Origin of the sequence: Rhodoligotrophos defluvii (assembly GCF_005281615.1) — a bacterium.
Taxonomy (GTDB): domain Bacteria; phylum Pseudomonadota; class Alphaproteobacteria; order Rhizobiales; family Im1; genus Rhodoligotrophos; species Rhodoligotrophos defluvii.
Window position 1 is genome coordinate 171,131 of the sequence record NZ_SZZM01000006.1, and the last position, 112,605, is coordinate 283,735.

Below are 112,605 nucleotides of genomic sequence, written 5' to 3' on the forward strand. Positions count from 1 at the left end.
CGGACGTGCTCCAGGCGCACGGCTTCTGGCATTGCGGCAGCACGGCAGATCCGGCGCGATATCTCGTCAATCTCGGAATCGATCTCGATGCGCAGCGGGCCAGCTTGCATGGCAAGTGGCGCTACAACCTCAAAAAGGCGCAGAGCAATCGGCTTGACGTAGGGGTCGAGGAAGGCGAGGCCGGACTTAGCGCCTTCATGGCGTTGTATGATGCCATGCTTTCACGCAAGCGGTTCCATGATCGATCCGCAATCGACGCGCTGCCGGCGATGCTGCAAGCGGATGTTCCGTCGCTGCGGCCGGAAATCGTGATCGCACGGCTGGACGGCCGACCGACAGCCGGTGCCGTGATCAGCCGGGCCGGCGATCGCGCCATTTACCTGTTCGGGGCGAGCGATGAGCGCGCCCTTCCGGCAAAGGCCGGCTATGCCTTGCACTGGTGGATCGTCGAGCGCCTGACCGGCAGCGGATGCCTTTGGTATGATCTCGGCGGCGCCGAGGGTGATGCCGGCCTCGCCCAGTTCAAGCGGCAATTCGTCGGCGCACGCGGCGTCATCACCAAGCGGCTCGATGAGTTTGCCTTTGCCGCCGATCCGGCGAGCCGGCTGCTCGCGAAGGCCGCCTTCACGCTGCGTGAAGCCAAACGCCGCTGGCCCGGGCGCGCCGAGGCCACGAGCGGATGAAACAGATCAGCGGTTCGCGCCTGCTCACCTTGTCCGCCACCTTGATCGGGGCGCGCATTGCGGGCGCCGGCCTCACCTTCCTGACCCAGATCCTGATCGCGCGCTGGCTGGGCGCCGATACCCTTGGCCAATACGCGGTCGCCATGTCGCTTGGCGGTGTGCTCGCGATCCTGGCGGCCGGCGGGTATCCCTCCATCGCCCAGCGCTACATCTCCCGTTACCGGGTGGATCAGCGGCCGGACCTCAGCGCCGGCTTCACCAGCTCCGGGCTGCGCAACCTGTTCTTGGGTTCGGCCGGTCTGATCGTCCTTACGTGGGCGGGACTGTGGCTGACGGCCGGCGAGCGCAGCCCCGACTACAGCCTGGCGCTGGCCGTCGGCGCCCTGATCGCGCCGGCCATGGCCATGCTCAATTTCCATGGCGGCGTCTGCAATGCCTTTCGACGGCCGTTTCTCGGCTTTCTCCCGGATACGCTGCTACGTCCGGTGCTGTTCATCGCCGTTGTCGCGGTGGTGAACCTTGCCCTTGCCGCAAGCGCTTCCGCAACCGAGCTGATGGTGATGAATCTCGGGGTCGTGATCGTCGCGGCCATGCTGCAGTGGATCGTGATGCGCCGGGAGGCGCTGCTGCCCCGCCGGAGGGCACGGCGCGCCTACGAGACGGCCCAATGGCGCAAATCCGCCCTTCCACTGGTCCTGGCGGTTTTGTTCACCAACTACTTCATCGAGATCGACATCCTTCTGCTCAGCACACTGATGGCGCCAGAGCAGATCGCGGTGTTCAACATCTGTGTGCGGTTCACCGCCTTCATCGTGTTCGCACTCCAGTCGGTCAATCAGATCGCCCTGCCCGATCTCGCCGATGCGCACGCACGCACCGACGGCGGCGGCGTCATGCAGGCGCTGGCCCGGGCCAATTTTGCGGGTGTGGGGCTTGCGGTGTCGGCGACGATTGGGCTGGTGCTGCTCGGGCAGCCGATCCTGAGCATGATCGGCCCGCAGTTTGCGGGTGGCTACAAGCTGCTGGTCCTGCTCGCCATCGCCCAGGTGGCCCGCGCGAGCCTCGGCTCGGCATCCGTTCAGCTGCTCACGGTCACCGGGCATCAGGTGAAGGTGCTCCCGAGCCTCGGAGTCGGCCTGGCGGTGCTCATCATCCTCAATTTCGTGCTGGTGCCCCGATTCGGCCTGGAAGGCGCCGGCCTTGCCATGCTGGTCTCGATCATCCTGTGGTCGGCCTCGCTCGCCGTGGTGGCGCATCGGGTGACCGGCTATGACGTGACCTTGTGGACGCCGCTGCGGCAGCTGGTTGCCAGGCATTTCGCCAGGACGGCCTGATCCGCGCCCAGCCTCTGTCGTCCGCGTCCGCCGCAAAAGCGCCGCAAGCTTGTCCTGTTAATGTTCACGCGCACTGTATGCGAGCGACTGTCCGTTTCGGTACGGAAATGCTAATCTTGTGGCGCATTGAGTGAGCCGAGGCACGAGTATGACACAGCACGCCACGCCGGCCGTTCTGGATTTGGGAGAACTGGATGGCGTGCTTCTGGCGTTCGGGGGCGTTGACGGCAATCTCGATGCGCTCGAGGCCCTGCTGAAGGTGGCCGCCGAGCAGGGCATTCCCTTTACCCGCCTTGTCCACACGGGCAGCGTGGCCCCGTTTTGCGCCGAACCTGCCGCCTGCGCCACGCGGCTTGCCGAGCTCGGCATCGCCGCCGTGAAAGGCGCTTTCGAGGTGGACGCACCTCAGTTGGTTCGCGGTGATACGGACGGTCTTTCCGATGCGCTTGCGCCCGGTTGGCGGCGCCTCATCGATGACGGCTTGCCGAATGAGGTGGTGCGGTGGATGGAAGCGCTGCCGAGCGAGATCGTCTTCACCTATGGCGGCCACAGCTTCCGCATCGTGCACGGCGGTGTGACCAGCATGGAGAAGCTGCTGTTCTGGTCGTCGCCCGGTCCCGCCTTCGATGCCGAACTGGAGCTCTCCGGCACGGATGTGGTGATCGCCGGCCGCTCCGGCTTTCCGTTCACCCGGTTGTTCCCACGCCCGAGCGGACGAGAGCGTGCCTGGCACAACCCCGGCAGCCTGGGCCTGCCGCCCAATGACGGCACGCCACGGCTGTGGATGTCTCTCATCCGTGCAAGCCGCAGCGGCCTCAGCTTCGAGCACCTGCCATTGGCTTATGACTACCGGAGGGCGGCGTCACGCTTGCGGCGGCTCTGCGGCGACGAGGATTTCGCCCGTAGTCTCGAAACCGGGCTGTGGCCGAGCCTCGAGGAGGTCCCGCAGGGCGAGCGCCGACGCCGCGGCAAGCCTTTCGAGCCGCAGACCATCAGCCTCGGTACGACCGATGACCTGCAGGCGCGAGGCCAGGCCGGCGATGCTCTCATGCGACGTCAATAGGTGTGCAGGAGATCGGCTGCTGGCGCGTGATACGGGTAGGCGTCCGGCGCAACGCCCTGGACAAATCTATGAAGCTCGTCATGCCCGTAAATCTCATGGAGGGCATCGAGAAAACCAAGCTGCTCCTTGAGCTTCAGCTGATCCCAATTGGCCCTCGCCAGCGTCGTCCTTTCCGCCAGATGTTCATCCGCCGGCCGAATGCCTCCCGGAGCTTCCGGCACAGTATCGAGAAAGGAGAAGGCCTGCCGAATTCTGCTGGAATGATCAGGACTGCCCCAGCCCAATTCTTTCAGGTGGGAAACTCGCTGACTCGAGGTGAAATCGTACCAATGGTTTCTCGTATATTCCTCATTGGCCAGTGACGGTCCGTAGAGGCGAGGCGGGCATAACTCGGAGGGAATGACCCGGTCCAAGATGTATGTGTCGAAAAGAACCTTCAGTGCGTGCATATTAAAAGACACATTAAAATCAATTAAGCTCGAAAAGCGAAATCCATCACGTAATAAGCTGTGATCTGGTCGATATTTGGGCGCTAAACACTTATGCCCTGATTTCGAGCCCCAACCCCTCGGCCTGATGCACCAGCCATTCCCAGTGGGACAGGGCGAAGGTGCCGGGGATATGCAGGTCGAAGATGTCGCCGTCGCTGGCGCTGCCGGAGAAGTGCAGGAGCACGCCGACGCCGTGCATGATGGTTTGGGCAATGCTGTCGCGGGGGAATACGGCAGGGTGGAGATCGATGGGCACCACTCTGGCTAGGAGGTCCCGGGCCTTGGGGCCGGTGATGCGCACGATGGTGCGGGCATGGGAAAGGTCGGTGACAACGGCCTCTTCCGCCGAGAAGGCCGCCTCGAGCCGTTGGCGCAGATCGGAGGATGCGGGCACCACGAACCACCAGCGCTCCGGGCCCACCTGCAGCACCGTCGTCTGGCCGCTGATACCGATGCGCATGGACGGCGGCATCGCAGTTTGCGCCACCTGCCCGGCCTTGACCGCAACTGCGCTGGCCGTGTCGGGCCAGGCGGTCAGCTGCACGGTGACGAGCCCTCGGCCTTCCGAGAGCACGACGCCCGGTTCGTCCACATTGGCGCCGTGGCGGCCGGCTTTCACATGGCCATCGAGCGCAGACAGGATCTCAGCCACGGAGACGTTCTCCTTCCGGATCGAAGAAATGGGGTGAGACCACCCGCGCCGGCACGACGTCGCCCTTCAGAGGATAGCAGGCATCGACCATGCGCTCGGGCGCCTGGTCATCGCGCCCTCCCGCCACCAGGCCCAGGGCGATGTAGCGCTTGAGCTGCGGGCTGTAGGTGGTGGAGGTGACCCGGCCGAGGCCGAAGCCCGAATGATCGCCATTGTGCACATGGATGATGCTGCCAGGCCGGATGCGCGCGGCGGGATCGACCGGAAGCAGGCCCACGAAGCGCTGGCGCATGGGATCGAGGTAGGCCTCGCGCCGGGCCAGCAGCTTGCCGATATAGGGCTTGGCCTTGCTGGCCATGGCGCCGAGGCCGAGGTCGTCAAGCGTGGTGCGACCGTCGAGCTCCGGCGCCGAGACATGGCCCTTCTCGATGCGCAAGGTGCCCAGGGCCTCGGAGCCGTAAAGCACCAGCCCATGCTTCTCGCCCTTGGCCAGGATGGCATCCCACACGGCCTCGCCAAAGCCCGCCGGCGTATAGACCTCATAGGCCAGCTCGCCGGAGAAGGACAGCCGATGCACGCGCACCGGGATATCGCCGATGAAGCCTTCGCGCATGCCCATGTGGGGCAGGCCTGCATTGGACATGTCGATTTGGGATACCAGGTCCTGCAGCAGCGACCGGGAATTCGGCCCGGCAATGGCAACGCCGGCCCACTGGTCGGTGACCGAGGTGACCGACACCTTGAGGTTCGGCCAGGCGGTCTGCAGTAGGTTTTCGAGGTGGGCCATCACCTTGGCCGCACCGGCGGTGGTGGTGGTCATGAAGTAGTGGTGCTCGGCGATGCGGGTGGTGGTGCCGTCGTCGAACACCACGCCGTCGTCGCGAAGCATCACGCCGTAGCGGCCCTTGCCGACTTCCAGCTTCGACCAGCCGTTCACATAGACCCGGTTCAGGAACTCCGCCGCGTCCGGCCCCTGCACGTCAATCTTGCCGAGGCTGGAGACGTCCACCATGCCGACGGTCGCCCGGGTCTGCTCCGCTTCGCGCTTATAGGCGGCGTTCACATCCTCGCCGGCCTTGGGATAGTACCAGGGCCGCTTCCACAGGCCCACATCGATGAAGGCGGCGCCGATACGCTCGTTCGCCCGGTGGAACGGGGTGCGGCGCACAGGCTTGAAGTGCAGTTCGGTCTCGGCGCCGGCTACTGCGCCCAGGGATACCGGCGTGTAGGGCGGCCGGAAGGTGGTGGTGCCCACATCGTTTATGGGATCTCCCCTGAGGCCCGCCAGAATCGCCAGCCCCGGCACATTGGCGAGCTTGCCCTGATCGGTGGCCATGCCGAGGGTGGTGTAGCGCTTCATGTGCTCCACCGAGACATAGCCTTCCTGGTGGGCCAGCGCCACGTCGGAGGCGGCTACATCGTGCTGGAAGTCGAGGAAGCGCTTGCGGGCGCGCAAGGGCCGCGGCGGCTTCACGTCCCAGACCGGCACGATCGGCTGCTGGGGGGCATCGGCCGGAAGGTCGCCGCCATCGAGCGCCGTGCCGGCCGTATCCGTGGCGAAGCCCAAGCTGGCGGCCGCCTGCTGACCCTTGGCGAAGCCGTCCAGTGCTGCCGCCCGGGCATCGAACTGGCCGTTGCAAGCGCCGGCAAGCCGCATGCCCGGCGCGGTCGGGTGCTCCGGCGGTATCTCGGCCAGGAAGGCGGCGGCCGTCTCGTCGTAACGCGGGCGGATGCCGCGCTGGCTGGCGAGATGCACGGCCGGGTTCCAGCCGCCGGACATGGCGACCACGTCGCAACGGATCTCCTTCCAGCCGTTGTCCGTCTGGCCCGTCTTGGCATCATAGGGCGCGACAAGGGCCTTGCGCACGCTCTTGCCACCGACCACCTGGACGACCGCGTGAGCACCGAGGATTTCGATGCCGGCCGCGCGCGCCTCGGCGGCCAAAGCCTCCGGAAGTTGGTCACGCGCGTCCGCCAGGGTGACGGCGCCAGCGCGGGCGGCATCTATGGCCGTGCGATAGGCGCTGTCGTTATTGGTGAAGACCAGGATGTTGCGGCCGGGCAGCACGCCGTAGCGGTTGACATAGCTGCGCAAGGCGGATGCGAGCATGACCCCCGGCCGGTCGTTATTGCCGAAGCCGATGGGCCGCTCGATGGCGCCGGCGGCAACGACCGCGGCCCGGGATCGCACCGTGATATAGCGGTGCCGCGGCTCGAAGGGTGCAGGCTCGGCCTTGTGGTCGGCCACCCGCTCGACGAGACCGAACACGCCATGGTCGTAGGCGCCGAACACGGTGGTGCGCGGAAGAATGCGCACATTGTTCAAGCCGGCAAGCTCGGCCAGCGCGCGCTCCCGCCAGCGATCGGCCTCGGAGCCTTCCGGCTCGTCCAGCAGCATGCCGCCGAGCACGGGACCCTCGTCGGCCAGCACCACGCGCGCACCCGTACGGCCGGCCGCCAGGGCGGCCGCAAGGCCAGCCGGCCCGCCACCCACCACCAGAACGTCGCAGAACAGGTTCAGCCGCTCGTAGCGGTCGGGGTCGCGCTCGTCCGCCGCAGCACCAAGGCCTGCGGCGCGGCGGATGAAGGGCTCGAACCACATCCACGCCTTCTCGGTGGGGCCCATGAAGGTCTTGTAGTAAAATCCCGCGGCGAGGAAGGGCTTCACCAAGCCATTGACCGCGCCGACATCGAAATCTAGGGATGGCCAGCGGTTCTGGCTGATGGCGGAAAGCCCGTCATAAAGCTCGGCGACCGTTGCCGGGATATTGGGCTCGCGCCGGCCGCCCGCCCTTAGCGTGACGAGCGCGTTGGGTTCGGCTGAGCCGGCGGCCACTACGCCGCGTGGCCGGTGATATTTGAAGCTGCGGCCCATGAGCGTGACGCCATTGGCAAGGAGGGCCGAGGCCAATGTGTCGCCGGGATGTCCCAGATAGGTGCGGCCGTCGAACGTGAAGCTGACGGTTCTGGAACGGTCGATGCGGCCGCCCGCGGGCAGCCTGCCCGGTGCAACGATGCTCATGGCTTCATCCCCGCGACCCTCTTGGGCCGTGCTTCGGCGGGACTCTGCACCTCGGGCAGATCGGCCGGCTTCACCACATCGCGGGCCGGCACCACGCTCGTAACCTGATGAGTCAGCGTGTCGCGGGTGGCGACCAGCCATTGCCGGCAACCATAGAGATGGTGCCAGAACTCCTTATGAGGACCGCGGGGATTGTCGCGCAGATAGACATAGGTGTACCAGCGCTCCATGTCCTCGTCGGCGAGGTCGGGCCGTTCCAGGCTGGCATCGCCGCCATAGGTGAACTCTTCCAGGCTACGCAGGCCGCAATAGGGACAGTTGATCAGCATGGGACTAATTCCTAATGATGTCCCGGCACGGGGCCGGCGCCCTTCTCGTCTATGGGCCGGCCGGTGCGGAAACGGTCGAGCCGGAACTTGGCGGCAACCGGGTGCGGCTCGTCGCGGGCGATGAGATGGGCAAAGCAGAAGCCCGAGCCCGGCACCGCCTTGAAACCGCCATAGCACCAGCCGGTGTTGAGGTAGAGCCCCGGCATGGGGGTCAAGTCGATGATCGGGCTGCCATCCATGCTCATGTCCATGACGCCGGCCCAATGCCGCAGCATTCTGAGACGAGACAGGCGCGGGATGAGGGCCTTGCCCTCGGTGAGCACGTGCTCGACGATGGGCAGGTTGCCGCGCTGGGCATAGGAATTGTAGCCGTCGAGGTCGCCGCCGAACACAAGCGAGCCCTTGTCCGACTGGCTGATATAGAAGTGGCCGGCGCCGAAGGTGATGACGGTGTCGATCAGCGGCTTGATCGACTCGGTGACGAAAGCCTGCAACAGGTGGCTTTCGATGGGCAGCCGCAAGCCCGCCTTCTCCGCGAGCACGCTGGTATGGCCGGCCACGGCCATGGCCACCTTCTTCGCCCGGATGGCCCCACGCGTGGACTCCACGCCGACGATGCGGTCGCCCTCGCGGATGAAGCCGGTGACCTCGCAGTTCTGGATGATGTCCACGCCACGCATGTCGGCCGCGCGGGCATAGCCCCAGGCGACCGCATCATGGCGCGCGGTGCCGCCGCGCCGCTGCACCAGCGCGCCATACACGGGGAAGCGGGCTTTCTCCGAAAAATCGAGATAGGGGAGTTCCTTGCGCACCTCCTCACGGGTGAGGATCTCGGCGTCGATGCCGTTGGAGCGCATGACATTGCCGCGATAGGCAAAGGCGTCGTACTGTGAAGGGGTGTGCGCCAGGTTGAACACGCCGCGGTGCGAGACCATGGCATTGTAGTTGATGTCGTGCGACAGCCCTTCCCACAGCTTCAGGGACAACTCGTAAAACTGGGTGTTGCCATCCATCATGTAGTTGGAGCGGATGATGGTGGTGTTGCGGCCCACATTGCCGCCGCCCAGCCAACCCTTTTCCAGCACGGCCACCTTGGTGAGCCCATGCTCCTTGGCGAGGTAATAGGCGGTGGAGAGGCCATGGCCGCCGCCGCCCACCACGATCACGTCATAGGCCGGCTTGGGTTCGGGATCGCGCCAGGCGCGGCCCCAGCCCTTGTTGCCGAAGAGGCCCTCGCGGATGACGCTCGCAACTGAATAGCGCATGGCCGTGATGTTCCGTTGTTCGCAGCGCGCCGGAGTGCTCGGCTGAAGCGCTGAACGACTTCTAGCAAATCCGGCACAAATGTTCCATACTCAATTTGGTTCGGATCATTTTGCGTGCAAGGAGCGATCGTTGGAGGCTGTGGACCACAGGGCCATTCTCGGCAGGCTGTCCGGCGCGTTTTCCGAGCTGCCGCCGCAGCTTGCCCAGGCGGCGAAGGCGGTGCTCGATGCGCCGGAAGAGGTGGCCATGCATTCCATGCGCAGGTTTGCCGCGCGATTCGGCATCGCGCCGACCACCATGGTTCGCCTTGCCCGGTTTGCCGGTTTCGACAGCTATGACGACTTTCGCCGGCCGTTCCAGGAAGCACTGCGCGGTGGTGGCGGCTTTGCCGATCGCGCGGAGTGGCTGCAGGGCCTGTCGGCAAGCGGCGATATCGGCGCGGTGATCAGCGGCATGGCCGAAGCGAGCCTCAGCAATGTGGAAACGGCCTTCCGCAACGCGGATGCGGCGGTGGTGGCCAAGGCGGCCGATGCGCTGCTCGGCGCGCGGCGGGTGTATGTGGTCGGCATTGGCGGCCTCCAGGGTCTTGCCGCCTATTTCGCCTACGTCACCCGCATGATGCTGCCGGACGTGCGCCTCGCCTCGCCGGCCATGGCCTCCATGGTGGACGAGCTGGCGGGGATCACCGCGCGGGACGTGCTGGTGATCCTCAGTATCGAGCCCTATGCGCGCGAGACCGTGCGCACGGCCGAGCTCGCGGCCAGCCGGCGCAGCCGGGTGATTGCCGTCACCGACAGCCTCGCGTCGCCGATCGCCAAGCCGGCATCGCATCTCCTCATCGTGCCTGCCGCGAGTCCGCAGTTCTTCCCCTCCCAAACGGCTGTGGTCGCGATGCTGGAGACCCTGGTTGCCGCCGTGGTCTCGCGCGGCGACCGCTCGCTGGTGGCACGGATCGAAGCGGTTGACCGGTTCCGCGAGGAGCAGGGCATCTACTGGCGTTCTAGCCGATCCTAACGCCATCGTGTTTTTCCATAGCCAGTGACGCATAGCACGCTTGCGTGTGCGGCGGTCCACAGACGTGGCCGCGCGTGCTAGCCTCTGCGAGCGTGCAAGGCAAGGGAGGACGGATGGCGAGATTACTGGGCAAGGTAGCCCTGGTGACCGGCGCGGGCTCGATCGGCCCGGGATGGGGCAATGGCAAAGCGATTTCCACACTATTCGCCCGCGAAAGCGCCCAGGTCTTCGCGGTCGACATCAACAAGCAGGCGGCCGACGAGACCCGCTCCATCATCGAAGATGAGTGCGGGGTATGCGCGACCTTCGCGGCCGACGTTTCCAAGGCAGAGGATGTGAAGCGCGCAGTCGATGCCTGCATCGCCGCCTTCGGGCGCATCGACATTCTCGTAAACAATGTGGGTGTGGTCCGGCTCGGCAATGTGGTCGAGCTTTCCGAGGAGGAATGGGACCGCGCCAATGAAATCAACCTCAAGAGCGTGTTCCTCACCTGCAAGCATGTGCTGCCGCACATGGCGCGCCAGGGCGCGGGCGCGATCATCAACATCTCGTCCATCGCGGCAATCCGCTATACAGGCGTGCCTTACGCCAGCTACTACGCGACAAAGGGGGCGCTGCTGTCGCTGACCCGGAGCATCGCGCTCGAGTATGCCGCCAAGGGCATTAGAGCGAATTCCATCCTGCCCGGGCTGATGGACACGCCCTTGGTCTATGCCGACGTGGCCGCGGCTTACGATGCGGAGAAAGACCGCGCAGCAATCAAAGCGAAGCGCGACGCCATGTGCCCCACCGGCCGCATGGGAGACGCGTGGGACGTGGCGTATGCGGCCTTGTATCTTGCCTCGGACGAGGCAAAATATGTCACCGGAACAGAGCTCGTGGTGGACGGCGGCATTACGGCCAAATTCGCCTGAGCGGCGCGCTTCACCACTCAGCATAACCCGCAAAAGGAACAATCAGATGGGCTGTATCGTAGGATGGGCGCATTCCCAGTTCGGCAAGCTCGAGGGGCAGGCGCTGGAAGAGATGATCGCGCGGGTGGCGCATGATGCGGTGAAAGACGCCGGCATCGCGTTTTCCGACATCGACGCGATCTATGTGGGCAATTTCGGCGGGTTCGAAAAGCAGAGCTTCCCGGCGGCCTTTGCGCTGGATGCGGACCCGGCCTTGCGCTTCAAGCCCGCGACGCGGGTTGAGAACGCCTGCGCCACCGGCTCGGCCGCGGTGCAGATGGGCCTGAACGAGATCTATGCGAAGAAGAGCCGGTTCGTGCTGGTGGTGGGCGCGGAGAAGATGACGGTCGCCTCGGGTGCGGATATCGGCGATGCGCTTCTGAACGCCTCCTACCGCAAGACCGAAGCCGATACGCCGGGTGGCTTTGCCGGCGTTTTCGCCCGCATCCAGGACCTCTACCAGCAGCGCTATGGCGACCAGTCGGAGGCCACGGCCCGCATTGCCGCCAAGAACCATAAGAATGGGGTTGAGAATCCTTTCGCGCAGATGCGCAAGGATTTCGGCTTCGAATTCTGCAACACGGTGAGCGACAAGAACCCCATCGTGGTGGGCAATATCCGCCGCACCGACTGCTCGCTGGTGTCGGATGGCGCGGCCGCGATCGTGCTGACCGATGTGGAAACGGCCATGCGCATGGCGAAGGCCGTGCATTTCCGCGGCCTGGCCCATGCCCAGGACTACTTGCCCATGGCCAAGCGCGACATCGTGGCCTTCGAGGGCTGCGAGGCGGCGTGGAAAAAGGCGCATGAGCGGGCCGGCACCACGATTAACGACTTGTCCTTCGTCGAGACCCATGACTGCTTCACCATTGCCGAGCTGATCGAGTACGAGGCGATGGGACTGACGCCGCGCGGCCAGGGCGCCCGCGCCATCAACGAGGGTTGGACCGAGAAGGATGGCAAGCTGCCGGTCAATCCGTCGGGCGGCCTCAAGTCGAAAGGCCACCCGATCGGCGCGACGGGCGTTTCCATGCACATCATGGCTTCGCTGCAGCTGCTGGGCCAGGCGGGCGGCATGCAGGTGAAGGACCCGCAGCTTGCGGGCATCTTCAACATGGGTGGCGCGGCGGTGGCCAATTACGTGTCCATTCTCGAGCGCCTGCGCTGATCGGTTTGCCTAACCCTCCTCACAGATCCAAGAGCTTTGGAGAGGAGTCGGGCTTGTTGCACTCAGGCGGTCCGGACGGAGAGGGCTGCTCGGAAGCGCATCAACTTCTTCTTTAACCCTGGATGGCCCGGTCGAGCCGGGCCACGACGATTTTTAAGTAACTTCAATGGCTTATGTCATTGCCGGGCTTGACCCGGCAATCCAGGAGCCATGACCGAAAGCTACTGCCCTGCTTTGCTATTCTCCCCCGGGAGAGATTGGGCATCCCTCCCCTTTTTCATGCTTGACCGGCGCGCCGTGACGCGCTCTTCATTGCGCCATATTTCCGCCACACATGAGAAACGCACCATGCACCCCAGGATCGCGCTCTTCCTCGCCGTCATGTTTTTGGGGCTGGCGGCCAGCCTGGGTCAGGCCCAGCAGCAAAATTCGGCACCGTCGTATGACGCCGTGCAATCGCAGCTGTTCTTCGGGCTGCGCAGCAAGGACGGCACCGGCGTATCGGAGCAGGCCTGGGCCAAGTTCCTGGCGGAGGTGATCACGCCCCGCTTTCCCGACGGGCTGACGGTGCTGAGCGCCTATGGGCAGGGCCGCGCCGGACCGCCATCGCCGGCGCTGACGTCAGCCGAGACAACCAAGCTGCTGGTAGTCGTTCACCCGGACACGGACGAGGCGCGGCAGAAGCTTCAGGAGATCAGGGCGGAGTATGTCCGGCGCTTCAACCAGGACTCCGTATTTCACGTCGAGGTGCCGGCCCGGATCGTCGAGTGACCCTCGTCGGCTGGCTTGAGGTTCACCACGTCCGTGGTCCCGAAGCTTTTCTCGTAAGCCGCGCGCTGGAGCGAGGCGGCCTTGATGGCATTGCGCATGAGGGTGGCGACGGTGACCGGTCCCACCCCGCCCGGCACCGGCGTGATCCAGCCGGCAACCGTGACACAGCTGTCGAAGTCCGCGTCTCCCACCACCTTTGACGTGCCGTCCGGCAGGGTGACCTGATTGATACCGATGTCGATCAGCGCGGCGCCGGGTTTCAGCATCTCCGCAGTGACCAGGCCGGGCTTGCCGACCGCCACGAAAACCGCATCCGCCTGCCGCGAATGGATGGCGAGATTGCGGGTCATGGCGTGGCAGACGGTGACGGTCGCGCCCTCCCCCATGAGCAGGAAGGCTATGGGCTTGCCGACGATCTCGGAATGGCCGATCACCACCACCTCCAGGCCTTCCAGGCTGAGCGGGGTGGTCTTGAGGATTTCGACGGCCGCCACCGCCGTGCAGGGCCCCATGACCAGGTCGTTATAGACGATGTCGCCGATGGACGAGGGGTGCAGGCCTTCCACATCCTTGAAGGGATGCACGGCGCGCTGCACCGCCCGCACCGGGATGTGCCGGGGCAGTGGCCGCTGGATGATGACGCCGCTCACCCGCGGGTCAACGTTGAGGCCGTGGATGATGCCGAGCAGCTCATCGGCACCCATGCCATCGGGATAGAAACGGCTTTCGAACTGGATGCCGACCTTCTCGGCCACGCGCGCCTGGTTGCGAATATAAAGCTCAGCCGGCTTGCTGTCGCCCACGGCGATCGATACGAGCCTGACCGGCCAGCCGCTCTCCTTCAGCGCTTCCGCATCTTGCCGGATGACCTCGTGCATCCTGGCTGCGATCTTCCGCCCATCGAGCAGCTTGTGGGAATAATCGGTCATTTCGGCTCCTCAATATACGAGGCGGCAAAGCGGGACGCTTGGGCCGGCAGTTCCCGAGCATTGTTCCGGGAATGCAAACAAATCATGACGTCGCGCGAAGCGCGTGGGGTGGGATCTTCCCTCGTCGCCCTGGATCACCGGGTCAAGCCCGGTGATGACGTAAATCGTTGAATTGCCAGCTAAAATGCCATGGCATCCAGAGCCAAGGTCTCCGAGTGTTCGATCAACCTAAACCGCAGTCTCCAGCAAGTACGGCTCGGGCAGGCCATTGGCGCGGCAGGTGGCGGTGAGCGTGTTGGCGAGCAGGCAGGCGATGGTCATGGGGCCGACGCCGCCCGGCACGGGGGTGATGGCGCCGGCAACCGCGGAGGCCGAAGCGAAGTCCACGTCACCCACCAGCTTGTGCTTATCGGGTCCCTTTTCCGGCGCCGGCACCCGGTTGATGCCGACATCGATCACCGTGGCGCCCGGCTTGATCCAGTCGCCCTTGATCATCTCCGGGCGGCCGACCGCGGCCACCAGGATATCGGCGCGGCGGCAGATGCCTGGCAGGTCGCGGCTCTTGGAATGGGCGATAGTGACCGTGCAGCTTTCCCCGAGCAGCAGCTGGGCCATGGGCTTGCCCACGATGTTAGAGCGGCCCACAACCACCGCCTCCGAGCCTGCGAGATCACCGAGCGTGTCCTTGAGCAGCATGAGACAGCCGAGCGGCGTGCACGGCACCATGGCCTTCTGGCCGGTCGCCAAAAGGCCGGCGTTCACCACGTGGAAGCCGTCCACGTCCTTCTCCGGACTGATCGCCGCCAGCACCCGATCGGTGTTGATCTGCTTCGGCAAGGGCAGCTGCACCAGGATGCCATTCACCGTGGGGTCGGCATTGAGCTTGGCGACCAGGGCCAGCAGATCGGCTTCCGAAGTCGCAGCACCGAGCTTGTGCTCAAAGGAGGCCATCCCGACCTCCACGGTCTGCTTGGCCTTGGAGCGCACATAGACGGTACTGGCAGGGTCTTCACCCAGCAGCACGACGGCGAGGCCTGGCGTGATGCCATGCTGTGCCTTCAGGGTTGAGACCTCGTCGGCGATCCGTTCCCGCAATCGCTCGGCGAAGGCCTTGCCGTCGATAATCCTGGCGGTCATTCCGAAACTCCGGTCCGGTGTCGTGTCTAGAACAGGCCAACCACCTCGCCGGCCTCGTTGAGGCCGATGACCTCGGCCGCCGGCTTCTTGGGCAGGCCCGGCATGGTCATGATCTCACCGCACACGGCGACGATGAACTCGGCCCCCGCCGCAAGCCTCACCTCGCGCACCGGGACTACGTGGTGCGAGGGTGCGCCACGCAGGTTCGGGTCAGTGGAGAAAGAGTACTGCGTCTTGGCCATGCAGATGGGGAACCGGCCATAGCCGGCCTTCTCGTAGTCGGCGAACTGCGCCCGCACCGCCTTGTCGGCAATAGCGTCCTCCGCACCGTAGATCTCGCGACAGATGGTGCGCACCTTTTCCCACAGCGGCATATCGTCGGGATAAAGGGTGCGGAATTGGGCGTGCTCGCCCTCGGCCAATTCGGCCACCCTGCGCGCCAGCTCCTCGATGCCGGCCGAGCCCTTGCCCCAATGCTCGCAAAGCACGGCTTCCACGCCGAACTCTTTGCAATATTTCTGGATCGCCTCGATCTCGGCCATGGTATCCGAGCCGAAACGATTGATGCCCACCACGGCCGGCACGCCGAACTTGGCCAGATTGCGCAGGTGGCGGCCGAGATTGGCGGCGCCTTTGATCACCGCCTCGACATTCTCCTTGTTCAGGTCTTCCTTGGCAACGCCGCCATGGTGCTTCAGCGCGCGGACCGTTGCCACCACCACCGCGGCCGAGGGTTTTAGCCCGGCCTTGCGGCACTTGACGTCGAAAAACTTCTCCGCGCCGAGGTCGGCGCCGAAGCCTGCCTCGGTCACCACGAAATCGGCGAGCTTCAGCGCGGTCTTGGTGGCGATCACCGAATTGCAGCCATGGGCGATGTTGGCGAAGGGCCCGCCGTGGATGAGGGCCGGGTTGTTCTCCAGGGTCTGCACCAGGTTGGGCTGCATGGCCTGACGTAGCAGCACGGTCATGGCGCCGGCGGCCTTGATGTCGGCGGCAGTGACGGGGCTCTTGTCGCGCCGGTAGCCGATGACGATGTTGCCGAGCCGCCGTTCGAGATCGGCCAGGTCATCGGCGAGGCACAGGATCGCCATCACCTCCGAGGCCACGGTGATGTCGAAGCCCGCCTCACGCGGATAGCCGTTGGCCACCCCGCCCAGGGACGAGACGATGGAGCGCAGGGCGCGGTCGTTCATGTCGATCACGCGGCGATAGGCGATGCGCCGGATGTCGATGTTCTGCTCGTTCCCCCAGTAGATGTGGTTGTCGATCATCGCCGCCAGCAGGTTGTGGGCGGCGGTGATCGCGTGGAAATCGCCGGTGAAGTGGAGGTTGATGTCCTCCATGGGGATGACCTGGGCATAGCCGCCGCCAGCCGCCCCACCCTTCATGCCGAAGCAGGGGCCGAGCGATGGCTCGCGGATGCAGATAATGGCCTTGCGTCCGATGCGGTTGAGGCCATCGCCCAGGCCCACCGTGGTGGTCGTCTTCCCCTCGCCCGCCGGCGTCGGGCTGATGGCCGTGACCAGAATGAGGTGGCCGTTTGGCCGGTCCTTGAGCGAAGCGATGAATCGCTCGGAAATCTTGGCCTTGTCATGGCCGAAGGGCAGCAGGTCGCCTGGCGGGATGCCGAGCTTCTCGCCGATTTCCACGATCGGCTCGGCCTTGGCTGCTCGGGCAATCTCGATATCGCTTTTGACGTCCCCCATACCCTGCGCTCCTCATTTCTCCGCCGTGGCGGATCAGACCAGTTCCTGCACGAGGTGGAGCAACCGCCCCTATCACAAGGGCAGGTGCCTGGAAACAAGTTTCTTGCTAGAGATTATTTTTTACCCTGATTTAACGCACCAGATCAGCTCACCTCGTCCGAGCACGGCCATGTCGCCGACAAAGCGGCCCCATTGGCGCGCCGCCGGCCACAGGTCGGGCTCGATCCCTTTCTGCGCCAGATCGCGCAGCAGCACCTTCAGGAATACGTCATCCGCCTGTCCGGAACCGACAAAGGATGGACTGAGCTGCTCTGGCGCCTGCCCCAGGATGATGCTGCCGCGGCGCATGAGATAGCCGGGCAACGGACCGGCCTTGCCGCCGACGATGAGCGTTCCGGCAATCATGCGGCTGCCGGCATAAGCCCCCGCATGGTCGCCCACCACGATGACGCCGCGCCGCATCCTGTCGCCCGCCCGCTCGCCGGCATTTCCCGCGATACGGAGCAGGCCGCCGCGCATGCCCGCCATCTCGCCCGGTAAGGGGCCACCGGCAAAGTCGCCGGCATCGCCGTGGATATCGATGCGGCCGCCGCGCATGCCGGAACCGGCGAGGCGCCCGGCATTGCCTTCGATGATCAGGTGACCGCCGGACATGAGACGCCCGGCCTGCTGCCCCACGTCGCCCTCGATTATCAAGCTGCCGCCGGTCATGCCATGGCCTACATGGTCGAAGCGATTGCTGCCGCCCAGGAAGCGGATGACTTGAGCGTCGTCCCCGGTGACCTCGAACAGGTCGCCGACCTTGAGCGGGATCCGTGTCGTGCCGATGACGGTGTGCTCGATCTCACGGACCGTCTTTCCGGCGAGCGCCTCCGGGGTGAGGCCGGACAAGTCCACCCGCTGCTCGGGCGCGGATTTCAGGCGGAAGCTGAGGGTCATACCAGCTCCCGCAGGTGGTAGTGGAACTTGCCGAGCTTACCGCCGTAATTGCCGGCGGTGATGCGCATGGGCCCCTTGTGCGGCCCGAGGGCTGCCGCCGCATGGAGGCCGGCCTTCATGGCCTCGCGAACCGCCTGGTCGCTCAAGCCATCAATGACGATCTCCATCACCGCGCCGACCTCATCATCGAGCGCGCTGTTGGTGACGGCGCGCAAGGTGGGGCAGTAAGCATCATTGGTGGAGGCGACCATGCCCCTGTAGCGCGAGCCGATCTTGGAACCGGAACGAACGATGCCGCCGGGAAAGGGCAGGATCACGTCCGGCAGCTTGGAGATGGCCCGTGCTGCGGCTTCGGCCGCCCTGAGAGCGCGCGCGCGGTCGCGCGCCAGGAACAGCAGATTGCCGCCACCCACCGCCGCCTTGGTGAGACCGGTGGTGGCCTCGCACACGAATTCGCCATCCATGACCGGCACGCGCCAATACCGCCGGCCACCAAGTCGCTTCGCGATCTGGAAACCGTCGCCGAAGAAGCGCAGGTTGGCCCCGAGCTTCAAGTGCTCGGCGCCGTCCAAACCCGCATAACAGGCCGAGCCCGGGCTGGTGAGCACGCATTGGCCGATGCGCGCTTCCAGCTGCTTCTGCAGCGCATCGGTCGAAATGGCGAAGAGCAGCACGCGCACGCCGGGGCGGCCGTCGGGCGTCTCATCCGCGCTGACCGGGCGGTCGATGCCGGCCTCGCAGCCACAGCCGATCACCGAGGTGGCAAAGCCGGTCATGGTCACCGCCGCCTGCCGCGCCCAGCGGAGGCTGTCGGCGGTGATGATCACGGCGGTCGCCCGCATGCCGAAGGCCTCGGCGAAGGTGTCGTCGATGGCGACCCCGTTTGTGGCCATCACGTGCTCAGGCATGGCACGCTCTCGAAGGGCTCAGGTGTGCCGACCGCATGCTCGGGCACGGCGAACAGGCGAGCGGAGAGGCCGAAGGTGTCGTCATAGAAGCGCTCGACGCGCGCCGCAGTCTGTCGCGAGACAGGAGGCTCGACGGTGAGCGCACGCCCCGCGATCTGACTGATGACGTCGCCCCGGCGCACCACCAGCGCGCCGCTCTTGAACACCAGCTCCGCCGCGCGAAACATGGCGGCACGATCGCTTTGCGGCCGATAGACCGCGATATCGGCCAGCGCCCCAGGGCCGAGATGGCCACGGTCGGGAAGGCCGAGCAGCTTGGCAGGCGCCGCGCGGGTCATGACGGCGATCTCGTTCAGCGAATATTCCCGGGTGATCGAGGGCAGCGTCGTGCTGGCCAGCGCTGCCTTGGGCAGCCGCGCCATCCATTCCTCGCGCAAGGTGCGGTCCATGAGCAGCGCGAATATTTCGGGGTAGGCGGTGAAGGGCGCGCCATTGGGATGGTCGGTGGTGAAGAACACCCGCCAAGGGTCGTCGATCAGCAGAAACAGCTCCAGGCCGATCGCCCATTGCAGGGCATTCACGGCGTTGGTCGCCTTATAGGTGTAGGGCACCACGCCGCCGCCATCGCCGATGCCGTCCCACAGGCTCCACTTCCGCGGCCGGGCACTGTTGCGCGAGCCGAATTGCAGGATGGTGTCGCAGGAGACGGTGACGGTCTGGCCGAACATCACCTGGCCGACATCCACGGTGACGTTCTTGCGGACGTTCACCGCTTCCGCAATCTTCGCCGCAGCGGAGGTGAAGCGGCGCTTGCCCTCAGCCCCGTAGCTGTAGAACTGGATATGGGCGAAATGCATGGGCACATCGCCCGCCGCATCCATGGTGGCAATCGCCGTGTCCACGGCACCGGGAAGGCCGAGATTGTTGCAGTGGACATGGAGCGGATGCGGCACGCCGAGCGCGCTCACCGCCTGCTGCAGGGCCAGCACGATCTCACGCGAGGTCAGGCCGTAACCGGGCACTTCGTCGTCAAGCGAGAAGGCGCGGACATTGTTCTTGAAGGCCGCGGCACCCCCGGCATTGATGCATTTGACGCCGAGCGCCTTGGTGGCCTGAAGCATATAGGCGACGTAGTCGGCCACCGCGTTGGGCCCTTGGCCGTCGCGCAGCAGCTGCAGCAGGTAGGCGTCATTGCCGAGCACCGCGAGCCCGGCCTTGTCGACAATGGGGATGTCGGCGAATTCCAGGTGCGCATGCAGGGCATGGCTCGGCACGATGGCCGGCTCGATCACGGTGGTGAAGCCCATCTCGGCATAGCGGCAGCCAGTCTCGACCGTGGACCAGCCGGCTTGGCCCAAGGCAGTCTTCGCCGGCCGGCGCGCATGGGCCTTGTGCTGCTGGGGCAGCATTAGGCGTGCGGTATTCACGTTTCCGCCGGCCACGTGGGTGTGGATATCGATGGCGCCGGCCATCACGATGCAGCCGTCCAAGTCCACCGTTTCAGTGGCGCGGGCATCCGGCGGCGGCGCGATGATGCGGTCGTCGTCGATCCAGAGATCGCCGATCTCGTCGCGGCCATTGGCCGGGTCGATGATGCGGCCGCCCTTGAGCCTGATCATGCGGCTGCCTCGATACGGTTCAGAATTGCCGAGACCACCGCCTCTACAGTGGGCAGGCCCGCGGCGGACGGTGCGGATGCGGAAACAGAGGCAAGAGCGCCCGTCTCATTGGAATAGATCACCGCATCATGGTCGCGCCCGGGGATGGCGACCTCGATCAGCACCTGCGGGGCCCTGCGGAACATCGTGCCGGGAGCGGCCACGGCCACCAGTGGCACCTCTGTGTTCCAAGGCGGGGCCACCGGGCGGAAGGCGGAGATCCACAAGGCCGCGTCGGCCTCGCCGCTGTCTACCATGCGCACGGCGTCATAGGCCCAGGGGTCGTGCACCGGCGCGCCCGTGCCGAAGCCGGTGCACATGGGATAGCCGGTGAGCCAGCCGCAGGCCTGGGCAGCGCCGACGCTGTTGTCCGGCCCGCTCAGGGGCAAGCCGGTAAACCGGGTCGCCACATTGAGATCGCGAATGAGCCCGACCAGCATCTCTATGGCCAATTCGGGCAAGCTTTCCGCTGACCACACCATCACGCCATAGCGGGCATTGCGCAGCCGCACGCTCAGCTGATCGAGCGCGGCGGTCTGTTCCGGCGGTCCGGCCACCTTGCGGCCGGCGAGCCGCGCTCTGAGGCCGGCGAGCATGCCGGGCATATCGTCGGCATCGGCTTGCACCACTGCCCTTCCCTCGCCCGCGCAAGCTCTTGCAACATCGGGTGCACCGAGCGCAACGAGCGTTGCGCGCTGGGCTGCAGGGGCAATGTGCTGCAGCATCCCCGGCCAGGCGGTCAGCGTCCCATCGCCGACGAAACAGATGAGGTCCGCGTGCCGCCGCACCTCGCCCGGCGATACCACCATCAAGCCCGTATCCCGCATGACGGAAAGATTGCGGAGCACGCTATCGGCCGCCATGTGGTCGATCGCGCCGCCTAGCCGCTCAGCAAGGCGGAGGCCGGCGCGAATGCCGGCGATGTCGGCGCCGAGGCCTGCCACCACCGGCTGCCGCGCCCTGGCCAGCAACATGGCCGCCGCCGCAACGGCCGCGTCGATCCTGGCCGGCCGGCCCTCCACAAATGCTTCAGCCATTCGTCTACCGGATTGCGTGATCGGCACCGCACTGCCCGGAACCACGGCGGGCGTCAATCATATTTGATGTAGGCGAAGCGCAGGTCCTTCTGCGGGGTGCCTTCCAGCGGCCCGTCCTCCTCGCCGGGTTGCCACTGAATGACTTCCTCGATCTTCTTGGCCAGCGCGAAGTCCTTGTCGGTGATGCCGTTGGCGGCGTGATTCTTGAGCCGCACCTCGAACCAGCCGTAGGACATGGTGATGTCGGGGTGGTGCCAGGCGGCCTCGGCGAGATGGCCCACGGCGTTCACCGCCATCAGCGTGCCCTTCCAGCTGTTGGTGCGGTATTTGCGGCGTATCCAGCCGTTTTCCAGCCGCCAGTTCGGCAGCTCGGCGGCCAGTCGCCGCTCCACTGTCTCGTCGTCATAGGTGTGATCGCGGACTTTCTCGGTCATGGCACACCATCCCTGTTGTTGCATCCTGTCGCCTGCCCGGATTATTCGGGCAAATGCCGGAGAAGGCCAGGGCGCATTGCAGAACATGTATGACCGCAAGCGGCTTCCGATCTGCGGGCTTGACTTGCTTCCCATTGGCACCTCCACTGGCGCCAAAGAATGGACCAGGAATCGAAGCTTTTGACCATGCCGACCAGCGTAAGCGTCACCGTGCCGGCCCGCCTTCACCTCGGGTTTCTCGACTTGGGCGGCGGCTTGGGTCGGCGGTTCGGCAGCCTGGGGCTCGCCGTCGAGGCCCCGGTGACACGATTGACCATTCGGGCGGGGGCGCAGGCACGGATGAACGGGCCGGACGGTGAGCGCGCCGCGCGCTATCTGTCGGAAATGGAGCGGCACCTGGGCTTGGCCGAGCACTCGCATATGGTCGAGATTCTGGATGCCATCCCGCCCCATGCTGGGCTGGGCTCCGGGACCCAGCTCGCCCTTGCCGTGGCGGCGGGCTTGCGCCGCCTGCACGACCTACCGCTTGATCCGCGGGGCGATGCGGCACGCCTCGGCCGGGGCGCGCGGTCCGGCATAGGCATTGGGCTGTTCGAAAGCGGCGGCTTTGCGGTGGATGGCGGCCGGCATGAGGATGGCGGACCGCCGCCGATCATCGCCCAGCACCGTTTTCCAGACCAGTGGGGCATCATTCTCGTCATGGATGAGCAAGTCGAGGGCGCCCATGGCCCCCGCGAGATCCAGGCGTTCCAAGCCCTGTCCCCGTTCCCGGCAAGCGAGGCCGGGGCAATCTGCCGGCTGGCGCTGATGCAGGTTCTGCCAGCGGTTGTGGAGCGGGATCTCGCCGCCTTCGGCTCGGCCATCAGCGAGATCCAGGCGCGGCTCGGCGACTATTTCGCGCCCGTTCAGGGCGGGCGGTTCACCAGTCCGCGCGTGGCTCAAGCCATGGCACGGCTCGCGGCGGCGGGCGCGACCGGCATCGGCCAAAGCTCGTGGGGGCCGACCGGCTTTGCCTTCGCGCGATCCTATGCCTCCGCCGCCGAGATGGCCGAGGCGCTGCGCCTGCAACCATTTGCCGCCGAGCTCGATATCCGCGTGGTCAAGGCCTCCAACCGCAAGGCCTCGATCATTATGCCGGCGGCATCCCTGACGCACTGACCGGAGGAGCCCTTCCATGAGCGACAAGACCATCCTCCACATGCTGACGCCGCTCAAGCATATGAGCCCGTTCGACGTGAATATGGCGGCGGATGCGGGGTTCGACGTGCTGAGCAGCTATACGAACGTGACGGCGAGCGAGGTGGCGGGATTGGTGCAGGATGCGATCTTCTCCCGCCCGCCCAAGCGCGGGGTGAAGACGGGCCTGTTCATCGGCGGAAAGGACGCGATTGTCGCACTGGACATGCTCAAGGCGGCCAAGAAGGCTTTCGTGCCGCCCTTTGCCATTTCCCTGTTCGCCGACCCCGCCGGCTCGTTCACCACGGCTGCGGCCATGGTTGCCCGGGTCGAGCGGCTGTTGCGGGTCCAGTATGACCGTGGCCTCAAGGGCGCCAAGGTTCTGGTATTTGGCGCAACCGGCGTGGTCGGGTTCTCGTCGGCGGTGATTGCCGCCCTCGAAGGGGCTGACGTCACCCTGGTTGGCTATGACGGCCCGGTGCGGGTCGAGCGGCTATCGGCGGAGATCGAGGCGCGCTTCGACGTCACCACCCGGTTTGCCGATGGGAGCGACGACGAGAAGAAGGAGAAGCTGCTGCTCGGGGCGGAGATCGTCTTGAGCGCCGGCAAGGCAGGCGTGCAGGTCCTGTCCGCCGACCTGGTGCGGAGTGCGGACAGCCTGCTGATCGCGGCCGATGTGAATGCGGTGCCGCCGGCCGGCATCGAAGGGCTGGCGCCCACCGCCAACGGGGAAAAAATCGGCAATAGCAAAGCCCTTGGCTTGGGGGCGCTGACCATCGGCGGGGTCAAGTATCAGACCCAGTCCGGCCTGTTCAAACAAATGCTCAAGGCGGAGAAGCCGGTGGTCTATGACTTCCGCGACGCCTTCGTGCTGGCGCGCACGCTGGTGCAATGACGGCCGATCAGCGACCCGCCGTGCTGATCGCCGCCATTTCCGGCCGGGCGCTGGCGGCCGCGGCGCGGGCGGCAGGCTACAGACCGCTGGTGGCGGACTTGTTCGGCGATCTCGACACGCGGGCGTTGGCAGAGGCCTGGGCCGTGGTGCCGGGCGACCTCGAGCGCGGCTTCGAAGGTGCGGCGCTGATGGAGGCGCTGGACGCGCTCGCGGCAGACTATCGGCCGGTCGGTCTGGTCTATGGCGGCGGCTTCGACGGCCGGTCCGCGCTGCTCGGCGCGCTGGGCAGGCGCTGGCCGCTGCTGGGCAACGGCGCGCGGGTGGTGGCCGCGATCAAGGACCCGTTCCGCTTTGCCGAAGCATGCCGGGCGCTGGGTATTCCCCATCCCGCGGTGGCGCTCGACGGCACGGATGTGTCCGGTCCATGGCTGGTCAAGCGGGCGGGCGGATCGGGTGGGGCCCATGTCGCGCATTACCGCGGCGTCGCCCTCGGTCAGGGCGAATATCTGCAGGCCTTGGTCGGCGAGCGCTCGATCTCTGCGCTGTTCTGCGCAGCACCCGGGCAGTGCGAGACCATCGGTTTCAGCGAGCAGTGGACCGATGCCGGCGCGACGCCCTTCGTCTATGGGGGAGCGGCCCGGCCGGCCGCGCTGGACCAGGATCTCGCCGCCCATATGGCGGCCGCCGTCGAGGGGATCGCCTCGGCTTTCGGCCTTCTCGGCCTCAACAGCGCCGATTTCCGGATCGACCGAAACAGATACTGGCTGGTGGAGGTCAACCCGCGGCCCGGGGCCAGCCTCGATGTGTTCCAGGATCCCGAGGGCCAGGTCTTCACCCGGCATATCGCCGCGTGCCAAGGCCGAGCGATGACCGGCCAGCTGCGGCTGAAGGGCGCGGCAGTCTCGGAAATCCTCTATGCGCGAAAGCGCATCGCACAGGTGCCCGAGATCGATTGGCCCCATTGGACCGCCGACCGGCAGCCGCCCGGCACGGTGGTTGAAGCCGGCGCGCCACTCTGCACGGTCATTGCCCGAGCGGAGAGTACAGACGAGGCACGCGCCCTCGCCCAAAGCCGGAAGGTCGAGATGCAGGCGAAACTGGAAGAGGCAATCCCATGACCCAGCCGAGCGTCAATGCGCATGCCATGCCGCTCGTGGAGGCCATGGTCGCCGATGCGGACGCGCTGCGCATTGACGTCAGCAGGGGCGCGCTCGGGGAGCGGGTCATCGATGCAGGTGCGTCGGTGTTGGGCGGCATCGAGGCGGGCCTGCGGATGGCCCGGATCTGCATGGGCGGGCTCGGCAAGGTGAGCATCTCGCCCGATCGGTGCTTGGAGCGCTGGCCCTGGGGGGTGGTGGTCCGCTCGTCGCAGCCGGTGATCGCCTGTTTAGGCAGCCAGTATGCCGGCTGGAGCCTCTCCCACGGCGAGGGCCAGCACGCGTTCTTCGCGCTCGGCTCCGGGCCGGCCCGGGCGCTGGCGGCGCGTGAGGCCATTTTCGACGAGCTCGGCTATCGCGATCATGCGGAGGGCACGGTCCTGGTGCTGGAGACCGACAGGCCGCCGCCCGCCACCGTGGTGGAGAAGGTGTGCCGGGATTGCGGCGTCGCCCCCGAGCGGCTGACGGTGATCTACGCGCCCACCCGCTCGCTTGCCGGCAGCGTACAGGTGGTGTCGCGGGTGCTCGAGGTGGGGCTGCACAAAGCGCACAGCCTGCATTTTCCGGTTGACCTGATCGTCGACGGCATGGGCACCGCGCCGATCGCTCCGCCGCATCCGGATTTCGTGACCGCGCTGGGCCGCACCAACGACGCCATCATCTATGGCGGGCACGTGCACCTGTTCGTGCGGGGGCCGGCAAGGGCCGCGCACCAGCTGGCGAACCAGCTGCCGAGCAGCACGTCGCGCGACTGTGGCGAGCCTTTCTCCGAGATCTTCAAGCGCTTCAAGGGCGATTTCTACGCGATAGATCCGCTGCTGTTCAGCCCGGCCGTCGCGACCGTAACGGCCATAGAGCATGGGGTGAGCTTCCATGCGGGCGCCATCAGCCCTAAGCTGCTGGATCAGTCCTTCGCCTGAGGGCCGCGTGTTGCCGAATGCCGCATAATTCCCGTTCCCGCTCGCCCCTCGTGGCTCTGTTCGCCGACGGCAAGGACGGTCATGCCACGGCGCTGGAGAAGCGCCTGGAAGCGACAGGCGCCTTGGTTCGCCGGGCAAGTCTCGCCGACTGCGCCTTCGACAGCACCTACCCCGGCGGCATCGCCATTCCCGGCTTCGACGGCCTGCCGGATGCGGCCCTGGTGCGGACTATTCCCGCCGGCAGCTTCGAGGCGGTGACCCGGCGACTCGGGATCTTGCACGGGCTGCGGGAGGCGGGCACCGTGGTGTGGAACGATGCGCGCGCCATCGAGCGCTGCGTGGACAAGTCGACCACCACCTTCCTGCTGGGGCTGGCGGGCCTCGCGGTGCCGCCCACCTGGACGGTCGAGGATCGCGAGGCCGCTACTGCGATCGTGCGCCGGCAAGCACGATCGGTGCCGCTGGTGCTGAAGCCGCTGTTCGGCGCCCAAGGCCGGGGATTGAGGCTGATCCGCGATCCCGACGAGCTGCCCGCGCCGGAAGAGATTGCCGGCGTCTATTATCTCCAGCGGTTCATGGGGGTCGATCGCGGCGGCTATCGCGATTACCGGGTGTTCGTGGTGGCAGGCCGGGCGGTTGCGGCCATGTCGCGCCGGAGCGACAATTGGATCACCAATGTCAAGCAGGGTGGCCAGCCGGAGCCCACGCTGCTGGATGAAGAGCTGAGTCGGGTGGCGGTGCGAGCCGCAGCCGCGGTGGGCGCCGATTTCGCCGGGGTGGACATCCTTCGCCATGCACCCGGAGACGCCCTGGTGCTGGAGGTCAATTCCATGCCGGCCTGGAACGGGCTGCGGCAAGTCTGTGACATCGATATTCCCGGCGCGATCGTGGCCGCGCTGCTGCAGACGCTGGCCGCGCGCACGCCCTGGAGCGCTGTCGGATGAGGCCCACCCCGAGCGCGATCGCCTCCGCCTTCGTCGCCGCCTGCCGGGAGGAGCTCGCGGCGCCGAAGCCTGGCAATGTGCACGTTTTCGCAGCGGGGCACGGCATGACCGTGGACCAGTTCCTCACCAGCGCCGACGCAGCGGCCACCGCGCTGGCCACTTCCGGTGCGAGCGTTGGCGCGCGCATTCTGGACGCGATCTCGGCCACCAAGGTGGCCGTGGGCTGCAATACCAATCTCGGCATCATCCTGCTGTGCGCTCCGCTGGCGGCGGCCGCCGAGCGGGGGGCTGGGCTGCGCAGCGCCCTTGCGGAGGTGCTGGAGGAGCTCACCGTCGAGGACGCCGAGCTCGCCTTCGAGGCGATCGTGTTGGCAGATCCGGCCGGGCTGGGTGAGGCGGACGCGCATGACGTGCGGGCGCCCGCCGACTGCACGCTGCTTGAAGCGATGGCCAGCGCTGCAGCGCGCGACCGGATCGCCCAGGCCTATGCGGACGAATTCGAGGAAGTGTTCGGCCCGGGGCTTGCGACATTGGAGGAGGCCCGCGCTCGCGCTCTTTGCCGGTGGTGGCCGGCAACCGCCGTCTATCTCGCTCATATGGCTGCGGCACCTGATAGCCACATCCTGCGCAAGCATGGGCCGGACGTGGCGGGCCAGGTTCGCAGCCAGGCGCGCGCCGTGCTGAGCGAAATGCTCGACCTCGCCGAGCCCGAAGCCGCTTTGGACCGCCTGCTCGCGCTGGACCGGTCGCTCAAGGACCGCGGCCTCAACCCGGGGACCTGCGCCGATCTCACCGTGGCCACCCTGTTTGCCGACAGGCTCGCAGCCCTCTTGAAGAATGCGCCCGGGAGTGGTTGACTGCGCGGCAAGCGGAGTGAACTCCGCTCTATCCGGCCAACCGGTCCGGCGCCTTGCTGGACGCTGACAACAAGGATAGCTGCTCAGTGAACCCGCGGCTTGGCACAGCCGGTCGCATGCAAGGGAGGGTATTTGGCCAATGGCGAAGATCAACAAGGTGCTGGTCGGCGAGTCTCTCGTCGGTGACGGCAACGAGGTCGCCCATATCGATCTGATCATGGGCCCGCGCGGCAGCGCGGCAGAATCGGCGTTCTGCAATGCGCTGGTCAACAACAAGGACGGCTTCACGAGCCTCTTGGCCGTGATCGCGCCAAACCTGCCCTGCAAGCCGAATACGGTGATGTTCAACAAGGTCACCATCAAGGGCGCGAAGCAGGCGGTGCAGATGTTCGGCCCGGCCCAGCACGGGGTGGCAATGGCCGTGCAGGATTCGGTTGCCGAGGGTGTCATCCCGGCGGATGAAGCGGACGACGTATTCATCTGCGTAGGTGTGTTCATCCACTGGGAAGCCGCGGACGACAAGAAGATCCAGGACTTCAACTATCGCGCCACCAAAGAGGCCATCGCCCGCGCCGTCGCCGGCCAGCCGAGCGCGGCTGAGGTCACCGCGCAGCGCAGCAGCGTGAAACATCCCTTCGCGGCCTGACGCGCCAACGGTATACGCCTGAGCGACGGGAGGCGATTCACCTCCCGTCGTTTTTGCTCAACCTTGTTGCCAGCCGGGGCGAAGGTGGAAGCGGATGTGGATTTCGCGTTCGCCGGTCCCCGTCAGCTTCAGGGCGCGGCTGTCCGCCACGGGCTGAACCCAGGCGAGATCGAGAAAGCGTGCGAGCAGCGCTGCGCCGAGCCGCCCGGCGAGATGAGGGCGGCGCTCGCTCCAATCGAGACAGGCGCGGCAGATCGGCCGCTGGCTCCCGCTTGGGGAGGACAAGTCCAAGCCGAATTCATGGAAGAAATGCCTACCGGCATCGGTGATCATGGCCGCATCGTCGTCCATGACCACATAACTACGGGCCGCGAGCGCATCTGCCAACGCGACGCCCAGCTTGCCCGCCATGTGGTCATAGCAGGTGCGGGCCAGGCGCAAGGCCTGGTCCTTCGGCCCGACCACCCGACGCCCGACCGGCTCGGCTGCGGCGAGGACCGTCAGGGTTTCCAGGAGCTGGGCGACCCCGGCGGAGGCGAGCCGATAATAGCGATGCCGTCCTTGCTTTTCCATGCAGATCAGCTTGGCTGCGAGTAGCTTGCCCAAATGGCCGCTGGCGGTTTGGGCGCTTACACCGGCGTGCCAGGCCAGCTCGCCAGCGGTGAGGGCGCGCCCTGCCATAAGCGCGGAAAGGATGCTGGCCCGCGCCGGATCGCCGATGAGAGCAGCGATCTCCGCAATACTGTTCACTGACGCCTGGATGGTCATAGGGCAAGGGTAGCGAGCGATGCCGCCGCTGTCAGCGGAGAACGGTTCGGGCACGGCCGAAATATCGGGCTCTGTCCCCGCGCTATGCTGCACCTCGCCGGACCTGAGGCGGTAGCATGGACCAGCACGGAAACGCGAAAATCACCTCTTGGACGTGGCGGCTTTCGGCTGGTCTGTGGCGTGGCCTGGCGCGTCTCGTATGGCTTATCATACGGGACTGGCCGGACCGGTGGTGCCAGCGTCGCGATCTCCGCGAGCTCGACGATCACCGGCTTCGCGACATCGGCATCAGCCGCATGGAGGCGCAGCGAGAGGCGCGGAAGCCTTTCTGGCGCTGAATGGAGGGCGATTAGGCCGAGCCGGCAAAGTGCTGCCGCACCCGCTCCATCAGCCAGTCCCAGGCCAGCTGCTCGTCGGCGCCGGCGGTCTTGTTGACGGCGATCTCGAGATAGGCGATCTCGGCCTCAATCTTGTCCCGCGGCAGCATATGAAGGCGGCTCACCAAAATGGCCAGTTCCATCACCGCGGCCTTGGCGCGGTTGAGGCCCATAAACGGCGCGTGGTTTGCCATCTCCAGTATCCGGCAATGGAAACGGGGCCGCAGCTCGTGCTCTTCCACATGCTCGACCGCCAGGGTTGCGTGAGCGAGGCAGGACTCCAGCCGCGGCACCGGAAAGCCGGCGAGCTCGCGCAGCGGCCAGTCGCGGCGGCCAGTGAGGCATCCGGCGATGATGCGCACATCGTCTACGAAGTTGGCGACCGCGAAGGGCAGCTTGCGCAGGTTGTCGAGGGTAGCCGACGGCCTGAACGGCGCGATGATCCAGTAAGACCCATCCTCGATGACGCCGAGCGGCGCGATGTGGACCTGCGCGCCCTCGCCGGGGCCGTAGGCCGTGGTTACCACGCATTCGCGGATCATGGGCATCAGTCGCCACTCCCCTGCTTGGCGCGGAGCGTGTGGCCGGCCGCCGCCAAGCGCGTCTTGTCCTCGCCGAGCACGTCCACGGCCGCGCCCCAGTTGAGCGGCTCGTCCTGGGCGAAGCGCTTGCCCAAGCGGTAGGCGATTTCGGCCTTCATCAGCTCGGTGCCGAGATAGAAGGCGTGCGCCCCGTCGGCCGCGATGCCCAGCTTGGGGAACAGCGACATGGCATCCTGCGCGACGTGGTGACCGCCGGCGTTGTAGATGTGGATGCCGTCGGACGAGACCTCGATGCGGTAATTCGCATCGCGCACCTGGGCGGCGAGCTCGGCGATCTCCGCGGGCGAGGAGGCAAAGGGCTTGCGGTCGTGCAGCTGCAGCAGCATGCGGCTATAATCGCGCGGCAGGCTCTCATCCTCGCGCGCCGCCAGCATGATGCGGCGGGCTGCGTCGTGCTCCTCGATGGTGCGGCGGGTGTGGTCGCTCACATGCACCACCAACACATTGTCTATGGCGAGCTCCGAGCAGATGCCCATGAGCACCGCGGTCACGCCACCGCTGTCGGCATCGGTGAGCTCGGTGAGATTGCCGGTGCCCATGAGCATGGGCGCCTGGGGATGCTGGCGCCGCACCGCCGCATAGCGCTCGAGGGACGCGGTGAAGCCGAAATGGATGGGGTCGAGAACGGGATCGGCGATCCAGGTGAGGCCGTGTTTCTCGGCCTGCTCCATGGCTTCATAAAGGGAGGGAAGGTCGCCGTGTTTGGCGGGCACCAGCACGGCGCCGGCGCCAGTCTCCCGGGCAATGGCGAGCGTCCCGCGATTGAGGCTCAGGAGCCAGTCCGCCCCGGCTTGCGCGCCGCGCCGCAGCTCGTCCGGGTCGGCGGAATCGACGCTTACGGCAAGCCCGGCGGCTTTCAAGGTGCGCACCACGTCTTCCAGGTGGGGAAACGGTGTGTCCGGCAGGCAGCCGATATCGATGATGTCAGCACCCTGCTCCCGCATGTCTTGGGCCTGGATGAGCAGGTCGTCCACCGTGCGGCCCGGCGCATCCACGATCTCGGCAAAGATCCGCACCCGGTAGCGGGTAAGATCGGGTGCGGTGCGGGCACGGCCGAGATGGTGCGGCAGATCCGCGAGTTCGTCGGGGCCGCGCTCGAAGGGGATGCCGAACGCCTCGCTCAACCGCGCCAAGTCAACCCGCGCGCGGCCCGGCAGCACCACCCGGTCCGCAGCGAGGGGGCGCGGCAGCCGGCGCATGAGGATCGCCTCGGTCATCAGGGCCGCCACCTTCACGCCGATATCGTGGATGGTCCATTCGAACTCGGTTGGCCCAAGGCCGTTAAGGATCTTCTCCAGCCGTGGCCGGGCGAGACGACCGGTGACGAAGAGCAGGCGCTCAGCCATGACGCAGCGCCGGCTGACCGCCGGCCAGTTCCGCCTTGCGCGCCGCGATCGCCGCTTCCAGCTGCCCGAGGGTTTCCACCACGGTGGTGGCCTCGAATTCCTTCAGCCGGGCAGTGTTCTCCAGATCGATGCGCCGGGGATAGACCTTGACCATGCCCTTGGGCGCCATGGTGTCGTGTTCGGGCGCGGTGTCGCAGGCGAAGACGATGGTCGGCACCCGGCATTTGCCGGCCTGCGCGAAGACGTTGGTCACCAACGTATCGGAGATGCCGAACACGCATTTGGCCACGGTGTTCGAGGTGGCGGGCGCCACGATCAGGGTGTGGTAGACGCCGTAGTAGAAATTGCCGACCGGTGGCGCGCTGGCGGCCTTGTCCTTGTAGATGCGCATCGAGCGGCCAAGCGACAGCTCCTTGCGGTACATGCGCACCACCTCCTCGGCCGCCTTGCTGACGAACAGATCCAGATGGTCGAGCCCGGCCATCAGCGCAATCGATTCCGCAACGAAATGGCCGGACCCGGTGATGGCCCAACCCCAGCGAGGTGTCGCGACCTTGCTCATGCGGCTGCCCCTGCTTGCCACCATTCGGGCCCCATGATGCGGATGGCCACCGGGTAGTGCCGCAGCATGTCCGGCAAAGCTGCATCCACCAGGCCTGACGCGGCAAGCGCAGCGGCATCCTGGCCGGGGGGTGCGGCTTTCTGCTTCAGCAGGACGACCTCGCCGGCGGGTAGCTGCGCTGCCAGCCACACGGCCAAACTGTCGGAGGTGACGCGCCAGGACATCTCGATCGCCGGGTCGGCCAGGGCCATCTCGGTGGGCAGCCATACCGGGATCTGCCCGGCTGCCAGCGCCCCATGGAAGTCGTGGCGATTACGCGCGGGAACGACCCGGTTGTCCAGATTGCACAGAGCCAGCCCGAATTGCTCCATGGCCAGCAGGGCCATGTGATGGGCCGCTCCATCGGAGAAGCCCATTGCGGATTGCGCCTGGCGCACCGCATCGGCAAACGGCCCGCCGCCTGGGACGAGAACCATGGGCCTCGCCCAGCCGGCAAGCGCTGCAAGGCATGGCCGCAGGTCGCCGATCCTGGCATAGGAACCGCCCAGCTTCACCACAACCAGCTGGTCACTGCCTCTATTCATCGGCCGGCGTCCTCACCCGGGTGATCTCGACGCCAATGGCGCCGGGCCCAAGATCGAGCTTGCTCACCCGGATGGTTGCCTTGCGTGCTCGGGGTTCGGACAGGATGCGCTGCGCCAAGGTCTCGGCCAGGGTCTCCACCAGCAGCACATGCCCGGTTTCGGCGAGCTCTGCCACCGCATCGGTGATCACGTCATAGGAATACACATCCTCCATATGATCGCCGGCCGTACGGCGGGGCGCAAGCTCCACCGTCACGTCGAAGCGCACGCGCTGCTTGTGGGCACGCTCGCGCGCGTAGGCACCCACGGGCACGGAGACGACGAGATTCTCGACCACGACCTTGTCTGGCCCAGCGGGCGCTAAGCTCACCGGTTTCGGCGGGCTCGCCGTGGCACGCACCAGCGCCACGATCGAGCGGACGGCGTTGCGGTCGATGCCGGCCCTGCGGTCGCCGCCAGGGCAGAGCGCGCTGCGGAAGCCGAGCACATCGGGCCTGAGCGGCAGGAGGCGCGGAATATCGGGCACCTCGAGGGAGCCGGCAAGCCCCGAGAGCAGGCCGACGGCGCGGGCTCGCTCGACGAAATCGCGCAGGGCGGCAATGCTCATGTGGTCGAGCAGCCGGCCGAAGCCCTTTTCGGCAGTGTCGAGCATGACGCCGGTGAAGCGGTTGGCGGCAAGCCGGCTGGCCAGCTCGGGGGCTACACCGTGCTCGGCGAAGACCACCGCAACAAGCTTGGCCTGATCGGCCACGGGCGCCAGGGCGGCCAGGCACGCATCCAGGGCCGGACCATTGGCCGGGTTGCCCGGACTTGTGCCAAACAGCCCGATTTTCACGAAATCGACGCCGGTTTCCGCCATGGCGGCGGCGGCGCTGCGCAGGGACTCGGGCTTCAGGGGCAAATCACCGATAACCGCGCTGGTGGGAACGCGGCCGGCCAGCGCGCGCAGCATGGCGCTGATGGTGGTATGGGGCACGGCACCGAGAGCGCCGGTCGTGGGGTCTTTGAAATCGATGATGTCGGCGCCCCCGGCTAGCGCGATCTCGGCCTCCTGAGTATTTGCAACGCTGGCCAGCATCAATGTCATGGCATCACCTCCCAGCCTTGTCTCCAGGACGTGATAACGCATAATCCAGCAGCAAGGCGACAGCCGCGGCCGGCGCGCAGGAACAAGCCGCGGCGGCCGCCTGCGGCGTGGTGGGGAAGAGGGTGTTGAAATCCACGTATGGACGGCCGAGACGCTCGGCGAGGCGCCGGACCACCGGCCGCCCGATGCCGGCGCCGATGACAGGAGAAAACGTGCTTGCCGCCCCCCGAGAGCAGACTAAGGCCACCGCTTCCCACAGCTGGCGCAGCTGCATCTCCGCGAACCACCGGCTCAGGGCCTTGCATTCTTCCAGTGTCGCGTCGCCCGTATCGCGGCCGATCATGCGCATGAGGCGCTGACAGGAGGCGGTGATCGTCTTTTCGCGATTATCGGCAGTCTGGTGCTGGTCGACCGCCTCGTCGAGCTCGCCCAATATCCGAAAGACGTCCGCCATGGTGGCGAAATACTCGTTCATGAGCGTGGTCCAACGGCCCCGGAACGGCGCGCGGTCGCAGATCGCCATGAGAAACGACCGGGTATAGCCTGTATAGACAAGCTCACCTTCCTGAAGCCGTTCCGCATCGGTATAGCCAAGTCCCACCCAGGCGCCGTCGCGCAGCGGGATGATGTCGGTGGTGGTCGAGCCCATATCCATGAACAGGCCGCTTCCTTGCGCGCGGGCGGCGATCATGGCGCTGGCATGCCAGTTGGCTGAGGCAATGTCCGCCTCATGGTCGGCGGCGCGCTCCGGGGCGAGGAAGCCGGCTCGGCCGCCATAGATGTTGACCTCCGCGGGGGCGAGCGCCGCGTCCATGATCCGGCTGAGCTGGCACACGCCTTCAGCCCGATTGACGAAGACATCGGCGAGCTCGCCGGTCATGGTCACGCCGTGATAGCTGGTGGTGCCAACCGCCTGCTGCGCCTCCGCCAGGGCCCGGTCGAGTTCGCCCAAGCCTTTCCACAAGGGGCACAGCACCTGTATGGCTGCCACCACGCGCCCGTCCTCGACCCGTGCCGCCTTGACATGGGCACCGCCGATATCCCATCCGATGGTTGCGGCCAAGACCCCTCCTGTGCAGGTGACCAATGCCTCACGCGCCCATGGATATCATTCCCGTGCTCGATGTGAAGGACGGATTGGTGGTTCATGCCAGGCGGGGGGAACGCAGCGCCTATCGGCCTATCGAGACGCCGTTGAGCGCGAGCGCTGCGCCGGGCGAGGTATTGGCGGGGCTGCTCGGGCTGCATCCCTTCCGGCAGGTCTATATCGCCGATCTCGATGCTATCCAGGGCACGGGCGACAATCGCGAGGCCACCGCCGCGCTGGCGAAGCACCATCCTGAAATCGAGTTCTGGATCGATCGCGGCACGGACGATCTCGGTGCGGCGCAGCGCTGGCTGGCTGAGGAACACGGCGTCCTGGTGCTTGGCAGCGAGTCGCAACGAGGTGTGGACATGGTGGCGGCAATGCGTGCCGAGCCGCGGGTCGCCCTCTCGCTGGATTTCCGCGGCGACGATTTCATCGGGCCCTCGGCCTTGCTGTCGGATCCGGGGCTCTGGCCGTCGCGGCTGATCGTGATGACGCTCGCACGGGTCGGCAGCGGCTTAGGGCCCGACCTCGCCCGGCTGCGGCAGATCAAGGCCCTGGCGGGCGACCGTATGATCATTGCGGCCGGCGGCATACGGGATGCGGCTGATCTCACCGCAGCGCACGAGGCGGGTGCCGCGGCGGTGCTGGTTGCCACCGCTCTGCATGACGGGCGGTTGCAATCGGCCGATCTCGCCGCCGCGTCAGCATCTTAGCGCCATCTACTGAGCGGCGATCTGCTCCGCCTTCTTCACCAGCACCTGGGCCTGGCGGATCGAGGCGTAATCGATGAGCTTGCCGTCCAACGAGACCGCCCCGCGCCCGGCCTTGGCGGCTTCATCCATGGCTTGAAGAATGCGGCGCGCCTGGGTGATCTCGGCCTCGCTCGGGCTCATCACCTCGTTGGCCAGCGCGATCTGCGAGGGGTGGATCGCCCATTTGCCTTCGCACCCCAGGGCGGCCGCACGCTTGGCGGCCGCGCGGTAGCCGTCCGGGTCGGAGAAATCACCGAATGGGCCATCGATCGGCCGCAAGCCATTGGCGCGGGCTGCCACCACCATGCGGGCGATCGCATAGTGCCACATATCGCCCCAATAGATATCGCGCGGCGCCTCGCCCTGCTTGTCGGCAAGCACGGCGTAATCCGGATTGGCGCCGCCGATATTGGTGGTCTTGGCCTTGGTGGAGGCGGCATAGTCGGCCACGCCGAAGTGGAGCGACTGGTTTCGCTTGCTCGCCCCGGCGATGGCATTGATGTTCTGCATGCCCAGGGCCGTCTCGATGATCAGCTCGAAGCCGATGCGTTTCCTGCGCCCCTTGGCCGCTTCGATCTGGGTTGCGAGCATGTCGACCGCGTAGACGTCGCTCGCCGTGCCCACCTTGGGAATCATAATGAGATCGAGACGTTCGCCCGCCTGTTCCAGCACGTCGACCACGTCCCGGTACATGTAGTGTGTGTCCAGGCCATTGATGCGCACCGACAGGGTCTTGTTGCCCCAGTCGATGTCGTTGATCGCCTGGATGACATTCTTCCGGGCCTGCTCCTTGTCGTCGGGGGCAACCGCATCTTCCAGATCGAGGAAGATGACGTCCGCTGCCGATTTCGCCGCTTTCTCGAACAGCTTGGTCTGGCTGCCCGGGACGGCAAGCTCGCTGCGGTTGAGGCGGGGCTCCGCCTGCTCGACGACATGGAAGCTCATCTGGTGCGCTCTCTCTCCAACAACTGCCCTCGGCGGTGCAGAGCAGCCGAGACGGTCGGCCAAGTCAAGAGCGAAGCTGACAGCAGCCGTCACGTCTGCTCGCGGGCACTCCCGGAACCGGCCACATTGCCGGCGGTGCTGGGCGTGAGTATGCCGCGCATGATGTCGATGGGCACGGGAAAGACGATGGTCGAATTCTTCTCGTCGGCGATGTCGTAGAGGGTTGAGAGGTAGCGCAGCTGCATCGCCTCGGGAGTCGCTGCGAGGGTGCGCGCAGCCTCGACCAGGCGTTCCGCGGCCTGGTGCTCGCCTTCCGCATTGATGATGCGCGCGCGTCTGTTGCGCTCGGCCTCGGCCTGGCGGGCGATGGCGCGCACCATGCTCTCGTCGATGTCGACATGCTTGATCTCGACATTGGCGACTTTGATGCCCCAGGCGTCGGTCTGGCTATCCAGGATCTCCTGAAGGTCCTGGTTCAGCTTGTCGCGTTCGGCGAGCATCTCATCGAGGTCGTGCTTGCCGAGCACCGACCGCAGAGTTGTCTGGGCGAGCTGGCTGGTGGCCATCATATAGTCCTCGACCTGAATGACGGCCTTGTCCGGGTCTACCACGCGGAAATAGATCACCGCGTTCACTTTCACCGACACGTTATCGTGGGAGATGACGTCCTGGCTCGGCACGTCGAGCACGATCGTGCGCAGGTCCACCCGCACCAGTTGCTGCACGAACGGCACCAGGATGATGAGACCCGGCCCCTTTACCCCGGAGAAACGGCCGAGCGTAAAGACCACGCCCCGTTCGTATTCCCGCAGGATCCGGATCACCGACACCACGATGCCGATTACGAAGGCGGCGATGACGAGATAGGCGAAGAGGTCGATCGGCATGGGTCAGAGTCCTCCTCCTTCAGGGGTTGGGCCTTCCGGCTCGACGATCAGGGTGAGGCCATCGCGGCCAGTCACGCGGATCTTCTGGCCGGGGCTCAGCGGCTTGCTCGCGCGGGCCTGCCACTGCTCGCCCGCGATGTGGACCAGGCCGCTCGCGTGCGACCAGGCGCGCACCTCTCCCTTGGCACCGATGATGGCCGCGCTGCCGCTCACCACTTGACGTCGATGGGCGCGCACCGCCGCGGCCAGCACGATCACGAGCAGGATTGCGCTCAGGAGGCTCGCGGTGACCACAACGGCAGGTGAGAGCTGAAAGCCTGGCACCTCGTCGAACAAGAAGAACGAGCCGATGGCGAAGGCGGTGACCCCGCCGATGCCGAGCACCCCGAAGGAGGGTGCGAACACCTCGGCCACCATGAGGGCAACACCCAGCAGAATAAGGGCCACACCGGCATAGTTGATCGGCAGGAGATTGAGGGCGAACAGGCCGAGAATCAGCGATATCCCGCCGATCACGCCGGGGAAGATGGCGCCGCCGCTGACGAATTCGAAGATGATGCCGTACATCCCGACGAGCAGCAGGATATAGGCAATGTTCGGGTTGGTGATGATGCCGAGAAGGCGCGTGCGCCAGCCAGGCTCCATGGCGGCGATGGAAAGGTCCGCGGTGCGCAGGGTGACATCATTGCCCGAGACGCGGACGGTACGACCGTCGGCCTTGGCCAGCAGGTCGTCGAGATCGGTGGCTATGATCTCGATGACCCCTTGGTCGAGCGCGGCGCTTGCCGGAAGGCTTGCGGCCTCGCGTACGGCCTGCTCGGCCCAGTCAGCGTTCCGGTCGTTGAGCTCCGCAAGGCCGCGGATGAAGGCAACCGCGTCATTGACCGCCTTCGCCGTCGATGGATCACCGGTCCCTTTCTCGCCCTCGCCGTCTTCCTCACCCCGGCCGAAGGGCTGGCCGCCGCCCAGCTGGACCGGGGTCGCCGCGCCGAGATTGGTGCCGGGCGCCATGGCCGCCAGATGGCTGGCGTAGAGAATGTACGTTCCGGCACTGGCGGCCCGCGCACCGCCCGGCGCCACATAGACCACGACCGGTACGGGGGAAGCCAGAATATCGCGGATGATGTCGCGCATGGCGCTTGCCAGGCCGCCGGGCGTGTCCATGCGCAGGATAACGACCGCCGCATTTCTATCGGCAGCCGTCGCGAGCCCCTGGGCGATGTAATCGGTGGTTGCCGGTCCGATCGCGCCTTTCACATCGAGCAAAATGGCGGTGCGGCCAGCGGCACTGTCCTGCGGGCGAGCCGGATCCACCACCGCCAGCGTGGCGAAGAGCAAGGCCGCGGCAAGGAGCAGGAGCGACCAGGGGCTGGCCGGCATCGAGTGTCTCGCGGCGTTGGCAGGTCGTCGCCTCATCCTGCACCTTGCTTGGGGCGCGGCAGCCTCGCGCGCGAGGGCTCAGCCCGTGATGTGGGTGCCCAACGGCTTGGTGGCTGGCCCGTGGATCACTTCGCCATTGAGCTCGAAACGGGAGCCGTGGCAGGGGCAGTCCCAAGTGCGGTCGGCCTCGTTCCAGCCGACGATACAGCCCATGTGGCTGCAGACCGCGGAGACCGCGTGCACCTGGCCGCGCTCGTCCTTGAAGGCGGCGACGTGCTCGCCATTGATCTTCAGAATCGCCGCCTCGCCCGGCGCCAGCTCGGCAAAGGATTTCGGCTTGCGGGAGAGGTAGCCGGTGACGAGGTGGCTGGCGACGTGGACGTTCTCCTTCACGAACTCCGCACCGCCTGCAATGGGTTTGACGCGGGTCGCATCGAACAGGTCGAGCCAGCGGTTTTCCTTCCCCGCCGCCAAGTCGGCCAGGATCATGGCTGCCACCGTGCCATTGCTGATGCCCCAGGCGTTGAAGCCGGTGCCGACCAGATAGCCGTCAGTTCCGGAGGATGACCAGCCGATAAACGGGGCGCCGTCCATGGCGGTGTAGTCCTCATTCACCCAGCGGTATTCGACCGGACCGGTGTCGAAATTGTCGGCCAGCCAACTCTCGATATCGGCAAAGTACTGCCGCTCCTCGTCGGTGTGGCCGGGCTTGAAGCCGGTGCCGGCGACGATCGCATAAACATCGCCCTTGGCTCGGGCATGGGTGCGGATCGAGTGGCTCGGCTGCTCGGCATTGATATACATGCCGGCGAGCGGCTGGACGATCCTTGCGGCGATCACCGGCTCCGCATAGGGGTAAGCCTGGGCGTAATAGCCGCCCACCTGGCCCAAGGGCAGGTGGGTCGCCATGACCACATGCCGCGCGCGGATGGTGCCGTGGTCGGTCGCCACCCGGGTCGGTTCCCAATCCACCACACGGCTGTGTTCGAACACGTGGCAGCCGCCGCCGGGAATGGTGGCCGCCAGGCCCACCACATATTTCGTAGGGTGGAACTGCGCCTGGTCATCGAAGCGCAGCGCCGCGTGCACCTGAAATGGCAGTCCGATCTCACGGGTGAGGCACGCGGGCAGGCCGAGGCGGCGCGCCACCTCGGCCTCCTTCTCGATCTGGCCGACATAGTTCTCGTCGAGCGTGTAGAGATAGGCGGGCTTGCTCTCGATGTCGCAGGCGATGCCATGCTCGGCCGCCAGGCTGCGGATCTTGCGGATGCCGGTTTCCTGCGCTTCCGCGTAGAGCTTGGCGCGCGCCTCGCCGAACTTCTGCTCCAGGGTCTGGTAGATGATACTGTGTTGCGAGGTCATCTTGGCGGTCGACTTGCCGGTCACCTGGCGCCCAACCTTCCGCGCCTCCACCACCGCCGTGGTCAGGCCTCTATCCTTGAGCAGGCGGGCCGTGGTGATGCCGACAATGCCTCCGCCGATGACGGCGATGTCGACATCAATTTCGCCTGAGAGCTGCGGGAACTCCGGAGCGGCGGCGGTGGTGTTCCAATAGGTTCGGTCTTGCGGCAGATCGGGCATGGCGGGCCTCCAGCGCTCGGCTTAACAATGGCCGGCGCAGGGTGCCCGTTCCCGACATGCCCCGATCTCTGATGGATTCCGCCGTTCAGACCGGCTCGCGCAGCCTATGGAGCACCTCCTCAAGCGAAACGTGGCCAGCAAAACCGCCCGTGCCGCGGGCCGGCTTCTCCTCTTCGATCGCGTGGGCGAACCGCACCGCCGGGTCGTTCTGAAGCTTCTGGTAGAGGCGGTTCACAGCGGGGAAGTCGTGGCGGTCGAGCGCGCGGTGGAAGTCGTTCCAGCGGGCGATGCCGACGAAATAGGCGTCAGCCACTGTCGGGTGATCGCCAACGAGCCAGTCGCGGCCACCGAGCATCCGTTCCAGATCGCCATGAGCCTTGGTCACTTCGGCCTTGCCATAGGCCCTTAGCACGTCCTTCTCCAGCCCTTCTCGGCCATGGTCGAGGGCATACCAGAGCGGGCTGAAGGCACCGAAAAAGCTGGTATTGAGGAAGGCCAGCATAGCATTGAGCCTGTCAAATTCCGGCGTGCCCTGGGCAAAGCCGAGGCCTTTGTCGATGCCTTGCGCAGCGATGTGGTTGAGAATGGCCATGCTCTCGCTGAGGAGCCCACCCTTTTCGGTGAGCATGGTGGGCGTTTCTCCAACCGGGTTGATGCGCCGGTAGTCCTCGCCCGAGACCACTTCGGGCATCTCGATGCGGCACAGCTGATACGGCTTGCCGAGCCATTCCAGAGCCACGATCGATCCGAAGGAGCAGCCTTCCGGCACGCCGTAAAACAGAACAGGTAGCATGATCACCTCCATAGCGCGAACCCCATCTGGCCCGCGGTAAGTTTTCCCTGATCAATCTGCATTCGTGGCCGTTGACTGTGTAGCGGCCAAGTTGGAGACTTATCGTCCATATTTGTGGACGATGGCCATGCTCAACCTGAACGACCTCTACTTCTTCGCGCAAGCCGTGGAGAGCGGCAGCTTTGCGGGTGCAGCGCGGGTTCTGAACACCCCGAAGTCGACGGTCAGCAAGCGGGTGGCCGAATTGGAAGGGCGCCTTGGCGTGCGGCTCATTCATCGCACATCGCGCAGCTTCGCCCTTACCGACATCGGCCGGGAGGTGTTCGAGCACGCGCGGGCGGTGCTGATCGAGGCGGAGAGCGCCGAGGCGGTGGTACGCCGGCGCCTGGCCGAGCCGAGCGGCACCATCAAGCTCACCACATCGGTGCCGGTTGCGCAGTTCTATCTCGCCGACCAGCTGCCGGTCCTGGCGCGAACCTATCCCAAGCTCATGCTGCAGGTGCATGTGAGCGACCGGTTCGTGGACGTGGTGCAGGAGGGGTTCGACATCGCCATCCGCAGCCATTTCGGGCCGCTGCCAGACTCCAGCCTCGTGCAGCGCCGGGCCAAGACCGAGCCCATCTTCGTCGTCGCCGCGCCCGCCTATCTGGAAAAGCGTGGTGCGCCGGTCGGTCCAGAGGCCCTCGCCGAACATGATGGACTGCTGATCGGGCCGTCAGCAACGGCATGGCGGCTGCGGGATGCGGACGGACAAGAGTGCCAGGTGAAGCCGCACCCGCGTCTGCTGGCCGATGAATCGAGCCTTCTGCTCGGGGCGGCCGAGGCTGGGCTGGGCCTCACCTGCCTGCCCGAGGAAATCTGCCGGCCTGCGATGACGCGGGGCAGGCTGGTGCGAGTGCTGCCGGGCTGGACCGCCGGGATGGTGACGACCACCTTCCTCATGCCGCCGCGGCGCAGCCAATTGCCGGCGGTGCGGGCTACCGTGGACTTCCTGGCCAGCCGCTGGATCAAGGCCGATGCATCGGCGGGCCATGGATCTGGCGCTCCCGTATAGCGCCCCATTGGGCCGATGGTCCTTGGGCTTTTCGGCTTCTCTGTGCCATGGTGTCCTATAGGGTCCATATATCGGCAGGGCTTAGGCATCATGGCGGGATCGGATCTTGTGCTGACGGTCAATCCGGGCTCGTCGACCATCAAATTCGCAGGCTTTTCGGCCAGGCCATCGGGCGCGCCGGCCTTGTTCCGCGCCAAGATCGATTTCGCCAGGCAGCCGCTTCAGCTGGACGTGAACAGCGCGAAGGAACATGAGGCCCATACGGTGCAGCGCGGATCGCCGGATGACCTCGCCGGCATCATGGCCGAAGTACTGGATATCTGCGCACAGTTGGCCGGCGAGAGCCGGATCACCGCCGTGGGGCACCGGGTGGTGCATGGGGGCAACCGGTTTGCCGGACCGGTGCGGGTGACCAGCGATACGCTAGCGCAGATCGAGGCACTGGTGCCGCTCGCACCGCTGCACCAGCCGCAGAGCGTGGCACTGATCAAGGCGACAGCCAGCACCCGACCGGACCTGCCGCAGGTCGCCTGCTTCGATACCGCTTTCCACCATACTCAGCGGCCGGAGGTGCGGCGCCTGGCCATCCCGCGCCAGCTTTACGAGGAGGGCGTTCAGCGCTACGGCTTCCACGGACTCTCCTACGCCTATATTGCGCACCGGCTGCGGGAAGTTGCCCCGGAAATCGCCAAAGGCCGCGTGGTTGTCGCCCATCTCGGCAGCGGTGCCAGCCTGTGCGGCATGAAAGATGGTGTCAGCATCGACACCACCATGGGCTTCTCGACGCTCGACGGCATTCCCATGAGCACCCGTTGCGGCGCGCTGGACCCGGGCGTGATCCTCTACCTGTTGCAGCAGCGTGGCTGCTCCCCTGCGCAGGCCGAGGAGATGCTATACCATCACTGTGGTTTGCTCGGCGTGTCCGGCATCAGCGGCGACACCCGTCTGCTGATCGAGAAGGCGCGCGAGCACGGTGGCGAGGCCGAACGGGCGCGGGAAGCGCTTGACCTGTTCTGCTTCCATATTGCCCGGCAGACGGCCGCGCTAGCCAACAGTCTAGGCGGGCTGGACGCCCTGGTGTTCACCGCCGGCATTGGCGAGAATCAGCCGGAGATCCGCGCCCTTGCCTGTCGTCACCTCGGCTGGCTCGGTGTAAAGATCGACGAGGCCGCCAACCGGCAGAACGCGATGCGGATTGACACGACGCGGAAAGGTGTCGCGATTCTCGTGCTGCCGACTGATGAGGAATGGATGATTGCAGAGGAGATACGCGGGCCACTGGGCTGGCATTGAAACCTTTGGATAAGTTGACACGGCTTAGTGAAGCGTATTCAATAACGATTGGGCTGCCGGCATCAGAACAATAAGCGCGGCATGGAGGAATAATGGGTGGGGCATGCGACAGCTGTCATGGCGGGCCAGCGTCCTGACGCGGAAATCCTGCATTACCAGTAGCTATAGTCGCGGGGCGAGCACATTGTGCCGGGCAGGCCTTGCTGCCGGTTTCGGCGGCGGCGCGCTGCTGAGTCGACTTTACCAAAGCGTCTACCGGCATGGCTGGTGAGCTCAGCAATGGCGAGCGCGTGCTCGACTGCCGCGGCATCGAGCGCAGCTTCGGCGGTCTCAGGGCGCTGAAGGGCGTCGACATTCACGTCGATCGTGGCGAGATCTTTGGCCTGGTCGGCCCCAACGGCTCCGGCAAGACCACCATGGTGAACGTGATCACCGGCTTCTATCCCCCCAATGCCGGCACGGTCATGCTGTTCGGCGAGAACGTGACCCGCCTAAAACCCCACGTGATTGCCGCGAAGGGCGTGGCGCGGACCTTCCAGAACCTGGCCCTGTTCCGGGGCATGAGCGTGCTCGACAACATTCTGCTCGGCCGGCACGTCCATATGCGGCCAGGCGCCCTGCCCACTCTGTTCTATTGGTGGTGGGCGCAGCGGGAGGAGCTGGCGCATCGGCGGGTGGTGGAGGAGATCATCGATTTCATGCAGCTGCAGGACATCCGCGACGAGCCGGTCGAGGTGATCCCGATGGGACTGCAGAAGCGGGTGGAGCTTGCCCGCGCCTTGGTGGCGCAGCCCAAGCTCTTGATCCTGGATGAGCCCATGGCCGGCATGAACCAGGAGGAGAAGGAGTATATTGCCCGCTTCATCCTGGATGCCCGCGACGAGCGCAAAGTCTCGATCCTCCTCATCGAGCACCACATGGACGTGGTGACGGCCATTTGCGACCGGATCACCGTGCTGAGCTACGGGGAGATCATCGCCGAGGGCGAGCCGCGGACAGCTATTGCAGACCCCAAGGTGGTTCAGGCCTATCTCGGCGACAGGGCAGCAGCGCGGCATGCGGGGGTGGCGGCATGAGTGGAGCGCCGCCGCTGGCGATCACCTCCTGGCCGCGGCGCGAGGACGGCCTACCGGCGACATTGATCGCGGCACTAGCTCGCAACGCGCTGAAGGACGGCGACCGAATCGGTTTCCGCGAGCGGGACTATGGCGTGTGGCAAGAGGCCTCCTGGCGCGACGTGCTCATGGAGGTCGTGAGCTTTGCCGCAGGCATGGAGACATTGGGCCTTGCACCCGGACAGGCGCTGACGGTGGTCGGCGACAACCGGGCGCGGCTCTATTACGCCATGCTGGCGGCCAACGCCTTGCGCGCGTTTCCCGCACCGGTTTTTCCCGACGTGCCGGTGGACGAACTGGTGGATTACACCCGCAACGGCGAGCCCAGCATTGCGGTGGCGGAAGACCAGGAGCAGGTGGATAAGCTCCTTGAGCTGCGCGAGCGCACCGGGCGCCCCAAGACCATCATCTATGACGATGTGCGCGGGATCGGCGCCTACAATGTCGAGGGCGTGATCTCAGCGGACGCGGTGATCGAAACTGGGCGCGAGCGCCTCGCGCAAGAGCCCGGGCTCGCGCAAGATCTCGTCAATCGTGCGCAAGCCGACGATATCGCCGTGCTGCTGCATTCCTCCGGCACAACGGGCGTGCCCAAGGGCATTCCGCTGCGCCATCGCAACGTGATCACCGGCATCAACAATGCAGCGCAGGGCGGCTATTTCAAGCCGCACGAGGAGCTGTTCGCCTATTTGCCGACGGCCTGGGTTGGCGATTTCATCTTCAGCCTGGGCGCGGGGGTGGTGCTTACCTCGACCATCAGCATTCCCGAGCGGCAGGAGACGGCGCTGCACGATCTTCGCGAGGTGGCGCCCACCTTCTACCTTGCCGCGCCGCGGGCCTGGGACAACATGCTGACCCGCGTGCAGGTGGGCATGGCGGATTCCACGCCGCTCAAGCGCAGCCTGTTCAACTATTTCATCCCGCGGGCGATCGAGCTCGAACGCAAGCGGCTCGCGGGCGGCACCCCCAGTGCCTGGGAGCGCGTGGTGGATGCCGCCGGGGATGTGCTGATCTATGGCCCGATCCGTGATCACCTCGGCCTGTCCCGCGCCGAGCGAGCCTTCACCGGCGGCGAGGCCATCGGCGAGGACACGTTCCTGTTCTTCCGGGCGATCGGCATCAAGCTCAAGCAGTTCTATGGACAGACCGAGACCTCCGCCCTGTCGGCCGCCCAGACCGAGGACCATGTGAAGCTGCACACCGTTGGGCAGATCATGCCGGGCGTGGAGGTCAGGATCGACGACAGCGGAGAGATCCTGGTCAGGTCCGGCTCGGTGATCGACGGCTATTTCAATGCGCCGGAGGAAACGGCGAAAGCCTTTCAGGACGGCTGGCTCAAGACGGGGGATGCCGGCTATATCGAGCCGGATGGCGATCTGGTGGTGCTGGGGCGGGTGAGCGAGGTGGTGCGCACCGCATCGGGCGAGCGGTTCATTCCCAATTTCATCGAAAACCGACTGAAGTTCAGCTCTTTCGTGCGCAATGCGGCGGTGCTCGGTGCCGGCCGCCCGGTGCTGAACGCCATCATCTGCATCGATTTCGAGGCGGTGGGCCACTGGGCGGAGCAGCGCGCCATCTCCTATACCTCTTACGCCGACCTTTCGCAGAAGCCGGAGGTGCGCAAGCTGGTGGCCGGCATCATCCAGCACGTGAACAAGACCCAGCCGGAAACCCTGCGCATCCGCCGCTTCGTCAACCTGCACAAGGATTTCGACCCGGATGACGGCGAGATCACCCGCACCCGCAAGCTGCGCCGCAAGGTCATTGAGGAGCGATATGCGGCGTTGATCGATGCCCTCTACTCCGGCGCGGCCGAGGTCACCTTCGACGCGCAGATCACCTATGAAAGCGGCGAAAAGGGCGTGATCCGCCGCACGCTCGCCATCGAGGAGGTTCCGGTCTGATGGACTATATCCTGCTTACGGAACTTGCCATCAACGGCGTGTTCGTCGGCCTGATGTATGCCCTGGTGGCGGTCGGCATCGTGCTGATCTACAAGACTTCCGGGCTTGCCAACCTCGCCCAGGGAGCGCTGGCCATGATGGGCGGCTATGCCACCTGGGCGGTCGCTTCGTATTTCGGCCTGCCGGTTTGGGGCGCCATTCCCATCGCCATCGTGCTCATGTTCCTTGTCGGCGCGCTGATCGAGCGCCTTGCCCTGCGCCGCATGATCGGCCAGCCGGTGATCATGGTGATCATGCTCACCCTTGGCCTCGAGATCCTGCTACGGGGTCTGCTTCCGGGGGTTTTCGGCTCGGCGGTGAAGCGCCTCGACCTCGGCATCCCCAACGCACCCATCTTCCTGGGCGATTTCCTGATCAACCGCTCCATCCTGATCGGCGGCATCATCTCGCTGGTGATGATCTGCCTGGCGCTGGTGTTCTTCAATTCGCGGCTCGGGGTGATGATGCGGGCAGTCTCCGACGATCAGACTGCCTCATGGTCGGTGGGAATCCGGGTGGAGCGGGCGATCGCGGTTGCCTGGGGGCTGTCGTCGGTTATGGCCACGGTGGCCGGCGTGCTGTGGGGAGCAACGCAGGGCATCGACTGGTCGCTTTCACTGCTGCTGATCAAGGCGCTGGCCATCGCCATTCTCGGCGGGCTCGATTCCATACCCGGCGTGCTCATCGCCGGGGTGATTGTCGGCGTGGCGGAGAGCCTGGCCTCCGGCATACTGGATCCGCTGGTGGGCGGCGGCACGCGCGACGTGGTCGCCTCGGTCATCATCCTGCTGACGCTGCTGGTCAAGCCGCACGGCCTGTTCGGCCGCGAGCACATCGAGAGGGTGTGATGTTCTACCGCCGCGCCGGCATCAGGCACACGCGCTACCAGGACGAACGGCAGCTCTGGCCGCTGCCCTTCGACAAGGGCTTGGTGGCGGTCATTGCGGCGCTGCTGGTAGTCGCGCCCTTCGTTGTCGAGCCACTCTATCTCTCGAGCTATCTGCTGCCTTGGATCATCTGGTCCACCGCAGCGCTCGGGCTGAACTTCCTCATGGGCACGGCGGGGCAGATCCATCTCGGTTATGGGGCGGTGATGGCGATCGGCGCCTATACGGCCGTGCATCTCGTGCTCGCCGGCATTCCCTTCGAGATCGCGATGCTGGCGGGCGGGGTGATGAGCGCGGCGATCGGCATCGTGTTCGGGGCGGCGGCCCTCAGGGTGAAGGGCCTCTATCTCGCCATGGCGACGCTCGCCATGCAGTATATCGTCGACTTCGTGATCATGCATTTCCCCGCGATCTCCGGCGGCTCACTGGCCTCAATCGCGGTGCCGCCGGTGACCTTCCTCGGCGTGCCGGTGATCGGCGATGTCAGGACCTATTTCGTCGCGCTGATCATCTGCGCGATGGTGACCCTGTTCATGCTGAACGTGCAGCGCACGAGCTTCGGTCGCGCCCTCGCCGCGGTGCGCGAGAAAGACTACGCGGCCGAAGTGATCGGGGTGAGCACCTTCAAGTTCAAGCTGCTGGCCTTCTGGACCAGCTCGTTCATCGGCGGCGTGGTCGGAGCGGTCCTCGCAGTGTGCTATCTGCGTTCGGTGTCGCCCGACCAGTTCCACCTCGAGCTGTCGATCCAGCTGGTCGCGATGGTGATCGTGGGCGGGCTCGGCAGCGTGCTCGGCTCGTTCTTCGGGGCGGCGCTCATTCTGTTCACGCCCATCCTGCTCAACAACCTCATCGGCAGCCTCGCCTCCGACTTCGGCCTCGCCATCTCCACCGATTTGCGCTCCCATGTTCCGCTAATGCTTTATGGCGCGCTGATCATCGGATTCCTCTTGTGGGAGCCGCTGGGGCTGGCAAAAATCTACAACAACTTCAGAAATTACCTGCTCGTCTGGCCATTCCGGCATGCACAACGGTAGAGCAGCATGGGAGGAAGCAACATGGAAATCAGTCGTCGCAATCTGTTGGTGGGGGCCGCCGTCGCGGCCATCGCGTCCAATGTCAAGATCAGCGTGGCATCGGCGCAGGAGAAGGTCATCCGCTTCTCGATGCCGCAGGATTTCACTCGTATCTATACTTTCGTCACGGCAGAATACAGCCAGGGCCAGCGCGACTACATCACCCTGATCAACAGCCGCGGCGGCGTCAACGGGTACACCATTCTGGCCGACGTGTCGGATCACGGCAACGACCTGCCCCGCGCCATCGAGGCCTATGAGCGGGCCAAGGCGCAAGGGGCCGTGCTGATCGATCCGCTGTCCACACCAGTTGCGCGCGCGCTGGTCCCCCGCGTGCTGCAGGACAAGATCAACATGATCACCGCCTTCTCCGGGCGCAGCGACGCGGCGGACGGCACGGTGTTTCCCTATGTGTTCCCGCTGTCGCCGAATTACTGGACCCAAGCCGCCCTGCTCATCGACTTCTTCCGGCAGAAGGACGGCGATCTCAAGGGCAAGAAGATCTGCTTCGTGCATATCGACACGCCGTTCGGCAAGGAGCCGTTGCCAATCCTGCAGACCCTCAGCCAGAAGCTCGGGTTCGAGCTGCAGACCTTCCCGTACACGCCTCCCGGCAACGACCAGTCGGCGATCTGGCCACAGGTGCGGCGGGCGCGGCCGGACTGGGTGATGTTCTGGGGCGCAGGCGTCGGCCAGACAGTGGCGCTGACGGAAGCGATCCGCAATGGGCTGCCCATGGATCGGGTGTCGTCCAGCGTCTGGCTGTCGCAGTCGGACATGCAAGTGGTGGGCCCCGACCAGGCGGTCGGCGTCATGAAATTCGACCCATGCGTGACCGGCCGCGAGCCGAAGGTGATCCAGGACATCCTCAAGGAGGTGGTGCAAGCCGGCAAGGGCGCGGGCCCGGAGGACAAGATCGGCACGAACTACTACAATTACGGGGTCATGCTCGCGGGCATCATGGTCGAGGGCGTGCGGATGGCGTTCGAAAAGAACCCCGACGGCCCGATCGACGGCCCCTGGCTCAATCAGGGGCTCGTGTCGATCAAGGACTTCACGCTCGACGGCTACATGCCGCCGGTGACGGTGACACCGGAGGACCATCAAGGCGGCGGCATGGGCCGCGTGTCGCGCTGGGACGGCAAGAATTTCGTGCCGCAGACCGACTGGTTCACCGCCTACCAGGACGTGGTCTGGGACGAGATCAAGAAGTATTCCCAGGAATTCGCCAAGACCGGCAAGTAAGCAGCCCGTTTGCATCCGGCGGGATCTGACCCTGCCGGATGCAGCCATGACCCGCAGGAGGTGCCGTTGGCGCTGCTGAGCCTGAACAATATCGAGGTGGTCTACGACCGGGTGTTCCTGGCAGTCAAAGGCGTCTCGATCGAGGTGCCGGACGGCGGGCTCGTCGGCCTTCTCGGAGCGAATGGCGCCGGCAAGAGCACGGTGCTCAAGGCGATCAGCGGGTTGCTCAAGCCCGAGCGCGGGCTCGTCACCCGCGGCGACATCGCATTCCGGGGCGCCAGCATAACCGATCTCGATCCGCCGCAGCGGGTGCGGCTCGGCATCGTGCATGTGCTCGAGGGGCGGCGGGTATTCGGCCATCTGACGCCAGCGGAAAACATGCTGGCGGCCACGTCCATGCATCGGGACCGGGCCAAGACGCGGGCGCTGATGGACAAGATGTTCGCGCTGTTTCCGCGATTGGCGGAGCGCGCGAAGGCGAAAGCAGGCTATCTTTCCGGCGGTGAGCAGCAGATGCTGGCGATTGCCCGCGCACTGATGACCGAGCCGAAGCTCATCCTGCTGGATGAGCCGAGCCTGGGGCTTGCGCCGTTCCTGGTGGACGAAATCTTCGCCACCATCAAGCGCATAAACCAGGAGACCGGCGTCGGCATCCTGCTGGTGGAGCAGAATGCGGCTGCGGCGCTCGACATTGCCCATTCCGCCTATCTCATCGAGAACGGGCGGGTGGTGATGAGCGGATCGGCCGAGGTCATGCGCGCCAATCCGGACGTGCAAGATGCCTATCTCGGCGGGGCCCACAAGGTCGACTACCACGCGGTGAAGCACTACCGGCGGCGCAAGCGCTGGCTGGCTTAAGCAGGCCATAGGCTCGTGCAGGCCAATGCTGGCTGGAAAGTGGCCCTGCGCGGTGCCGACACAGTATTGCCGCAATACCCCGGTCTCTTGCGTCGTTGCGGGACGAGCGGGGATCTCTGCTCCCTTGGGATAGCGGGCCGGCACGCTCCAGATTTTTACGATTTGGAAAGCGGCCTTGGGCCTTGATGCGATTGGGCTCGTGTCCGATCGGAGAGCGGAAGAGGCAGACGGGGATGATAGAACGGATCTTGTCGGGCGCGGCCGTGATCGCACTCGTTTCACTGCTCGGCGCCTGTGGTCCGTTGTCGTCGTCGGCCCCGGTGATCACCGCCAGCGCGCGGCCGCACGTCACGCCCGCTTCCGCCACGCCGGCGCAGGAACGGGAATGCCTGATCCGGGCCATGTATTTCGAATCGCACCGCTCCAGCGAGGATGGCCTGCTAGCGGTCGGCACCGTGGTTATGAACCGGGTGCAGTCGCCGCAATATCCCGATACGATCTGCGGGGTGGTGGGTCAGAAGCGCCAATTCGCCTCCGGCGTGCTGACCCGCAGGATGAATCCTCGCGACTTGCCGAAGGTCGAGCAAGTGGCCGATACGGTGCTCGCGGGCAAGCGGCATGCGAAAGTCGGTCCGGCGATGTTCTTCCACCAGGCGGGCCTGCGCTTTCCCTACAAGAACATGCATTACGTGGCGGTGGCCGGCGGCAATGCCTTCTACATCAGGAAGTCGCGCGGCGATGCGGGGCGCACGGAACTTGCGGCCCTGCGGCGGCAGAACCCGGCGCCGAGCGTCCCAGCCCAGTCGGTTCTGCCTGCTTCGCAACCGATGCCGCCTGCGCCGCACCCAGCAGGGCCGATGTCGATCACGCCCGCAGCACCCGAACCAGCCGCGCCGCAAACCATCGAGGATCTGATCACCCCAGCTTCTGCCCCGGTTCGGCTTCAGAACAGCCCTGCTTCATAGCGGACTTGCCCGTCGACGCGCAGACGCTTGATGACCGAAGCGCCGTCCTTGCCGACGGCCACATCGGCGGTCAGCCGCTGGTCGTTGCGCAGCTCCTCCAAGGCGCGACCGGCGCCTTCGGGCACGAAGAATTTCTCCAAACCGTAATCCACGCCGTATTCCCAACAGGAGGGACCCGTGCAGTTGGGGGTTTGCGAGGCGCTGGTGATGCGCCCTCGTAGCACGGGACCGGCGACGTCCTTCGGATAGGTGTGATAGATCGCAGTTGCGTGCCAGGTCTGGCCGTCGGGTGCCAGAGCCACGTAGATCGGATCGCCGACCGTGAAATCCCTGTCGCCGCCGAGCTGCGCCGTCTTCAACCTGGAAATGTCGTAGGAGAGGATCACATAATCGCCACGAAGGAAATCACGCGGGTCTACGGGCACGACGGCGAGGCGGACCTCGGTGCCGTTGGCCATGAGCATGGCGCGTCCGGCGATCATGCCGAAGAGCAGGCAGCCCTGCAGCAGGAAAGCGAGACCGAAACCGAGCAGCATGAAGCGCTTGCTCATGGAGAGGCACTCCGCCGCTGGCTGCGCAGCCAGCGGTCCAGCCGCACCAGCCCGATCGAGAGAGCAATCAGCAGGATGCCACCGACCAGGAAGGCCAGCGCGGTGTCGATGAGAGTGCCTAGTGTCTCGATATAGAGATAGAGGATCTCGATACCGAACGCGGCGAGGCCCAGCGTATGCACGTGATAGCCAGCGTCGGTCTGCGCGAGTGCTACAAGCCAGAGGCTCGCCACGAGGATGACAGCTGCGATTGCCAGCCTTGGCCACAGAGCGGCGGCATGCTCTCCATCTCCGCTCACCGTCTGCCAGTAGGCGAAGACGATAGCGCAGAACACGATCAGCATGCCAAGGACGGCATGAACCATCGGCACGGCGCCGCGCCAGGCCGCACCCATGGCGATGGTGGCGGCGAGCAGGGCTATGATGACCGCAGGTAGGAACCAGCCGAGCGCATCGGCCCGGGTCTCCTCGAACAGGCCCTGCATCACGAATAGCGCTATGAGCAGTCCGACCAGGGCAGGCCAGGTGAGCTCCCGCCCAAAGGGCACCAGCCGGTCCGCGAACCCGCCCTCCCTGGTGCCTGAGGCAAGGAACGCGCCGACCGACCAGAAGAACAGGGCCACGGCGGCACAGAGAGACAGGCCGCCAATATAGGGCCAGCCCAGAGCTTCCGTCATCTGGATGAGCGTAAAAGCTATCCAGAACGTCGAGGCGGCAACAAAGGCCCGGCGCGCAAAGCTGCCATCGAGCCAGAGCGCATGGGCGCCAATGGCCAGAAGCAGGACCAGGCTGGCCCAATGGACGACACGTCCCAGCTCGGTGATGGCAAGGAAGGCCCAGACCGAGACCCCGACCAGGCTCAGCACGGTTGCCGAAAGCGACCGGGTGAGAAGCGCCGCGCCAAAACAGCCCAGCGTCCATAGCAGGATGGCATCACGGAACTCGCCGGTGAGATTGTAGGCCTGGCCGACCAAGGCTATGGCGGCGGCGAAGACCAGACCCGCCACGAGGACCATGGCATCGCTGAGGGCCGGGTGGTTGCGCTGCTTCAGCACCGCCGCAGCGGCATAAGCCGCAGCGAGCGTTGCCAGCAACAGGAGGAAACGGGCGAAGGGCGCCATGCCCTCCCAATTGGCCGCGACGAAGGCAATGGCGGCGGCGCCGAGCAGCAGGCCGCCCAGGGTCGCCACGATGGTCGAAAGCGTGAGGTGACGCCCTGGCTCCGGGAGCGTCGCGAGTATGGCGGACGCCCCGTCCGGGGTCACCCAGCCCCGCTCACGCCAAACCGGCAGATCGGCGGCAAGCCGGTTGCGATAGTATCTTTCGAACACCACGCGCGCCCCAACAGCCTGTAACAACTCTGATGCCGGAACGTTGACTTGTCTGCGGCCCCGAACCGACGAATCTTTTGGCGATCCCCGATCATGCTTATCTCAGCGCGGCCGATGTTGTCCTTCGTAAAATATGTCTCGCTTGCCTTTTTCCTGCTGTTCGTTGCGCCCATTGCGGTGCACGGGGCGCTGCATTGGCAGAATGGGTGGCCCCAGAGCTGGCGCCAAGCCGACTGGAGCAGTACCGGCATTCTGCCGGCGGCGAGCACGCACGATGATGCTCTGGTGCGCGTCTATGCGGCCCGGACCGGACGCTGGAAGGGCATCTTCGCTGTGCATAGCTGGATCGTGGTGAAGGAACGGGGCGCACCCGCCTACGAGCGCTTCGAGGTGGTGGGCTGGGGCACGCCGCTGCGGATCAACGGCTATGCCCCGGACGGACGCTGGTTCGGCGACGAACCGGAGACGGTGTTCGCCGCGGATGGGGCTGAAGCGGAGCGGCTCATTCCCGGCATCCGAAAAGCGGTCGAGAGCTACCGCTACCGGCAGCAGGGCGACTATCTGATATGGCCGGGCCCGAACTCGAATACATTCGTGGCGGCAGTCATCGCTGGCGTCCCCGGATGGAACGCCGTGCTGCCACCGACGGCGATCGGCAAGGACTACCCGTATGACGGCCGCTGGCTCAGCCTCACGCCGTCGGGCCTCGGGTTCCGCGCGACGCTGGCTGGATATGCAGGACTGACCGTGGGGTGGTACGAGGGGGTCGAACTGAACCTTCTCGGCGGGGTCATCGGCGTGGATATCCGCCGGCCGGCCATCAAGCTGCCCGGCTTCGGCCGCATCGGCTTGCCCGCGCAGGACAATCTAGCCTAACTCCGGACGACCAGCACGCTGGCCTGGGCATGGCGGACGACGGCGCCGGCGGTCGTGCCCAAGAGCTTGGAATAAGCGGTCGGCTGGTGGGCGCCGATAATGATGAGGTCGGCGCCCAAGGCGTCGGCCTCGCTGAGGATTTCCACATGGGCGGCGCCGCGCCGAACGGCGGTGCTCACCGTGTCTGCGGGCAAACCCGATTGGACAGCCAATTGCGCGAGCTGCCGGTTGATGGTCTTGAGCTCCTGGGCATCGAAGTCGCGGGGCAGATGCTGCAGGTAGATCATCGGCACCGGCGGCAGCACATGCAGCACGCGGACCATGGCGCCGGCGCCCGGAATCAATCCGGAGGCCTGCCGCAGCGCTCGCCTGCCGTGCTCGATATCGTCAAGGTCGACCGCGACCAGTATACGGCCGAACATCGCAAGCCTCCTGAACGCGACTAAACGAGGTTGGGCTTCTCCTCCTCACGGGCGTGCGGAGAGCCGGCCACGCCAAGGCCGAGGCTGATCAGCTTGCGCCAGGCCTCTTCGGCCGAGTTTGCGAATTCGAACAACCTCACGTCTTCCGGATTGATCATGCCTTGGTCGACCAAAACCCGGAAGTTGATAACCGAGGTCCAATAGGACTGGTCGAAGAGAATGGTGGGAACGCCGGGCGCCTTGCCGGTTTGGGCGAGGGTGAGGATCTCGAACAGTTCGTCGAGCGTGCCGAATCCACCAGGAAATACGACCAGTGCCTTGGCTCTCATCGCCAAGTGCATCTTGCGCATGGCGAAGTAGTGGAACCGGAAGGTCAGGTCGGGCGTGGAATAGGCGTTGGGCTCCTGTTCGAAAGGCAACGTGATGTTGAAGCCGATGGAGGGGGCGCCGGCTTCCATCGCCCCACGGTTGGCGGCCTCCATGATACCCGGCCCGCCGCCGGTGGCGATCACGTTGTGGCGCACGCCTTCGTCGTCGCACAGAGCGCCGCCGTGCATGGATGCGATATAGCCGAACCGCCGCGCCTGGTCATACCAGAAGGCTTGGCGGCCGGGGCCATTCTCACGCACCCGCGCGCTCCCGAACACGACGATGGTGGAGCGTACGCTCCAATTGCGCAGCGCCTCCTCGGCTTTCGCATATTCGAGCAGGAACCGAACGCCTCGCATGGAATCGCCCAGCAGGAAATCGGTATCCAGCGCTGCCAAGCGATAGGAGGCAGCATTCTTTTGCGCCTCGTTCCCATGGTCCGCCGCCTCCTGCTCGCTCAAGGGCGGTGCCGGCACGGATGTGGTCGCGCGATGCTCGTCGTCCATGGATCGTGCCATCTCTCGCTACAGCATGCCCGTTCCAATCATACCGTAGCTTCCTCGGGTTTATAGCCGACGGCGAGCGACGGCGACACGGCGCCTGCCCTGACTTTTCGGCCGAAGATCACTCCGATACAAAGCTGAACGCCTATGGCTCCGAAAGCGACGCACCAAGTGAGACGCGACCCGGGCCGGCCGGCCAATCATAGCTTGCCCGGCGCCCGGGCCGACCCGGTCCGCCGGCCACCGCTAATGTGGCTGCCACAGATCATCCCGCATCGGAATCAGCCAGCGTTCGCCTCAAGCTCCGTGGTGTCGCTGCGCTCGTCAGATTCGGCGGAAGCCTCTGCGCCTGCCCTGCTGCGGGTTGACGTCCGCCGCCGCCGGGTTGGCTTGGGCTCAGACGCTGTCGGCGCATCCGACGCTACAGCGGGCTGCTCAACAGGGGCAGTGGCCTCCACACCGTTGATTGCCGCTGCCGCTTTCCGGCTCCGCGGCTGCCGCCGAGGCTTGCTGGGAAGGCTGGTTTCGGACGTTGCCTCCGGGCTGCTCGCATCCGCAGGAACAGGAGAATTTCCCTGTTGCGCAACGGCCTGAGTCTCGCGGCCGGGTGCTTCCGGCAGCAGGCTGATCTGCTCCACCGGCTCTGGCTGGTGCGCGCCCGCCGACTCGGCCGGCTGTCTAAACTCGCGAACCTGTCCGTTCATCGGCTGATCGGAGCTCACCACCACCGGCTGCGGCGTATCGCGATAATCACGGCGCGGGCGGTCCCGATCGCGCCGCCATTCGCGCTGGCGGCCGTCGTGGCGCTGCCCTTCCTGACGGTCGTCGCGGTGGTCACGGTTCTCGCGGTTGTCGCGCCACTCGCCCCGCTGCTCACGCTCGCCGCGGTTATCGCGCCATTCGCCGCGCTGGCCGCGCTGATCGCCACGCGCCTCGCGGGCGCCCTCCCGCATGCCATCGCCGCGGTGATCATTACGATGATCGCGCCATTCGCCGCGCTGATGCTCGCGCGGCCGATCGTCCATGCGCTGCTCTACCGGGCGCTGGCCGAAGCCCGCTTCACCACGGTCGGGCAGCTCGTCGCCGTAACCGTCCTCGTCCTCGTCGCCATAAGTGCGGCTGGCCATGTCCGGATTCTGCTGCTGCAGGTATGCCTGCGCCGCGGCGACGATGCGCTGGTAATGCTCAGCGTGCTGGAAGTAATTCTCAGCCTGAACGATGTCTCCCGAGGCCAATGCATCACGGCCGAGCGACGTATACTTCTCAGCGATATGTGACGCTGTCCCGCGCACCCGCACATCCGGCCCGTTCGATTCAAAAACGCGGCTGGCGGGATTTGGTTGTCTGCGCCCTCTGTTACGCGAACGCTTGTTATTGTTGTTGTGCTGGCCTTGTCTCATTGGCGTGAACACTCTTCTTCATCAAAGTTCAATTGGCTACCAAGTCCGTCCAGGAGCGTGTCGTCGTGCTATTGGCGGTCGCTTCCAGGGCGCCTTCAGACATGGGCGGCCGCAGCCGATCCCACCGAAAAACAATCGGTGCAATGCTTCTTTTGCGTGCCCATCAATCGCCCCCTTCGATGCCCACCACGGCCGCGCGCGAGCGCCTCAACGCGAGCGTCTCAAGCAGCGCGACCACCGCCTTGAACGAACCCCGGCCCTGTGCATTCGTTGGCGGTTGCGTTCTGTATTCGCCTTGGCTGTCTGTCCCAAGCCTTCATGATGGGAGCGCAGAACGCCCAGCGTTCTGTCTGCCGAAGCTCGTCACCAGAGATTAGGGGCACATCACGCCAATCTGCTCAGGCAATATCGACGTGCCCAATTATCCCGAGGCGATCGTCCGATGCCTCTCTGGCTCTCAGGCCTCAAAACCATTCGGGTATTTCGCGGTCGCTCTCAACTGACCGGCACGTTAACCGCTTGCACACGCCATTCCAACCCCTTTTTTCCCGCATATTTGCTTGTCAGTTAAGTGGTCCAACCGAGTTGCATGCATACCACACGGGCATGACCGGCGAGATCTGTCACGGTCTCCGAAACTGCTGCATGGGGCCCGAACCCCGCGGTGCGACAAAGCCCAATCACAGCGGCTGCTTGGCCTGCACCAACCTCCAGGATCAACCATCCGCCCGGAACGAGAAGCTGGCTGGCTGAAGGGATGATCCGCCGATAAGCCGCCAGGCCGTCTTGGCCACCGTCAAGGGCGAGAACCGGGTCGAAACACCTGACTTCCGGCTTCAATTCGCCGATGTCGCTCGTCTCTATATAGGGTGGATTGGATAAGATTACATCAAAGCGCCCGGAAAAAGCATCGGTCCAGTTGCCGCATGCCAGAGCGAGCCTGTCGCCAACTCCTAGCCGCGCGGCGTTGCCGCGCGCCGTCGCCAATGCTTCGTAGGCGATATCGACCGCACATCCCCACGCGCCCGGCAGTGCATGCAGCAGGCTGATGACGATGGCGCCGGTGCCGGTTCCGAGGTCCAGCAAACGCAGCGGCCGACCACCTACGCTGTGGCGCCACCCCATAAGATCAACCACGCGAAGGCATTGATCGACCACCAGTTCCGTCTCCGGCCGTGGATCGAGAGTTGCCGCCGAAAGTGCGAGCCAATGCCCGTGAAACTCCCGGTAGCCAAGAATGCGCGAGACCGGCTCGCCCGCGCAGCGCCGCTTCAGCAACTCGGCGAATCGTGCAGCCTCCTCCGGCGCCATGGCGCGGTCCGGCGCGGCGATCAGCACCGTATGGTCAATCCCCGATGCTTCGAGCAGCAGGAGCCGCGCATCGAGATCCGGCGTGTCGACCCCATGCTCGCGCAGCCGGTCCCGTCCCCATCTGAAAAGCGTGCCCAGGGTTCGGGCCGCGTCAGCGGGGGGCTTATTCATTGGCCTCGACTTCGGCCAGCAAACTGGCCTGATGCTCTGTAATCAGCGCCTGAATCAATTCGCCCAGCGCCTCGCCACGGATCACCTGGTCGAGCTTGTACAGGGTGAGGTTGATGCGGTGATCGGTCACCCGGCCTTGCGGAAAATTATAGGTGCGGATGCGCTCCGAACGGTCGCCGCTGCCGACTTGCCCCTTGCGCGCCGCCGAGCGTTCCGCTTCCTTCCGCTCGCGCTCCATCTCATAAAGGCGGGCACGCAGCACCTTCAAGGCCTTGGCCTTGTTCTTGTGCTGCGATTTCTCGTCCTGCTGGGTCACCACCAGTCCGGTGGGCAGGTGGGTGATGCGCACGGCACTGTCAGTGGTGTTCACCGACTGTCCGCCCGGGCCGCTCGACCGGTAGACGTCGATCCGGAGGTCCTTCTCGTCGATATCGACGTCCACGTCTTCCGCCTCGGGCAGCACAGCCACAGTGGCGGCAGAGGTATGGATCCTGCCCTGGCTTTCCGTCTCGGGAATGCGCTGCACCCGGTGCACGCCGGATTCGAACTTCAGCTCGGCGAAGACACCCCGGCCGGAAATGGCAGCGATGATCTCCTTGTAGCCGCCGAGTTCCGCTTCACTGGCCGAGATGATCTCGACGGTCCAGCCCTTCAGGGCAGCGTAGCGCTGATACATGCGGAACAGATCGCCGGCGAACAAGGCCGCCTCATCACCGCCGGTGCCGGCGCGCACCTCGATGATCACGTTCTTCTCGTCGGCGGCATCCTTGGGCAGTAGCAACAGCTTCATCTGATTGTGCAGCTCATCGAGCCGGCCGTTCAGCTCTTCGAGCTCGGTCTCCGCCAAGGCCCTGAGCTCGCGGTCGGTGTCCGCAGCCTCGATGAGCCGGGTGAGATCCGCCGCTTCCCGCTCGGCAGCCTGCAAGACCTGGGCGGCCTTTGCCACCGGCTCGAGCTCGGCATATTCCTTCGATAGCTTCACATACTGGCTCGGCTCGGGGCCCGCCGACAGCTCGGCCTCAATGGTCCGAAACCGGTCGAGCACCCTGTCGAGCTTGTCGCTGATCCACATGTCCCAAAAACCGCCGCGGCCCTTGTCGTTCAGCCGCCATGAAGCAAAAGCCCCGTCGCCTGTCGCGACGAGGCTTTATATAGGTCTTTCCGGAAGACGGAAGAGGCGTGTCAGCTGTTCGCGCTCTTTTCAAGCGTGGCCAGGTCGAGCGAGCGCCCCACCAGGATCTCGCCGGGGGCACCGAGCGTGCCGAGCTTCTTGCCATCGACGATATAGCTGAGCGCGCCGCCGTCGCGGGCGATGACCACGAGGTCGCTGCGGTTGGGAACCCGATAGGAATCGCCCGCCATCATGGTCTTGGTGAGAATGACGTTACCCTGGCGATCTTCGATTCGCACCCAAACGGGGGCATTGGCCTGCAGGACCAGGCGGGACTCGGCATTTTCGATGCCATAGGTGCGGCTTTGCTTGTCGCTGCTGACCTTCGGCTTGGCCGGCGGCTCCGTGGGCACGGTGTTCGTGACGTTCTGCTGGATGAATTCGGTCAAGCCATCGAGGCCGTCGGCGCCTCCGGAAAGGGGCGCGTTGGCCACACCAGTGTCTTCTTCGGTCAGCTCGTCGCCGGTCGTCGCCTGCCGGCGAACGGCCGGGCTGGCGGCGGGAATGCTCGCGGTGGTTATCGGGTCGGCCGCCGTAGCGCCGTCATCGACGCGGACCACGGGTATCGTCGAGTCGCCTCCATCTCCCGATATCATCCAGCCCATCCCACCGAAAATGCCGCCGGCCACGACCAGCGCCGCGGCAAGCCCGACCGTGCGAGGGCCGAGTGGGATCCGGGGGAAAGGAATGATCTTGGCAGTCGGCGCTCCCCTCAACGCGCGCTCGGCGGGACTGCCGACCCGGTGGCGGTTGATGACGGTTGCGTAGTGCTGCGCGAGCGGCGCCGGCTCAAAGCCCAGGAACGCCGCGTAGGTCGTGACATAACGCAGCCCGTCCTCGGGATCAGGCAGGGAGTCGAGATCGCCGTCCTCGATCGCGGCCAGGTAACGGCGATTTATGCGGGTGGCCAGGGCAGCATCCTCCAGCGAGCAGTTGTAACGCTCGCGCTCGCGACGGAGGAACCAGCCGACCTCCGCGGCCGGGTTGCTCCTGTCCGGCTTCGGCGCATGAGATCTCGGCCGACCGATTGTCGGGTGGGATGTATTGATCGAGTCCATGGACTACGGTCTCGCTTGTACAGCTACTGAACCACCGGGACGCAAGGGCTCACCGAGCCTGGTCGAGCGCCCAGACCATGGAAAGAAATATGACCCAGAAAGGTAAGTAATTAATAAACGGCGTTTAAATTTGAGACTATCCAGCCGGCTTAGATCGGGATGCCACTGTCTCTCGCAAAGGCCATGAGATGCGGCCTCAGGCTGTGCTCGGGAAGCTCGAGCAGAGGTGCCATATACTCCGTGAGCTGGCCGGCATGGAGCTTCAAGATCATAGCCTTGATCGGGCCAATGGCCGCCGGCGCCATGGAGATCGAACGCAGGCCCAATCCGAGCAGCGCCATGGCCTCCAATGGCCGCCCCGCCATTTCGCCGCACAGGTTGACGGGAACGCCGTGGGTTGCCCCGGCATGCACGATCTCGCGGATGACGGAGAGCAGGGCCGGGCTCAGCGGGTCATAGCGGCCGGCCAGCCGCGGATGGCCGCGATCGCAGGCGAACAGGAACTGCACGAGATCGTTGGAGCCGATCGACACGAAATCGGCCAGCTCCATGAGCCGGTTGAGCTGCCAGACGAGTGCCGGCACCTCGATCATGGACCCGACCCTGATGCGCACGGGCAACTGGTGGCCCCGGGCGAGAAGATATTCGCGCTGCTCTTCCAGGATCTCGCGGGCCCGCCTGAATTCGTCCACCTCGGCGACCATCGGGAACATAACCGACAGCTCGCGGCCGCCTGCCGCCTTGAGCAGGGCGCGCAGCTGCAGCTTCATCAGCGCAGGCCGGTCCAGCGCCATGCGGATGGCGCGCCAGCCGAGCGCTGGGTTCTCTTCCTTTGCCTGTGACAGGTAAGGGAGGACCTTGTCGGCGCCGATATCGAGTGAGCGGAACACCACCGGCTTTTCCTGCGCGGCCTCGAGGATCGAGCGGTAATGAGCCACCTGCTGGTCCATCCGCGGAAAGGCGGACGAGATCATGAACTGCAACTCGGTGCGGAAAAGGCCGATGCCATCTGCGCCGGACTCGGTGAGATGCGGCAGATCGACGAGCAGACCGGCATTGATATGCAGCGCGATGCGCTCGCCATCCAAAGTTGCTGCCGGCATATCGCGCAGGGCGCGGTACTGCTCCTGCCGCCTCGCATAGAAGCGGACCTTCTCGGCGTAGGCGTGCTCGATATCGGGGGAAGGACGAATGTGCACCTCGCCGCCGCTGCCATCGACGATGATGGCATCGCCGGTGTCCACGATGTCGAGCACCCCCTGCGCCTGGCCAACCAGGGGAACGCCCAAGGCCCTTGCCACGACAGCCACGTGACTGGTGCTGCCGCCCTCCTCCAGCACGACCCCGCGCAACTTTTGGCGGTCGTAATCGAGCAACTCGGCCGGGCCCATATTGCGGGCCACCAATATGGCGTCCTTGGGCAGTTCGCTGGATGCGGCGGTGTTGGCCTGTCCGGTCAGGATGCGCAGCAGCCGATTGGCGAGATCATCAAGGTCGTTGAGCCGCTCGCGCAGGAACGGGTCCTTCTGGCGCAACATGCGTGCCCGGTTGTCGCTGTGTACGCGCTCGACGGCCGCCTCGGCGGTGAGGCCGGTGCGCACCGCATCGCGCATGCGCTGCAGCCAGCCTCGGTCATGGGCGAACATCTGGTAGGTTTCCAGCACCTCGCGATGCTCGCCGCGCGGGACGTCGAGGCCCTGCACCATGGTCTCGATCCATTCCTGCAGGGCGGCGATCGCCCGGTCCAGGCGGGCCATCTCGGCGTGCATGTCCTCGGCGATCAAATTCGTCACGACGACCCGCGGCTCATGCAACACGACATGGCCCAGGGCGATGCCGTCGGCGAGGGAGTCGCCAACGATCCGGTGCGAGCGGACATGGGTTACGTCGGCATCGACCGCGGCGACGATCTCATCGAACTCGCCAGAAGCGATGACTTCGGCAAGGACCATCGCCGTGATCTGCAGTGCCTCTTCCTCATCCTCCGTGTAGAGGCGCGAGGCCCGGTTCTGCACCACCAGAACCCCGAGCGTCAGGCCGGAGCGCAGCAGCGGCACGCCAAGGAACGACTTATAGATCTCCTCGCCGGTTTCCGGCAGGTATTTGAAGGCTGGGTGAGCGTAAGCGTCCTGCACGTTGAGCGGCCGCGCTTCCGCGGCGATGGTGCCGACCAGGCCTTCGCCGATGCGCAGCTTGCTCTTGTGGACAGCCGAAGGATTGAGCCCTTCCGTCGCGTAAAGTTCCAGCACACCGCCGGGGCGCATCACGTAAATCGAACAGACCTCGGCGATCATGTTCGATGCGATCAGGGAAGCGATCTTATTGAGCCGGTTCTGCGCATTCTCCGGCTCCGCCATCACCTCGCGCAGCCGCTTGAGCAGAATGCGCGGGCCGGCTGCGGCAACTGGCATAAGGGTCAATGTCCTCCGCTGCGCCGACCGGCACGCTCGGTGCGCGCCGGACTGCGCTCGATGAAGTCGGTCATGCTACCTCCGCATCGCACATTCAATGCCCATCAAGATTGTAGGTGGTGTGAAGCGTGCGCACGGCGAGTTCCGTATAGGCAGCATCGATCAGAACGCTGATCTTGATCTCCGAGGTGGTGATCGCTTGGATGTTGATGCTCTTCTCGGCGAGCGCCTTGAACATGTCTGCCGCCACGCCGGCATGGCTGCGCATGCCGACCCCGATCACCGAAACCTTGGCCACGTCACGCGCGGCCTTCAGGCTATCGTAGCCGATCTGGTTCTTGTGATCACCGATGACTTTGAGGGCACGGTCGAGGTCCTTTTGGGGAACGGTGAAGGTGATATCGGTATGCCCGTCAGCCGAGACATTCTGCACGATCATGTCGACGCTGATACCGGTTTCGGCAAGCGGCCCGAAGAGGCTGGCCGATATGCCCGGGCGGTCCGGCACGCGCACAACAGTGACCTTTCCCTCGTCCTTCGAATAGGCAATGCCGGTGACGACCTGCTGTTCCACTATGTCTTCCTCATCACACACGATCGTGCCAGGCCCGCTTCCATCGACCGTGTTCTGGTTGGGCCCATCCGGTACCTCGAAGCTCGAACGCACCTGAAGCGGCACCCGATGGACCATGGCCAGCTCCACCGACCGGGTCTGCAGCACCTTGGCGCCGAGGGAGGCCATTTCGAGCATCTCCTCGTAAGAGATCCTAGCGATCTTGCGGGCCTTGGCAACGATCCGCGGGTCGGTCGTGTAGACCCCGTCGACATCCGTATAAATATCGCAGCGGGCGTTGAGCGCTGCCGCGAGAGCGACCGCGCTGGTATCGGATCCGCCGCGGCCCAGCGTGGTGACGCGGCCATCGCGGCTAATGCCCTGGAAGCCCGCGACAACCGCCACCTGGCCCTGGGCAAAGCGCTCGATGATGCCCTTGGGGTCGATGCCCATGATCCGGGCGGCGCCATGCATCGAGTCGGTCTCGATCGGCACCTGCCAGCCCAGCCAGGAGCGCGCGGGTATCCCCATCTCCTGCAGCACGATGGCGGCGAGGCCGGCGGTCACCTGCTCGCCGGATGCAACCACCACGTCATATTCGCGCGAATCATGCAGCGACGCGGCCTCCCTTGTCCACCCGACCAGGCGGTCGGTGGTACCCGCCATGGCCGAGACCACAACGGCCACTTCATGGCCGGCCTTGACTTCGCGCTCCACATGGCGTGCCACGTTGCGGATACGCGCGATATCCGCGACAGACGTGCCGCCGAATTTCATGACCAGACGGCCCATGCTCCGCCTTCACCACGACGTTTCCGTCTAGGGTTCCCGATTGAGGTATGGTTGACATCGACCGTCGGGGCAAGCAGCGTTCCGGACGGCGGCGGTAGTCATACTCACCGCACTTTTGATATGCAATTAATACGTGACGGCGAAATTTACGGGCACAGCCATGGCAGAGGTCGAAAACGCTGCGCAGTCCACCGTGGATGCGGGCGAGCTTGCAAAGTTTTCGGCCCTTGCCGAGCAATGGTGGGACCCGAAAGGCAAGTTCGCGGTTCTGCATAAATTCAACCCGGTGCGGCTTGCCTACATCAAGTCGCAGGTCTGCGCTCGGTTCGGCCGCGATCCCTTGTCCTTGCGTCCGTTTTCCGGACTGCGGCTGCTCGACATCGGTTGCGGGGGCGGCCTCCTGACTGAGCCGATGGCACGGCTTGGGGCGGATGTGGTGGGGGTTGATCCCGCAGAACGGAATATCCGCACCGCCGGGGTGCATGCCGCCGCGCAGGGGCTCGCGATCGACTATCGGGTGGCCACGGCGGAGGACCTTGCGGCGAAGGGCGAAAAGTTCGACGTGATCCTGAACATGGAAGTCATCGAACATGTGGCGGAACCGGCACATTATATCGCCCGATGCGCCGAAATGCTGAAGCCTGGCGGCATCATGGTGCTCGCCACCCTGAACCGAACCTTCAGATCCTTCGCGCTGGCCATCATCGGTGCGGAATATGTGCTGGGCTGGCTACCGCGCGGCACCCATCATTGGGAGAAATTCATCACACCGGACGAGCTGGAGGCTTTGTGCCGCGCGGCCGGTCTCGCCAGTTGCGATTTGACCGGTATCGTATTCAATCCACTGGACGGCACCTGGCGCCGCTCGGAAGACAGCTCGGTCAACTACATGATGCTGGTGGAGAAGCCAGCTGTGGCCGCCGCTGCTTAGGCAGGGCAGGACGGGTTTCCGGCTAGATTCCCGTTTGCGTCATTTCCGCGCTTGAGGCGGCACCCCAGAGTCTAGGGCCAAGAGGCAAGCCGGTACCGTATTCCCCTGGATGCCCGGCTCGGCGCAAGGCGCGGCCGGGCGTGACGGGATTCGCAGAAAACGGCAGTATCAGTTCGCCTCTTCCGGCAGCACCGGCAGGGCATGGATCTCGATACCTTCCTCGAGGAGGGCACGCGCATCCTCGGCCGACGCCTCGCCATAGATGCTGCGGCGCTCGGCCTCGTCGTAGTGGATCTTGCGCGCCTCTTCGGCGAAGCGCTCACCCACATTCTCGGCATTCTCCAGCACGTGCCGCTTTATGCGCCGAAGCAGTGTGATCAGCTCGGCCATTTCCGGGGGCGCAGTCGGCGGCTCGGCCTGTTTGCCCTTCTCGGCCTCGCCAGCGCGATTTATGCGCGGGGCCATGATGGCTTTACTCACCGCCGTGTCGCCGCAATGGGGGCAATCGATCAGCTTCGCCGCGGCCTGCTTCTCGAAGGTCTCGCTGTTGGCGAACCAGCCGTCGAACTCATGGCCCTCGCCGCAAACCAGGTCGTAGCGGATCATGACGCAGCCTTCAGGGTGGGGGCTGGGCGCGGGCAGCTGAACGCACGGCCGTTCTTCAACGAGGGAATGCGCTCGCGCGCCTGCGCAACGAGGATCAGGTCGATCTCGGCCAGGATAATGCCAGGCTCGGTGCCGGCTTCCGCCAGGATTTCACCCCAGGGTGAGACGATCAGGCTATGGCCATAGGTTTCACGCTTGTTTTCGTGGCGGCCGCCCTGGGCCGGCGCAATGACGAAAGCGCCGTTCTCGATGGCCCGGGCGCGCTGCAGCACATGCCAATGGGCCTCGCCGGTCTGCTTCGTGAAAGCGGCGGGAACCGAGAAGACGCTCGCGCCGCTCTCGGCAAGCACGCGGTAGAGCTGAGGAAAGCGTACATCGTAGCAGATGGTCATGCCGAGTTGGCACCACGGCAGATCAGCCATGACTGACTCCTCCCCCGCAACGAAGCTCGCGGACTCGCGGTAGCTCTCTCCATTGGCTAGATCGACGTCGAACATGTGAATCTTGTCGTAGCGGGCGGCGATCGCGCCCTGCGGATCGATCAGAAATGAGCGGTTAACCGCCTTTTCGCCCTGGCGAATGGGCAGCGAGCCGATGAGCAGCCAGACCGAGAGCTCACGCGCCAAGGCCGACAGGCGATGCAGCGCCGGATCTTCGTCCTGGGGCTTCAGGGAAGCGAGCAGCCTCGGCCGATCGTTCTCCATGATCGAGGTCATTTCTGGCGTGGCGATGAAACTGGCGCCGGCCATGGCAGCGTCGGTGACGAGTTCCACAGCCGCTTCGATATTGGCCTCGACATTACGGCCGGAGCACATCTGAACGCAGGCCGCGGTGAACTTGGCAGACGGCGATCCGCTCATATGATCCTCACTACGCCTGGAGCAGGGCATCCAGCTTGCCGGCCCTGTCCAACGCATTCACGTCATCGAAGCCGCCCACATGGCGATCGCCGATAAAGATCTGCGGGACTGTGCGCCGGCCATTGGCGCGCTGCGTCATTGCCGCCCGCCGGTCCGGGTCGCCCGCGACGTCTATTTCCTCGAAGGTAACACCCTTGCGGTTAAGAAGGCTCTTTGCTGCAAGGCAATAAGGGCAGGTGCTCGTCGTGTAGATCGTGACCTTGGCCATATCCGTGCTGCGATTTCCCTTATGAGGCGACCGGAAACTGCCTAGCCGCCCTAGGGCTGCGGCCAGACCGCCACATCCCTGTCATATATGGATGTGCGCGGGGTCCAAGACAAGCGCGAACACAAGCACGTCAACCGCGCTTGCGCCTGTGGCGAGCAGGGTTTTCGTGCAGGCGCTGCTGGTGGCGCCTGTGGTGAGCACATCATCTATTAGCAGAACGCGCTTTCCCGCGACAAGACCCCGATGAACCGGGGGCACCGCAAAGGCCTTGCGGACATTGCGACGGCGGGCGCGCTCGTCCAGCATGACCTGGGAGGAGGTGGCGCGCACCCGTTTCAGCGCGCGTGGTGCCCAGGAGCGCCCGCTGGCCTTCGCGATCTTGCGGGCCAGTATGGCCGACTGGTTGTATCGCCGCGACCATAGGCGCTTCCAGTGTAAAGGCACCGGCACGATGAGATCCGCATCCGCGATGAGGTGGCGGCCGGCCCGCATCATCATGCGAGCCATGCAGTTGAGCGCGTCATGCCGATCGCGATACTTGCCGGCATGCACCAGCTCGCGCGAGATCTCGTCATAGGCGACGGCACCGCGCGCCCGGGCGAAAAGCGGCGGCCGCGCGAGGGCCAACGCACTGAGCACCCCTTCGCCCTGATCATAGGGGAAGGGAATGCCGAGCCGATCGCACAAGGGGGGCTCGAGGAAGGTCAGCCCTTGCCAGCATTTGGCGCAGAGGCTGCGCGGGGTCGCTGTCCGCGCCTTGCAGCACAGGCATTGGGGCGGCAGGACGAGGTCGAGCGCCAGCCTTGCGGCCGTCCCGAACTCAGCGCTCCATCGTGCCGCGTGGTCCATGTGCCCTTCTCGCGCTGGCTATTTGGCCGCCGCCCCTGAGCAAAGAGCAAGAGGTTCCCGCCGCCGGCCCACGAAATCCACAACCATTCTTACGCAAAGCTGGCGCATTCGATCGTCATCGCCATATTTGTAGCCATGGCAGCCGATCGCAGCTCCCCCGCAAGCCTGACACCTGTGGTGTTCGACCGCGCGCTGGTCCGCGCCCGTCGCACCGCGGCGCTCGCCCGCAGCGGCGGCGCGGCGGATTTTCTCAGCGCCGCCGTCATCCCGGAGCTTGCAGACAGGCTGAGCCTGATCACCCGCCGGTTCTCTGCAAGCGTCGTGCTCGCCGCTGGCGCGCGGCAGTTCGCCACCGCGCTGGGCATGCCGGAGCGGATCGGTCTGCCTCTGGCAGCTGACGTGACGGATCATCCCGGCGCCGATCTGGTCTGCGACGAGGAGGCCCTGCCCTTCGCGCAAGGAAGTCTCGACTGCATCATCAGCGGCTTGACCCTGCATTGGGTGAATGATCTGCCCGGCGCCCTCATTCAAATGCGGCGGGCCTTGCGTCCGGACGGCTTGCTTCTGGCTGCCATGTTCGGCGGGGATACGCTGAGCGAGTTGCGTACATCGCTGCTGCTGGCGGAGGCACAGAGTTCGTCCGGGGCATCGCCGCGCGTATCGCCCTTCCTCGATATCCGCGACGCCGGCGCCCTGCTGCAGCGGGCCGGCTTCGCCCTGCCGGTGGTTGATGCAGACCGGCTGACGGTTCGCTATGCGGACCCGCTCACCCTCATGCGGGACCTCAAGGCGATGGGAGCCGGCAATGCGCTCGTCTCCCGCAGCAGGCGACCGCTGCGACGTTCGGTGCTGATGGATGCCTGCGAAGCTTATGTCCAGCAGTTCTCCGATCCGGATGGGCGTGTCCGGGCGACATTCCAGATCATCTATCTGATCGGCTGGGCGCCCCATGAGAACCAGCAGAAACCGTTGCGACCTGGCAGTGCCAAGGCGAGGCTGGCGGATGCGCTGAACACGGTGGAGCACAAGCTTCCGCGGTGGTCAGAGCGCATCGCGCAAGTGCGGGATCAGCGGCAAGTCGGCGGGCGGCATCGGATAATTCCGCAGATTGAGGGGCTTGACCCAAGCAAATTCCTGGCCTTCGCGCGCAGTCACGGCGCCGGACCAGCGGCGGCAGACATAAAGCGGCATCAGCAGGTGGAAATGCTCGTAAGTGTGGCTGGCGAAGGTTAGCGGCGCCAGACAGGCGGCCGTCACGTCGATGCTGAGCTCCTCCTTCAGCTCGCGGATCAGTGCTCGCTCCGGCGTCTCGCCGGCTTCGACCTTGCCGCCGGGAAACTCCCAAAGGCCGGCCATGACCTTGCCTTCCGGGCGCTTGGCGATGAGCACGCGGCCATCGGCATCGACCAAGGCGCAGGCGGCGACGAGCACCATCTTCATTTGCTCACGATCTCGCGGTTTTGGAATTCAGCTGCGGTAATCGGCGTTGATGTCGATATAGCCGTGGGTGAGATCGCAGGTCCACACAGTGGCGCGCCCCCGCCCCACCCCGACATCCACCGCGATATCGATTTCGCGGCCCTTCATATGCGGCACGATCTGCTCTTCCCGGTAGGCGGGATCCCGCTGGCCATGGGCGGCGACGAGTACGCCACCGATCTCGATCCGCAGATTATCGCGCGAGACGGCCTCACCCGATTTGCCCACCGCCATCACGATGCGGCCCCAGTTGGCGTCCTCACCGGCAATGGCCGTCTTGACCAGGGGCGAATTGCCGATCGCCAGGCCGATGCGGCGGGCGGCCAAATCGGAATCGGCGCCGGTCACCGTGATGGTCACCAGCTTCTGTGCGCCCTCGCCGTCGCGCACCACCAGCAGCGCCAGCTCGCGGGTTACCTCATCGAGCGCCCGGCGGAAATCGGCGAGCAACTGCTCGTCCGCGCGGGCGGGTAAGGCATTGCCGGCTTGGCCGGTGGCAAACAGCAGCACGGTGTCGCTGGTCGAGGTATCGCTATCGACGGTGATGCAGTTGAAGCTCCTGTCCGCGCTTGCCGAGAGCAGCTCCTGCAGCACCGGTTGCGGGATGGCCGCGTCGGTGAAGATGAAGCCCAGCATGGTGGCCATGTCCGGGGCGATCATGCCGGAGCCCTTGACGATGCCGTTGATGGTCACCGTGGCGCCGCCGACATTGGCGGTAGCGGTCGCCGCCTTTGGAAAGGTATCGGTGGTCATGATGGCCCGGGCCGCCTCTTCCCAGGCATCCGCCGAGACCCTCAAGGCAAGGCCGGCGTCGAGGGCCCGGACGATCGGCTCGGTGGGCAGCGGCTCGCCAATGACACCAGTGGAGGCGAGGTAAACGGTGTCTACAGGGCACCGGACAGCCCTGGCCAGAGCCTCGGCGCTCACCCTCACGGCTTCGTCGCCGAGCCGGCCGGTAAAGGCGTTGGCGTTGCCCGAATTGACCAAGAGCGCACGGGCGCGACCATGGTCTAGCTGCCGCCGGCACCAGTCCACCGGCGCCGAGGCCGTTTTCGACCGGGTGAGCGCGCCCGCTGCCACCGTGCCTTCGTCCATCACCGCCAGCATCAAATCGGTGCGGCCGCTATAGCGGATGCCGGCCGCGGCGGCGGCGAAGCGGACCCCCTGGACCGGAGGCAAAGCGGGAAAGCCGGCTGGCGCGAGAGGCGAGACGGGGTGCTTGGCAGCCATCAGTCAGATCCAAGGCTTGATGTGTCGTCAGCAACAGAAGCGGGCGGCCAGCCCGAGGGCCGCGCCGCCGCGTCATAATAGCCGCGCCCGGGGCCTCGTCTACTGTCCTTGCGCGGCCGGCTTGGTGCCGCCCTCACCCGAGACGGTAGGCATCTGGCCGTTGCGCATCTGCTCCATCTGCGATTGCAGGCGTTGCAGGTCTGGGTCGACCATCTCGACATCGGCGCTCTTGCGGAGCTCAGCCACCTTCTCCTGCACCTTCTGGCGGAGCACGATCATGCGCAGGCCGTTCTTCACCTTGTCAAAAGGCTCGGCGCCGCCCACCTTGCGCTCCTCGACCTTGATGATGTGCCAGCCATAGTTGGTCTGCACGGGCTGAGACACCTGGCCAGGCTGAAGGGCGAAGGCGGCCTTTGAGAATTCGGGCACCATCTCGTCGGCGCTGAAGAAGCCGAGATCGCCACCGTACTGAGCCGAGCCGTCCTTGCTGATCTGCTTGGCGAGGTCGGCGAAATTGGCGCCAGCCTCGATCTTGGCGAGGGCGTCCCTGGCCTGCTCTTCGGTGTCGACCAGGATGTGGCGCGCATGCACACGCTCGACACTGTTCACCTTGGCGGCTTCCTGGTCGTAGAGCTTGCGGACATCCTCCTCGTTGACGGTGGGCTGGATCTTCTCGTGGAAATAGGCGTCGCGCAGCGCCTTGGCCTGGTAGAAGGCAAGCCGCTTCTTATACTCGTTGGTCTCGGCGATCGCTTCCTTGACGGCCTCCTGTGCCATCAGATGCCGCTCGACAAGATACTCGACCACGAAGGCATAGCGAAGCTGCGGGGGCACCTCAGCCAACTGCGGCAGGTCATCCGCCGCGAGTTTCACCTCCGAAGCCTTGATCTCATAGCCGTTGACCTTCGCCACCACCGGGTCATCCGGCGCCGCCTGCTGTGCCTGCGCCACGGGCGCTTGCGCCAACGGCGCGATCGCCGCGGCGATCGCAACGGCTGCGGCTGTGCACAGCCCGTATCTCAACGTCATAGTATCTCCCAACCTCTTACCGCCACGCCTCCGCGCGGGTTCTTCAGCTTCGTCTCTTGGTCCAATATTTCGGCGAGATTGTGCCGACGGGCGCCTGGGTTGTTCTTTCCTGTTGAGCCCCATCGGCGCCACAATGGCGGGAAAGCCGCCTCCTGGCAAGCGGCCAAGATGGGGCAAACCCAAGCGGCCCGCGATTGAAAGCGGCTATTGGGGCGACTATTTGAGGGAGCGATGCGGCGTTCTGCCGTCATTATGCCCGATCACGTTTTTACGAGGCGGGTGCGAGCGTGGCTGGAACCCCCGGCCGAGCGCGACACATCGCAAATTGCGCTCACCCCTTCCCTCGATTAGAAGACGCGGGAAATAATGTTGCCAAGGCGTGGCAATGCCGCCGATGCGATTGCCCCTTAAGGACTTTGCTCATGGTCTCGTTCTCAGCGCTCACCGCAAAGATCTTCGGTCAGTCGAATACGCGGCGGCTGAAGCGCTATTCCGAAAAGGTCGCGGCGATCAATGCGCTCGAGCCGGAGATGGAGAAGCTCAGCGACGACGAGCTGAAAGCGCAAACCGATAAGTTCAAGGCGCAACTCGCGGCTGGCAAGACCCTGGATGACCTGCTGATTCCCGCTTTCGCCACAGTGCGCGAGGCGGCCAAGCGCACGCTCGGCCAGCGCCATTTCGACGTGCAGCTGATCGGCGGGATGGTCCAGCACGAGGGCAAGATTTCCGAGATGCGCACCGGCGAGGGCAAGACGCTGGTGTCGACTGCCCCGGGCTACCTCAACGCCCTGACCGGCAAGGGCGTGCATGTGGTGACGGTGAACGATTACCTTGCCCAGCGCGACGCGGAGTGGATGGGCCGCATCTACAAGTTCCTGGGGCTGACGGTCGGCTGCATCGTCCACGGGCTCGATGACCAGCAGCGCCGCGAGGCCTATGCCTGCGACATCACCTATGGCACCAACAACGAGCTCGGGTTCGACTATCTCCGCGACAACATGAAGTTCGACCTGCAGGACATGGTGCAACGCGGGCATGAGTTCGCCATCGTGGACGAGGTGGACTCGATCCTCATCGACGAGGCGCGGACGCCACTCATCATCTCAGGTCCGCTCGAAGATAAGTCCGAACTCTACCTCACCATCGACGAGTTCATCCCGCGCCTCGCGCCGGAGCACTACGAGGTGGATGAGAAGCAGCGGACAGTCACCCTGACGGAAGAAGGCAACCAGCTGCTCGAGACGATGCTGCAGGAAGCGGGGCTGCTGGAGGGCGAATCGCTTTACGACGTAGAGAACGTTTCCGTCGTGCACCACGTCAACCAGGCGCTAAAGGCGCACAAACTGTTCCAGCGCGATCGGGACTATATCGTGAAGGACGGCCAGGTGATCATCATCGACGAGTTCACCGGCCGCATGATGCCCGGGCGCCGCTATTCCGACGGGCTGCACCAGGCGCTCGAAGCGAAGGAGCGGGTGGCGATCCAGCCCGAGAACCAGACGCTCGCCTCGATCACATTCCAGAACTACTTCCGGCTCTACAAGAAGCTGGCCGGCATGACTGGCACGGCCATGACCGAGGCCAACGAGTTCCTGGATATCTACAAGCTGGAAGTGGTGGAGATACCTACCAACAAACCGGTCCAGCGGCTCGACGAAGACGACGAGGTCTACCGTACCGCTCGCGAGAAGTATCAGGCGATCATCGAGCTGGTGAAGGATTGCCGCAAGCGCGGCCAACCGCTGCTGGTGGGCACGGCGTCCATAGAGAAATCCGAGATCCTGTCCGCTATGCTGCGGGAGCACAAGATCCCGCACAGCGTGCTCAATGCGCGCTATCACGAACAGGAGGCGCAGATCATCGCTCAGGCCGGCGTGCCGGGCGCGGTCACCATCGCCACCAATATGGCGGGCCGCGGCACCGACATTCAGCTTGGCGGCAATGCCGAGATGCGCATCAAAACGGAGCTTGCGGACGTCACCGACGAGGAGGAGTACAAGCGGCGCGCCGATGCGATTCTCGCCGAGGTGGAGGAGCGCAAGGCCCAGGCGATCGCAGCGGGCGGCCTCTTCGTGGTTGGTACGGAGCGCCATGAGAGCCGGCGCATCGACAACCAGCTGCGCGGCCGCTCCGGCCGGCAGGGCGACCCCGGCCGCTCCCGGTTCTTCCTGTCGCTCGAAGACGACCTGATGCGCATCTTCGGGTCGGAGCGCATGGATACCATGCTGCAACGGCTCGGGATCCAGGAGGGCGAGGCGATCGTGCATCCCTGGATCAACAAAGCGCTGGAGAAGGCGCAGCAGAAGGTCGAGGCGCGGAACTTCGATGCTCGCAAGAACGTGCTCAAGTTCGACGATGTCATGAACGACCAGCGCAAGGTGATTTTCGAGCAGCGCATCGAGATCATGCGCGGCGAGGAGGTCTCGGAGACCATCGATGACATGCGCCACCAGGTGGTGCATGACCTAGTCGCGGAGCACATCCCCGAGCGGGCCTATGCGGAGCAATGGGACGCGGCCGGCCTGCACCAGAGGGTGCAGGAGGTTCTGAATTTCGACCTGCCGATCGAGGATTGGGCGCGGGAGGAGGGTATAGCGGACGAGGAGATCCGCGAGCGCATCCTCAAGGCGGTCGATGAGGCCTATGAAGCCAAGCGGCAACGCTTCACGCCGGAAATCATGCGGCAGATCGAGAAGGCGGTGCTGCTGCAGACGCTAGACCACCTGTGGCGCGAGCACCTGGTGATGCTCGAGCACCTGCGCCAGGCAGTGGGCTTGCGCGGCTATGCGCAGCGCGATCCGCTGAACGAGTACAAGACCGAGTCATTCACCCTGTTCGAGGGCATGCTGGCCAAGCTGCGCGAAGCGGTCACCGCCCAGATGATGCGGGTCGAGATCATGCAGGAGGCGCCGCCGCCGGAGTTGCTGCGGCACGATGCCCTGCCGCCGATGCAGGCGCATCATGCGGATCCATTCACGGGGGAAGACGAGTTGGCCCTGGCCATGGCGGAAGCGGAAGGCAGATTCGGGCGGCAGGCGGCGCGCTTTGGCGCAGCGTCTGCGGCAGCGGTCGACCCGAACAACCCCGCAACATGGGGGAAGGTGCAACGGAATGCGCCTTGCCCTTGCGGCTCAGGACGCAAGTACAAGCACTGCCACGGGGCGGTGCGGTAGCTGCGCAAAAGGCATCAGGAGCAGGCCCGTCACCACCCCTGGATCAGGCGGGGGGCATCAGGGCTTGCGCTGGCGGCACTAACGCGGAACACGTCGGGTACCGCGCTGTTGCTGTCGAAGAACACGTATTTCTTATCTTGCACGCCTACGATTGGCGGGCGCCGGTTCTTCTCGAAAAAGTCGTAGCCTTCCTTCAGGTTCTGCCAGAAGGCATACCATTCGTGGTCCTTGCGGAAGGCCATGTTCTCGTCGGTCATGCGGAAGGGAAAGGCGGCGATCGGGAAGTCTCGCTGCCCGGCGATGAAAGCCTCGCGCGCCAGCGCAAAGATTTCCTCGACCGCCTCGTCGGTCATGGCATAGCAACCAGCAGAGCGGCAGCCCCCATGAACCATGAGGGCCGAGCCGGTGCGGCCGTTCGCCTTATCGAAGGCGTTGGGGTAGCCGATGTTGAAGGAGAGGTGATAGGCGCTGCGCGGGTTCATCTGGGCCGGGGTCACCACATAGAAGCCCTCCGGCGCCTGCTTGTCGCCTTCCTTCAGCTTCGGCCCGAGGTCGCCAGACCAGTTGCAGACATTGTAGGTCTTGACATGGGTGTAGGTGCCGGACGCGTTGGCCATCCAGACCTCGAATTCCGATTCCTGCTTGAAGATGCGCACATAGAGAGGCGCTCCGGGCGCCACTCCCTTCGCGGCAAGCAGGGCCTTGGTCTCCTTCGACAGCGGCTTGAGCGCCTTGTCGGGCTCAGTGCTGAATTTGCAGGCCGCGAGAACAAGGCTCAGACAAGCGACAAGAAACAACCTCAAAACCATCGGGAACGTCACGGCTGATGAACCCTCTTCCCCCGGGAACGCAAGCCTGCACAAAACGCGTTGTCAAAGCCTTAACTATGTCGAAGACACTTGGCAATGTGATCGATGTTCACCTTGTCGCCAGGTCACAGGCTGCCCTCCTTGCCGTGAATTCGTCGCTACAGATTGCGGCCAATGGCCAGGAACTTTTCGCGGCGGGCATGGCGCAGTTCTTCGGGCGCCAGGTTTTGTAAACGGTCCAGGTGACTGGAAATCGCCTCGCCGACCGCGGTCATGATCTGTTCCGGTGCGCGATGGGCGCCACCCACCGGCTCGTGGATGATTTCGTCGATGACGCCGAGCCGCTTCAAGTCATCGGCGGTAATCTTCATGGCCGTTGCCGCATCTTTGGCGCGAGTGGAATCGCGCCAAAGGATGGAGGACGCGCCTTCGGGCGAAATCACGGAATAGATGGAATGCTCAAGCATGAGCACCACATTGGCCGTGGCCAGCGCCACGGCGCCACCAGAGCCGCCTTCGCCGATGATGATCGAGACCAGGGGCACACCGACGCGCAGGCAACATTCCGTCGACCGGGCGATGGCTTCGGCCTGGCCACGTTCCTCTGCGCCGATGCCAGGATAGGCGCCGGCGGTGTCGACAAAGGTGATGACGGGCAACTCGAACCGGTCGGCCAGCTCCATGAGCCGGACCGCCTTCCGGTACCCTTCTGGCCGGGCCATGCCGAAATTGTGCTTCAGGCGAGAGGCGGTATCGGCGCCTTTCTCCTGGCCGATGATCATCACCGGCATGCCCTTGAACCGGGCCGGTCCGCCGAGGATCGCCCTGTCCTCGGCGAATTTGCGGTCGCCAGCCAGGGGGGTGAAGTCGGTGAACAGAAAGCGGGTGTAGTCGAGGAAATGTGGCCGCTCGGGATGCCGCGCCACCTGCATCTTCTGCCAGGGCTGCAGAGACTCGTAGAGCTGGGCCAGACTGCGGGCGGTCTTCTGCTCGAGCTGCCGCACCTCCTCCTCGATCTGCATCGAGGAGCCGTTGGCGGCAGCGATCGCCTTGAGTTCGGCAATTTTGCCTTCGAGCTCGGCGATCGAGCTTTCGAAGTCGAGAAAAGTACGCATTCCCTGTCTTGCATCCCCTGGCGTGAATGGGCCCAAGCACATATAGGGCGCACTGGCCGGGGCGGACAGTGGCGAGGCGCGCGGAGGATGTCAACCGGCCAGCGGATGCTGAGCGAGCACTTGCTTCAGCCGCTCAGCCAGCACATGCGTGTAGATTTGGGTTGTCGAGATATCGGCGTGCCCCAGCATCTGCTGGACAGCACGGAGGTCGGCACCGCCCGCGAGCAGATGGCTGGCGAAGGCATGGCGCAGCACGTGAGGCGAGACCAAGTTCGGGTCGAGGCCGGCACGCGCCGCGAGCCCCTTCAGCTCCTGGGCGAAGTATTGGCGGGTGATGTGACCGCTCTCGCCATGCGAAGGGAATAGCCAGGGAGAGCTTTCCGTGCTTTCCGCACCCTCGGCCGCTACGACCCTATAGAGGTCGACCGCCTTACGAGCTGCCGTGCTCAGCGGCACCAGCCGCTCGCGGCCGCCCTTGCCGCGAATGGTGAGGAACCGTTCATCGGCCTTGGCTGTGAGAACGGTGAGCGAGACCAGTTCCGAGACCCGCAGACCGGTTGCGTACAGGAGCTCCAGGAGGCAATGCAAGCGGGCTGCGCGCAGGCGGTCACCCGGCAAGCGAGCATAGTCCACCTCCTGGCGCGCCAAGGCGAGCAGCTGGTCTACCTGCTGGACCGAGAGCACCTTTGGCAGAGCCCGCCTCGGACGTGGGCTTTCGAGCACCGCCGTGGGATCATCCGCCCGAATTCCTTCGGCATAGAGAAAGCGGTGGAATTGGCGGAGGGCGGAGAGCCGGCGAGCGGCCGTGGTCGCGGAGAGGCCGGCCGCTTCGAGCGCGCCGAGATAGGCGCGCAGATCATCGCTCCCGGCATCGGCAATGGTGCGCCGCCGCTCCACGAGGAACCCTCGGTAGTCGCCGAGGTCACGCGCATAGGCGTCCAGCGTGTTCTCCGCTGCACCCCGCTCGGCACTCAGCATCTCGAGAAAGCTCTCGATCAGCCGTCCGTCAGCGGAAAAGCCTGTCACTGGGCACCTGCTTCACCACGGTGCTCTGCTCGGGCCTCATGGTCGACAGCGCATAGACAGCACCATAGACGAGGCCACCCAGGCACCCGAGAATCAGCAGGAATCTTAGACTACCGGGCATTTTTGCCGCAAACTCCAAATAGCCCGAGACCTACGATCCGTTCACCTCTCATGGATAACGCCTCCGCCGTGGGCGGGCAAGTAACGGACTGATTATCAGCCTTGCCATTCGTGTTGCTCTTTGCGATCGGTGCGGCAAGGGTCTAAAACCGAACCGCACGGACCTGCAGGAGTGTCCAGACGTCATGACCGCCAGCTCTCTCGTCAAGATATCCGACCTGGAGCGGACCGTTGCCGACAGTCTCGGTGGCCGCTGCATCGTCCTCATCGGCCTGATGGGCGCGGGCAAAACCACTGTCGGACGGAGGCTGGCGCAGCGGCTCGGCCTGCGCTTTGTAGATGCGGACCACGAAATCGAGGCCGCTGCCGGCAAGACCATACCGGAGATTTTCGCCGATCATGGGGAGCCCTATTTTCGGGAAGGCGAGCGGCGCGTGATCCAGCGCCTGCTTTTGGAAGGGCCGCAGGTATTGGCGACGGGTGGCGGCGCCTATATGGACGAATCAACCCGCGGGGCGATTCGCGCTCACGGCATCTCCGTTTGGTTGCGGGCCGAGCTCAGCGTGCTGATGAAACGGGTGCGGCGCCGATCGAACCGGCCCCTGCTCTATAGCGATGACCCGGAGGGCGTGATGCAGCGGCTGATGGACCAGCGGCATCCGATATACGCTCAGGCGGACATCACGATCGAGAGCCGCGATGTCCCGCATGATCAGGTGGTGAACGACATACTGCGCGCCTTGGCCGACAAGGCCTCGCCAGCAGACGAGAGGCCATGATGGAACATTCAGCGGCCGAGACCAGTGCGCCGACGGCGCGGACCGGGGCGGCTGAAACGGTCATGGTGGAGTTGGGCGATCGCCGCTATCCCGTCCACGTGGGCCCGGCTCTGCTGGCGCGGGCGGGTGAGCTGGTCCGGCCGTTGCTGGCTCGGCCGCATACTGCCGTGGTCACTGACGAGACCGTGGCAGCGCTGCATCTCGAAAGGCTGCAAGCCTCGCTAGCTGCCACGGGCATCTCGGCTGAGGTCATCATTGTGCCGCCGGGCGAGCAGAGCAAAAGCTTCGCCGCTTTGGAGAGGGTCTGCGACAGCCTGCTCGGCGCGGCGATCGAGCGGCGCGACCATGTCATCGCCCTGGGCGGCGGGGTGATCGGCGATCTGGTCGGCTTCGCCGCCGCCATTCTGCGCCGCGGCGTCCGCTTCATCCAGGTGCCGACAACGCTGCTGGCCCAAGTTGATTCCTCTGTCGGCGGCAAGACCGGCATCAACGTCCGACACGGCAAGAACCTGATCGGCGCTTTTCACCAGCCGGACATGGTGCTCGCCGATACCAGCCTGCTCGACACCCTGCCCACGCGCGAATTCCGGGCAGGCTATGCGGAGGTGGTTAAATACGGGCTGCTGGGGGATGCGGCCTTCTTCCGCTGGCTCGATGCCCACCATGAGGCCATCGCGGCGCAGGACGGCCCCGAGCGATGGCAGGCGGTGGCCACCTGCTGCCGCGCCAAGGCGGCGATCGTCGCGGAGGACGAGTTCGAAACAGGCCGGCGCGCCCTGCTCAATCTCGGCCATACATTCGGGCATGCCCTGGAGGCCGCCACTGGCTATTCGAGCCGGCTCATCCACGGCGAGGCGGTGGCGATCGGTATGGCGCTGGCCTTCCGGTTCTCCGAGCGGCTGGGGCTATGTTCGCCGGGCACAGCAACTGAAGTGATCCGGCATTTGGCTGCGGTGGGCCTGCCGACAACCCTCGGCCAGATCGACGGTTCCCTGCCCGATGCGAAAGGTCTGGTGGCCTTCATGCGTCAGGACAAAAAAGCGGTGGCCGGCAAGCTCACCTTCATTCTGGTGCGCGGTATCGGCGAGGCCTTCGTCAGCCGGGACGTGGATGACGCGGCGGTTGAGGCCTTTCTCGCGGAGGAACTGGCGGCGCGCTAATTGAAGGGCGAGCGCGGGCCTATTCGCCCGGTGCCTTTGCGGTGATGGCCAGGGCATGCACGCGGCTGGCCAGCTCTTCCGCCAGAACGCGGTTCACCATTCGGTGGCGCTCGACGGCCCGCTTGTTTGCGAAGGCCTCAGATACGATATGAACGCGGAAATGACTTTCCCCTTCCGGATGGTGTCCCGCATGGCCCTGGTGCAGATGCGACTCGTCCACGATGTCGAGTCGTGCCGGCGCGAAGGCACGGCTCAGCTTCTCCGAAATGGCATGGCCGATAGGTCCGAGGGGCATTTCCACAGTTCCGCGTAACACGAGACAGAATAACCGATTTTTTGGGATCTACAGCCTCAGATATAGCCTTGTCCAGTGACGCCTATCGTCGCGTTGCGGGAGGTAGGCATGCGCACCATAATCACCCCGACATGAAGCTCGACTCCAAATATTTCGATCGAATCCGCGTAAAGCCAGACCGAGACCGCACTGCGGAGACCAATGCCCCGCGCTGCGAGTGGTCGGGCTGCGAAAAGCCGGCGACGCATCCCGCGCCGAAAGGCCGCGGCCAGGACGGCGAGTATTTTCATTTCTGCTTCGACCACGTGCGCGAGTACAACGCGTCCTACAACTACTTCAAGGGAATGCGGGACCAGGAGTTCATCGACTATCAGCGCCAGGCCATGTATGGCCACCGGCCGACCTGGCGTTTGGGGCAGAATTCCTGGGCCTATCACACCCGCCAGTCACACGCCTCGCGGGATGACGGATTCCGATACAACCGAGACTTCTATGATCCCTACGAGGTCTTCGGGGGTTCTGAGGGCTCAGCCGGCACGGCACCGCGACGGCAGATCCGCAACGCGGAGCGCAAGGCGCTGGACGTGATGGGGCTGGATGAAAATGCGACCCCCGAGGCACTGAAAGCCCAGTTCAAGCGTTTGGTAAAAAGGCATCATCCCGACACCAATGGCGGGAATCGGGACGGTGAGGACAAGCTTCGCGCCGTGATCAATGCCTATAATTATCTGAAGTCAGTCGGATTCTGCTAATCGGATGTGGTTGGCGCTTGCGGCTGGTGCTTGGTGCAGACTACACATCTTCAACCATCGTAAAGTTACCGTTTTGGGCCTTTGTGATGGTTGGGCCTTTAAAGCTGGCGCGAATTGCCGACATAGGGCGTGACCGAACGCTTAGGAAGGATTTCAATGAAGCCTCAGGCTAATGGGGAAGTGGCCGGACTGCCGGACATGAAGGTTTCCGTCCGGCAGGTTTTTGGCATCGACAGCGATCTGGAGGTGCCTGCCTACTCGCAGCCGAGCGAGCACGTTCCCGATCTCGACGAAGACTATCTGTTCAATCGGGAAACCACGTTGGCGATCCTGGCCGGCTTTGCCCATAACCGCCGCGTGATGATCACCGGCTATCACGGCACCGGCAAGTCGACCCATGTGGAGCAGGTCGCCGCGCGACTGAATTGGCCCTGCGTGCGCGTCAATCTCGATAGCCACATCAGCCGCATCGACCTGGTTGGCAAGGACGCGATCGTGCTACGCGACGGCAAGCAGGTGACCGAGTTCCGCGAAGGTATCCTACCGTGGGCACTGCAGACCAACACGGCGCTGGTGTTCGACGAATACGATGCCGGCCGTCCGGACGTCATGTTCGTGATCCAGCGCGTGCTGGAGGTTTCCGGCAAGCTCACCCTGCTCGATCAGAACCGCGTCATCCGCCCACACCCGGCGTTCCGCCTGTTCGCCACCGCCAACACGGTGGGGCTGGGGGATACGTCAGGGCTCTATCACGGCACGCAGCAGATCAACCAGGGCCAGATGGACCGCTGGAGCATCGTGACCACGCTCAACTACCTGCCGACCGCGCAGGAGAACGCGATTATCGTGGCGAAGGTGAAGGCGCTCAACACGCCGGAAGGTCGCAAGACCGTGGCCGACATGGTGCGGCTGGCCGACATGACACGCACGGCCTTCATCAACGGCGACCTGTCGACGGTCATGAGCCCACGTACCGTGATCACCTGGGCCGAGAACGCGGAGATCTTCGGTGACTTGGGCTTTGCCTTCCGGGTGACGTTCCTCAACAAGTGCGACGAGATGGAGCGCGGCCTGGTGGCCGAGTTCTACCAGCGCTGCTTCGGGCAGGAATTGCCGGAATCGACCGCGCAGGTGAGCCTGTCCTGATCGACAAAAAGGAGCTGCAGCTCATGGCGGACAAAGAAGCGCCATCGGAACCGTTCAAGCGGGCGCTCACGCTCGCGATGCGGACGATCGCGCACGAGCCGGATCTGCAGGTGACCTTCGGCGGAGAGACACCAGGGCTGTCGGGTAACCGGGCGCGGCTGCCGCAGGTCGACCGGGAACTCGACCCGCGCAACGTGGCGGTCACCCGCGGGGTGGCAGACGCCTTCTCGCTTCGTCTTGCCAATCACAATGAGACGGTGCACAGCCGCTACCGCCCCGAGGGCCGCAATGCGCGGGCCGTGTTCGAGGCGGTAGAGCAGGCGCGGGTTGAAGCGATCGGCGCGCGCGATATGGCCGGCATGGCCGCAAACCTCTCGGCAATGCTCGACGACCGCTATCAGCGCCGCTCACTTGCCCAGATGCGGGACCGGAAGGAGGCGCCGCTCGAAGAAGCTGTCGGCCTGATGGTGCGCGAGCGCCTTACCGGCGCCCAGCCGCCGGACAATGCCCGGATGCTGGTCGATCTCTGGCGTCCGTGGATCGAAGAGAAGGCGGGACGGCAGCTCGACTCGCTTACGCAGCACATAACCGATCAGACCGCCTTTGCGCGGATGACGCGGGATATCATCGCCTCCTTGGACATGGCCGACGAGCTCGGCGAGGACCCGGACCAGCAGGACGAGGACGATTCGCAGGAGGGCGAGAGCGCCGACGGCAGCCAGCCCGAGGAGGGCAGCGAAAGCGAGGCACAGGAGGCGGAGAGCGCCGAGAGCGAGGACGTTCGCGAAGCCCAGGGCGAGCTCGAAAGCAGTGACCAGCAGACCACGGACGTGGACGTTGACGAGGTGCCCGACGACGCCGAGGCAGAGGAGGCTCCCGATGGCAGCGAGCCGTGGCGCCCGCAACTGCCCTTCGGAAGCCTTTCCAACGAGGACTTCTACAAGGTCTTCACGCATGCCTTCGACGAGGAGATCGCGGCAGAGGACCTGTGCGATGCGGATGAGCTGCAGCGCCTGCGGAACTATCTCGACAAGCAGCTCTCGCATTTGCAAGGGGTGGTCGCGCGGCTTGCCAACCGGCTCCAGCGGCGGCTGCTCGCCAAGCAGAACCGGTCGTGGGAGTTCGATCTCGAGGAAGGCATTCTGGACGTGGCGCGGCTGTCGCGAGTGATGACAGATCCGCTGCATCCGCTCTCGTTCAAGATGGAGCAGGACACGAATTTCCGCGACACGGTGGTGACGCTGCTTCTGGACAATTCCGGTTCCATGCGAGGGCGGCCGATCACGGTTGCGGCGACCTGCGCCGATATTCTCGCGCGCACGCTCGAGCGCTGCGGCGTGAAGGTCGAGATCCTGGGCTTCACCACCCGCGCCTGGAAGGGTGGCCAATCGCGCGAGCGGTGGCTTTCGTCCGGCAAGCCCGCTGCGCCCGGACGGCTGAACGATTTGCGTCATATCATCTACAAGGCGGCCGACACGCCATGGCGCCGCGCCCGTCGCAATCTCGGCCTGATGATGCGCGAAGGGCTGCTGAAGGAAAATATCGACGGCGAGGCACTGATCTGGGCCCACAACCGGCTGCTCGGTCGGCGGGAGCAACGGCGGATCCTCATGGTCATTTCGGACGGGGCTCCGGTCGACGACTCGACCCTGTCGGTCAATCCCGGCAATTTCCTGGAACGTCATTTGCGCCAGGTCATCACCGATATTGAGACCCGCTCGCCTGTCGAGCTGATCGCCATCGGCATCGGCCATGACGTCACCCGCTACTACCGGCGGGCAGTGACTATCGTGGACGCGGAGGAGCTTGGCGGCGCCATGACCGAGAAACTCGCCGAGTTGTTCGATGACGACGCGCCCCGAGGCGCGCAGCGCGGCCAGCCGGGCCCGCGTGGCGCACGACGCCGGACCGCAGCCTGATCTTCCGGTCGAAAATGTGTCACAGAGCCTTCTTATAGGCTTTGGCACGTTTCTTGGTTGGGAAGATCTATGCGCCGTTTCGCTGTCACCGCCTTTCTGATCGCAAGCTTCACGCTCGCCCTGCTGGTCGGGCAGAGCGCTTGGCTTCCGGCCCAGGACGCAGGCCTCGGCCCGATCACCGTGCGTGCTCGGCCGATCGAGTTCACGGCGGGCCCCGGCAGCGACATCTATGGCAAGCTTGCCTGGCGTGGCGGCTTAGAGCTCAGCAGCAGCGATCCGCGGTTTGGCGGGTTCTCCGGGATGATCGTTACGGGCGACGGCCGGCGGCTGCTGGCGGTCAGCGATGAGGGATGGTGGTTGCGGCTCGCTGTCGACTATCGAAACAGCGGCATGCTTGTCGGCGTCTCGGACGCGGAAATGGGGCCGATTCTCAACGCCGGAGGCCGGCGGGAGGGACGGAAATATGCACGGGATGCCGAGGCGCTGACGGCGCTGAGCGAACTTGGGCCGGACGGGCCGGTCGCGGTCGGCTTCGAGAACAGGGTCCGGATCGAGCGTTACGATCTCGGCAAGCATGGGCTGGCCGCGCGGGCAGAGCCAGGACCAGCCGTGCCAGACGCGATACGGAAGGGGCCACGCAATGCCCAGCTTGAATCGCTGGCCCGCTTCACCGGTGGACCATTCCGAAACCGCCTACTGGCGATCAGCGAACATAACCGGGACAAGCAAGGCAATATCCGGGCGTGGCTGCTCGGTCCACAGAAGCCCATCGCATTTTCCTTCGCCAAGCTCGAGACGTTCAGCATCACCGATGCGGTGATCCTGCCCAACCAGGACATCGTCACGCTCGAGCGGGATTTTTCCCAGTCCGACCGGCGGTTGCGCATGGCGTTGCGGCGCTTCTCGTCAACAGGGATCAAACCGGGCGCGACCCTCCAAGGCGAGGTTCTGCTGATTGCCGACTGGCCGCAAACCAGCATCGACAATATGGAGGCGCTGGCCACCTATCGCAGCGCAGAGGGCGAACAGCGCCTGCTGATCATGTCGGACGACAATTACAACGGCTTTCTGCAGCGTACTCTGCTCTTGCAGTTCGCCCTCACCGATAAGGTAGGCTAGCGGGAGCCAGCCAGATCGCGGCGAGCGTGCGCCGTTTCCAGCGGCGGAATAATCCGTCGCAAAGCACGGAAGGGCAGCAGCATCACCAGCGCCACCAGGAGCTTCACGACGAGATCGCCGAAGGCCCAGCCGATCCAAACCGGCATTTCAATGGTGTGGCTGCCGATATTGTAAACAGCCGTGCCGAGCCCGGCGCCGGCGAAGGCCAGGGAGAAGAAGACCGCGGTGTCGAGCAGCGAACCCAGCACGGAGGAAACCAGCGGCGGGCGCCACCAGGCCTGGTGGCGAAGACGGTCGAACACGACGACGTCCAGAAGCTGGGCGAGCAGGAAGGCGCAACCGGAGGCCAGCGCGATGCGCGGCGCCGCGAGCATGACCGACAGCGCTACGGCAAGCGCGAAGCCAACATAGACCACGCGGCGGGCCATAATGGGACCGAAGCGCCGGTTGGTCAGGTCGGTGACGAAGAAGGCCCAGGGATAGGTGAACGCGCCCCAGGTGAGCACGTCCTGGAGGCCGAGGGGCGTGAAGGGATATTGCACCAGGACGTTGGAGGCCAGCACCACCGCCGCCATGGCGAGCACAGGTATGATCAGGCGCCAAGCCGGTTCGTTTGGTAGAGACACGGGCAGATCCCTGGCGCCTGCCGCAAGGCCTTGCTCAGGAGGCCTGGGCGGCGACCTTTTTCTCGATCTGGCGCTTCAAGCGGCGCGCCTGCATCGACAGATCTTCGTCCTTCGCCTTGAGCAGGAAGGCATCGAGGCCGCCGCGATGCTCGACACTGCGCAGCGCGTTGGCGCTCACCCGAAAGGAATAGGTCTGGTTGAGCCTCTCGCTCATCAGCCGCACGCTGCACAAGTTCGGCAGGAAGCGACGGCGGGTCTTGTTGTTGGCATGGCTGACGTTATTGCCAGTCTGCACGCCTTTCCCGGTCAATTCGCAACGGCGGGACATCTTACTGCTCCGGTCATTTTGCTGTGTCTAGAGCCCGTCCCTTCGGGAATAAGGGGCTCGCGGCGCTTGCGCACCTGATGATAAGGTTGGCCTGCTATAAGGGTTGAAGGCGGCCCGCGTCAAGTCGGCAGCCTCATTCAGCGCGCATTCATGGCACCATGATAGACGGAATTCATGGTCGGCTGCCAATCTGTGCGGCGCCCCCTGATTGTTTGGCGGTTCAGCTCATTTGGGAAGATCCCGCCGGCGCTGCCGGCGATATCCACGGAACGGATGATGGCTCAGGCATTTTCGATCGTTTTGCAAGCCGGCAGACTCTTGCGCGCGGGGCTGCTGGCTGCCGCGCCACTCATGGTGGCCGGCGCGACCCCCGCCGCGGCCCAGGCCGAGAAGATCACGCTCGATTTCGATGTGATCGCCCACGGCACCCGGGTCTATGACATTGGCGTCGAGTACCGGTTGTCCCGCGAGGGCTACACCGCCGTCCTGAACGCTGAAACCACGGGGCTCGTGGGCTTCTTCATGGACGAGCAGCTGCAGATGCAGGCGAGCGGCGCGCTCACGTCTTCATCGGCACAGCCAGCCCGCTTCACCTACAGCCAAGCGGAAGGTAAGGACCGCCGGACCGCACAGCTGCGCTGGACCGCATCGCGCGTGGAGGTGGAGCGAAGCTACAGCCTCGACGAGGATCGCCGCAGGGACCTCGAAAGGGCGGTGGAGAAGACGCTGCCGGACCCCTTGAGTGGTGTACTGAACGCCTTGCTGCCGTCGCCCGGCAAGGTCTGCGCCGGCAGCCAGCGGGTCTATGACGGCAAGGAGGTGTTCGAACTCAGCTTCTCCTATCTCGGAACGACGCAGCTTCAGGAAAAGGGCAGCGGCTATCGGGGGCCCGTTCACCAGTGCCGGGTGCAATATAAATCCATTGCCGGCCTGTCCAAGAAGCGCGCAGCGCGCAACCGAGCCAACCCCCCGGTCTACACCGTGTGGTTCGCACCGGTGCACGCGTCGAGCCTGGGGCGCGATATCCTGGTTCCGGTGGCAGCCTCCGGTGAGATGAAGGGTCGTGCGGTGCGCATTGTTGCCCGGGAGGCCACCATAGATGGCAAACCATTGAAGAGCGAAGCACGCAAACCTGAATAGTGTGCCCTGCGCCATATTGATACAGACGGTTAAGAACCGGATGCGCAGGACGCTTTTCGACGTTGAAATGGCGGGATTGATCGAGGCGAAGATCTTGTCTTTCAGCGGCGCGACACCACAATATTTGCCGGGAACAAATGCCGAAAACGGCTGCATCATCGATTCGCGCACGATCCGTTCTCGTTTGTTCCGCATTGTTAACAAGCGCCATCGTCGGGCAGTCATATTGATGCAGCAGGTTGTTAACCGAGAATCGCTGCGGTTAACTCTTGACGGCTGGCGGGACTCTGGGCTAGCGCCTCCGAACGCTCGCCGGAATGCTGAGCGGAAACAGAAGAAACGGCGGAAATCCGGGCATCTCACGAGCGAACAAATGCGGAAAATACCGCAAGTCAATGATTCGGTCGATTTTTGTTCGCCTGACGTTCCAGATGTAAACGCGAGGGGCTATGGTCGGCCGTACAGGGCTGGTGAGGCTTCCTCGCCAGCAGCACAACGTTGGTCGCGCTCAGAGAGGCATCGCTTGCTCATGACCGGCACTCATCCTACCTCCCCCATGTCGCGTTGCGTCGCGTAAGCCCTCGAGCATAGCATCACATGAAATCAATCACGGCGGTTCTCGGCCCTACCAATACCGGCAAGACTCACTTGGCGGTCGAGCGCATGCTCGGCCATGCGACCGGCATGATCGGCTTGCCGCTGCGGCTGCTGGCCCGCGAGGTCTATGACAAAGTTGCCCGCAAGGTCGGACCGGAGGCCGTGGCCCTGGTCACCGGCGAGGAGAAGATCGTACCGGTAAGCCCGCGCTTCTGGGTATGCACGGTCGAGGCGATGCCGCCGGAGCTGGAGGTCGATTTCCTGGCCATTGATGAGGTGCAGCTCGCGGCCGACCTCGACCGCGGCCACATTTTCACCGACCGCATTCTCCACCGGCGTGGCACACAGGAGACGATGCTGCTCGGCTCGGCGACGATGCGCCCGATGATCGAGCGGCTGCTGCCCGGCACCAATTTCATCACCCGGCCGCGCTTTTCAAAGCTGACCTTCTCCGGCAGCAAGAAGCTGACACGCCTGCAGCCACGCACGGCAGTGGTCGCCTTCTCGGCGGAGACGGTCTACGGCATTGCCGAACTCATCCGCCGACAGCGGGGCGGTGCCGCCGTGGTGCTCGGCGCTTTGTCGCCGCGCACCCGGAATGCGCAGGTGGCTCTCTACGAATCCGGCGACGTGGACTTCCTGGTAGCCACCGACGCGATCGGCATGGGCCTCAATATGGATGTGGACCACATTGCCTTTGCCCAAGCGCGCAAATTCGACGGCTTCAATTTCCGAGACCTGACGCCGGCCGAGCTTGCCCAGATCGCGGGGCGCGCCGGCCGGCACATGAACGATGGCACGTTCGGGGTCACGGGCGAGGTCGAGCCATTTTCGCGCGAGGTGGTCGACCGGATCGAGAACCACAATTTCGAGCCGGTGCGCACTCTGCAGTGGCGCAACAAGGAGCTGGACTTTACCTCGATCGACGCATTGCTACGCAGCCTGGCTGAGAGCCCGGCCGTTGCGGGCCTGATGCGCGCCCAGTCCGGCGCCGATCAGATGGCGCTGGAATATCTCTCGCGCGATCCGGACATAATGGACCGCGGGCGCGGGCGCGAGGCGGTGGCCAAGCTGTGGGAGGTCTGCCAGATCCCCGATTACCGCAATACCATGGGCAGCGATCACGCGAACCTTGTGGCGCGGGTCTATGGCTTCTTGTCATCGCCTGAAGAACGCATCCCATCAGACTGGTTCGCGCAGCAGTTGCGTTCAGCGGACAGTATTGAGGGCGATATCGATACACTTGCCACCCGAATCGCCCATGTGCGCACGTGGACCTTCATCGCCAACCGCAATGATTGGCTGGCGGACGCAGAAGAGTGGCGCGAGAAGACCCGCGCCATAGAGGACCGGCTGTCGGACGCGCTGCATGAGCGGCTGTCGCAGCGGTTCATCGATCGCCGCACCAGCGTGCTCATGAAACGCATGCGGGAAAAGGAGCGGCTGGCCTCCTCTGTAGAGACCGGCGGCGAAATCATGGTGGAAGGCGTGTTCGTAGGCCATATAAAAGGCTTTCACTTTGTGCCAGATACCAGCGGCGACACATCTGAAGGGCGAACCTTGCGGGCAGCTTCCATGAAAGCCGTTGCAGCTGAAATTTCCGATCGCGCCAAGCAACTCGTTGATGATCGGGTCGAACTCTTCGGGCTCACCCGGACCGGCGCGGTCACGTGGCGTGCCGCCAAGGTGGCGCAGTTGGTGGCCGGCTCTCACATCCTAAAGCCGCGGGTGGAGCTGATTGCCGATAATCAGCTCTCGGGGCCGGACCGGGAAGCGGTGCAGAAACGGCTCGAGCAGTTCGTCGAACACCGTATCGGCGAGGTGCTCAAGCCGCTGGTGCAGCTGGAAGCGGCTCAGGACTTGCAGGGCTTGGCGCGCGGTTTCGCGTTCCGGCTGGTCGAGCAGCTCGGCAATCTGAAACGCGACGAGATCAGGGAAGAAGTCAAGCTGCTGGACCAGGAAGCGCGTGCCGGGCTGCGCCGCTATGGTGTGCGCTTCGGCGCCTTCCACGTCTTCCTGCCGCTGTTGCTCAAGCCGGTCGCCGCCGAACTCAAGGTTCTGCTATGGGGCCTTCAGGAGCAGCAGGCTGGCCGGCTGGAGATCGCTGCCCTGCCAGAGCTGCCGCCGCAGGGATTGACGTCCGTGGTGGTGGATCCGACGGCGCCCAGGGGCTTCTATCACGCTGCCGGTTTCCGTATCTGCGGCACCCGGGCCGTGCGCATCGACATGCTCGAGCGGCTTGCGGACATCATCCGCCCGCGGGTGTTCTGGAAACCGCAAGCGGAAGGTGACGTGCGGCCGGCCGGTTCGGTCGAAGGCGGCGGCTTCACGGTCGTGCCGGACATGATGTCGCTGGTGGGCTGCTCGGGTGAGGAATTTGCCGGCATCCTGCGTGCGCTTGGCTTCCGGTCGGAACGGCGCAAGCCTACGCCACAGCCGGTCAATGCGGCAGAGGAGCCGAAGCCCACCGCTGTGGCGCCTACTGCGGCGACGCCCGCTGACGCACCCTCCTCTGAGGAGGCTGAGACTGATTTGGCGCCGGGTGAGGCCGCGCCAGCGGCTTCCGAAGCGGGTAAGACACCTGGGCTACCCGATGGTCAGCAGGCAGCGATCGAGCAGGATGTCACGGCCGCCTCTGCCGAAGTGCCGGCGCTCGCGAACGTTGAGTCCGAACCTGGCGGGCAGGCGGCCGCCTCACCCGCCGCGACCGAAGCGGAGGCGGGCGCTTCACCCGCTGGCAAAGTGGATGCCGCGCGCAAGGAGCCGGTCGAGATCGAGGTCTGGTGGCCGAAGGATGCGGGACCGTTCAAGCGCCAAGGCCAGCAGGGCATGGAGCATAATCGCTCCCGGCGAGGCGGGCCACACCGGCATCGGGCGGATCGTGCTGGACCGGAGGGTGCTGGAGCGAGACCGGGCGGCGGCGCTGACGAGCCCAGGCGCGGCAGACAGGGCCACGACCGGCAAGGGCCGCGCGAGCAGCGGCCGGACGGTGGACGACCGAACCAGCAGCGGGCCGAGCGACAGCATCGAGGCGATCAGCACCACCAGGGGCAGCATCGGGATGGCCAGCGCACAGAGAAGGGCAAGCCGCGTGGCGATGAGCGCCCGCATCGGCAAAGGCGCGAGGAGGCAGCGCGCGCCGATTCGCCTTTCGCCGTGCTCGGTGCCCTCAAGGCCGAGCTGCTGCAGCGGCAGAACGGCAAGGGCGGTCAATGACCGATCCCGGTCAGCGGATCGACAAATGGCTCGTATACGCTCGTCTGGTGAAAACGCGCAGCCTGGCCGTCGAGCTGCTGGAGCATGGCCGGGTCCGCGTCAACCGCGAGCGGATGAGGAAGCCGAGCCATGTTATTTCGCCTGGCGACATCCTCACTCTGTCGCTGCCCGGTCGGGTGAGAGTTCTGCGCGTCCTGCGCTGTGGCGAGCGGCGTGGGCCGGCACGGGAAGCACAAACGCTCTATCAAGAGCTCACCCTGCAGGCAGAGGACGGGATAAGCCCCCTTCCCTTCTCTAATCGCGAATAATGCGCGCGGGCGGCGATGCTGCACTTGCGTGATTGCCGCGCGGGGCACTAAAGAGGCGGCGGAAGACATTATCTCCTCGCAGGGAACACTAGCGATTCGCAGGGGCGCGCGGGCCGCGAACCTCGGAGCTGAATGATCACCGGAGCCTAGGATGACTTACGTCGTCACCGACAATTGTATCAAATGCAAATATACGGATTGCGTGGAAGTGTGCCCCGTCGACTGCTTCTACGAAGGCGAGAATATGCTGGTGATCCACCCGGACGAGTGTATCGACTGCGGCGTATGCGAGCCGGAGTGCCCAGCTGAAGCGATCAAGCCGGACACGGAGCCCGGCCTGGAGCAGTGGCTGGAGGTGAACAGGAAGTTTGCCAGCGAGTGGCCCAATATCACGACGAAGAAGGACCCCCCACCCGAGGCCGAGGCATTTGACGGGGTGGAAAACAAGTTCGAGAAGTACTTCTCGCCGGAACCGGGGGAGGGTGACTGAACGTCGCAGCTCTGTGCTGGCGTGGTTAACGATTCGCACGGCATGCGGCAAGCCGCGAATCGCAGTGCACGGCCGGAAAGCAGCCATTTTGCGTGGTTAACACGAAGCTTAGGCGTGGTTAAAGCATTTTTTGGACAGGGCTTCAAATTGCCCGGCGATTATGCTATATTTTTTTACGGTTACAAAAACAACCACCCAGGAACGCAGCCGAGCTTTCTTAATGGCTCGGATTTTTTTCGCCAAAGTTGATCGAAGTTCGTGAACTCGAGCTCTGATTTGCGAAAGAGATCCGGGGAGTCTTGGTTAATTCATCTCTTTGCGCCGCAAAGGGGTGTTGCGCTGTTTACACGGCGAATGTTGGATCGGTAGGCGGCGTTTCATACGTCACCTTTGATCATTCCTGGGCCCATGATGTTCAGGGCGGCGATAGGTGGAGAGTATGGCAGCACAAAAAAAGTCGGATCGCAATCTCAGGTTCAAGGCGAACGAGTTCGTGGTCTATCCGGCCCATGGCGTCGGTAAGATCGTGGACATCGAGGAACAGGAGATCGCTGGCGCGAAGCTCGAGCTTTACGTGATCGACTTCGACAAGGAGAAGATGCGGCTGCGCGTACCCACGAGCAAGGTGGATGCAGTCGGCATGCGGAAGCTGTCGGATGCGGACAAGATTGAGCAGGCGCTCAAGATTCTGAAGGGCCGTGCCCGGGTCCGCCGTACCATGTGGAGCCGCCGCGCCCAGGAATACGAAGCGAAGATCAATTCAGGCGATATCATTGCGGTGGCCGAGGTGGTGCGTGACTTGTTCCGGTCGGACCGCCAGCCGGAGCAGTCATATAGTGAGCGACAGCTCTATGAGGCCGCCCTCGACCGCATGGCACGCGAGGTGGCGGCGGTGAAGTCGCTCGATGAGCAGGCGTCCATCAAGGAGATCGAAAACCTGCTGCTGACCAGCCCGAAGCGTGTGAAGGGCACTGAAGGCGAAAGCGAGATCGAGGTGGACGACGCCACCACTGAAGAAGCTGCCTGAACACCCGCCTCATTGAGGAACAGGAAGGCGCGGTCCCCATACGGCCCGCGCCTTTTTCGTACGTGAAGCATGCCTGCCCTTATTCAGTGGTTTTTCCGCCGGCCGATTGAGAGTATAAGGCTTCGCACCGTCCGGCGGCGGTTTCAGGGTAGTATTGCGTCCCGGTAGCTCAGCAGGATAGAGCGGCGGTTTCCTAAACCGTAGGTCAGGGGTTCGAATCCCTTCCGGGACGCCAAACCGCGGCAACACGGCACCAGCTGGCCTGCGGTTGCGGCGAAGTCGCCAGGCTACGGTTCATCGCGGGGCAACCTCATGCATCAGATCGTGGCAGAACTGCGGGTGTATAAGCCAGGCAGCCGCTTGCACCGGCACGACTACCATCAGGTGATCCTACCTCGTCGCGGCGCAATGAGCCTGGACATCGAACACCGGGCCGGCGTGGTGAGGCAGGGCGTAGGGGCTGTGGTCGTCGCCGGCGAAACCCATGCGTTCAGCGCGGACGCTGCCGACAGCTTCGTGGTCGCCGATCTGCCGGCTCGGGATGGGGTGCTGCCGGAGGTCATGGCAGACCGATTCGTACATTCGCCTTTCTTCGTCATTGACAGAGCAGTCCAGGGTCTCGTTGATTTTCTCGCGATCCGATTGAGCAGGGAAGCGCTGACCGGCGACCTGCTTGTCAGTTGGAGCAAGCTGTTGTTCGGCGCGCTTGCTGAACAGGCGGGCCTTGCCGCGCGCGCCGGCACGCTCGATGGCGCCGGGCGGCGGTCGCGGCTGTTTGAGCAAGCCATGGCCTATATGCGCGCAAGACTTCACCATCCTATTGGGGTGCGCGATATCTCGGCGGCATGCGGTGTGAGCGAGAGAGCGCTTCATCGGCTGTTCAAGATGCATGCGGGGCAAAGCCCGTACATGGTGCTGGCAGAGTTGCGGCTGGAGGCGGCTTGCAAGCTGCTGATGGATACAGACCTGCCAATCGCGGAGATCGCCTTGCGCAGTGGCCATTCCGATCAGAGCGCGCTGACGCGCCGGCTGCGTCTCAGCCATGGCATCACGCCCGCCGCTTTCCGCCGTTGCCTCCACCGGCAATAGGCAGCGCGGATTCTGCATAAGCCCAGTCCGATCCAATCAAGCCAAATAGGCTGCTCCTGGTTTAAGGGGGGCCGCATGGAACAGGCTGACCGAGGCTGGGCAGATGAACACGACGGGATCTCGCGAGCGACGCGGCACCGCCATTGGCTTAGTGGCGATCCTATTATGGTCGAGCTTGGCCCTGCTCACTGTGAAGGCTGATGGTGTCCCCCGTTTCGAGCTGCTGGCGCTGACCTTCGGCACGGCTTTCATCGGCGGTATGGTTGTGCTTGGCCTGCAGGGACGGCAGGGCCTGCGCCAATTGAAACAGCCGCGCAAAGCGTGGCTCGCCGCATTTCTGGCAATCTTCGCCTATCACGTGCTCTATTTCTTTGCGCTAGCGAACGCACCAGCCGCCCAAGCGAGCCTCATAGCTTTCCTGTGGCCGCTGCTGCTGGTGCTCCTCTCCGTGGCCGTGGGCGGACGACGGTTGCGCCCCACCCATTTGTTTGGCGCCGTGCTGGGACTCTCGGGCACCGCCACCCTGCTGATCGGACGAGACGCAGGGCCGATTGAGCCCGATGCTCTTGCCGGCTATATCGCAGCCCTGGCTTGTGCCTTCGTGTGGGCCGGCTATTCCGTCCATAACAGGCGCTTCGATCAGACGCCCAGCAGCATGTTGGTGGGCGTATGCGGCGTTGTGGCGGCGGCTGGGGCCCTCTGTCATTTCGCGCTGGAGCAGACGGTCGTGCCAGATGCGAGCCAATGGGCGGCGATTGTCGCGCTGGGGCTCGGGCCGGCAGGGCTTGCCTTCCTTGCCTGGGACCACGGCACCAAGCACGGCAATCTGCCCCTGCTTGGGGCCCTCTCCTATCTCGCACCGTTCGTGTCAACCTTGCTGCTGATCGCAGCGGGGCAAGCGGAGGCGAGCTTGCCGGTTCTGGTTGGCATGGGGCTGATCGTCGGCGGGGCGGCGGTAGCCACCCTGCGCCCTCCCTTGTTGCGCGAGCGCGCCTGAATCCTGCCGCAACGGGAACCTGGTATTGCCCTCTGCATTGCACCGGCAATGACGAGGCATCACGACATCAGCCAAGGAGGCCAGAGCCGATGAACGACTTGGCATTGCAAGAGCGCGCGACGCTCGACGGGCGACAGTTGGACGGCCGGATCGCCGTCGTGACCGGCTCGGATTCGGGGATCGGACAGGCGATCGCAAGCGCCTTCGCTGCGGCCGGAGCGGACATAGCCGTCACGTTTCATACGGATGAAAACGGTGCGCGCGAAACTGCGGAGCTGGTGGAGCAGGCCGGGCGCCGCACCCTTGTCCGGCAGCTCGATGTGCGCGATGAGGACAGTGTGGAGACACTGTTCGGGGAGCTGGAGCGAACACTCGGTGCGCCGCACATCCTGGTCAACAATGCCGGCGTCGGCTCAGGTGGTTCACCCGTTGCGGAAACCTCCACCGAGGCGTTCGACAACGTGCTCAAAACCGATCTCTATGGGCCGTTCTTCTGCTGTCGCGCCTTTATCCGCAGGCGTCAGGCGGAGGGTGGATCTGGCAAGATCATCAATATCACCTCCGTGCACGATACGATCCCGAGCCCGCGCGCGGCAGCTTATGGGGCGGCCAAAGGCGGCCTTTTGACCTTCACCCGGAGCCTGGCGCTGGAGGTTGCGCCCACAAAGATCAATGTGAACGCCATCTCACCAGGACTGATCCACACACCGATGACAGCAAAGAGGGTAGAGGATCCCGAGACGCGTCAGAAGGAGATGCCGCATATTCCCTGGCACCGCCCCGGGGAGCCGTGGGAGGTGGCGCGGCTGGCGCTCTATCTCGCCTCAAACGAGGCCGACTACGTGACCGGACAGAACTTCACCATCGACGGCGGATTGGAGATGAACTGGGGCCAGGGCGCCTGATGCGCCCCGCTCAGCATGGGAGAGTGATCATGGACGATCGCGAGCAGCGGATCCGCGAACGCGCGCACGCGCTGTGGGAACAGGACGGGCGGCCGGACGGGCGCGACCAGGAGCATTGGGAGCGGGCCGCCAAGGCCATAGAGGCCGAGGATGGCCACGCCTCGGATGCTCCAGCACCCAGTGTCAGCGGCGCCGGCCAGGCTTCCGGCTTGCAGCCGGGGGGCAGGATCCCGGGCGGCGGACCCGCCGCTGGCATGGGCAGCATCGGCGCGGGCGGTGGAACCACTGCAAACGCGCCCACCGGGTCTGCCAGACGGGTGCGTCGGTAGCGCGCGTTCACCGGCTCGGCTAAGGGTCATTCCTGCACGGGCGCGGCATCCAGCTTGCGCCGAGCGCGCTCATTGCGGAGCCTCAGCCATTCGACTGCGAGCAGCAGGAACACGGCCAGCACCGTCAGAATGGTGGCGACCGCCGTAATGGTGGGGTTGAAGTTGTCGCGCAGACTGGAAAACATCTCGCGGGGGATGGTGCGCTGGTGCGGCGCGCCGAGCAGCAGCACGATAACTACTTCATCAAGCGATGTGGCGAAGGCGAAGAGCGCGCCCGAGAGCACCCCGGGACGCACCAGGGGCAGCATTATCTTGCGGAAAACCACGAGCGGTGCTGCCCCAAGGCTCGCCCCGGCGCGCGCCAGCGTGCGGTCGAATGAGGCGAGGGCTGCCCCGACCGTGACCAGCACGAAGGGCGCGCCTAAGGCCGCGTGCGCAAGAATCAGGCCGGTGTAGGTCTGGGTGAGTCCCAAGGGCGCGAAGAAGAAATACAGCCCCACCGCGACGATCACGATCGGCACGATCAACGGCGAGAGGAGGAGCGCGGTCAGTACCGCCTTGCCGCGGAAGTCGGCAAGCTGCAGGCCTATAGCGGCAAGCGTGCCGAGGACGGTCGCGATCAGCGTGGCGGGTATGCCGATGAGGAACGAATTCTTGAGCGCGATGCGCCATTTCTCGCTGGAAAACACCGCCTCGTACCACCTCATGGTGAAGCCGCGCAGCGGATAAGTGAGGAACTGCGAATCGTTCACCGAGAGCGGCAGGATGGCGAGGATCGGTGCGATCAGGAAGAACAGCACCGCGATAGCGATGACGCGCAGGACCCAGCCCGCCACTACTTCGGTTCTGGTGAGAGCGGCGTGGCGCATGGCTTAGCCCAGCCTGATCTGGCCGAGATTGGTGAGGCGTGCGTAGAGCGCGTAAAGGATGGCCGTTGCCACCAGCAGCAACACACCGAGCGCCGCCGCCAAGCCCCAGTTGGCGCTGGAGGTGGTGTAGTAGGCGATGAAATAAGCAAGCATCTGGTCATTGGCGCCGCCGACCAGGGCGGGTGTGACGTAGTAGCCGAGCGACATTATGAACACGAGCAGCGTGCCAGCGGCCACACCGGGAAAGGTCTGCGGCATGTAGACCCGGAAGAAGGCGATGGCCGGATGGGCGCCGAGCGAGACCGCGGCGCGCATATAGGCGGGTGGCACGGCCTTCATGCTGGCGATGATCGGCAGCACCATGAAAGGCAGTTGCACGTGCACCATGGCGATAAGCACGCCGATGCGGTTGTAGATCAGGCGCACCGGCCCATCGGTGAGGCCGGATGCCCGGAGCAGGTCATTGACGAGGCCCTGGTCCTGGAGCAACACGATCCACGCAGCGGAGCGCACCAAGAGCGATGTCCACAAAGGCAGGAGCACCAGGATCATCAGCAGGTTGGCGCTGCGGGCGGGGGCATTGGCGACGTAATACGCCAGCGGATAACCGAGCAGCAGGCACAGCAGGGTCACCGATACGGACATGAGTGCCGTGCGCTGGAGCACAGTGAGATATAGTGATTGGTCCGGCGGGCGCGAGGTGATGCGATCCGCCGCATCACGCTCCAGGTCAACGGCCGTAAGTAGATAGAAATCAGTGAGTGGCCCGGCGGCATGAGCGAGCGCGATCCAGGTTTTCTGCTTGCCCCAAGCCGGATCCTCGGACATGAGCGTGTCGCGCCAGGATGCCGGTTCGCCCTGGAGCTTGCGTAGAGCCCGGCCGGTGTTCATCACCAGGCTGCGGCCATCGGACAGAGCGTAATTGAGCCGCCGAGCGGGGCCGGCGATGGTGCGCGCTTCGGCAGAGGCTCTGATGTCTCGGCCGAGGGCGGCGAACATTGCCTCGTCAGGCGGCGACGACCGGTCCCACGCCCGCAGGACGACGGCTGCGTTGGGCCAAGCAGCAGCGAGATCGGGGTCGACAACCGACCGCCTCAGCATGTCGGCGATCGGCACGAGAAATGAGAACATCAGGAACAGGAACAGCGGCAGCACGAGCGCGATGGCGGCGAGCTGCCGACGGCGCCCGGCGCGCCTGAGGTCGCGTCGGAGCCGTGCTGCCTCCGCACCTGTCCTGACGGTCTGCCGTGGTGCGACCTCAACCGACGCCGAAGACACGCCTGCCACGGATCAGCTTGAGGCCCAGGTATTGAACCGCTCGGTCAGCCGATCGATGTTCTCGATCCAGAACTCGTCCGAAATGTGCAGGACATTGGCGAAGTTCTCCGGTGCCGTCGGCAAGTCGGCGAGCCGCTTGGGATCGATCAGCTTGTCGGCTCCCTTCGCCGTCACGCCATAGGCGATCGCTTCCGGTAGCTTCGCCTGGTTCTCGGGCTTGCCGACGAAAGCAAGGTACTGGAGCGCCTGCTCCTTGTTGGGCGAGGTCTTGAGAATCACCCAGCTGTCGAGGGTATAGAGCGCTCCGTCCCATTGGATGCCGAAATTGCGGCCGTCATTGCGGTTGGCGGCATCGATGCGGCCATTATAGGCCGAGGTCATTACCACCTCGCCGGAGGCGAGGAGCTGCGGCGGCTGTGCGCCGGCCTTCCACCAGATGATGTCCTGCTTGATGCTGTCGAGCTTCTTGAAGGCGCGGTCCACGCCCTCAGGTGTCGCGAGCACTTCGTAGACCTTGTCAAGCGGCACGCCGTCGGCGATCAGGGCGATCTCCAGGTTGATCTTGGGGCCCTGGCGAAGGGCTCGCTTGCCTGGGAATTTCTGGGTGTCGAAGAAATCAGCCCAGCCCTTCGGCTCCTCCTTGAGCTTGTCTTTGTCATAGGCCAGCACGTTGTCATAGACGATGGCGCCGACGCCGCACTCGCTCACCGCGGATGGGATATAGGCGTCCTTGCCGCCGATCTTCGACCAGTCGAGCGGCTCATAGAGCCCTTCGTCGCAGCCGATGGTCAGCTCCTCGCTTTCAACCTGGACCACGTCCCAGCCGGAATCGGTGCCGCCTTCGACTTTCGAGCGCAGCACGCCAATGCCGCCGTCCCAGCTCTCATCGATCAGCTGTATGCCGGTCTCCTTGGTGAAGGGCTCGAAATAGACCTTCTTCTGCGCCTCCTGATAAGCGCCGCCCCAGGACACGACCGTGAGCGGCCGCTGCTGCGCCTCGGCGACCGAGAAGGCGATGCCAGCCGTTATGCCGAGCGCGAGCAAGCCACCGGCTCGTGCAAGTCTGTTCTTCATTTCACAACCTCCCTTTTTCATCCCCTGTGGTGTCTTCACCTACGCCGCGGCCAAAGCCCGCGCGTCCCTCGCATTCCAGCCGAGGCGAACCTTCATGCCCAGTGTGGTCCCCTGGGCGTGCCGCACCGGTGCTTTCACGACCAGTTCCTGTCCGTTTGCGGCGTCGAGCTGCAGCCGTACGTGATCACCGTGATAAATGACACCGGTGACAGTCGCGTCCATCTCATTGTCGAAGCCCGCGTCTTGGTCCGCCAGGAAAATGGCCTCGGGGCGGATGGAAACGAGCACATGGTCGCCGCGCGCGAGACCCGGCGCGGGATCGCAGATGATGCGGTGGCCGGCGCGGGTCACGGCCACACCACGCCCGCTCTGGACGCTGTCGAGCGTCGCATCGATCTTGTTGTTCTCGCCGATGAACTGGGCGACGAAGGCAGAAATCGGGCGCTCGTAGATTTCGCGCGGGCTGGCGATCTGCTGAATGCGGCCCTCGTTGAACACCGCCACCCGGTCCGACATGGTGAGGGCCTCGCCCTGGTCGTGGGTGACATAGATCACAGTGACCCCTAGCCGATCGTGCAGGCTCTTGATCTCGTATTGCATGTGCTCGCGCAGCTGTTTGTCCAGCGCACCCAGCGGCTCGTCCATCAGCACGAGCTTGGGCTCGAAAATGAGAGCACGGGCCAGGGCGATGCGCTGCTGTTGGCCACCGGAGAGCTGTTGCGGCATGCGTCCGCCCAAGTCGCTCAGCCGCACCATGTCGAGGGCGTTGGCAACGCGCTCGGTGCGTTCCCTTTGGCCGATGCCGCGCACGCTCAAGGGAAAGGCCAGGTTCTCCGCAACAGTCATGTGAGGGAAGAGCGCGTAGTTCTGGAAAACCACTCCAATGCCGCGCTTGTAGGGCGGCACGCGAGTGATGTCCTCGCCTGCGATCGAGATCGTGCCGCGGGTGGGTAGCTCGAAGCCGGCAAGCATCATCAGCGCGGTTGTCTTCCCTGACCCAGATGGCCCCAGGAGCGTCAAAAACTCGCCTTTTTGAACATCAAGGTTGAGGTCTTGGATGACCAGCGTGATGCCATCATAGGTCTTTTCGACCCCGGTGAAGCGCACCAGGATATCCGGTTCAGGCGCTGGTACAGGGTCGCGTTGCGTCTTTGCGTAGGATTGCGCTTGGACCAAGCTTGCGAGCTCCGCGATGGGCTAGGCATGGTGGTGTCGGTTACCCCCTAATCAATACCGATTTTGCCCGGCAATCAACGCTATGCCTGTGCTTCGGCCGTGGCCTACGACCATGGTATGAGGTTGAGATGGCGGGAGCCCTATGCGGGCGAGCCCACCTGCGGTATTGGTGTTGCCGCAGCTTCCGCTCTGCCCCGACCCGACTTGGTCCTGTCCCAAATGGCTCTGCAGCGTACTATCGAGATCCTCGACCAGCTCATCGGCTTTCCCACCGTCAGCCGGGATTCCAACCTCGATCTGATCCGCTATATCAAGGGTTTTCTCCGCCAGATCGGTATCGAGGCGCGCGTCATTCACGACGAGACGGGCAGCAAGGCCAATCTCTATGCCGTGATCGGGCCGGCTGATGTTCCGGGCGTCATGCTTTCCGGCCATACGGATGTGGTGCCCACGGAGGGGCAGTCCTGGTCGAGCGATCCGTTCCGCATGGTGCAGCGGGACGGACGCCTCTATGGCCGGGGTACGGCTGACATGAAGGGGTTCATCGCCTGCGTGCTGACTATGGCTGAGGAAAGCGTTGGTCGTGCCTTGCGCCGGCCTTTGCACCTCGCCTTCAGCTATGACGAGGAGGTGGGCTGCATCGGGGTGCGCCGGCTGATCGACCATATGGCGGGCAGCAGCACCCTCCCTGCCCTTTGCATCGTGGGCGAGCCGACCTCCATGCGCACGGTGATCGCGCATAAGGGCAAGGTCGCGGGCCGCATCAGCTGCACCGGACACGAATGCCATTCGAGCCATGCGCCCAGCGGACTCAATGCCATCTATATGGCGTCCGACATGGTCGCGCATCTCCGGGCGCTGCAGGACGACATCGTGGCAGGCGGGCAGCATGATGCGGAGTTCGAGGTGCCGTTCACCACGCTCCATGTGGGCACCATTCACGGCGGCACGGCGCTCAATATCGTACCGCGGGACTGTGCGTTGGATTTCGAGATCCGCAGTCTGCCTGGCGAGGACCCGCAACCGCTGCTCGATCGGATCCGGGACAAGGCCGAGCAGATGAGCCGGACGGTGCAGGTCCGGTTTCCCAACAGCGGCGTTGCAGTTGACATCACCAACGAATACCCGTCGCTGAACACCGCGCCCGATGACGAGGCGGTTGCCACCGTCACCCGGCTTACGGGCGTCAACAGCCTAGGCAAGATCGCGTTCGGCACGGAAGGCGGCCTATTCCGCCAGCGGCTCGGCATCCCCACCGTGGTTTGCGGGCCGGGCAATATCGAGCAGGCGCACAAGCCGGACGAATATGTGGCGGCCGGTCAGCTCGCTGCCTGTACGACCATGCTCCGCCGGCTGCTGGACCAGCTAGCGTGAAGATGCCGCGTCGCTCCTGGATGCCGGGCGGGAGTGTGTAATGACGTTTTTTAATTATTCAGCTATTTACGTCATGCCAGCCTTGAGCCGGCATCCAGGGTCGCACGGCACAAGCTTTCCCCTTGGCCCCTGGATTGCCGCGTCAAGCGCGGCAATGACGAATTCCTAGGGCAACCGGGAAGCCTTAGTCCCAAGGCGCCATGCCCGGCAGGTTGCCGTCGGCGGTGAGTTTGCGGCAGTGTTCCTCGAAAGCCTCGGTGGCGCGGGTGCGGCGCAGGCCTTTCAGCGTAGCCATGCCGAGCACCATGGGCTTGTAGTCACCCTCCAGCCGCACATAGGCCAGCGGCTTGCCATTGACGGCCGCCTTGTTTAGCGGGCGCGCGGTGAGCAACGAAAAGCCGAAGCCGCTCGCCACGTAGCTGCGCACCGTATCGGGGAATTCGGAGCGGGCGGCGATATTCGGAGTGAGGCCTGCACGCGCGAACAGCGAGAGGAAATATTCGCGGCTCAGGGGCAGGTCCAGCAGGATGAAGGGCTCCTCCGCGAGGCGCGACAACGGCAGCGACTTGTGCTTGGCCAAGGGATGGTCGGCGGCCAGGAGCAGGTAAGAGGGCAGCTCGGCCAGGGGCTCGAACGCGATGTCCTCGGTGACGTTCAGGGAATAGGTGATGGCGAGGTTGATCTCCGCCCGCCGCAACTTGGCCAGCAACGACGCCTCGTCCCCCTCCACCACCCGCAGCTTCACCTCCGGATATTGGGCAAGGAAGCGCTTGCACAGCTCGGGAATGATCAGCGGAGCATAGGTCTGGAATGTGCCGATATGGAGAGGGCCGGTGACGGTGGTCGCCACCTGGTCGGCAATTGAGTGCAGCTCCTCCGCCTGCTGGAGCAGCGCCTTGGCGGCCTGAAGAAAGCGTTCGCCCGCCGGCGTGAGCGACAGGCCCTGGGCGTGATGGCGCACGAACAGCTGCAGCCCGAATTCGGCCTCGAGCTGGGAAATGGCCGCAGAGATCGAGGGCTGGGAAATATTCACCCGTTCGGACGCGAGCGTCACGCTTCCGGTCTCGCCGGCCGCCACGAAATAGGCGAGCTGCCTGAGCGTGAAGCGCATGGTGAAGTTGTAACTTTCCGACGAAATCACCGGGTGTGCCCAGCCGGAACGGTGCCGGAACCGCGGAAGCACCGCGGCCCGGCGATAATTGACGCCTGGGACGGCGAGATGATCCGTCCCGTGATCGTGCCGGTCAAGCGCGTTTGCGGCTCAGAGGTCCCCCGGCACACCATAAGAGGGAGCAGAGGCCGGGTTGAGCGCCCTGGCCACATAGTCCTCCATCTGCGGCTTCCACAAATCCCAGAGGCGGGCAAGCTCGCCAATCGGGTCCGTCTCGTGCCAGTCCACCCGCAGGTCGGCAATGGGCCAAGCCACATCGCGCACAAGCAGCATGCCCACCGAATGCACCGGCCCCTCTTCCCCGCCCGCATCGAGGGCGGCCTGCATGACGGCGATCAGGCGGTCGCCCAAGGGGGCATCCGCCATGGCCTGGAACGTCTCCACCATGCGCTCGGGCACGGCCTCGCTCGATAGGAGGTTGCCGGCGGCGACCACGTCCTGCGCGGCGACGGTGCGATGGCGGCCCAAGGTCTTCGCACCGGAGAAGGCTGCGGTGTTGCCGTTGCAGTCAACCAGGGCCAGCTGCCGATAGTCGATATGCTTGGCCCCCTCGCGCAGGCGTTCCAGCGCCTGCTCGGCCGAAAGGCCCGAGGCCATGAGGTCGAGGCCGCGCGGGCCCAGGGTGGGGTCGGTGATGTTCTGGGTCGCCACGACGCCGACACCGGCGCGGGCATGGGCGCAGCGGGCGGCAACGCAGGGGCTCGACGATGATACGGCGATGCCGAACATGCCGGTTTTGGCGCAGCGCGCCGAGACGGAAAAGGTCATGGACTAAACCCCCTGTTCACTCACGCCTTGCAGATACGGCAATCAGTCCGGAATCACGGCGGTGACCTCGATCTCGACCACCCATTCCGGGCGTGCCAGCGCCGGCACGACCAGGCCGGTGGAGCACGGAAAGACGCCCTTCAGCCACTTGCCCATCTCCTGATAGACCGCCTCGCGGTAGCGAATGTCCGTGAGATAGACCACGATGCGGCAGATATGGGAGAGATCGCTGCCCGCCTCCTCCAGCAGCAGCTTGATGTTCTCCATGGCCTTTGCGGCCTGAGCACCGGGGTCGCCTACGTGCAGGCTTTCGCGCGTGTCCAGGTCCTGGGAGACCTGGCCGCGCAGAAAGACCATGGTGCCGCGCGCGACCACGCCCTGGGAGAGGTCGTTGTTCAGCTTCTGCTCGGGATAGGTGTCCTTGGTGTTGAACGGCCGGAGGCGCTTGTGGATCATGGTCGCGAGATCTCGTTCAGAATGACGGAATGAGAACCGCGCCGGCTGATTACCGACGCGGCTGGTGAAGCTATTCGGCTGCGGCTTTCGGCCGGCCATAGACCCGGTCGGACAAGCCGGCCGCTTCCTTGGTAAAGCGCAGCGGCTCGTTCCAGTCGAAGTTCCGATAGACCGCCGCCAGGTGCGCGAAAGGCGGGGACTGGGCGAAGAGCTGGAAGGTCAGCCTATGGCCGGCATAATCGGAGTTCAGCAAATCGCGGGCGAAGGCCAGCAGCTTGCGGCGATCATCCGCGTGCCATTCGTCATTGAGCGTGTAGTACTTGTTGAGCCATTTGCCGGCTTCCGGATCGCGGAAGCTCGCCGCATCCGGCGTGACGCAGATCTGCCCGCCGCACAGCTCACGCGCGATATGCATCATGTGATGCAGCTGACTGCAGGCGAAGACGCGGCCGGTCATCAGGAAAGTCTGGTTGGGCATCAGCAGGCCGGCGGGGCTGCGCTCCGCATTGGCAATGGCGGCGGTGAGATGGGCGTCGATGCCGGCGCGGTAGCAGGCGAGTTCCGCCAGCTTCTCCTGCACGGCCTGCTGCTTCTCCAGCCCGGTCTGCTTCACGTTCCATAAGGCCGCACCGATCATCATGTCGGCCAGCTTCAGGTTGCGCTGCACGAAGGCAAAGGCGGAATAGCGGTGCAGGGTGGCGCGGATGAAGGCGGCCGCCCGGGTGTGCTGGTAGAACAGCACGTTCTCCCAAGGAATCAGCACGTCGTCATAGACAACCAGGGTATCGATCTCGTCGAACTTGTTCGACAGCGGATAGTCTTCCGCCGGGGCGCGGCCGGCAAAGCCGGTGCGGCAGATGAAGCGCAGATTGGGCGAGGACAGATCGCAGATGAAGCCGACCGCGTATTCAGACAGCTTGTCATCGCCCCAATTGGCGATAGTGGGCTTGGTGAAGGCCTGGTTCGCGTAAGCGGCGGCAGTCTCGTATTTGGCGCCGCGCACCACGATGCCCGCATCGGTCTCCTTCACCACATGCAGCAGCATGTCCGGGTCCTGCTCCTGCGGACGCTTGGAGCGGTCGCCCTTGGGGTCGGTGTTGGCGGAGACGTGGAACGGGTCGTTCTTGATGACGAGATTGATGTGCCGCTCGATATTCTCGGCAAAGCGCGGGTCAACCTCGTTGAGCACGTCCTTGCCGTCAAACAGCGACCACATCTCGCCGACAGTCTCGTCGCCCACGCGAGTGACGACGCCCTTGATGTCGTCCAGCACGACATCGGTGGCACGGCGCTTGTCGTGCCAGTCCTGCTGGGTATAGGGCAGCTTGAGGCCGACGGCGAAGCGCTCGCCGTTCTCCTCATAGGTCATGACGTCCTGGGTGGCCGGCTCGTGGGCCATATCATAGATGCGGGCGCGGATGTCCACGAGCGGTTTGAACATGGGATGCTTGGTCACGTCAGTGACCCGCTCGCCATTGATCCAGATGCGCCGACCGTCGCGGATCGAGTCGCGATATTGATTTCCGGTCCTGATCATTCGGTGCCTTTCCTGGCGGTCTCTTTCGGTGTTGGTTGCTCAGCTGGCCTTGGTGAGAGCCGCCGGGCTGCAATAGGCTCTGCGGCAGTGGGCGAGCGGCTTGCCCTCACCGGCATGGGTGCTCAGTACGCGGCCGATAAAGATCTTGTGCGTGCCTGCGTCATGGGCGGCATCGAGCACGCAATCGAAGCTCGCAACCGCGCCGGGCAGAATGGCCGCCCCGGTCACCCCGGTATGCCACTCGGCGCAGGCAAAGCTGAACGGCTCGTGTGTTCGGGACCGGCCGGCGAACACATCCGAGATATGAGCCTGATGGTCGGCCAGCAGGTTCACGCAGAAGATGCCGTTGGCGAGGATCGCGTCGGCGGCCGGGCTGCGCCGGTTGACGCAGGAGAGGATCATGGGCGGGTCGGCCGAAACGGAGGCCACCGCGCTGACCGTAACCCCGTAAAGCCCCGCCGGACCGCTGGTGGTCACCACGTTGACGCTGGTCACCGCACCGCTCATGGCCGCCAGAAACGCATCGCGATCCGCCGTAGGCAAATCGTGTAGTCCTTCATGAGAATGTGGGACCTGGTGTGCCATCGACGTTCTCAGCATGACCGAGCCCTCCAAGATATTGTCCGCGATCCAGTACCGCAGAAGGGGAAAGATCGACGGCCCCTATTAGGCCCCAGAATGCTGGTTCAGTATATTATTTCTTGCGAATGCAGAGCTTCAAGTTTTCCAATGCCAACGAGGGCTCGCGAAGCTTGGGTCAGGGCCCCGAGTTGCCGGGTTAAGCCCGGCAACCACGCAGGGCTGGTGCAGCTCACTTGTGATCGGTCCAGGCGCCGCCCTTCACCTCCTTGATCTGGATCTCGACCGGGATCTGGGTCTGGCCTTGCTCATCGAAGGTGGTGGTGCCGAGCACGCCGTCATAGCTGATATTGCGGATTGCCTTGGCCAGCGCTGCCTTGTCCTTCGGGCCGTTGGCGCGGATCACCTCCAGCAGGATGTTGGTCGCGTCATAGGCGTATTTGGTATAGGGGCTTTGCGGCTCGGCGAATTTGCGCGCCTCGTAGTCCGCGTTCATCTTGTCGTATTTGGCGTTGCTTTGCGACTTGGGGTAGCTGACCATGGTGCCTTCGGCCGCATCGCCAGCGATCTTGATGAATTCCGGGTCATAGAAGCCGGAAATGCCGATCATCGGCACGTTGAGGCCCAGCTCGATCATCTGCTTGCGCAGGATGCCTGCTTCGGTGATCACGCCGCCGAAATAGACAGCATCGGGCGATAAGGACTTGATGCGGGTGAGCACGGCGCGAAAATCGGTGGTGCCGACGGGGAAGGCTTCGCTCGCCACCACCTCGCCGCCGGCATCCCTATAGAACTGGCCGAACCACTGGGTATTGGCTTTGCCATAGTCGCTGGTGTCGGAAATGATGGCGATCTTCTTGGCGCCGAGGTCCTTGGCAGCCCACTCGGCCAAGGGCTTGTTCTCGTTCACCAGGGTCGGCGTTACGCGGGTGACCACTGGCAGGTTCATCTCGGTGATCTTGGGGCTGATCGCACCCCAGATGATGAACGGCATCTGCGCCCGGTTGAAGACCGGGATCGTGGCCAGCGCAACCGGGCTGTTCCAATGGCCTATGGCGGCCACCACATCCCGGTCATTGACCAGCTTCAGTGCGGCGCTCACGCCGGTTTGCGGGTCGGACGCGTCGTCCAACACCACCGGCTCTACCTTGTAAGGATAACCCGAGGCATTCGCCTGCTCGATGGCCAGCAGAAAACCGTTGCGGGCACCGAGACCCTGGGGCGCGTTACCGCCGCTCAGCGGCCCTATGAAGCCCAGCTTGATGGTTTCCTGCGCTGTTGCTTTGTCTACGCCAGGCGCTGCAGTGAAAACCGCTGCGGCCGCCATGAGCGCCAGAGCCGAACGCCGCGAGGCGACCAGGCCACGCGCGATGCAATTTGTCATCTCCACACCCCATTTCCTCATGCGCTGTCGGCCAAAGGCCTTCGCCCTTTCCACCGGTCGCCAGAACCGGGAGGCCGACGCGGTATTTTTCTGGCTAAAGCAGGATGCATTGAGGCTAGATACCAACAAATTCGAATTTTCCGAATTAGCGCTGCGGAAATTCCTACGCAGGTCTCTCTGGAAATCCGACTAGGCTTGGTTGCATTGGTACGGCCCGGATAAACTGCAAGCCAAGATCAGGCACCGGGTCGGGATTTGGGGTGATGAGCGGAATTCTCGTACAGCAGTTGCTGAACTGGCTGACGCTCGGCTGCATCTATGCGTTGATTGCAGTCGGCTTCAGCCTGCTATTCGGCGTGCTCAAGGTCATTCACTTCTCCCATGGCGACGTGGCGCTGGTGGCGCCCTTCTTCGCGCTGGCCATCGTGCAGGCCATGATCAGCTCGGCGGCGGGCACGATCGATCCGGCGAGCCTGATCATCGGCTGCGTGGTTGCCATCATGCTGACGGGCTTGCTGGGCGTGCTGCTCGACTGGCTGGTGATCCGCCGGTTCCGCTATGCCCCGCCAATGATGGCCCTTGTGGCCACGGTGGCGCTGGGAACGGTGTTGCGCGAGGCGGTGCGCCACCTGTTCCCCAATGGCAGCAATCCCCATGCCTTTCCGCATCTGGCCACGAGCCGGATTGCCCTGCCCGGCCTGGGCGAGGTGCCTACCTTCAGCGTGCTGGTGATCGTGGCATCCGTGCTGGCCGTGGCGCTGTTGTTCTTCATCCTGCACAGAACGACCCTGGGCGTGCGCATCCGCGCCGTATCGCAGGACCTCGAGGCGGCCCGCCTGATGGCCATTGACCCGAGCCGCATCTTTTGGGCCACCTTCTTCATCGCCTCCGCGATCGGCGCCGTCGGTGGCCTGTTCTTCGCGAGCTATGCCGGCGTGGTTCGGTTCGACTTCGGCATCCAGGCTGGGCTGATCGGGTTTTCCGCAGCGGTGGTGGGCGGTCTCGGCAGCATGGTGGGCGCCATTATCGGCAGCCTGTTGATCGCCGGGCTTGATACCATCGTGCAGGCGACCATACCGGATGGCACCTCTTACAGGCTGGTATTCGCTTTCCTGCTGGTCATCCTGGTGCTGGTGTTCAAGCCGTCCGGGCTGTTGGGCCGCGTAATCGTCGAGAAGGTCTGATGTCCATGGCATCGAATACGGCCTCAACCGCAGTGAGCCGCCGTCCGGCGGCGGTCGACCTTGTGACTGTGGCCGGCCTGGAACTCGGGGCGGCGGCCTTCCTTCGCCAGTTCCTGGTGGCGGAGGACTGGCGGGTGATCGTGGCGATCCTGGCGGTGATGGGCGCCGGCTTCGGCCTGCTGCAATGGCGGCCGCAGATCGAGCAGCGGATCATCGACAGCTTCGCTCGCTATAGGGTTTTCGCCATCGTTCTGGGTGTAGCCATCGCGATCGCTGCGCCCGTAACCATGGCTGACAACAGCTACGCCCTGCATCTGCTGATCCTCGCCCTGCTCTATGCGGTGCTGGCGCTCGCCCTCAATTTCCAGCTGGGCAGCGCCAATATCCCGAACTTCGCCACTGGCGCCTCCTATGGCATCGGCGCCTATGCCTCGGCGCTGGTGGCCATCCATTTCGGGGTGAGTTTCTGGCTGGCCCTGCCCTTCGCTGCTTTCGTGGCCACCGTTTTCGGGTTCCTGCTCGGCATCCCGTCGATGCGCACCCGGGAGAGCTATTTGGCCCTGGTGACCATCGCCTTTGGCGTGGTGATCCATCAGTTGCTCAACAACTTCGAGTGGACGGGCGGTCCGAACGGCCTGGTGGGCATTCCGGCGCCGACCCTGTTCGGCCATTCCTTCGCGTCTCCCATCGAGATCTTCGGGCTGTCGCTGCCCTCGCAGGTGAACTTCTATTACCTCTCCGCACTCCTGGTCGTGGTGGCGATCGTCTCGGCCCATCGGCTGCATGCAAGCCGGGTGGGGCTTGCCTGGAACGCCTTGCGCGCTGACGAGCTGGCGGCGCGCTGTCAAGGCATCAACGTCACCTGGTACAAGGTGCTGGCCTTCGCCGTGGATGCCTTCCTCGCCGCCTTCGCCGGCACGATCTACGCCTTTTATGTGAGCTTCATCTCGCCGGACAACTTCACTTTCCTGGTCTCGGTGACGATCATGACCATGGTGATCGTGGGGGGCATGGACAACATTCTCGGCGTGATCGTCGGCGCGTTCCTGTTGACGCTGCTGCCAGAGAAGCTGCGGGTGTTCTCGGACTATCGCATCCTGTTCTTCGGGGTGGTGGTGATCCTGTTCCTGATCATCCGGCCGCAGGGCCTGTTCCCGCAGCGGCTCAGGCGATACGGGAGCGAGGCATGACCGCGGGGGTCGTGCTTTCCGGCCGCGGCCTGACGGTGCGCTTCGGCGGGCTGGTGGCGCTCGATTCCGTGGATTTCGAGGCGTCGCGTGGCGAGATCCTCGGCATCATCGGCCCAAACGGGGCGGGAAAGTCCACCCTGTTCAACCTGATCACCGGCATCTACAAGCCTACCGCCGGTGAGGTGCGGCTGGAAAACCAGGTGCTGAACGGCGTGCCCACCTACCGCATCACCGCCATGGGCATCGCGCGCACCTTCCAGTCGAGCCGGCTGTTCTCCGATCTGAGCGTGCTCGACAACGTCATCATCGGCATGCATACGCGCACCCGCTGCGGCGTGCTCGATGCCCTGTTCCGTCCCAGCGTCTCGCGCCGCGAGCTGGATGGTGCGGCCGAGCAGGCGGGCGAGCTGCTCAAGGCCGTGTCGGCCGGGCTCTACGCGCAAAGGAACCGGCCGGCCTCCGAGCTGGCGCAGGCGGACCGGCGGCGGCTGGAGATCGCCCGGGCGCTGGCCTCCAACCCCAAGGTGCTGCTGCTGGATGAACCCTCCTCGGGCATGGATGATCGCGATACGGACGCGCTGATCGCCGATATCCGCGCCATTGCCGCGCACCGGCCCGAGCTTGCCATCATGATCATCGAGCATGACATGCGCCTGGTGGCGGAGCTACCGCACCGGGTCATGGTAATCGACTACGGCCAGAAGATCGCGGACGGCCAGTTCGCCGATATCCGGCTGATGCCGCGGGTGCAGGAAGCCTATCTCGGACGGAAGGCCGCCCATGCTTGAGCTTGCCCGGGTCAGCACGAATTATGGCGTGGTACCGATGCTGCGCGAGGTGTCCTTCAAGGTCGGCTCCGGCGAACTCGTGTGCCTTCTGGGGCCGAACGGGGCAGGAAAGACCACCACCTTCCGGGCCGTGTCCGGCCTGTTGCCGCTGGCGGACGGCCGGATCGAGGTGTTCGGTACCGATCTTGGTACTCTGCGTACGGAATCGCTGGCCGGCCGCGGCATCGGCTTCGTGCCGGAAGGGCGGCGGCTGTTCCCGGAGCTGACGGTGCGGGAGAACATCAAGCTGGGCTTCGACGCTTCCCGCAGCAGCGCCAATTTCGAGGAACGGCTCGCGGCGATGGCCAAGCTTTTCCCGCGGATCAGCGAGCGCATCGGCCAGCAGGCGGGCACCCTGTCCGGCGGCGAGCAGGCCATGGTGGCGCTGGCCCGGGCGCTCGTCGGCGCGCCCAAGCTGGTGATCATGGACGAGCCCTCCCTCGGCCTCTCGCCGAAGCTGATTGACGAGTATTTCGAGACAGTTGCGGAGATCAACCGGCAGGGCACCACCATCCTGCTCATCGAGCAGAACGCCGAGCGGGCGCTGTCGATCGCCCATCGTGGCTATCTGCTGGTCAAGGGCCGCATCGCCGCCGCCGGCACCGCGGAAGAGCTGCTCGGCAACGACGTCGTGCGCAAGCTCTATCTGTGACCGACGCAACAGCGTCAAATTCCGGAATCTATGCTGGAATCGATGCTATAATTTACTCCACGGCAGGCGCGCAGGCCGCGCCAATCCTGCAAAAAGAGCTATTGGAGGAATGGAATGTCGCAAATGGAGCATGACGGTGAGCCGATTTCCGAGGCCCAGCGGCTGTTCTGGCTGGGCCTCAGCATAGGCTTGATCATCGTTATCGTGGCGGCACTCCTGTTCTTCCTCTCGCCGGTGCTGATCGGCGTCGACTGACGAGGCGAGGCTCACCTTCTGCCCATCGCCCCGCTCTTGCGGGGGGCGGCGACATCCGACATCTCGTGGGCCTGTTCGCGCGTGAGCGGCGCGCTGATCAGCCGTGCGCCCCGCGCGCCGGTGAAATAGCGCCAAAGCCATTGCAGGCTGACCAGCAGCCGCTTCTCGAAGCCGACCAGCAGATAGACGTGAACCATGGCCCAGAGCAGCCAAGCCAGGCGCCCCTTCATCTGCCACCGGCCAAAATCGAACACGGCGGCATGGCGGCCGATGACCGCGGTGTTGCCGCGATTGCGGAAGCGGAAGGGCGGCAGGGCCACCCCCTGCTCGATGCGGCGGCGCAATCCCTTGCCGAGATGCTGGCCCTGCTGCTTGGCCACCTGGGCCAGCCCCGGAAGCGGCTGGCCATCCTGCATGAACAGCGCGGTGTCGCCGATCACATAGACGTCCCTCAGCCCCGGGACCGACAGGTCTTCCGCGACGGGGATCTGGCCGGAGCGGTTGGTGTGCAGCTCCAGCCACGAGGCCGCAGGCGAGGCGATGACGCCGGCGGCCCACACGATCGAGCCGCTGGGGACGAACTCGTCGCCGAGGCTGACCCCGTCCGCCCGCACATCGGTGACCCGGGTATCGGTGCGCACCGTCACACCCAGGTTGGCGAGGGCCTTTTCCGCATAGGCCGACAAATGCTCGGGGAAGCCGGAAAGGATGCGCGGGCCGGCCTCGACCAGCAGCACACGGGCCTGCCGGGGATCGATCCGACTGAACTCGCCGGCCAGGGTCCACCGGCAGAGCTCGGCAATGGATCCGGCCATCTCCACCCCCGTCGGCCCGCCGCCGATGATCACCGACGTCATCAGCGCCTCGCGGTAAGCCGGATCGTCGGTGAGATCGGCCAGCTCGAAGCATTTGAGCAGCC

The 112,605-nt window shown here is 64.8% G+C and carries 108 protein-coding genes, 1 tRNA gene and 2 pseudogenes (2 of these 111 only partly in view); 51 read left to right on the plus strand and 60 right to left on the minus strand.

The window, feature by feature from the left end:
- From E4P09_RS21845 to E4P09_RS21855, 3 genes are all read left to right on the plus strand, one after another.
- Positions 1-683, plus strand: the 3' portion of a protein-coding gene (locus tag E4P09_RS21845) for a lipid II:glycine glycyltransferase FemX (RefSeq protein ID WP_170984565.1). The gene continues 451 nt to the left of window position 1, outside the view; only the last 683 of its 1,134 coding nucleotides appear in the window; its start codon lies beyond the left edge, outside the window; it ends in the stop codon at positions 681-683.
- On the plus strand, positions 680-2,017 hold the full coding sequence (locus tag E4P09_RS21850) for a lipopolysaccharide biosynthesis protein (RefSeq protein WP_137391765.1): 1,338 nt from the start codon (positions 680-682) through the stop codon (positions 2,015-2,017). Before E4P09_RS21845 ends, E4P09_RS21850 begins: the two co-directional genes overlap by 4 nt.
- Positions 2,018-2,165: 148 nt before the next feature.
- On the plus strand, positions 2,166-3,080 hold the full coding sequence (locus tag E4P09_RS21855; protein ID WP_137391766.1) for a metallophosphoesterase family protein: 915 nt from the start codon (positions 2,166-2,168) through the stop codon (positions 3,078-3,080).
- Here the strand turns inward: E4P09_RS21855 and E4P09_RS21860 are convergent.
- The 5 genes from E4P09_RS21860 to E4P09_RS21880 form a co-directional block, all read right to left on the minus strand.
- The gene (locus tag E4P09_RS21860; RefSeq protein WP_137391767.1) at positions 3,074-3,529 is read right to left on the minus strand and encodes a hypothetical protein; all 456 of its coding nucleotides are present in this window, start codon (positions 3,527-3,529) and stop codon (positions 3,074-3,076) included. The two genes, E4P09_RS21855 and E4P09_RS21860, sit on opposite strands and share 7 nt — an antisense overlap.
- Before the next feature lie 91 nt (positions 3,530-3,620).
- The gene (locus tag E4P09_RS21865) at positions 3,621-4,223 is read right to left on the minus strand and encodes a sarcosine oxidase subunit gamma (RefSeq protein WP_170984566.1); all 603 of its coding nucleotides are present in this window, start codon (positions 4,221-4,223) and stop codon (positions 3,621-3,623) included.
- Complete coding sequence (locus tag E4P09_RS21870) at positions 4,216-7,245, minus strand: sarcosine oxidase subunit alpha family protein (protein ID WP_137391769.1); 3,030 nt, start codon at positions 7,243-7,245, stop codon at positions 4,216-4,218. The genes E4P09_RS21865 and E4P09_RS21870 overlap by 8 nt, the downstream gene beginning before the upstream one ends.
- Positions 7,242-7,574 (minus strand): sarcosine oxidase subunit delta, encoded by a 333-nt coding sequence (locus E4P09_RS21875; protein WP_137391770.1) that lies wholly within the window; start codon positions 7,572-7,574, stop codon positions 7,242-7,244. The genes E4P09_RS21870 and E4P09_RS21875 overlap by 4 nt, the downstream gene beginning before the upstream one ends.
- 11 nt (positions 7,575-7,585) lie before the next feature.
- Positions 7,586-8,839: a sarcosine oxidase subunit beta family protein gene (locus E4P09_RS21880; protein WP_137391771.1), complete on the minus strand. Its 1,254-nt coding sequence runs from the start codon at positions 8,837-8,839 to the stop codon at positions 7,586-7,588.
- A gap of 139 nt (positions 8,840-8,978) precedes the next feature.
- Between E4P09_RS21880 and E4P09_RS21885 the strand changes: the two genes are divergently transcribed.
- From E4P09_RS21885 to E4P09_RS21900, 4 genes are all read left to right on the plus strand, one after another.
- Positions 8,979-9,854, plus strand: coding sequence for a MurR/RpiR family transcriptional regulator (locus E4P09_RS21885; protein ID WP_239025325.1), 876 nt, complete (start codon positions 8,979-8,981; stop codon positions 9,852-9,854).
- A gap of 113 nt (positions 9,855-9,967) precedes the next feature.
- Positions 9,968-10,768 (plus strand): SDR family NAD(P)-dependent oxidoreductase, encoded by an 801-nt coding sequence (locus E4P09_RS21890; RefSeq protein WP_137391773.1) that lies wholly within the window; start codon positions 9,968-9,970, stop codon positions 10,766-10,768.
- Between the two features lie 46 nt (positions 10,769-10,814).
- Positions 10,815-11,975, plus strand: a complete 1,161-nt coding sequence (locus tag E4P09_RS21895) for an acetyl-CoA acetyltransferase (RefSeq protein WP_137391774.1) — start codon at positions 10,815-10,817, stop codon at positions 11,973-11,975.
- 348 nt (positions 11,976-12,323) lie between these two features.
- Entirely contained in the window at positions 12,324-12,746 is a 423-nt protein-coding gene (locus E4P09_RS21900; RefSeq protein WP_170984568.1) for a DUF3574 domain-containing protein, read from the plus strand.
- Here the strand turns inward: E4P09_RS21900 and E4P09_RS21905 are convergent.
- The 8 genes from E4P09_RS21905 to E4P09_RS21940 form a co-directional block, all read right to left on the minus strand.
- A complete protein-coding gene (locus E4P09_RS21905; RefSeq protein ID WP_137391776.1) occupies positions 12,713-13,675 on the minus strand; it encodes a bifunctional 5,10-methylenetetrahydrofolate dehydrogenase/5,10-methenyltetrahydrofolate cyclohydrolase in 963 nt (320 codons plus the stop codon). The two genes, E4P09_RS21900 and E4P09_RS21905, sit on opposite strands and share 34 nt — an antisense overlap.
- 228 nt (positions 13,676-13,903) lie before the next feature.
- Complete coding sequence (gene folD, locus E4P09_RS21910; RefSeq protein ID WP_137391777.1) at positions 13,904-14,812, minus strand: bifunctional methylenetetrahydrofolate dehydrogenase/methenyltetrahydrofolate cyclohydrolase FolD; 909 nt, start codon at positions 14,810-14,812, stop codon at positions 13,904-13,906.
- 26 nt (positions 14,813-14,838) lie between these two features.
- Complete coding sequence (locus E4P09_RS21915; protein ID WP_137391778.1) at positions 14,839-16,518, minus strand: formate--tetrahydrofolate ligase; 1,680 nt, start codon at positions 16,516-16,518, stop codon at positions 14,839-14,841.
- Between the two features lie 120 nt (positions 16,519-16,638).
- Positions 16,639-17,457: a formylmethanofuran dehydrogenase subunit C gene (locus E4P09_RS21920; protein ID WP_137391779.1), complete on the minus strand. Its 819-nt coding sequence runs from the start codon at positions 17,455-17,457 to the stop codon at positions 16,639-16,641.
- Positions 17,454-18,365, minus strand: coding sequence for a formylmethanofuran--tetrahydromethanopterin N-formyltransferase (gene fhcD / locus E4P09_RS21925; protein WP_170984569.1), 912 nt, complete (start codon positions 18,363-18,365; stop codon positions 17,454-17,456). The genes E4P09_RS21920 and fhcD overlap by 4 nt, the downstream gene beginning before the upstream one ends.
- On the minus strand, positions 18,350-19,984 hold the full coding sequence (locus tag E4P09_RS21930) for a formylmethanofuran dehydrogenase subunit A (protein WP_137391780.1): 1,635 nt from the start codon (positions 19,982-19,984) through the stop codon (positions 18,350-18,352). Before E4P09_RS21930 ends, fhcD begins: the two co-directional genes overlap by 16 nt.
- Positions 19,981-21,060: a molybdopterin-binding domain-containing protein gene (locus E4P09_RS21935; protein WP_137391781.1), complete on the minus strand. Its 1,080-nt coding sequence runs from the start codon at positions 21,058-21,060 to the stop codon at positions 19,981-19,983. The genes E4P09_RS21930 and E4P09_RS21935 overlap by 4 nt, the downstream gene beginning before the upstream one ends.
- Before the next feature lie 53 nt (positions 21,061-21,113).
- A complete protein-coding gene (locus E4P09_RS21940) occupies positions 21,114-21,494 on the minus strand; it encodes a 4a-hydroxytetrahydrobiopterin dehydratase (protein ID WP_137391782.1) in 381 nt (126 codons plus the stop codon).
- Between the two features lie 159 nt (positions 21,495-21,653).
- On the opposite strand from E4P09_RS21940, the gene E4P09_RS21945 reads away from it, so the two are divergent.
- The 7 genes from E4P09_RS21945 to fae all read left to right on the plus strand — a co-directional run bounded on the left by E4P09_RS21945 (position 21,654) and on the right by fae (position 28,089).
- Entirely contained in the window at positions 21,654-22,652 is a 999-nt protein-coding gene (locus tag E4P09_RS21945) for a beta-ribofuranosylaminobenzene 5'-phosphate synthase family protein (protein ID WP_239025309.1), read from the plus strand.
- 16 nt (positions 22,653-22,668) lie between these two features.
- Positions 22,669-23,565 (plus strand): NAD(P)-dependent methylenetetrahydromethanopterin dehydrogenase, encoded by an 897-nt coding sequence (locus tag E4P09_RS21950; protein ID WP_137391783.1) that lies wholly within the window; start codon positions 22,669-22,671, stop codon positions 23,563-23,565.
- Positions 23,562-24,683 (plus strand): ATP-grasp domain-containing protein, encoded by a 1,122-nt coding sequence (locus tag E4P09_RS21955; protein WP_137391784.1) that lies wholly within the window; start codon positions 23,562-23,564, stop codon positions 24,681-24,683. Before E4P09_RS21950 ends, E4P09_RS21955 begins: the two co-directional genes overlap by 4 nt.
- Entirely contained in the window at positions 24,680-25,642 is a 963-nt protein-coding gene (mch, locus tag E4P09_RS21960) for a methenyltetrahydromethanopterin cyclohydrolase (RefSeq protein WP_137391785.1), read from the plus strand. Before E4P09_RS21955 ends, mch begins: the two co-directional genes overlap by 4 nt.
- Before the next feature lie 17 nt (positions 25,643-25,659).
- On the plus strand, positions 25,660-26,586 hold the full coding sequence (locus tag E4P09_RS21965) for an ATP-grasp domain-containing protein (RefSeq protein WP_137391786.1): 927 nt from the start codon (positions 25,660-25,662) through the stop codon (positions 26,584-26,586).
- Complete coding sequence (locus E4P09_RS21970) at positions 26,583-27,443, plus strand: triphosphoribosyl-dephospho-CoA synthase (protein WP_137391787.1); 861 nt, start codon at positions 26,583-26,585, stop codon at positions 27,441-27,443. The genes E4P09_RS21965 and E4P09_RS21970 overlap by 4 nt, the downstream gene beginning before the upstream one ends.
- 139 nt (positions 27,444-27,582) lie before the next feature.
- Positions 27,583-28,089 (plus strand): formaldehyde-activating enzyme, encoded by a 507-nt coding sequence (gene fae / locus E4P09_RS21975; protein WP_137391788.1) that lies wholly within the window; start codon positions 27,583-27,585, stop codon positions 28,087-28,089.
- Positions 28,090-28,146: 57 nt separating this feature from the next.
- Here the strand turns inward: fae and E4P09_RS21980 are convergent, their stop codons facing one another.
- Positions 28,147-28,839, minus strand: coding sequence for an ArsR/SmtB family transcription factor (locus E4P09_RS21980; RefSeq protein WP_338049018.1), 693 nt, complete (start codon positions 28,837-28,839; stop codon positions 28,147-28,149).
- 134 nt (positions 28,840-28,973) lie between these two features.
- Between E4P09_RS21980 and E4P09_RS21985 the strand changes: the two genes are divergently transcribed.
- On the plus strand, positions 28,974-29,195 hold the full coding sequence (locus tag E4P09_RS21985; RefSeq protein WP_137391789.1) for a DUF1127 domain-containing protein: 222 nt from the start codon (positions 28,974-28,976) through the stop codon (positions 29,193-29,195).
- Between the two features lie 11 nt (positions 29,196-29,206).
- Here the strand turns inward: E4P09_RS21985 and E4P09_RS21990 are convergent, their stop codons facing one another.
- Genes E4P09_RS21990 through E4P09_RS22015 form a run of 6 tightly spaced genes read right to left on the minus strand, consistent with a single transcriptional unit; the run spans position 29,207 to position 34,478 of the window.
- Positions 29,207-29,782 carry a DUF447 domain-containing protein gene (locus E4P09_RS21990; protein ID WP_137391790.1) on the minus strand — a complete coding sequence of 192 codons (576 nt, stop codon included), beginning with the start codon at positions 29,780-29,782 and terminating at the stop codon, positions 29,207-29,209.
- Positions 29,782-31,182 (minus strand): DUF6513 domain-containing protein, encoded by a 1,401-nt coding sequence (locus E4P09_RS21995; protein WP_137391791.1) that lies wholly within the window; start codon positions 31,180-31,182, stop codon positions 29,782-29,784. The genes E4P09_RS21990 and E4P09_RS21995 overlap by 1 nt, the downstream gene beginning before the upstream one ends.
- On the minus strand, positions 31,175-31,744 hold the full coding sequence (locus tag E4P09_RS22000) for a flavoprotein (protein ID WP_137391792.1): 570 nt from the start codon (positions 31,742-31,744) through the stop codon (positions 31,175-31,177). The genes E4P09_RS21995 and E4P09_RS22000 overlap by 8 nt, the downstream gene beginning before the upstream one ends.
- Positions 31,741-32,328 (minus strand): amino acid kinase family protein, encoded by a 588-nt coding sequence (locus tag E4P09_RS22005; RefSeq protein WP_137391793.1) that lies wholly within the window; start codon positions 32,326-32,328, stop codon positions 31,741-31,743. The genes E4P09_RS22000 and E4P09_RS22005 overlap by 4 nt, the downstream gene beginning before the upstream one ends.
- Positions 32,321-33,415 (minus strand): (5-formylfuran-3-yl)methyl phosphate synthase, encoded by a 1,095-nt coding sequence (locus tag E4P09_RS22010; RefSeq protein WP_137391794.1) that lies wholly within the window; start codon positions 33,413-33,415, stop codon positions 32,321-32,323. The genes E4P09_RS22005 and E4P09_RS22010 overlap by 8 nt, the downstream gene beginning before the upstream one ends.
- Positions 33,416-33,419: 4 nt before the next feature.
- A complete protein-coding gene (locus E4P09_RS22015) occupies positions 33,420-34,478 on the minus strand; it encodes a hydantoinase/oxoprolinase family protein (protein WP_137391795.1) in 1,059 nt (352 codons plus the stop codon).
- A gap of 23 nt (positions 34,479-34,501) precedes the next feature.
- Here E4P09_RS22015 and E4P09_RS22020 point away from each other — a divergent pair, with 23 nt between their 5' ends.
- Positions 34,502-35,218, plus strand: a complete 717-nt coding sequence (locus E4P09_RS22020) for a HisA/HisF-related TIM barrel protein (protein WP_239025310.1) — start codon at positions 34,502-34,504, stop codon at positions 35,216-35,218.
- Positions 35,219-35,224: 6 nt separating this feature from the next.
- On the opposite strand, the gene E4P09_RS22025 is transcribed toward E4P09_RS22020, so the two are convergent.
- The 5 genes from E4P09_RS22025 to E4P09_RS22045 all read right to left on the minus strand — a co-directional run bounded on the left by E4P09_RS22025 (position 35,225) and on the right by E4P09_RS22045 (position 40,843).
- Complete coding sequence (locus tag E4P09_RS22025) at positions 35,225-36,202, minus strand: HpcH/HpaI aldolase/citrate lyase family protein (protein WP_137391796.1); 978 nt, start codon at positions 36,200-36,202, stop codon at positions 35,225-35,227.
- 89 nt (positions 36,203-36,291) lie between these two features.
- On the minus strand, positions 36,292-37,089 hold the full coding sequence (locus E4P09_RS22030) for a slipin family protein (protein WP_170984570.1): 798 nt from the start codon (positions 37,087-37,089) through the stop codon (positions 36,292-36,294).
- A gap of 3 nt (positions 37,090-37,092) precedes the next feature.
- Positions 37,093-38,469, minus strand: a complete 1,377-nt coding sequence (locus E4P09_RS22035) for an NfeD family protein (RefSeq protein WP_137391797.1) — start codon at positions 38,467-38,469, stop codon at positions 37,093-37,095.
- A gap of 78 nt (positions 38,470-38,547) precedes the next feature.
- The gene (locus E4P09_RS22040) at positions 38,548-40,050 is read right to left on the minus strand and encodes an FAD-dependent oxidoreductase (protein WP_137391798.1); all 1,503 of its coding nucleotides are present in this window, start codon (positions 40,048-40,050) and stop codon (positions 38,548-38,550) included.
- 85 nt (positions 40,051-40,135) lie between these two features.
- Positions 40,136-40,843 carry a glutathione S-transferase family protein gene (locus tag E4P09_RS22045; RefSeq protein ID WP_137391799.1) on the minus strand — a complete coding sequence of 236 codons (708 nt, stop codon included), beginning with the start codon at positions 40,841-40,843 and terminating at the stop codon, positions 40,136-40,138.
- 121 nt (positions 40,844-40,964) lie between these two features.
- Here E4P09_RS22045 and E4P09_RS22050 point away from each other — a divergent pair, with 121 nt between their 5' ends.
- From E4P09_RS22050 to E4P09_RS22090, 9 genes and pseudogenes are all read left to right on the plus strand, one after another.
- The gene (locus E4P09_RS22050) at positions 40,965-41,897 is read left to right on the plus strand and encodes a LysR substrate-binding domain-containing protein (protein ID WP_137391800.1); all 933 of its coding nucleotides are present in this window, start codon (positions 40,965-40,967) and stop codon (positions 41,895-41,897) included.
- A 90-nt stretch (positions 41,898-41,987) separates the two neighbouring features.
- The gene (locus E4P09_RS22055; RefSeq protein ID WP_137391801.1) at positions 41,988-43,190 is read left to right on the plus strand and encodes an acetate/propionate family kinase; all 1,203 of its coding nucleotides are present in this window, start codon (positions 41,988-41,990) and stop codon (positions 43,188-43,190) included.
- 260 nt (positions 43,191-43,450) lie between these two features.
- Complete coding sequence (locus E4P09_RS22060) at positions 43,451-44,266, plus strand: ABC transporter ATP-binding protein (RefSeq protein ID WP_137391802.1); 816 nt, start codon at positions 43,451-43,453, stop codon at positions 44,264-44,266.
- Positions 44,263-46,209 carry an AMP-dependent synthetase/ligase gene (locus E4P09_RS22065; protein WP_137391803.1) on the plus strand — a complete coding sequence of 649 codons (1,947 nt, stop codon included), beginning with the start codon at positions 44,263-44,265 and terminating at the stop codon, positions 46,207-46,209. The genes E4P09_RS22060 and E4P09_RS22065 overlap by 4 nt, the downstream gene beginning before the upstream one ends.
- Complete coding sequence (locus tag E4P09_RS22070; RefSeq protein WP_137391804.1) at positions 46,209-47,096, plus strand: branched-chain amino acid ABC transporter permease; 888 nt, start codon at positions 46,209-46,211, stop codon at positions 47,094-47,096. The genes E4P09_RS22065 and E4P09_RS22070 overlap by 1 nt, the downstream gene beginning before the upstream one ends.
- Positions 47,096-48,169: a branched-chain amino acid ABC transporter permease gene (locus tag E4P09_RS22075; protein WP_137391805.1), complete on the plus strand. Its 1,074-nt coding sequence runs from the start codon at positions 47,096-47,098 to the stop codon at positions 48,167-48,169. The genes E4P09_RS22070 and E4P09_RS22075 overlap by 1 nt, the downstream gene beginning before the upstream one ends.
- A gap of 21 nt (positions 48,170-48,190) precedes the next feature.
- Entirely contained in the window at positions 48,191-49,453 is a 1,263-nt protein-coding gene (locus E4P09_RS22080) for an ABC transporter substrate-binding protein (RefSeq protein WP_137391806.1), read from the plus strand.
- A 66-nt stretch (positions 49,454-49,519) separates the two neighbouring features.
- Entirely contained in the window at positions 49,520-50,311 is a 792-nt protein-coding gene (locus tag E4P09_RS22085) for an ABC transporter ATP-binding protein (protein ID WP_137391807.1), read from the plus strand.
- Between the two features lie 233 nt (positions 50,312-50,544).
- Positions 50,545-51,031, plus strand: a pseudogene (locus E4P09_RS22090) (cell wall hydrolase); the annotation flags it as partial.
- 223 nt (positions 51,032-51,254) lie between these two features.
- Here the strand turns inward: E4P09_RS22090 and E4P09_RS26090 are convergent.
- A complete protein-coding gene (locus E4P09_RS26090) occupies positions 51,255-51,827 on the minus strand; it encodes a GDYXXLXY domain-containing protein (protein WP_170984571.1) in 573 nt (190 codons plus the stop codon).
- Entirely contained in the window at positions 51,824-53,161 is a 1,338-nt protein-coding gene (locus E4P09_RS22100) for a DUF2157 domain-containing protein (RefSeq protein WP_170984572.1), read from the minus strand. The genes E4P09_RS26090 and E4P09_RS22100 overlap by 4 nt, the downstream gene beginning before the upstream one ends.
- 90 nt (positions 53,162-53,251) lie before the next feature.
- Here E4P09_RS22100 and E4P09_RS22105 point away from each other — a divergent pair, with 90 nt between their 5' ends.
- Positions 53,252-54,034, plus strand: a complete 783-nt coding sequence (locus E4P09_RS22105; protein ID WP_239025311.1) for a DUF3750 domain-containing protein — start codon at positions 53,252-53,254, stop codon at positions 54,032-54,034.
- Here the strand turns inward: E4P09_RS22105 and E4P09_RS22110 are convergent.
- The 8 genes from E4P09_RS22110 to E4P09_RS22145 all read right to left on the minus strand — a co-directional run bounded on the left by E4P09_RS22110 (position 54,031) and on the right by E4P09_RS22145 (position 64,195).
- Entirely contained in the window at positions 54,031-54,456 is a 426-nt protein-coding gene (locus E4P09_RS22110; protein ID WP_137391810.1) for a universal stress protein, read from the minus strand. The two genes, E4P09_RS22105 and E4P09_RS22110, sit on opposite strands and share 4 nt — an antisense overlap.
- A gap of 20 nt (positions 54,457-54,476) precedes the next feature.
- The gene (locus tag E4P09_RS22115) at positions 54,477-55,184 is read right to left on the minus strand and encodes an LOG family protein (protein WP_239025326.1); all 708 of its coding nucleotides are present in this window, start codon (positions 55,182-55,184) and stop codon (positions 54,477-54,479) included.
- A gap of 425 nt (positions 55,185-55,609) precedes the next feature.
- Positions 55,610-56,728, minus strand: a complete 1,119-nt coding sequence (locus E4P09_RS26925) for a DUF4167 domain-containing protein (RefSeq protein WP_137391812.1) — start codon at positions 56,726-56,728, stop codon at positions 55,610-55,612.
- 567 nt (positions 56,729-57,295) lie between these two features.
- Positions 57,296-58,210, minus strand: a complete 915-nt coding sequence (prmC, locus tag E4P09_RS22125) for a peptide chain release factor N(5)-glutamine methyltransferase (RefSeq protein ID WP_137391813.1) — start codon at positions 58,208-58,210, stop codon at positions 57,296-57,298.
- Complete coding sequence (prfA, locus tag E4P09_RS22130; protein ID WP_137391814.1) at positions 58,203-59,282, minus strand: peptide chain release factor 1; 1,080 nt, start codon at positions 59,280-59,282, stop codon at positions 58,203-58,205. The genes prmC and prfA overlap by 8 nt, the downstream gene beginning before the upstream one ends.
- A gap of 110 nt (positions 59,283-59,392) precedes the next feature.
- Positions 59,393-60,439, minus strand: coding sequence for a helix-turn-helix domain-containing protein (locus E4P09_RS22135; protein ID WP_137391815.1), 1,047 nt, complete (start codon positions 60,437-60,439; stop codon positions 59,393-59,395).
- Between the two features lie 149 nt (positions 60,440-60,588).
- Entirely contained in the window at positions 60,589-62,850 is a 2,262-nt protein-coding gene (gene ptsP / locus E4P09_RS22140) for a phosphoenolpyruvate--protein phosphotransferase (RefSeq protein ID WP_137391816.1), read from the minus strand.
- A 94-nt stretch (positions 62,851-62,944) separates the two neighbouring features.
- The gene (locus E4P09_RS22145; RefSeq protein ID WP_137391817.1) at positions 62,945-64,195 is read right to left on the minus strand and encodes an aspartate kinase; all 1,251 of its coding nucleotides are present in this window, start codon (positions 64,193-64,195) and stop codon (positions 62,945-62,947) included.
- 160 nt (positions 64,196-64,355) lie between these two features.
- Here E4P09_RS22145 and ubiG point away from each other — a divergent pair, with 160 nt between their 5' ends.
- On the plus strand, positions 64,356-65,126 hold the full coding sequence (gene ubiG, locus E4P09_RS22150) for a bifunctional 2-polyprenyl-6-hydroxyphenol methylase/3-demethylubiquinol 3-O-methyltransferase UbiG (protein ID WP_137391818.1): 771 nt from the start codon (positions 64,356-64,358) through the stop codon (positions 65,124-65,126).
- Between the two features lie 168 nt (positions 65,127-65,294).
- Here the strand turns inward: ubiG and E4P09_RS22155 are convergent, their stop codons facing one another.
- From E4P09_RS22155 to E4P09_RS22170, 4 genes are all read right to left on the minus strand, one after another.
- Positions 65,295-65,732 (minus strand): DUF1178 family protein, encoded by a 438-nt coding sequence (locus E4P09_RS22155; RefSeq protein ID WP_137391819.1) that lies wholly within the window; start codon positions 65,730-65,732, stop codon positions 65,295-65,297.
- A complete protein-coding gene (locus tag E4P09_RS22160) occupies positions 65,729-66,592 on the minus strand; it encodes a carbon-nitrogen hydrolase family protein (protein ID WP_137391820.1) in 864 nt (287 codons plus the stop codon). The genes E4P09_RS22155 and E4P09_RS22160 overlap by 4 nt, the downstream gene beginning before the upstream one ends.
- Positions 66,593-66,602: 10 nt before the next feature.
- Positions 66,603-66,860: a glutaredoxin 3 gene (grxC, locus tag E4P09_RS22165; RefSeq protein WP_137391821.1), complete on the minus strand. Its 258-nt coding sequence runs from the start codon at positions 66,858-66,860 to the stop codon at positions 66,603-66,605.
- Positions 66,861-66,941: 81 nt separating this feature from the next.
- Complete coding sequence (locus tag E4P09_RS22170; protein WP_137391822.1) at positions 66,942-67,709, minus strand: ComF family protein; 768 nt, start codon at positions 67,707-67,709, stop codon at positions 66,942-66,944.
- 363 nt (positions 67,710-68,072) lie between these two features.
- Between E4P09_RS22170 and E4P09_RS26805 the strand changes: the two are divergent.
- A pseudogene (locus tag E4P09_RS26805) lies at positions 68,073-68,414 on the plus strand (methyltransferase domain-containing protein); the annotation flags it as partial.
- A 336-nt stretch (positions 68,415-68,750) separates the two neighbouring features.
- Here E4P09_RS26805 and mutT read toward each other — a convergent pair.
- From mutT to E4P09_RS22190, 3 genes are all read right to left on the minus strand, one after another.
- The gene (gene mutT, locus E4P09_RS22180) at positions 68,751-69,149 is read right to left on the minus strand and encodes an 8-oxo-dGTP diphosphatase MutT (RefSeq protein ID WP_137391823.1); all 399 of its coding nucleotides are present in this window, start codon (positions 69,147-69,149) and stop codon (positions 68,751-68,753) included.
- 27 nt (positions 69,150-69,176) lie between these two features.
- Positions 69,177-70,418, minus strand: coding sequence for a bifunctional glutamate N-acetyltransferase/amino-acid acetyltransferase ArgJ (argJ, locus tag E4P09_RS22185; protein ID WP_137391824.1), 1,242 nt, complete (start codon positions 70,416-70,418; stop codon positions 69,177-69,179).
- A gap of 99 nt (positions 70,419-70,517) precedes the next feature.
- Entirely contained in the window at positions 70,518-71,447 is a 930-nt protein-coding gene (locus tag E4P09_RS22190) for a peptidylprolyl isomerase (RefSeq protein WP_170984573.1), read from the minus strand.
- Positions 71,448-71,869: 422 nt separating this feature from the next.
- On the opposite strand from E4P09_RS22190, the gene secA reads away from it, so the two are divergent.
- Positions 71,870-74,620, plus strand: a complete 2,751-nt coding sequence (gene secA / locus E4P09_RS22195; RefSeq protein WP_137391826.1) for a preprotein translocase subunit SecA — start codon at positions 71,870-71,872, stop codon at positions 74,618-74,620.
- A gap of 29 nt (positions 74,621-74,649) precedes the next feature.
- Here secA and E4P09_RS22200 read toward each other — a convergent pair whose 3' ends face one another.
- The 4 genes from E4P09_RS22200 to E4P09_RS26290 all read right to left on the minus strand — a co-directional run bounded on the left by E4P09_RS22200 (position 74,650) and on the right by E4P09_RS26290 (position 77,691).
- Entirely contained in the window at positions 74,650-75,429 is a 780-nt protein-coding gene (locus E4P09_RS22200; RefSeq protein WP_137391827.1) for a L,D-transpeptidase family protein, read from the minus strand.
- A 158-nt stretch (positions 75,430-75,587) separates the two neighbouring features.
- The gene (locus tag E4P09_RS22205; protein WP_137391828.1) at positions 75,588-76,544 is read right to left on the minus strand and encodes an acetyl-CoA carboxylase carboxyltransferase subunit alpha; all 957 of its coding nucleotides are present in this window, start codon (positions 76,542-76,544) and stop codon (positions 75,588-75,590) included.
- Between the two features lie 90 nt (positions 76,545-76,634).
- The gene (locus tag E4P09_RS22210; protein ID WP_275406503.1) at positions 76,635-77,570 is read right to left on the minus strand and encodes a site-specific tyrosine recombinase XerD; all 936 of its coding nucleotides are present in this window, start codon (positions 77,568-77,570) and stop codon (positions 76,635-76,637) included.
- Complete coding sequence (locus E4P09_RS26290) at positions 77,551-77,691, minus strand: histidine kinase (protein ID WP_205042248.1); 141 nt, start codon at positions 77,689-77,691, stop codon at positions 77,551-77,553. Before E4P09_RS26290 ends, E4P09_RS22210 begins: the two co-directional genes overlap by 20 nt.
- A 184-nt stretch (positions 77,692-77,875) precedes the next feature.
- On the opposite strand from E4P09_RS26290, the gene E4P09_RS26095 reads away from it, so the two are divergent.
- Both E4P09_RS26095 and aroB read left to right on the plus strand, forming a co-directional pair.
- Positions 77,876-78,469: a shikimate kinase gene (locus E4P09_RS26095; protein ID WP_170984574.1), complete on the plus strand. Its 594-nt coding sequence runs from the start codon at positions 77,876-77,878 to the stop codon at positions 78,467-78,469.
- Positions 78,469-79,629 carry a 3-dehydroquinate synthase gene (gene aroB, locus E4P09_RS22215; protein WP_205042259.1) on the plus strand — a complete coding sequence of 387 codons (1,161 nt, stop codon included), beginning with the start codon at positions 78,469-78,471 and terminating at the stop codon, positions 79,627-79,629. Before E4P09_RS26095 ends, aroB begins: the two co-directional genes overlap by 1 nt.
- A 19-nt stretch (positions 79,630-79,648) precedes the next feature.
- On the opposite strand, the gene E4P09_RS22220 is transcribed toward aroB, so the two are convergent.
- Entirely contained in the window at positions 79,649-79,924 is a 276-nt protein-coding gene (locus tag E4P09_RS22220; RefSeq protein WP_137391829.1) for a BolA family protein, read from the minus strand.
- A 131-nt stretch (positions 79,925-80,055) separates the two neighbouring features.
- Between E4P09_RS22220 and E4P09_RS22225 the strand changes: the two genes are divergently transcribed.
- From E4P09_RS22225 to E4P09_RS22240, 4 genes are all read left to right on the plus strand, one after another.
- Positions 80,056-80,676, plus strand: coding sequence for a J domain-containing protein (locus tag E4P09_RS22225; protein WP_137391830.1), 621 nt, complete (start codon positions 80,056-80,058; stop codon positions 80,674-80,676).
- 156 nt (positions 80,677-80,832) lie between these two features.
- The gene (gene cobS / locus E4P09_RS22230; RefSeq protein ID WP_137391831.1) at positions 80,833-81,822 is read left to right on the plus strand and encodes a cobaltochelatase subunit CobS; all 990 of its coding nucleotides are present in this window, start codon (positions 80,833-80,835) and stop codon (positions 81,820-81,822) included.
- 23 nt (positions 81,823-81,845) lie between these two features.
- On the plus strand, positions 81,846-83,741 hold the full coding sequence (cobT, locus tag E4P09_RS22235) for a cobaltochelatase subunit CobT (RefSeq protein ID WP_137391832.1): 1,896 nt from the start codon (positions 81,846-81,848) through the stop codon (positions 83,739-83,741).
- A gap of 69 nt (positions 83,742-83,810) precedes the next feature.
- Positions 83,811-84,860 carry an esterase-like activity of phytase family protein gene (locus E4P09_RS22240; RefSeq protein WP_137391833.1) on the plus strand — a complete coding sequence of 350 codons (1,050 nt, stop codon included), beginning with the start codon at positions 83,811-83,813 and terminating at the stop codon, positions 84,858-84,860.
- On the opposite strand, the gene E4P09_RS22245 is transcribed toward E4P09_RS22240, so the two are convergent.
- On the minus strand, positions 84,857-85,435 hold the full coding sequence (locus E4P09_RS22245; RefSeq protein ID WP_137391913.1) for a queuosine precursor transporter: 579 nt from the start codon (positions 85,433-85,435) through the stop codon (positions 84,857-84,859). The genes E4P09_RS22240 and E4P09_RS22245 overlap by 4 nt on opposite strands.
- A gap of 85 nt (positions 85,436-85,520) precedes the next feature.
- Entirely contained in the window at positions 85,521-85,814 is a 294-nt protein-coding gene (rpmB, locus tag E4P09_RS22250) for a 50S ribosomal protein L28 (protein WP_137391834.1), read from the minus strand.
- 276 nt (positions 85,815-86,090) lie between these two features.
- On the opposite strand from rpmB, the gene E4P09_RS22255 reads away from it, so the two are divergent.
- The 10 genes from E4P09_RS22255 (at position 86,091) to E4P09_RS22300 (ending at position 95,912) form a co-directional block, all read left to right on the plus strand.
- On the plus strand, positions 86,091-86,954 hold the full coding sequence (locus E4P09_RS22255; RefSeq protein WP_170984576.1) for a DUF3108 domain-containing protein: 864 nt from the start codon (positions 86,091-86,093) through the stop codon (positions 86,952-86,954).
- A 597-nt stretch (positions 86,955-87,551) separates the two neighbouring features.
- Complete coding sequence (locus E4P09_RS22260) at positions 87,552-90,767, plus strand: helicase-related protein (RefSeq protein ID WP_137391836.1); 3,216 nt, start codon at positions 87,552-87,554, stop codon at positions 90,765-90,767.
- Entirely contained in the window at positions 90,764-91,075 is a 312-nt protein-coding gene (locus E4P09_RS22265; RefSeq protein ID WP_137391837.1) for an RNA-binding S4 domain-containing protein, read from the plus strand. The genes E4P09_RS22260 and E4P09_RS22265 overlap by 4 nt, the downstream gene beginning before the upstream one ends.
- A 151-nt stretch (positions 91,076-91,226) precedes the next feature.
- The gene (gene fdxA, locus E4P09_RS22270; RefSeq protein ID WP_137391838.1) at positions 91,227-91,565 is read left to right on the plus strand and encodes a ferredoxin FdxA; all 339 of its coding nucleotides are present in this window, start codon (positions 91,227-91,229) and stop codon (positions 91,563-91,565) included.
- A 439-nt stretch (positions 91,566-92,004) separates the two neighbouring features.
- Positions 92,005-92,592 (plus strand): CarD family transcriptional regulator, encoded by a 588-nt coding sequence (locus E4P09_RS22275; RefSeq protein WP_137391839.1) that lies wholly within the window; start codon positions 92,005-92,007, stop codon positions 92,590-92,592.
- Positions 92,593-92,750: 158 nt separating this feature from the next.
- Positions 92,751-92,827: transfer RNA gene (locus tag E4P09_RS22280), tRNA-Arg, on the plus strand.
- Positions 92,828-93,000: 173 nt separating this feature from the next.
- Positions 93,001-93,681 carry a helix-turn-helix domain-containing protein gene (locus E4P09_RS22285; RefSeq protein ID WP_170984577.1) on the plus strand — a complete coding sequence of 227 codons (681 nt, stop codon included), beginning with the start codon at positions 93,001-93,003 and terminating at the stop codon, positions 93,679-93,681.
- A 103-nt stretch (positions 93,682-93,784) separates the two neighbouring features.
- Positions 93,785-94,678, plus strand: coding sequence for an aromatic amino acid exporter YddG (gene yddG, locus E4P09_RS22290; protein WP_137391841.1), 894 nt, complete (start codon positions 93,785-93,787; stop codon positions 94,676-94,678).
- Positions 94,679-94,767: 89 nt separating this feature from the next.
- Positions 94,768-95,583, plus strand: coding sequence for an SDR family NAD(P)-dependent oxidoreductase (locus E4P09_RS22295; RefSeq protein WP_137391842.1), 816 nt, complete (start codon positions 94,768-94,770; stop codon positions 95,581-95,583).
- Between the two features lie 29 nt (positions 95,584-95,612).
- A complete protein-coding gene (locus tag E4P09_RS22300) occupies positions 95,613-95,912 on the plus strand; it encodes a DUF2934 domain-containing protein (RefSeq protein WP_137391914.1) in 300 nt (99 codons plus the stop codon).
- A gap of 26 nt (positions 95,913-95,938) precedes the next feature.
- Here E4P09_RS22300 and E4P09_RS22305 read toward each other — a convergent pair whose 3' ends face one another.
- From E4P09_RS22305 to E4P09_RS22320, 4 genes are read right to left on the minus strand one after another with little or no spacing between them, the layout of a single operon-like run.
- Complete coding sequence (locus E4P09_RS22305; protein ID WP_137391843.1) at positions 95,939-96,781, minus strand: ABC transporter permease; 843 nt, start codon at positions 96,779-96,781, stop codon at positions 95,939-95,941.
- 3 nt (positions 96,782-96,784) lie between these two features.
- Complete coding sequence (locus tag E4P09_RS22310) at positions 96,785-98,059, minus strand: ABC transporter permease (protein WP_137391844.1); 1,275 nt, start codon at positions 98,057-98,059, stop codon at positions 96,785-96,787.
- A 12-nt stretch (positions 98,060-98,071) separates the two neighbouring features.
- Positions 98,072-99,133 (minus strand): ABC transporter substrate-binding protein, encoded by a 1,062-nt coding sequence (locus E4P09_RS22315; protein ID WP_137391845.1) that lies wholly within the window; start codon positions 99,131-99,133, stop codon positions 98,072-98,074.
- Between the two features lie 39 nt (positions 99,134-99,172).
- On the minus strand, positions 99,173-100,309 hold the full coding sequence (locus E4P09_RS22320) for an ABC transporter ATP-binding protein (RefSeq protein ID WP_137391846.1): 1,137 nt from the start codon (positions 100,307-100,309) through the stop codon (positions 99,173-99,175).
- A 219-nt stretch (positions 100,310-100,528) separates the two neighbouring features.
- On the opposite strand from E4P09_RS22320, the gene argE reads away from it, so the two are divergent.
- Positions 100,529-101,683, plus strand: a complete 1,155-nt coding sequence (gene argE, locus E4P09_RS22325; RefSeq protein WP_137391847.1) for an acetylornithine deacetylase — start codon at positions 100,529-100,531, stop codon at positions 101,681-101,683.
- Positions 101,684-101,867: 184 nt separating this feature from the next.
- Here the strand turns inward: argE and E4P09_RS22330 are convergent, their stop codons facing one another.
- From E4P09_RS22330 to E4P09_RS22355, 6 genes are all read right to left on the minus strand, one after another.
- The gene (locus tag E4P09_RS22330) at positions 101,868-102,824 is read right to left on the minus strand and encodes a LysR family transcriptional regulator (protein WP_239025313.1); all 957 of its coding nucleotides are present in this window, start codon (positions 102,822-102,824) and stop codon (positions 101,868-101,870) included.
- Positions 102,825-102,944: 120 nt separating this feature from the next.
- The gene (locus tag E4P09_RS22335; protein WP_137391848.1) at positions 102,945-103,622 is read right to left on the minus strand and encodes a DUF1028 domain-containing protein; all 678 of its coding nucleotides are present in this window, start codon (positions 103,620-103,622) and stop codon (positions 102,945-102,947) included.
- A 42-nt stretch (positions 103,623-103,664) separates the two neighbouring features.
- Positions 103,665-104,078: a RidA family protein gene (locus E4P09_RS22340; RefSeq protein ID WP_137391849.1), complete on the minus strand. Its 414-nt coding sequence runs from the start codon at positions 104,076-104,078 to the stop codon at positions 103,665-103,667.
- A 70-nt stretch (positions 104,079-104,148) separates the two neighbouring features.
- A complete protein-coding gene (locus E4P09_RS22345; RefSeq protein WP_137391850.1) occupies positions 104,149-105,615 on the minus strand; it encodes a 4-hydroxyphenylacetate 3-hydroxylase family protein in 1,467 nt (488 codons plus the stop codon).
- 39 nt (positions 105,616-105,654) lie between these two features.
- Positions 105,655-106,158 (minus strand): flavin reductase family protein, encoded by a 504-nt coding sequence (locus tag E4P09_RS22350; protein WP_170984578.1) that lies wholly within the window; start codon positions 106,156-106,158, stop codon positions 105,655-105,657.
- A gap of 268 nt (positions 106,159-106,426) precedes the next feature.
- Complete coding sequence (locus tag E4P09_RS22355; protein ID WP_205042261.1) at positions 106,427-107,578, minus strand: branched-chain amino acid ABC transporter substrate-binding protein; 1,152 nt, start codon at positions 107,576-107,578, stop codon at positions 106,427-106,429.
- Positions 107,579-107,841: 263 nt separating this feature from the next.
- Between E4P09_RS22355 and E4P09_RS22360 the strand changes: the two genes are divergently transcribed.
- From E4P09_RS22360 to E4P09_RS26100, 5 genes are all read left to right on the plus strand, one after another.
- Positions 107,842-108,762, plus strand: a complete 921-nt coding sequence (locus E4P09_RS22360) for a branched-chain amino acid ABC transporter permease (protein ID WP_137391852.1) — start codon at positions 107,842-107,844, stop codon at positions 108,760-108,762.
- Positions 108,762-109,952, plus strand: a complete 1,191-nt coding sequence (locus tag E4P09_RS22365; RefSeq protein ID WP_239025314.1) for a branched-chain amino acid ABC transporter permease — start codon at positions 108,762-108,764, stop codon at positions 109,950-109,952. Before E4P09_RS22360 ends, E4P09_RS22365 begins: the two co-directional genes overlap by 1 nt.
- Positions 109,949-110,740 carry an ABC transporter ATP-binding protein gene (locus E4P09_RS22370; RefSeq protein WP_137391853.1) on the plus strand — a complete coding sequence of 264 codons (792 nt, stop codon included), beginning with the start codon at positions 109,949-109,951 and terminating at the stop codon, positions 110,738-110,740. Before E4P09_RS22365 ends, E4P09_RS22370 begins: the two co-directional genes overlap by 4 nt.
- The gene (locus tag E4P09_RS22375; RefSeq protein WP_137391854.1) at positions 110,733-111,431 is read left to right on the plus strand and encodes an ABC transporter ATP-binding protein; all 699 of its coding nucleotides are present in this window, start codon (positions 110,733-110,735) and stop codon (positions 111,429-111,431) included. The genes E4P09_RS22370 and E4P09_RS22375 overlap by 8 nt, the downstream gene beginning before the upstream one ends.
- 114 nt (positions 111,432-111,545) lie before the next feature.
- A complete protein-coding gene (locus E4P09_RS26100) occupies positions 111,546-111,686 on the plus strand; it encodes a hypothetical protein (protein WP_170984579.1) in 141 nt (46 codons plus the stop codon).
- An 11-nt stretch (positions 111,687-111,697) separates the two neighbouring features.
- Here E4P09_RS26100 and E4P09_RS22380 read toward each other — a convergent pair whose 3' ends face one another.
- Positions 111,698-112,605: the 3' portion of an NAD(P)/FAD-dependent oxidoreductase gene (locus tag E4P09_RS22380; RefSeq protein WP_170984580.1), read on the minus strand. It continues 403 nt past the right edge of the window; the window shows 908 of its 1,311 coding nt (coding positions 404-1,311); its start codon lies beyond the right edge, outside the window; the stop codon is at positions 111,698-111,700.

Coding starts and splice junctions, on each gene's coding strand:
- E4P09_RS22335 (WP_137391848.1), bottom strand. CDS start 103,622: ATGACCTTTTCCGTCTCGGCGCGCTGCGCCAAAACCGGCATGTTCGGC.
- E4P09_RS21970 (WP_137391787.1), top strand. CDS start 26,583: ATGAGGCCCACCCCGAGCGCGATCGCCTCCGCCTTCGTCGCCGCCTGC.
- E4P09_RS21905 (WP_137391776.1), bottom strand. CDS start 13,675: ATGACCGATTATTCCCACAAGCTGCTCGATGGGCGGAAGATCGCAGCC.
- E4P09_RS22240 (WP_137391833.1), top strand. CDS start 83,811: ATGCGCCGTTTCGCTGTCACCGCCTTTCTGATCGCAAGCTTCACGCTC.
- ubiG (WP_137391818.1), top strand. CDS start 64,356: ATGGCAGAGGTCGAAAACGCTGCGCAGTCCACCGTGGATGCGGGCGAG.
- fdxA (WP_137391838.1), top strand. CDS start 91,227: ATGACTTACGTCGTCACCGACAATTGTATCAAATGCAAATATACGGAT.
- E4P09_RS22055 (WP_137391801.1), top strand. CDS start 41,988: ATGGCGGGATCGGATCTTGTGCTGACGGTCAATCCGGGCTCGTCGACC.
- E4P09_RS22365 (WP_239025314.1), top strand. CDS start 108,762: ATGTCCATGGCATCGAATACGGCCTCAACCGCAGTGAGCCGCCGTCCG.
- E4P09_RS21900 (WP_170984568.1), top strand. CDS start 12,324: ATGCACCCCAGGATCGCGCTCTTCCTCGCCGTCATGTTTTTGGGGCTG.
- E4P09_RS22295 (WP_137391842.1), top strand. CDS start 94,768: ATGAACGACTTGGCATTGCAAGAGCGCGCGACGCTCGACGGGCGACAG.
- E4P09_RS26925 (WP_137391812.1), bottom strand. CDS start 56,728: ATGAGACAAGGCCAGCACAACAACAATAACAAGCGTTCGCGTAACAGA.
- folD (WP_137391777.1), bottom strand. CDS start 14,812: ATGACCGCCAGGATTATCGACGGCAAGGCCTTCGCCGAGCGATTGCGG.
- E4P09_RS22060 (WP_137391802.1), top strand. CDS start 43,451: ATGGCTGGTGAGCTCAGCAATGGCGAGCGCGTGCTCGACTGCCGCGGC.
- E4P09_RS21995 (WP_137391791.1), bottom strand. CDS start 31,182: ATGGCTGAGCGCCTGCTCTTCGTCACCGGTCGTCTCGCCCGGCCACGG.
- E4P09_RS26100 (WP_170984579.1), top strand. CDS start 111,546: ATGTCGCAAATGGAGCATGACGGTGAGCCGATTTCCGAGGCCCAGCGG.
- E4P09_RS21940 (WP_137391782.1), bottom strand. CDS start 21,494: ATGACCGAGAAAGTCCGCGATCACACCTATGACGACGAGACAGTGGAG.
- E4P09_RS22305 (WP_137391843.1), bottom strand. CDS start 96,781: ATGCGCCACGCCGCTCTCACCAGAACCGAAGTAGTGGCGGGCTGGGTC.
- E4P09_RS22135 (WP_137391815.1), bottom strand. CDS start 60,439: ATGGACTCGATCAATACATCCCACCCGACAATCGGTCGGCCGAGATCT.
- E4P09_RS22145 (WP_137391817.1), bottom strand. CDS start 64,195: ATGGGCCGTCTGGTCATGAAATTCGGCGGCACGTCTGTCGCGGATATC.
- E4P09_RS22045 (WP_137391799.1), bottom strand. CDS start 40,843: ATGCTACCTGTTCTGTTTTACGGCGTGCCGGAAGGCTGCTCCTTCGGA.
- E4P09_RS22265 (WP_137391837.1), top strand. CDS start 90,764: ATGACCGATCCCGGTCAGCGGATCGACAAATGGCTCGTATACGCTCGT.
- E4P09_RS22190 (WP_170984573.1), bottom strand. CDS start 71,447: ATGACGTTGAGATACGGGCTGTGCACAGCCGCAGCCGTTGCGATCGCC.
- E4P09_RS22370 (WP_137391853.1), top strand. CDS start 109,949: ATGACCGCGGGGGTCGTGCTTTCCGGCCGCGGCCTGACGGTGCGCTTC.
- argE (WP_137391847.1), top strand. CDS start 100,529: ATGGCTCTGCAGCGTACTATCGAGATCCTCGACCAGCTCATCGGCTTT.
- E4P09_RS21875 (WP_137391770.1), bottom strand. CDS start 7,574: ATGCTGATCAACTGTCCCTATTGCGGCCTGCGTAGCCTGGAAGAGTTC.
- E4P09_RS22010 (WP_137391794.1), bottom strand. CDS start 33,415: ATGACATTGATGCTGGCCAGCGTTGCAAATACTCAGGAGGCCGAGATC.
- E4P09_RS22170 (WP_137391822.1), bottom strand. CDS start 67,709: ATGGACCACGCGGCACGATGGAGCGCTGAGTTCGGGACGGCCGCAAGG.
- E4P09_RS22035 (WP_137391797.1), bottom strand. CDS start 38,469: ATGCCGGCCAGCCCCTGGTCGCTCCTGCTCCTTGCCGCGGCCTTGCTC.
- E4P09_RS22070 (WP_137391804.1), top strand. CDS start 46,209: ATGGACTATATCCTGCTTACGGAACTTGCCATCAACGGCGTGTTCGTC.
- prmC (WP_137391813.1), bottom strand. CDS start 58,210: ATGAATAAGCCCCCCGCTGACGCGGCCCGAACCCTGGGCACGCTTTTC.
- rpmB (WP_137391834.1), bottom strand. CDS start 85,814: ATGTCCCGCCGTTGCGAATTGACCGGGAAAGGCGTGCAGACTGGCAAT.
- E4P09_RS22020 (WP_239025310.1), top strand. CDS start 34,502: ATGCCTCACGCGCCCATGGATATCATTCCCGTGCTCGATGTGAAGGAC.
- E4P09_RS21890 (WP_137391773.1), top strand. CDS start 9,968: ATGGCGAGATTACTGGGCAAGGTAGCCCTGGTGACCGGCGCGGGCTCG.
- yddG (WP_137391841.1), top strand. CDS start 93,785: ATGAACACGACGGGATCTCGCGAGCGACGCGGCACCGCCATTGGCTTA.
- E4P09_RS21895 (WP_137391774.1), top strand. CDS start 10,815: ATGGGCTGTATCGTAGGATGGGCGCATTCCCAGTTCGGCAAGCTCGAG.
- E4P09_RS22345 (WP_137391850.1), bottom strand. CDS start 105,615: ATGATCAGGACCGGAAATCAATATCGCGACTCGATCCGCGACGGTCGG.
- E4P09_RS22110 (WP_137391810.1), bottom strand. CDS start 54,456: ATGTTCGGCCGTATACTGGTCGCGGTCGACCTTGACGATATCGAGCAC.
- E4P09_RS22030 (WP_170984570.1), bottom strand. CDS start 37,089: ATGCCGATCGACCTCTTCGCCTATCTCGTCATCGCCGCCTTCGTAATC.
- E4P09_RS22260 (WP_137391836.1), top strand. CDS start 87,552: ATGAAATCAATCACGGCGGTTCTCGGCCCTACCAATACCGGCAAGACT.
- E4P09_RS21920 (WP_137391779.1), bottom strand. CDS start 17,457: ATGACCCTCAGCTTCCGCCTGAAATCCGCGCCCGAGCAGCGGGTGGAC.
- E4P09_RS21935 (WP_137391781.1), bottom strand. CDS start 21,060: ATGGCTGAAGCATTTGTGGAGGGCCGGCCGGCCAGGATCGACGCGGCC.
- E4P09_RS22245 (WP_137391913.1), bottom strand. CDS start 85,435: ATGGCGGCGGTGGTGCTGGCCTCCAACGTCCTGGTGCAATATCCCTTC.
- cobS (WP_137391831.1), top strand. CDS start 80,833: ATGAAGCCTCAGGCTAATGGGGAAGTGGCCGGACTGCCGGACATGAAG.
- E4P09_RS22255 (WP_170984576.1), top strand. CDS start 86,091: ATGGCTCAGGCATTTTCGATCGTTTTGCAAGCCGGCAGACTCTTGCGC.
- E4P09_RS22065 (WP_137391803.1), top strand. CDS start 44,263: ATGAGTGGAGCGCCGCCGCTGGCGATCACCTCCTGGCCGCGGCGCGAG.
- fae (WP_137391788.1), top strand. CDS start 27,583: ATGGCGAAGATCAACAAGGTGCTGGTCGGCGAGTCTCTCGTCGGTGAC.
- E4P09_RS22025 (WP_137391796.1), bottom strand. CDS start 36,202: ATGAGCTTCCATGTCGTCGAGCAGGCGGAGCCCCGCCTCAACCGCAGC.
- E4P09_RS21990 (WP_137391790.1), bottom strand. CDS start 29,782: ATGCCCATGATCCGCGAATGCGTGGTAACCACGGCCTACGGCCCCGGC.
- E4P09_RS26290 (WP_205042248.1), bottom strand. CDS start 77,691: ATGCCCGGTAGTCTAAGATTCCTGCTGATTCTCGGGTGCCTGGGTGGC.
- E4P09_RS21915 (WP_137391778.1), bottom strand. CDS start 16,518: ATGGGGGACGTCAAAAGCGATATCGAGATTGCCCGAGCAGCCAAGGCC.
- E4P09_RS21930 (WP_137391780.1), bottom strand. CDS start 19,984: ATGATCAGGCTCAAGGGCGGCCGCATCATCGACCCGGCCAATGGCCGC.
- E4P09_RS22155 (WP_137391819.1), bottom strand. CDS start 65,732: ATGATCCGCTACGACCTGGTTTGCGGCGAGGGCCATGAGTTCGACGGC.
- E4P09_RS22075 (WP_137391805.1), top strand. CDS start 47,096: ATGTTCTACCGCCGCGCCGGCATCAGGCACACGCGCTACCAGGACGAA.
- secA (WP_137391826.1), top strand. CDS start 71,870: ATGGTCTCGTTCTCAGCGCTCACCGCAAAGATCTTCGGTCAGTCGAAT.
- E4P09_RS26095 (WP_170984574.1), top strand. CDS start 77,876: ATGACCGCCAGCTCTCTCGTCAAGATATCCGACCTGGAGCGGACCGTT.
- E4P09_RS22115 (WP_239025326.1), bottom strand. CDS start 55,184: ATGCGAGGCGTTCGGTTCCTGCTCGAATATGCGAAAGCCGAGGAGGCG.
- E4P09_RS26090 (WP_170984571.1), bottom strand. CDS start 51,827: ATGAGCAAGCGCTTCATGCTGCTCGGTTTCGGTCTCGCTTTCCTGCTG.
- E4P09_RS22080 (WP_137391806.1), top strand. CDS start 48,191: ATGGAAATCAGTCGTCGCAATCTGTTGGTGGGGGCCGCCGTCGCGGCC.
- E4P09_RS21860 (WP_137391767.1), bottom strand. CDS start 3,529: ATGCACGCACTGAAGGTTCTTTTCGACACATACATCTTGGACCGGGTC.
- E4P09_RS21880 (WP_137391771.1), bottom strand. CDS start 8,839: ATGCGCTATTCAGTTGCGAGCGTCATCCGCGAGGGCCTCTTCGGCAAC.
- E4P09_RS22160 (WP_137391820.1), bottom strand. CDS start 66,592: ATGAGCGGATCGCCGTCTGCCAAGTTCACCGCGGCCTGCGTTCAGATG.
- E4P09_RS21965 (WP_137391786.1), top strand. CDS start 25,660: ATGCCGCATAATTCCCGTTCCCGCTCGCCCCTCGTGGCTCTGTTCGCC.
- E4P09_RS22340 (WP_137391849.1), bottom strand. CDS start 104,078: ATGATCCACAAGCGCCTCCGGCCGTTCAACACCAAGGACACCTATCCC.
- E4P09_RS22225 (WP_137391830.1), top strand. CDS start 80,056: ATGAAGCTCGACTCCAAATATTTCGATCGAATCCGCGTAAAGCCAGAC.
- E4P09_RS21985 (WP_137391789.1), top strand. CDS start 28,974: ATGGACCAGCACGGAAACGCGAAAATCACCTCTTGGACGTGGCGGCTT.
- E4P09_RS22005 (WP_137391793.1), bottom strand. CDS start 32,328: ATGAATAGAGGCAGTGACCAGCTGGTTGTGGTGAAGCTGGGCGGTTCC.
- mutT (WP_137391823.1), bottom strand. CDS start 69,149: ATGAAGATGGTGCTCGTCGCCGCCTGCGCCTTGGTCGATGCCGATGGC.
- E4P09_RS22040 (WP_137391798.1), bottom strand. CDS start 40,050: ATGCCCGATCTGCCGCAAGACCGAACCTATTGGAACACCACCGCCGCC.
- E4P09_RS22285 (WP_170984577.1), top strand. CDS start 93,001: ATGAGCCTGGACATCGAACACCGGGCCGGCGTGGTGAGGCAGGGCGTA.
- E4P09_RS22220 (WP_137391829.1), bottom strand. CDS start 79,924: ATGCCCCTCGGACCTATCGGCCATGCCATTTCGGAGAAGCTGAGCCGT.
- E4P09_RS22205 (WP_137391828.1), bottom strand. CDS start 76,544: ATGCGTACTTTTCTCGACTTCGAAAGCTCGATCGCCGAGCTCGAAGGC.
- ptsP (WP_137391816.1), bottom strand. CDS start 62,850: ATGCCAGTTGCCGCAGCCGGCCCGCGCATTCTGCTCAAGCGGCTGCGC.
- E4P09_RS21950 (WP_137391783.1), top strand. CDS start 22,669: ATGAGCGACAAGACCATCCTCCACATGCTGACGCCGCTCAAGCATATG.
- E4P09_RS22200 (WP_137391827.1), bottom strand. CDS start 75,429: ATGGTTTTGAGGTTGTTTCTTGTCGCTTGTCTGAGCCTTGTTCTCGCG.
- E4P09_RS21955 (WP_137391784.1), top strand. CDS start 23,562: ATGACGGCCGATCAGCGACCCGCCGTGCTGATCGCCGCCATTTCCGGC.
- mch (WP_137391785.1), top strand. CDS start 24,680: ATGACCCAGCCGAGCGTCAATGCGCATGCCATGCCGCTCGTGGAGGCC.
- argJ (WP_137391824.1), bottom strand. CDS start 70,418: ATGGCTGCCAAGCACCCCGTCTCGCCTCTCGCGCCAGCCGGCTTTCCC.
- E4P09_RS22360 (WP_137391852.1), top strand. CDS start 107,842: ATGAGCGGAATTCTCGTACAGCAGTTGCTGAACTGGCTGACGCTCGGC.
- E4P09_RS22275 (WP_137391839.1), top strand. CDS start 92,005: ATGGCAGCACAAAAAAAGTCGGATCGCAATCTCAGGTTCAAGGCGAAC.
- E4P09_RS22375 (WP_137391854.1), top strand. CDS start 110,733: ATGCTTGAGCTTGCCCGGGTCAGCACGAATTATGGCGTGGTACCGATG.
- prfA (WP_137391814.1), bottom strand. CDS start 59,282: ATGTGGATCAGCGACAAGCTCGACAGGGTGCTCGACCGGTTTCGGACC.
- E4P09_RS21870 (WP_137391769.1), bottom strand. CDS start 7,245: ATGAGCATCGTTGCACCGGGCAGGCTGCCCGCGGGCGGCCGCATCGAC.
- aroB (WP_205042259.1), top strand. CDS start 78,469: ATGGAACATTCAGCGGCCGAGACCAGTGCGCCGACGGCGCGGACCGGG.
- E4P09_RS21855 (WP_137391766.1), top strand. CDS start 2,166: ATGACACAGCACGCCACGCCGGCCGTTCTGGATTTGGGAGAACTGGAT.
- E4P09_RS22315 (WP_137391845.1), bottom strand. CDS start 99,133: ATGAAGAACAGACTTGCACGAGCCGGTGGCTTGCTCGCGCTCGGCATA.
- grxC (WP_137391821.1), bottom strand. CDS start 66,860: ATGGCCAAGGTCACGATCTACACGACGAGCACCTGCCCTTATTGCCTT.
- E4P09_RS22300 (WP_137391914.1), top strand. CDS start 95,613: ATGGACGATCGCGAGCAGCGGATCCGCGAACGCGCGCACGCGCTGTGG.
- E4P09_RS22355 (WP_205042261.1), bottom strand. CDS start 107,578: ATGACAAATTGCATCGCGCGTGGCCTGGTCGCCTCGCGGCGTTCGGCT.
- cobT (WP_137391832.1), top strand. CDS start 81,846: ATGGCGGACAAAGAAGCGCCATCGGAACCGTTCAAGCGGGCGCTCACG.
- E4P09_RS21850 (WP_137391765.1), top strand. CDS start 680: ATGAAACAGATCAGCGGTTCGCGCCTGCTCACCTTGTCCGCCACCTTG.
- E4P09_RS22105 (WP_239025311.1), top strand. CDS start 53,252: ATGCTTATCTCAGCGCGGCCGATGTTGTCCTTCGTAAAATATGTCTCG.
- E4P09_RS21945 (WP_239025309.1), top strand. CDS start 21,654: ATGGACCAGGAATCGAAGCTTTTGACCATGCCGACCAGCGTAAGCGTC.
- E4P09_RS22000 (WP_137391792.1), bottom strand. CDS start 31,744: ATGAGCAAGGTCGCGACACCTCGCTGGGGTTGGGCCATCACCGGGTCC.
- E4P09_RS22050 (WP_137391800.1), top strand. CDS start 40,965: ATGGCCATGCTCAACCTGAACGACCTCTACTTCTTCGCGCAAGCCGTG.
- fhcD (WP_170984569.1), bottom strand. CDS start 18,365: ATGCCTGAGCACGTGATGGCCACAAACGGGGTCGCCATCGACGACACC.